Source organism: Isoptericola sp. F-RaC21 (assembly GCF_038593535.1).
Taxonomy (GTDB): Bacteria; Actinomycetota; Actinomycetes; order Actinomycetales; family Cellulomonadaceae; genus Isoptericola.
In genome coordinates this window covers 113,992-227,228 of record NZ_JBCFYX010000004.1, presented here as the reverse complement: position 1 = coordinate 227,228, position 113,237 = coordinate 113,992, and the positions used below count along the sequence as shown (strand labels likewise).

Genomic DNA, 113,237 nt, shown 5'->3' with positions numbered 1-113,237 from the left:
GCGGCGCGCACCGGGGCGCCGGTGAGCTCGCGCAGCCGGCGCGATCCCGCCGTGTGGTCGGCGTGCCGGTGCGTGATCAGCACGATCTCCACCGGCCCGGCCGCGGCCAGCGCGGCGAGGTGCCGCCCGTCGTCGGGCCCCGGGTCGACGACGACGGCGCCCGTGGCGCCCGGCGCGCGCAGCACGTACGAGCGCGTGCCGTCCAGCGTCATCGGGCCGGGGTTGTCCGCGCGGACGACGGTCACGTCGGTCATCGATGCGTGCCTCTCTCGGGGTCCGTCAGCCGCGACGTCAGGATGCGAGAGCCTCGGCGAGCAGCTCGAGCGTGCGGACTCGGCCGGGCGTGGCGTCCAGCGGCTCGGACTCGTAGGAGCCGGCGACGGGCACGATCATGACCTCGTCCACGCCGTGCCGGGTGGCGAGGTCGCGGAGCTGGGCCGCCGCCTGGTGCGGCTCGCCGACCACCCAGCGCGAGCGCATGTCGGCGACGATCTGCTCGGCCATCGGGTCCAGGGGCTCGGCGGCGGCCTGCTCCACCGTCTCTGCGCGGCCCATCGGCTTGCCGGTGCGCAGCCGCGCCATCGACCGCAGCTGCGGCAGCGAGCGCTCGTGCGCCTCGACGGCGGTGGGCGCGACGACGACGTTCGCGGTGAGGAACGTCTGCGGCTCCGGGTGGGCGGGGCTGGGCCGGTAGTTGTCGCGGTAGAGCGCGAGCACCTGCTCGATGCCCGCGCCCGAGAAGTGGTTCGCGAACACGTACGGCAGGCCCACCTCTGCCGCGAGGCGGGCGGAGTAGTCGCTGGAACCGAGCAGCCACACGGTCGGCGCGCCGTCGGCGGCGGGCGTGGCGTGCACGTCGTAGAGGTTGCCGTCGCCGAGGCGCAGCGCGGCGCCGTCGGGGCTCATCAGGGCGAGGATGTCGCGCACATGCTGCGGGAACCGCTCGACGTCCGACGTCGGGCCGGACTGACGCAGCAGCGCGGTGACGACGGGGTCGGAGCCCGGGGCGCGTCCGATGCCGAGGTCGACGCGCCCCGGCGCGAGCGCCTCGAGCGCGGCGAACTGCTCCGCGACCACGAGCGGCGCGTGGTTCGGCAGCATGACGCCGCCCGAGCCGACCCGGATGCGCTCCGTGGCGGCGACCGCCGCCGCGATCATCACCGGCGGCGTCGAGGCCGCGACGGCGGGCATGTTGTGGTGCTCGGCGAACCAGTACCGCTCGAAGCCCAGCTCGTCGGCCCGGCGCACCAGCGCGAGCGACGCCGCCAGCGCCTGGGGGCTGGACTGGTCGGTGCGGACCGGGACGAGGTCCAGCACCGACAGGCGCGGGGTGGTCGGTGCGGTGGGCGCGGGGGTGGGGGCGTCGGCGTTCATCGCCTGGGACAACTCTCGGGGCGGGGACTCCTATTCCGTGGTGAGCGGGCGTTTGGCCCTGTTCCGGCGTTCAACGGGGCCGAACGCCCGCTCACAGCATCAGGGGAGGGGGTCGCGGAGGCCGCTCGCGCGGCGGACGGGGTGCGCGACGGCGGCGCGCACGGCGTCGGCGGTGCCGACGACGCGGACGAACTCCTGCGCGCGGGTCACCGCCGTGTACAGGAGCTCGCGGGTGAGCAGGGGCGACGCTGGCGGCGGCAGCACCAGGGAGACCCGGCGGAACTGGCTGCCCTGCGCGCGGTGCACCGTCATCGCGTGCACGGTCTCGACCGGCGGCAGCCGGTGGGTGCGCACCCGCAGCGGGGAGCGCGGGTCGCCGAACACCGCGACCACCGCCCCGTCGGCGGGGTCCCCCTCGGCGACGAGCACCCCGGTGTCGCCGTTGTACAGGCCGACGTCGGCGTCGTTGCTCGTGACGAGCAGGGGACGGCCGACGACCCACGGCGACCCCGCGACGGCCGTGGGGAGGGCGCGGTCGGCCGTGGCGTCCTCCACCCACCCCTCGACCTGCGCCGCCCAGCGCGCCACCCCGACGGGGCCGCGCCGGTGGGCCACCATGACGCGGTGCGCGTTCAGCGCCTCGAGCGCGCCCGCCGCGTCGCCCGCGCGAGACGCGGCCACGAGCCGCCGGCCCGCGTCGACCGCGTCGTCGTGCAGCCCCCGCACCGCGTGCTCGTCGAGGCGCTCGGTGTCCGCCTCCACCAGCTCGACCCCGCCGGTGCCGGCGCGCAGGACGTCGAGCACCGCGTCGGCGTCACCGTCGCGGATCGCGGCCGCGAGCGGCAGGATCGCCGAGTCGGAGCCCTGGCGGTGCACCGTGACCAGCCGCACGACGCCGTTGGCCAGCGACTCGCTGGTCGAGCCGGCCGCCGCGTCGGGGGCCGCGACGGGCTCGGCGGCCGGGGTCGTCGTGACGTGCTCGGCCGGGTCGTCGACGACCGGCGGGCGCGCTACCAGGTCGCCCAGGACGGCGCCGGCCTCGACGGACGCGAGCTGGTCCGGGTCGCCGACCAGCACGAGCCGGGCGTCGGGGCGCAGCGCCTCCAGCAGCCGCGCCATCAGCGACAGCGGCACCATCGAGGTCTCGTCGACCACGACCACGTCGTGCGGCAGGTGGTGGCCCGCGTGGTGCCGGAACCGGGTGGCGCTGCGGTAGCCGAGCAGCCGGTGGACGGTCGTCGCCTCCGGCCGGCCGGTGCGCTCCCGGTCCTCGGTGGGGAGGGCGGCGACGACGTCGCGCACCGCCTCCTGCAGGCGGGCGGCTGCCTTGCCGGTCGGCGCGGCGAGCGCGACGCGCAGGGCGGGTTCGCCCGCGACGTCCTGCAGGACGGCGAGCAGCCGGGCGACCGTGGTCGTCTTGCCCGTGCCCGGCCCGCCGGTGAGCACCGTGAGCCGGCGGCCGGCGGCGTGCGCGGCGGCCAGCCGCTGGCGCACGTCGCCCGCCGCGGGGAACAGCCGGGACAGCGCCGACTCCAACCGGTCCACGGCCGGCGGCGCGAGCGGCGGCGCCTGGAGCCGTGCGTCGACCAGCCGGCGCACGGTGAGCTCGTCGCGCCAGTAGCGGTCCAGGTACAGGCGGCCGCCCACCCAACGGGCGGGCCGGTCGTCGGGGCCGCCCGCCCCCTGCGCCACGAGCGGGCTGGCCTCGATCGCCCGGACCCAGGCGGCGTGGTCCGGCCACGGCGGGGCGGCCGCGGCGCCGTCGGCGAGGGCGTCGCCCCGATCGGCGTCCTCGGGCAGGGCGAGCGCGGCGAGCTCCGCCGCGTCGTCGAGCCGCACGCACACCGACCCGCCGCGCAGCGCGCGCACCGCGAGCGCGACGGCGAGCAGCACCGTCGGGTCGTCCTCGCCGGTGAGCCGGCCGAGCCGGGTCGCGACGTGCACGTCCGTCGCCGCGACCAGCCCGGCGGCGTTGAACTCCCGCAGCAGGCCGGGCGCGTCGACGGCGACCCGGACGTCGCCGTCGGCGGGGAGGGTGGCGGTGTCGGTCATGCGTCGCCTCCGTCGAGCAGCGCGGACAGGGCGGGCACGAGCCCGCGCGGCGGGGTCCACGACAAGACGCCGTACGGCGCGCCGTCGGCGCCCGTGGGCGTGGCCGGGCCGCACATGCCGCGGACGAACAGGTACAGCCCGCCGCCCAGGTGCACGTCGGGGTCGTAGCCCGGCAGCCGCCACGCGAGATAGCGGTGCAGCGCCACGAGGTAGAGCACGAGCTGCAGCGGGTAGTGGGCGTGCAGCATCGCCTCGACTGTGGCCTCGGGCCGGTAGTCGTGCGCGGTGAGCGGGGTGTCGAACGTGCCCAGGCGGTTCGTCTTGTAGTCGACGACGAGGAAGCGCGGGGCGCCGTCGTCGCCGGGCACGCGCAGCACCGCGTCGATCGACCCGGTGAGGTAGCCGCGCAGCGGCCGGGCGGCGGGGTCGGCCGCCGCGAGCTCGGCGAGCGCCGCGGGGTAGCCGGCGAACGCGTCGTCGTCGCCGAGGTAGCGGCTCAGCAGCGCGGCGATCGAGGCCAGGGTGGCGCCCTCGGACGTCGTCCCGGGGGCGCCGGCGCCCGAGTCCCCGTCGCCCCCGGCGAGCGGGAGCTCGAACTCCAGCTCCGCGAGCCGGTCGCGCGGCGTGACGTCGGCGAGCGTGCGCCCGGCGGCGAGCGGCCCGAGGGGCGTGCGGGCGACGACGCCGAGCGCCGCGGCCAGCTCCGCCGGGTCGGTGCCCGGCACCCGCGTGGTCGCCGCGGCCGCGCACCGCGCGAGCAGCTCGGCGTCCAGGTCCGGGGCCGCGGTGTCCGCGTACTCCAGCACCTCGTGCACCAGCGTGCCGAAGCCCGTGCCCGCGGGCAGCCCCGACATCGGGGACGGCAGGTCGGACCCCGGCGCGCCCTCGGGGCCGGCGTCCGCGCCCGCCGGGCGCACCGCGGCGGGTGCCGCCTCGGCCGGCTCGTCCTGGACGCCGCCGCCCTCGGGCTCGGACTCGACACCGCCGGGCGTGGGGGCGGCCGCAGTCGCCGCGATCCCGGCCGCGAACCCATTCGGCGGCCCGCCGTGCGCGGCGGCCGTGAGCGCGGAGTACGACGCGCGCCGCCACGTCGGGTCGGGCACGCGGTCGAGGTGCGCGACGTCGAGGTCCGGCTCCGCCGTGGCGGGTGGCCGCCAGCGCTCGGGCGACGGAGTGGCCGGCACCTCCTCGACGGCGATCGTGCCCGCGGAGCGCTGCGCGAGCTCCCCGAGCGACGCGCGGACGGCGTCGTCGCGCATCGCCTGCTGCGAGGCGTGGGGCGCGGGCTCGCCGCCGAGCGTGCGGTCGCTCAGCACGACGCGCGTCAGGCCGGCCTTCGCGGAGTTCGCCTTGGACGGCGCCCAGTGCGCCACCACCTGGTGCCGGGCGCGGGTCAGGGCCACGTAGAGCAGCCGCAGGTCCTCGCCGCCCTCCTCGCGGCGGTGCCGCTCCAGGGCGGCGTCGTACCCGAAGGAGCCCGGGCCGCCCACGTGCAGGACGCGGCGCCCGTCGCCGGCGTGGAACCGCAGCACGTCGGGCTGGCGCGGCTCGAACCGGTCCCACGCGAACGGCACGTACACCACGCCGAACTCGAGGCCCTTGCTCGCGTGCACGGTCACGACCTGCACGGCCGCGGCGTCCGTCTCGAGGCGGCGGCTGCGCTCCTCGTCGTAGTCCTGCGCGGCCTCGCGGATGCGCCGCCCCAGCCACGCCGTGAGCGCGGACGCGCCCAGACCCTCCGTGACCGCGGCGACGTGCAGCACCTCGCCGACGTGCCGCAGGTCGGTGAGCCGGCGCTCGCCCGTGCTGGTGCCCATCAGCCGCTCGGGCAGGCCGTCGCGGGTGACGGCCTCCTGCAGCGCCGCCACCCCGCGCGACCACAGCAGCCGCGACCAGCGGCGCACGGTGTCGGCGAGGGCGTCGTGCGCGGCGTCGTCGGCGGTCGCGAGCCGCTGGGCGTCCCAGCCGACGAACGGCGTCAGGGCCAGCGCCGCGGCCCGCCCGTGCGCCCCGGGCTGCTCCAGCGCGGCGAGCAGCGTCAGCCAGTCGCGGGCGGACGGCGTCGCGAACACGCTCGACAGGCCCGAGACGACGGCGGGCACGCCGCGCTTCGTGAGCTCGGACCGCACCGCCTCGGCCTGCGCGTTCGTCCGCGTGAGCACGGCGACGTCGCGCGGCTCGAGCGGTCGCCAGCTCGCGACCTGGTGCTCGTCGGACCGGGATTCGACAGGCTCAACCACCGGTGGGGTGGGGTCCAGGAGCCGGTCGCGGCCCAGGCGTGCGGCGATGTCGGCCGCGACGTCGGCGGCCACGAGCTGGCGCGGCGGCCCGACCGGCGGCGTCTCGCCGGGGGCCATCCCGAGCGCCGCGCGGGTCACCTGCCGCAGCCGCAGCGGCGCGCCGCCGTCGAACCGCGGGCCGCCGTGCGCGGCGTCGACCGGCCGCACGACGATCCGCTCGTCGCCCAGCGCCGCACCACCCAGCACGGTGTCGAGGGCGCGCAGCAGGGGCTCGTCGCTGCGCCAGCTGGTGCCGAGCGTCGCGACGGCCGTGGCGTCCCGCTGCGCGTCGAGGTACGCCACGACGTCGGCGCCGCGGAAGGCGTAGATCGCCTGCTTCGGGTCGCCGATGAGCACGAGCGTGCGGTGCCCGTGGAAGGCCGTGCGCAGGATCTCCCACTGCACCGGATCGGTGTCCTGGAACTCGTCGACCATGACGACGCGGAACCGGGAGCGCACCCGGCCCGCCGCGGTGGGGCCGTGCACCGGGTCGGCGAGCGCGTCGCGCAGCATGACCAGCAGGTCGTCGTAGTCCATGAGGTGCTGCGCGCGCTTGCGCCGCACCACCTCGGTGCGGGTCTCGAGCGCGACCGCCTGGCGCAGCGCACCCGGCGTGGACGGGGAGGGTGTGGACGTCGTGCCGCCGCCCGGCTCGGCGGGTTCGACACAGGCCTGGTGGTCGCTGACCGCCGCGCGACCCAGGTCGGCCGCCATCGAGGGGGTCAGCGCGGGGTGTGCCTCGTCCGCGAAGCGGCGCACGTACAGGTCGTCGGACACCTCGCGGGCCAGGTCGGCGACGTCGGCGACGAACGTCGCGGCCGGGTCGACGTCCGCCGCGATGCCGAGCGACGTGAGCATCTGCTGGCAGAAGCCGTGCGTGGTCGTGATCGTCGCGGCGTCGAGCTGCGAGAGGGCCGCCGCGAGGCGGTCGCGGCGGCGGCCCAGCTCGTCGGCGTCGACGTCGGCGAGCAGCGCGACCACCGGGTCGTCGCTGGACGCCGGGTCCGGCCCGCGCAGCGCCCGCTCCGCGCTCACCAGGCGTTCGCGCACGCGGTCGCGCAGCTCGGAGGTCGCCGCCCGGCCGAACGTGACGAGCATGAGCTCGCGCAGCTCGGCGCGGCCCTCGGCGACGAACCGCGTCGCGAGCGCCGCGATCGTGAACGTCTTGCCGGTGCCGGCGCTCGCCTCCAGCACGGTGGTGCCCTCCGGCAGCGGGCCGCAGACGTCGAAGACGGGTCGATCCGGGGCGCCCGCCAGACCCTCCGCCGCGTCGGTGTCGAGCCCCGTCGTCCCGCCCGTCATGAGGTGCCCTTCTGCTCGTGCGCCAGCAACGGGTCCCACACCCTGCGGGCGAGTGCGCCCAGCCGGCAGGGTTCCTCGGGGAACCGGCGCCGGTCGTCGTCGTCCGGGGCGCCCGCGATCGCGTCGAACGAGGTGCCGTCCCCCCAGACCATGACGTGGTAGGGGTCGGACTTCTCGAAGCCGCCGTTCCAGGTGTACCGGGCCTCGCTCATGGCCTGGCCCGGGTCGCCCGTGCCGCCGCCGCGCGAGACCGCGTAGGCGTGCGCGGCGTCCGGGGGCAGGGGGAGGGGCGCGCGGACGGCCGCGGCGCGCAGCGCGACGAGGTCGTCGAGGAGGCGGCCGGCCTCGTCCGGGTCCGGGGACTGGATCAGGCTCCACGCGGCCTTGGCGCCGCGGCCCGGGGCGCGGCCGACCGTCCCCGCGTGCCACTGCTGGCCCTCGGGCAGGCCGCCGTCGCCGCCCGACGCCGCGAGCGCGAGCGTCTGCACCCAGGCGCGCAGGCGGTGCTTGGGGCCCAGCTTGGAGTACTCGGCGCGCACCACGCGGCCGCCGTGCACGCCCGGCACCGTCCCGGTGACGAGGACGCCGGAGGGCAGCGCGGCGGACACGTCCACGGCGCGCGCGGCCAGGTCGGCGCGCACCTGCCGCGCCATGGTCTCCACCGGTTGCACCCGCTCGACGACGTCGCGCAGCGCGGTGCGGCCGAGCTCGCGCGGCGGCGCCTGCCCCCGGCGCCACTCCGCCTGGAACGCGCGACCGGGGTCGGTGCCGCCGAGCACCGCGGTGAGGATGCGGTCGCCGGCGCCCCACGCCGCGAGCGGCGGCATCGTCAGGGGGAGGCGGTCGTCCACCTCGTCCTCGTCCTGCGCCACGCGGACGTCGAGCGTGGTCCGCAGGAACCAGCGCACGGGGTGCTCCAGCATCGCGACGAGGTCGTCGAGGTCCACCTCCGTCGGGGCGGGGACGTCGAGCGCGAGCGGCTCGGGCACGAGGAGCCCCGGCTCGACGCGGTCGCCGCGGCCGGCCTCCGCCCCGCGGAACGCCGCGGTGTCGAAGCTGAACGGCCCGGGGGCGCCCAGGGCGCCGCGCTCGAAGTTGCGCTCGCCCACCACCTGCAGCGGGTGGCGCACCACGACCTGCCGCCGCACGGGGCCGCCGTCGGCGGCCGTGCCGACCCGGTCGAGCGCGTCGAGCAGCTCCGCGACGGGCACGGCGGGCGGCCGGCCGGCGCCGGTCCGCTCGTCCGCGCCCGAGTGCAGCACCACGAGGTGCTCGCGGGCGGCGGTGAGCGCGTCGAGGAAGATCTGCCGGTCCTCGCTGCGGCGGTCCCGCTCGCCCAGCAGGGGATCGCGCGCGAGCAGGTCGTCGCCGTCGGGCGTGGCCGAGCGGGGGAAGGCGCCGTCCTCCATGCCGAGCAGGCACACCACCCGGTGCGGCACGGCGCGCATCGGCTCCAGCGAGCACACGGTGAGCGCGCCCGTGCGGAAGCCCGCGCGGGTGGGGCGGCCGGCGAGACGGTCGGCGAGCAGGGCGCGCACGTCCTCCAGCCGCAGCCCGTCGCCCGCGGCGTCCCGGCCGGCGCCCGCGGCCCGCACGTCGCCCAGCACCCGGTGCGCCTGCACGGACTGCCAGGCGTCGTCCGGGGCCGGGTCGGTGAGCAGCGTGACGGCCCGGTCGAGCGTGTCGAGCCAGTGCTCCAGCGGGTGGGTGCCGGCCAGGTCGGCGAGCAGCCCCGTGAGCCGGGACACCAGCTCGGCGAACCGGCCCGCGACGTCCACGTCGGTGGAGCCGACGTCGTCCAGCGGCAGCGCCGGGCCCACGAACCGGGAGTCCTCCTCGGCCATCGCCACGCCCAGCAGCACGCGGTCCAGGGCGGCGTCCCAGGTGCCCTGCCGCACCCGCGGGTCGATGCCGAAGCGCGCACGTCGCGACCCGTCCTCGCCCCAGCGCACGCCCACCTCGACGGCCCAGTCGCGCCAGCGGTCGAGGTCGTCGTCGGAGAGCCGGAACCGGCGGCGCACCGGTGCGGTCGTGGCCAGGTCGAGCACCTCGGACGCCGTGACCCTGCCGTCGGCGAGCCGCAGCAGGGTGGCCAGCACGCCGAGCACGGGGTTGACGACGCCCGGCCCGCGGTCGGCCAGGCTGACGCGCAGCCGCTGGCCCGGGTGCACCTGCGTGACGCCGTCGGGCGCGGCGCCGAACGTCGCCGTCACCAGCGGCGCGAACGACTCGACGTCGGGGCACATGACGATGACGTCGCGCGGCTCCAGGGTCGGGTCGGCCGCGAACAGCCCGGTGAGCACCTCGCGCAGTACCTCGACCTGCCGCGCGCGCCCGTGGCACGCGTGCACCTGCACGCTGCGGTCGGCGGGGTCGACCGCGCGCGGCGCCGCGTCCGGGTCGTCCGTCCGCAGCACGGCCTGGAGCGACCCGAGCAGGGTGTCCGGGGGAGTCGGCGCGGGGTGCGCGACGACGCGGACCTCCGGTCGCGCGTCGTCGTCCCCACCGTCGTCCCCACCGTCTCGCTCGACCGCACCGGACAGCCGCAGCTGCAGCTCGACCGAGTCGCGTGCCGTGGAGGCGAGCAGGGCGTGGCGGGCGGCCGGGGGCAGGTCGTCACGACGCGGCCCGGTCACCGCACCGTCGGCCGCCAGCGCCTCGACGGACGCCCACAGCGCGGGCGACGGGTGCGGCAGCCACAGGTGGACGTCGCGGTGCAGCGCGAGCGCCCGCAGCACCCGCAGCTGGTCCTCCGGCAGGCGGGTGGGGCCGAACACGGACAGCCGCGCCGGCAGGTCGACGGCGTCCGGGTCGGCGCGCAGCCCCGCGACGGCGGCGGTCAGCACCTCCGCCGGCCCGGGCGCGTCCACGCGCTCCCGCACCCGCCGCCACAGCCGCGGCTGCCACGCCAGGTCGGCGGGCGCGTCGTCGTCGCGGCCCTCGTGCCACGCGGTCAGCAGGCCCGGCCGCTGCTGCGCGTACGCGGCGAACAGCTCGGCCACCCGCTGCGCGAGGGCCACGCGGCGCGAGCGGCGCAGGCCGTCGTCCGCGTCCCCGACGTACTGCGCGAGGGGCGCCGCCCACGCCTCGCCCAGCGACGCGTCGATCGTCTCCAGCACCGGCCACACGAGCCGCGCGCGGCGCCACGGGTCGTCGTCGGGCTCGACGCCGGTCACCGCCGTCACGGCGGACGCGACCAGCCGCGACGGCGAGGAGAAGTCCACGTTGGCGCAGACGCCCGCGCCCGACGGGCCGTCCACCCCGAGCCGGTGCGACAGCCGCTGCGCCAGCCACCGCTCGATGCCGCGGGTGGGCACCGCGACGACGTCGGGCGTGAACGGGTCGTCCGGAGGCTCGGCGAGCACGTCGGCGAGGGGAGCGACCAGCGCGTCGGAGCGCTCGGACCGGTGGACGTGCAGCACGTCGGCCAGGTTACGGGGCAGCGCCGACACGGTCGCCCGCTCCTCCACAGGGAGGCCGGAGGCGGCGGTCCAGCGGGGCGCTGGACAGCGTCGAGGGTTCAGCCGGCGACGACGGCCGCGAGCTCCTCGGGCGTGCCCGCCATGATCGTGGCGGCGTGCTGCGTGATCGTCGCGACCGGCCAGTCCCACCACCGCACGGCCAGCAGCCGCTGCACGTCCGCTGGCTCGAACCGGGTGCGGACGTGCCGCGCAGGGTTCCCGGCGACCACGGCGTACGGCTCGACGTCCTTGGTGACGACACTGTGCGCCCCGACGACGGCGCCGTCGCCGATGGTGACACCGGGCATGACGGTCGCCTCGCGGCCGATCCAGACGTCGTTGCCGACGACCGTGTCTCCGGGCTGGTCGAGCGCCGTGAACGTCTCGAGCGTGGCGGACGCCCAGGCGCCGCCGAACATCGTGAACGGATAGGTCGAGGGGCCGACCATGGGGTGGTTGCCTCCGGGCATGAGGAACGACGCGCCGGGACCGATCGTCGTGAACTTCCCGATGACGAGGCGCTGCGGGCCGTAGAGGTACTTCACGTTCGCCTGCTCGAACGGCGGACGGGTGCCCTCGGTGTCGTAGTAGGTGTAGTCGCCGACCTCGATGAGGTCAGAGGTCACCTCGTTCTTCAGGAAGACCACCGTGGTCAGGTCCGGCCTGGTCGACGGGGTCCGCTGATCGGGGTCCGGGACGTCGGGCACGTGCGCTCCTTCGGGTCGGGGGCAGGCACTCGGCGGCCTGGCGTCGTCGGCCCCACGATGGGGCGGTCGTGGACCGGAGGCAAGGGCGGCACGCGGGCCGGGCCTCGCCCGGCGGTCGACTCCGGCGCCCGCGGGCTCCTCCGCAAGGACCAACGCAGGTTCCGCCCTCCGCCTCAAGACCCGGCCCACCCCTCCCGGGAAGGCTCGGGGTACCGGCACGACGACGGCGCCGGCACGACGAGGGAGGACACGGATGACCACCATCCGGATCGAGGGGCTGCACAAGTCCTACGGCGGCTTCGAGGCCGTGCACGACGTCGGCTTCACGGCGGGGCCGGGGCGCGTCGTGGGCCTGCTCGGGCCCAACGGCGCGGGCAAGAGCACGACGCTGCACGTGCTGCTCGGCCTGGCCCGGGCGGACGCGGGCACGGCGACGTTCGACGGCCGGCGGTACGCCGAGCTGGAGCACCCGGCGCAGGTGGCCGGGGCGCTGCTGGACGCCGGCGGCCTGCACCCCGGCCGCACCGGCCGCGACCACCTGCGGGTGCTCGCCGCGGCGTCGCGCCTCCCGGCCCGCCGGGTGGACGAGGTGCTCGCCGCCGTCGGCATGGTCCCCGCCGCGGACCGCCGCGTGCGCACCTACTCGCTCGGCATGAAGCAGCGCCTCGGCATCGCGGCCGCGCTGCTCGGTCGACCCGAGGTCCTGGTGCTCGACGAGCCGGCCAACGGCCTCGACCCCGCGGGGATGCGGTGGCTGCGCGAGCTGTTGCGCGCCTTCGCCGACGACGGCGGCACCGTGCTGTTGGCCAGCCACGTGCTCGGCGAGGTGGCACAGGTCGCGGACGACCTGGTCGTCATCGGCCAGGGGCGGGTCGTCGCCGCGGGCCCGCTGGCCGAGCTCGTCACCACCGACCGGAGCCTCGAGGACGTCTACCTCGACCTCACCGCCGCCACCGAAGGAGTGCGCTGATGTCCGTCGCCGTCTTCCGCGCCGAGCTGCTCAAGCTGCGCACCACCCGGACGCCGTGGGTGATCGGGGCCGTCGCCGTCGCGGGGATGCTGCTCGCCCAGGTCCTCACGATCGTGCTGCCGCGCACGCTGCGCACCCTGGAGGCGCTCAGCGGGTCGGGCGCCGGGGTCCACGTCGGGGCGCAGATGTCCCCGGCGGACACGAGCGAGCTCCTCTCCGGGCTCGCCGCCGCCACCGACCTCGGCTCCGCCACCGCGCAGCGCGGGCTGCTCGACCTCATGGGCAACGGTCCCGCCGGGTCGGGTTCCAGCGGCGTCACCGCCCTGTGCGTGCTGCTGCTCGGCGCGCTCGCCGCCACGACCGACTTCCGCACGGGCGGCGTCGTGCCCACGGCGCTCGCCGTCCCCGACCGGCTGCGGATCCTCGCCGGCAAGGCGGGCGCGACGGCGACCGCGGCGCTCGCGATCGGGGTGGCGCTCGCCCTGGTCACCGCCGTCGGGCTGGTGGTCGCCGTCGCGACGACGCCCGGCGCCAGCCTGGCGATCGGCCCCGGCGAGGCGCTGGGGGTCTGGGCGCGGGGTCTCGTGGTCATGGTGCTGCTGTCGTGGCTGGGCCTCGCCGTCGGTACCCTCGTGCGGGGGCAGGTCGCGGCGATCGTCGTGGTCGTCGCGCTCGCCCTCGTGGAACCGATGGTCCAGGCCGCCGCGCTCGTCCTCACGGGCGGCGCGACGACGGCGACGTCGTGGCTGCCGATCACCCTCGGCTCCCTCGCGTCGGCCGGCCAGGGCGCCGCCCAGCTGTTCGGTGCGGCCACGGACGCGGGCGCCGGGACGGGCGTCGCCGCGGCGCTGGCCGGGCTGCTCGCGTGGGCGGCGGTGCTGCTCGTCGCCGCGGGCGCCGTGTTCCGCCGTCGTGACCTCGCCTGACACGTCCGATATCGGATCGATACCGCCTGACCAGCGATGACGTGCCTCGCCCGGCCACGCACGGCGTAGCGTTGACCGGGCGGGCACCGCGTCCCTCGGGGCCCGTCGGCGGCCGCCCGGGGCGTGCCGACCCGACCCCATCTCGACAGTCGATCGACCCTGACGGAGGACCCGTGCTCGACGCGCTGCGCCGGCGGCTCGACGCCCTCGGCGTCCGGACCCCGACCCGCCGCGACGCGCTCCTCGGCGCCGTGGTGGCGGTGCTCTCCGTGGCGCTGTTCCTCACGGTGCTGGAGGTGGTGTCGTCGGGGCTCGGCGCGTCGCTCGGCGCCCAGGCGTCCATCGACGGGATGAGCACCGGCGCCCGGGTGTCGGCGTGCGTCGTCCTCGTCGGGCAGGCGATGGCGCTCACGCTGCGGCGCCGGTTCCCGATGCTGTGCCTGGCGCTCGTGCTCCTCGGGCAGCTCGCGCTGGCCCCGCTGCTGCCGCCGTTCATGAGCTTCCAGGCGCCGGCGACGCTCGTGGCCGCCTACTCCGTGGGCGTGCTCGCCCCGCGGCGCCCGGCCCTCGGCGCCGCGGCGGGCGCCGCCGTCGTGCAGGTGCTGCTCGGGTACGTGCTGGGCGGGCCGGCGACGGCGGCCGAGCTCGGCGTGCCCGTCGGCACACAGCTGTGGGGCGGGCTGGTGTCCGCCCTGGTGGTCTACCTCGGCGCAGTGCTCGTCGGCGCGTACGTCGGCACCCGGCGCGAGCTGCTGGCGCAGCTGCGGGCGCGCGTCGCGCAGGCCGAGCGGGAGCGTGAGGCGCTCGCGGCGCAGGCCGTCCTCGCGGAGCGGGGGCGCATGGCCCGCGAGCTGCACGACGTGGCGGCGCACCACCTGTCCGGGATCGTCGTGCAGGCGGCGGCCGCCGAGCGCCTGGTGGATGCCGACCCGGAGCGCGCGCGGGAGTCGCTGCGCTGGATCCGGGGGCAGGGGCGCCAGACGCTCGAGAACCTCCGGCTCGTCGTCGGCATCCTGCGCGACACGGGCGACGGCGAGGACGCGCCGTCGGCCCCGCAGCCGACGCTCGCCGACGTGCCCGCGCTGCTCGACCTCGCCCGCAGCACGGGTACTCGTGTGCAGGAGACGCGGCGCGGCGAGCCCTACGACCTGCCGCCGACCGTGCAGCTCACCGTGTACCGGGTGCTGCAGGAGTCGCTCGCCAACGCCCGCCGGCACGCGCCGGGCAGCGCGGTGGACGTGGAGACCGCGTACGACGACGAGGAGCTGGCGCTGACCGTGCGCAACGGCCCCGCCGACCGGTCGGTCGCCGTCGCCGCGCCCGAGGAGGCGGGGCCCGGCCACGGCGTCATCGGCATGACCGAGCGGGCCGAGCTCGTGGGCGGGCGGCTGACGGCGCGCCGCACGTCCGGGGGCGGCTGGCTGGTGCGGCTCACGGTGCCGCGCCCCGCGGGCGTCGAGGAGCGGCCGGTGCGCGCCGGGCAGGGCGCCCGATGACGCGCGTGGTGCTGGTGGACGACCAGGCCGTGGTGCGCGCCGGGTTCACGGTGATCCTGCAGAGCGAGGGGCTCGACGTCGTGGGGGAGGCGTCGAACGGCGCCGACGCCGTGCGCGTGGCGCGCCGCGAGCGGCCCGACGTCGTGTGCATGGACGTGCGCATGCCCGGCGGCGACGGCATCGCCGCGACGCGCGAGCTCGCCGGGCCCGGCGTCGCCGACCCGGTGCCCGTGCTCGTGGTGAGCACGTTCGACCTCGACGACTACGTGTTCGGCGCCCTCGAGGCGGGCGCCTCGGGGTTCCTGCTCAAGGACGCCGAGCCGGACGTGCTCGTCGACGCCGTGCGTCGCGTCGCCGCGGGCGACGGGCTCGTGGACCAGACGCTCACCCGGCGCGTCATCGACGAGTTCGCGCGCCGCCGGGGCCCCGTCGTCGCCGACCCGGCCGCGACCGGCATGCTCACGGCGCGGGAGCAGGAGATCGTCGCGCTGCTGTGCCGCGGGTCGTCGAACGCGGAGATCGCCGCGGCCCTGTTCCTCGAGCCCAGCACGGTGAAGTCCCACCTCAGCCGGATCATGACCAAGACCGGCGCGCGCGACCGCGTGCAGCTCGTGGTGTGGGCGTACGACGCCGGCCTGGTCGTGCCCGGCGCCTGACTCGCGGGTCAGCCGTTGCCGGCGTCCTCGATGCGCCAGCCGTCGTCGCCGCGCGTGAGGAAGTAGGTCCAGCCGAACCCGCCCTCGGGGATCGAGGCGTCCTCGGCGAACAACCGCCAGTCGACGTCGAAGCTCGTGCTGACGGCGCCTGTGCCCACGGTCGCCAGGTCGGTGACCGTCAGGCTCGCGGCGTCGTGGCACATGGTCTCGGTGGTGCCGGCGAACGACGCGCCGGACAGCTCCCGAGCGGTGCCGCAGTCGTGCGCGTCGATCGCCTCGAGGTAGGCGCGCACGACCTCCTCGGCCGTGGCGTCCGCGGGCGGCGCGACGACGTCGGCCGTCCGGGGTGGCGGGAGGATCTGCGCCACCCCGAACGCGACCACCACGACGACGAGCGCCAGCGTCACCCACCACCCGAGCCGCCGCCGTCGTCGGGCGGGAGCGGGCGCCGTGTCGACCGTCATGGACGGAGGCTAGCCGCGCACACCTTCGCGCGCGCTGCCGTCGCCCGGGTAGACAGTTCCGCAATTCTCTGCAATCTTGCTGCAAGGCGACAGCGCAGACTCCCGCCCGTCGCCACCGCGGCCACCCGCCGTGCACGACACCCCGGCATCGCCGCCGGGGGAGAGCCGGCGGGCCCTCACGAGGGCCCGTCCGACCCGAAGGAGACAGCAATGACGCACGCACGACGCACCACCCGCCCGGGCCGACGCCGGGGCCCCCGCACGATCGCCGCGACCGCGGCGGCAGGACTCCTGGTCACTGCGCTGGGCGCGACGGCGAGCTCGGCGACGTCCGGGCCGACGTCGGCGGACGCGACCGTCGCAGAGGCGCCGGGACAGGCGGCATCCGAAGGTGTCGCGCACGGGGACGTCATCCTCAACCTGTTCCAGTGGACGTGGACGTCGGTGGCGGAGGAGTGCACCAGCACGATCGGCCCGGCCGGGATCGACGCGGTCCAGGTGTCCCCGCCGATGGAGCACATCCAGGGCACCGAGTGGTGGACCTCGTATCAGCCGGTGAGCTACAAGATCGAGTCCAAGCTCGGCACCCGCGAGGAGTTCCAGGCGATGGTGGACGCCTGCGGCGAGGCCGGGGTCGGCGTCGTCGCGGACGCGGTCATCAACCACACCACCGGCGCGGACCAGGGCGCCGGGACCGGGGTGGCGGGCACGTCGTTCGCCGTCGACGACTTCCCCGGCGTCCCCTACGGGGCTGGCGACTTCAACGACTGCCGCAAGGACATCGCGAACTACGGCGACAAGGACGAGGTGCAGAACTGCCGCCTCGTGTCCCTGCAGGACCTGCGCACCGGCTCGCCCGCCGTGCAGGACAAGATCGCCGGGTATCTCAACGACCTCATCGACCTCGGCGTGCAGGGCTTCCGTATCGACGCGGCGAAGCACATGCCCGCCGAGGACCTGGCGGCCATCAAGTCCAGGCTGAGCAACCCGGACATCTACTGGGTCCAGGAGGTCATCGGCGCCGCCGGCGAGCCCGTCCAGCCCGCCGAGTACGTCGGCAACGGCGACGTGCACGAGTTCGACTACGCCCGCCAGCTCAAGTCCGCGTTCGGCGGCAACCTGGCCGGCCTGCAGGGCATCGCCGACGGCAAGCTCGACTCGGACGAGGCGGGAGTGTTCGTCACCAACCACGACACCGAGCGCAACGGCGAGACCCTCACGTACAAGGACGGCGACGCCTACCGGCTGGCCAGCATCTTCATGCTCGCGCACCCCTACGGCTCGCCGTCGCTGTACTCGGGCTACGCCTTCGACGACAAGGACGCCGGCGCGCCCGGCGCCACCGCCACCGGCGTGGCCGACGCCGACTGCGACAGCGATGCCTGGAGCTGCATCCAGCGCGACCCCGCCATCGCGGGCATGGTGCGGTTCCACCACGCCGTCGAGGGCGCCGAGCTCACCGACTGGTGGGACGACGGCGGCAACCAGATCGCCTTCGGCCGCGGCGACGCCGGCTTCGTCGCCCTCAACAACGGCGACGGCGAGGCGGACCACACCTACGCCACCTCGCTGCCCGCGGGCGAGTACACGAACGTCGCCGCCGACGGCGACTCGGCCGAGACGTACACCGTCGCCGCCGACGGCACCTTCACGGCGACCGTCCCCGCCCACGGCGCCGTCGCGCTGCTCCCGGCGGACGCCGAGGGCTGATCGACCGGCGGGTTCGGTGGTCGAGCTTGTCGAGTTCCGTGGAGCGGGTCTCGACAAGCTCGACCCACGGGACTGCCCCGGCCGGGCGCGTCAGTGCGCGAGCACGGCGACGGCGGTGTCCAGGCTCTGCAGCGCGGCGGGCGGGTCCACGCGCACGAGGGTGAAGGCGCTGATCACCAGCGCCGTGCAGACGTCGGCGAGCCGGTCGACGTCGGAGGTCGCCGCGTCCGGGCGCATCGCGGCCACCCCGCGGCGGACGGCGGCGCGCAGCTCGGCGCGGTAGTCCGCGACGGTCTGCCGGACGGCGTCGTCGCTCGCGAGGGGGGAGCCGCAGGTGTTCACGAGCAGGCAGCCCGCGGAGCCCTGGACCTCGTCCGCGCGGGCGAGCGCGGCGCGCAGGCCGGTGAGGTAGTCGACGAGCGCGCCGGGTGCGACGTCGTCGGCGACCAGCGGGCGCAGGCGGGGGCGGACGACCTCGTCGAGGTAGCTCTGCACGGCGGCGTCGAAGAGTCCGCGCTTGGAGCCGAACGCGTGGTAGAGGCTCGACCGGTTCAGCCCGGTGGCCGCCTCGAGCGCGGGGACCGACGCGGACTCGTAGCCCGAGCGCCAGAACACCTCGCGGGCGGACCGGACCACACGGTCCGTCTCGAAGGTCTGTGACCGACCCATCAGGCGCCTCCGGTTGTGTGCAACGACCGGTACAGAATAGATTGTGTAACGACCGTTGCACAACAGGCCCGTCCCGGGAGCGCTCATGATCGTCGTCGGACTCGTCCTGGCGGCCCTCGCCGCCGGCCTCCACGGCTACATCTTCTGGCTCGAGTCCGTCGCGTGGACCACGCCCCGGGCGCGCGCCACGTTCGGCACCACCGAGCAGGAGGCCGCCGCCACGCGCGAGCTGGCCTTCAACCAGGGCTTCTACAACCTGTTCCTCGCCGTGGTGACGGCGGTCGGCATCGTGCTCGTCGCGGTCGGGACGACCGGGGCCGGCGCGGCCCTCGTGCTGGCCGGCACCGGCAGCATGCTCGCCGCCGCCCTCGTCCTGTTCCTGTCCTCGCCCGACAAGCGCCGTGCCGCCGTCACGCAGGGCATCCTGCCGCTGCTCGCCGTCGTCGCGCTCGTCGTCGGCCTCACGCTCTGAACCGCACCCACCGGAAGAAGGCACCACCCCGCATGTCCTCGATCGTCTCCACCCAGATCCAGCTCGCCGCCCGCCCCACCGGCTGGCCCACGCTCGACGACTTCCGCACCGTCCAGGTCACGTACGGCGACCTCGAGCCCGGCCAGGTCCGCGTGGTCAACGAGTTCGTCTCCGTCGACCCGTACATGCGCGGGCGCATGAACGACGTCAAGAGCTACACCCCGCCGTTCGCGCTGGGGGAGACCATGACGGGCGGCGCCGTGGGCCGCGTCGTGGAGTCGGCGTCCGACGACGTTCCCGTGGGGGCGGTCGTGTCGCACCAGCACGGCTGGCGCGACGTCGTGCAGGAGGACGCGCGCGGCTTCAGCGTGGTGCCCGAGCTGCCGGGCGTACCGCTGTCGCTGTACCTGGGCATGCTCGGCATGACCGGGCTGACCGCGTACGTCGGCCTCACCGCGATCGCGGGCCTGAAGGAGGGCGACACCGTCTTCGTCTCGGGCGCCGCGGGCGCCGTCGGCACCGCCGCCGGCCAGATCGCGCGGCTGCTGGGCGCGAAGCGCGTCGTCGGCTCCGCCGGGTCGGCCGAGAAGGTCGAGCTGCTCACCTCGAAGTACGGCTACGACGCGGCGCTGAACTACAAGGACGCGCCCGTCCGCGAGCAGCTGCCGGAGCTGGTGCCGGGCGGCGTCGACGTCTTCTTCGACAACGTCGGCGGCGACCACCTCACCGCCGCGCTCGACGTCATGAACGACGGCGGCCGCGTCGCGCTGTGCGGGGCCATCGCCGGCTACAACACCACCGACCGCGTGCCCGGCCCGGACAACATGGCCAACCTCATCACCCGCGGCCTCATGCTCCAGGGCTTCACGCTCGGCGGCTACCTTCAGCACGCGCCGAAGTTCCGCGAGCTCATGACCGGCTGGTTCGCCGAGGGGAAGATCGCCTACGACGAGACCGTCGTCGACGGGATCGAGAACGCCCCGCAGGCCTTCATCGACATGATGCGCGGCGCCAACACCGGGAAGATGGTCGTCCGCACGGCCGCCTGATCGCGGCGGCCGGGGTGAGTTCGGTCATCCGGTTCGAGATCGGTAGGTATTCGGACCGAACTCGAACCGGATGACCGAACTCACCGGCGAGCGACGTCGGATCAGGCGCGCAGGGCCTGCTCGACGTCCTCGACGATGTCGCGCGGGTCCTCGAGGCCGATCGACAGCCGCACCGTCGTCTCCGCGATGCCGACCTTGGCCCGGCCCTCGGGGCCGAGCTTGCGGTGCGTCGTGGTGGCGGGGTGCGTGATGATCGACTTCGCGTCGCCCAGGTTGTTGGAGATGTCCACGACCTGCAGCGCGTCGAGGAACGCGAACGTGCGCTTCTTCGCCTCGGCCGGCTCGGTGCCCTCGGGCACGGCGAGGTCGAACGTCACGACCGTGCCGCCGCCGGACTGCTGCGACTTCGCCAGCTCGTGCTGCGGGTGCGAGGGCAGGAACGGGTAGCGCACGCCCGTCACGCCGTCGAGCCCCTCGAGCGCGGTCGCGACCTCGAGCGCGGCGGCGTTCTGGGCGCGCACCCGCACGTCGAGCGTCTCCAGGCCCTTGAGCAGCACCCACGCGTTGAACGGGCTCAGCGACGGGCCCGTGTTGCGGATGAGCGTCTGCACCGGCCCGGTGAGGAACTCCTCCGACCCGAGGATCGCGCCGCCGAGCACGCGGCCCTGCCCGTCGATGTGCTTGGTGGCCGAGTACACGACGACGTCCGCGCCGAGCTCGAGCGGCTTCTGCAGCACCGGCGTCGCGAACACGTTGTCCACCACGACGACGGCGCCGGCGGCGTGCGCGAGCTCGGCCACCCGCCGCACGTCCACGAGGTCCTGCATGGGGTTGGACGGCGACTCGAAGAACACGACGTCGGCCGGCGTGGCGAGGGCCTCCTCCCACTGGGAGAGCACGTGCCCGTCGACCAGGTCGACCTGCACCCCCCACTTGGCGAGGATCTCGTCGTAGATGACGTTGGTGGAGCCGAACAGGGCCCGCGCGGAGACGATGCGCGAGCCGCTGGAGACCAGCGCGGCGAGGGCGTTGAACACCGCCGACATGCCCGATGCCGTCGCGTAGCAGGCCTCGGCGCCCTCGACGAGGCGCAGCCGCTCCTCGAACGTGTGCACCGTCGGGTTGCCGTACCGCGAGTACAGGAACTGGGACCGCTCGCCGGCGAACGCCGCCTCGGCGTCCGCCGCCGAGCCGTAGGTGTACCCCTGGGTGAGGAACAGGCCCTCGGACATCTCCTGGAAGTCGGAGCGGCGGTGCCCGCCGCGCACGGCGAGGGTCGCGGGCCGGACCGTGGCGGGCAGCGGGCGCGAGCCGCCGAAGGTGGTGGGGTCGGCACCCGGGCCGGTGGGGACCTGCGCGTCGCTCATCGGGCCTGCTCCGTGGTCTTCTCCGAGGCCTGCTGCCCGGCGTCCTGCGTCGCGGCGTCGTCGTACGCACCCCACGGCAGGCCGCGGACCTTCCACCCCTCGCGGTCGCGCACGCCGTCGAAGCCGGGGCCGCCCTCGAAGCCCTCGAGCACGTTGTACGCCGGGCCCAGGCCCGACGACGTCGCGAGGCGCGCCGCGCCGATCGAGCGCTGGCCGGAGCGACAGAGGAAGACGATCGGCCGGTCCGCCGTGACGCCCGCGGCGGCGAGCTCGGCGAGGAAGCCGGCGTTCGGGCGCCCGCCCGCCTGCACCCACTCGACGAAGACGGGGGCCTTGCCGGCGGACGCGGTGTCCGGCACGCCGATCGCGCGCCACTCGCCCTCGGTGCGCACGTCCACCAGGACGGCGTCCTGGTCGCCGGCGAGCAGGTCCCACGCCTGCTGCGGGGTGAGGTCGCCGGCGTAGCCCTCGGCGGGGCGGGGATCGATCTGGGTGCTCATGGCAGTCCTCCCATCGGTCGTGGCGGTAGCACCCTCGTCCGGTCCTGCCGCCGTCGCCGGCGACCGGTCCGCGGGTTGCTGCGGCGTCGACGTGCCACGTCACTCGGCCGCTCGGGATGGTCCTGGCGATCGTACGACAGGCGTCCGCGTGCTGGTCACCCCGTCTCGGGACGCGAACGCCGTGCGTTCGCCCGGCCCTCCACCAGGGCCGAAGGGTAAAGTCGCGGTCAGGTTCCGGGCAGGACTCCGTCGAGCAGGAGGCGCGGCATGTCGATCCTCACCACGATCAAGGGCTGGTTCCGGCGCGAGCGCGAGGAGCCGCTGGAGCGCCCCCGGGACCTGCCGCCGCCGCGCCCCGAGGGCGGGCGCCCGCACGAGGCGCCGTACCCCCAGGGCGCGGACAACGTGCTCGGCTGGCGCGACGGGCCCGGCGTCTGAGCAGGGCGGTCGCGCGGGCCGGTCAGTCGTCGTCCTCGCCGAAGTGCGCGACGTTCGCGTGCTGGTGGTGGGCGACGTAGAGCCGCAGCTCCACGTCGCGGCCGTCGGCCTGCTTCGTGAGCACGCGGTCGATGCGGTCGGACTCGCGGGACGCGGCGTCGACGATGACGTCGGCGTGCTCCTTCGTGTCGCTGCCGGACCAGGTGTCGGGCTCCGCGAGCGCGGCCTGCGCGTCGGCGGTGCCGGCGGCCAGGTCGGTGCCCGTGAGCTTCTCGACCTGGGCGCGGTCGAGGGTGATGACCGTCTTGTAGTCGTCCGAGTAGCGGACCGTGTACGCCGAGGGGTCCTTCGCGGCCGGCGCCTCGGAGGTCTGCTCCGGCTCGGCGGACGCGTCGGTCTCGCCCGCGGAGTCCTCGGCGGCCGCCTCGTCGGCGGGCTGCGACGCCGTGCCCGAGGCACCGGGGTCGTCGAACTCGGCGTCGGGGGTCGGGGACGCGCAGGCGCTCAGCGCGAGGAGGCTCGCGAGGGCGATCGGCGTCAGTCGGCGGGGAAGGTGTCGCATGGTCTCTCCTGGTCGATGGGGCCAGCACGATCGGTGCTGACCCCCGTGAGTCGTCCGCGGCGGCGGAAAGGTTGCACGCGGACCGAGATGTCTTTTCCGGGGTCAGGACCCGGCGTCGACCTGCAACCGGTGCACGGTCGTCAGCGCCGTCCCGTCCGGCGCGCGGGCCTCCAGGACGACCTCCGCGTCGCCCGGGCTGCTCGCCGTGAGCCGCACGGTGTCGTCGTCGGCCACGTAGGCGCCGGTGGGCAGCGTCCACACCCAGTGCTCGGCGCCCGTGACGTCGGCCGTGAGCGTGACGGGCGCGCCGACCGTCGCCGTCGTCGGCCCGGAGATCGCCACGCTCGCGGAGCCCGCGGCCGAGTGCGGGCGGTCGAGCCACGCCGTGGCGCCGGCCCCCGCGCCCAGCCCGAGGACGGCGGCGGTCGCCACCGCGACGACGGTCGTGCGGCGTGGCCGCGCACGGTCCGGCGCCGACGCGCCGTCGGCCGGGGCGAGGGCGCGCTCGACGTCGGCCAGCCAGGCGGCGGCGTCGGGGTGCCGCCGGGCGGGGGAGTCGGCGAGGCTGCGGCCCAGCGCGGCGTCGAGGGCCCGGGGCAGGTCGGCGCCCTCGGCGAGCCAGGTCACCAGCGCGGACATCGCCCACAGGTCGGCGCGGGTGTCGACCGTGCCCGGCCCGTCCTGCTCGGGCGGGCGGAAGCCCTCCGTGCCGCCGGCGACGGTCAGGCCGGAGCTGCGGGCCAGGTCCTTGCTCATGCCGAGGTCGGCCACGACGAGCCGCTCGTCCGGGCGGACGACGGCGGGGGCGACGGCGGGGGTGCCGGTGGTCCGGCCGACGACGCCCTCGGGGCTGGTGCGCAGCAGCACGTTGCCGGGGCTGAGGTCCCGGTGCACGAGGCGCGCTGCGTGCACCGCCTCGACCGCCGCCGCGAGCTCGCGCGCGACCGCGAGCACGTCCGACGTCGTGGCCGTCCATCCGTCGGCACGCAGGGCGGCGACCCGCGCCGCGAGCGTGCCCCGGTCCGCGTGCTCGAGGACGAGGTAGGGCTGCTGGCGGTCGCTCTCGCCGATGTCGTGCACGGCGACGACGTGCGGGCTCGCCACCCGGCGCAGCGCCCGGCCCTCGGCGATGAACCGCTCCCGGACCTCCGGGTTGAGGCTGTGGTTCTCGGCCAGCACCTTCACCACGACGACGTCGTCCAGCCGGTCGTCGACGGCGCGGTGCACGGTGGCGAACGACCCGACGCCGATCACGTCGCCCACCCGGTACCGCCCGAGCAGCGGCTCGGGCGCGCTCGGCGCCGCCATCAGGACGGGCTCCCGAGGGCCGCGGCCACGAGCGCGCGGCCGCGGGAGATCTGGGACTTCACCGTCCCGACGCTGCGCCCGAGCCGCTCGGCCACGTCCGCGTACGGCAGGCCCTCGATGTCGCGCAGGGTCACGGGCTCGCGGTAGAGGTCGGGCAGGGCGGCCAGCGCGTCGCGCACGGTGGCGCGCGTGGCGATGAGGGAGCTCATCCGCTCCGCGGGCCCGACGTCGTCGTCGGGCAGGGGAGCGGTGGCACGCTGGCGGCGCAGGTGGTCGACCACCCGGTGGCGCACGATCCCGTGCACCCACGTCGTGACGCGGGACCCGCCCCGGAACGACGCGACGGACGTGGCCACGGAGACGAGCACGTCCTGGCAGACGTCGTCGACGGCGGCCTCGTCGAGCAGGGCGCCGCGCACGAAGCGTCGCACGACGCCGGACGCGTCCAGCAGCTCCACCAGCAGCTCGGTCGCGGGACCGGAGCCCGCGGCGGCCCGGGCGCCGACGAGGTCGAGGACGTCGGCGGCGTCGTCGCCGCTCGCCGCGCGTGCCGCGAGCCCGGCGGCGTGGCGGTCGCCGGCGTCGAGGGCGCGGGCGACCTGCTGGACCGGGCTGTCGACGGAGCCTCCCGGGGGCGCGCCGGAGGCCGGGACGGTGCGATCGGGCATGCCTTCAGCGTCTCACGCGACCGCATCGTGAGAAGGGCGCGGCCCTCGCTTGACCGTGTGGTGCTGCGCACGCACTATGGGCGGCAGGTCAAGAGCGCCAGCGCGAAGCCCCGGCTCGCTGGCCGGCAACCCTCCTCTCGCGGCGGGGTGCCCCGGGTGACGACCTGGCCCCGCGCCGTCCGGCGTGCGGGCAAGCGCGGGGAGGAACCTCCCCGGCACGACCGAGGAGGACCACGCATGACCACGCTCACCACCGCGCCCGCCGTGCTGGACGCTGCGCCCACCGCCCCGTCCGTGCACGACGTCGCGCCCGTCCTGCCCGTCGTCGGCGGCGACACGCTCGTGCCGCTCGTCGACGGCCGCCAGGTGCCGTACGCCAACCTCGACGTCGCGGCGTCGGCCCCCGCCCTGCAGGCCGTCGCCGACCGCGTCTCCCGCGTGCTGCCGCTCTACGCGAGCGTGCACCGCGGCGCCGGCTACCTGTCGCAGGTCTCGACCGCGCTCTACGAGAACGCGCGGCACACGATCGGCGCGTTCGTCGGCGCGCGCGAGGACGACCTGACGATCGTCACGCGCAACACGACCGACTCGCTCAACCTGCTCGCGGGCTGTGTGCCGGCCGACCCTGTCACGGGCGAGCCCGGCCGCGTGCTGGTGCTCGACATCGAGCACCACGCCAACCTGCTGCCCTGGCAGCGCGTCACCGACGCGACCGTCGTGACCGGCGGCCCCACCGTGGCCGCGACCCTGGCGGAGCTCGAGGAGGAGCTGCGCTCCGCCGTCGACGCGGGCCGCCCCTACGCGCTGCTGGCGCTCACGGGCGCCTCCAACGTCACGGGCGAGGCGCTGCCCGTGGCCGACGTCGTCGCCGCGGCGCACGGCGCGGGCGCCCGGGTCGTGCTCGACGGCGCGCAGCTGGTGCCGCACCGCCGCTTCTCGCTCGCGGAGACCGGCGTCGACTACGTCGCCTTCTCGGGCCACAAGACGTACGCGCCGTTCGGCGCGGGCGCCCTGGTCGGCCGCCGCGACTGGCTCGACGGCGGGACGCCCTACCTCGCGGGCGGCGGCGCCGTGCGCCGGGTGCGCACCACCACGACCGACTGGCACGAGGGGCCCGCGCGCCACGAGGCGGGTTCCCCCAACGTCGTCGGCGCCGTGGCGCTCGCGGCCGCGTGCGACGAGCTCGCGGCCCTCGACCCGCGGGCCGCCGCTCGGCACGAGGACGCCCTGCGTCGCCGGCTCGTCGACGGGCTCGGCGCGATCGACCGCGTCGAGGTCGTGCACGTGTGGGACGACGCCGTCGACCCGGTGGGCGTCGTGACCTTCACGGTCACCGGGTACGACCCCGGCCTGGTCGCCGCGTACCTGTCGGCCGAGCACGGCATCGGCGTGCGCGACGGCCGGTTCTGCGCGCACCCGCTGCTCGGCCGCCTCGGGTTCGACGCCGGCGCCGTGCGCGCCTCGGTGGGCCTGGGCACGGCAGGCGAGGAGGTCGAGCGGCTCGTGGCCGCCGTCCGGTCGCTCGTCACCGAGGGGCCGCAGGCGCAGTACGACGTCGTGGACGGCCTGTGGGTCGTGGTCGACGACCCGCGTCCCGTGCCCGAGGGCTCCGGCCTCGAGGGCCTGCTCGCCACGGCCGCGCTGGGCGCCGACGAGGCGTTCGGCTGCCTGCCCGACGACCTCTGAGCACCCGTCCGGCCCGCCGCCGGACATGACGACGGGGCGCCACCGTGCGGTGGCGCCCCGTCGTGTGTCAGCGGGTCAGCCCTTGAACGCGTCCTTGGCGTCGTCGCCCGCCTGCTTGAGGTTCGCGCCGGCCTGTTGAGCCTTGCCCTCGGCCTCCTGCTTCTCGTCGTCGGTGAGCTTGCCCGTCGCCTCCTTGACCTTGCCCTCGGCCTCTTCTGCGAGGTGCTTGGCCTTGTCTCCGAGTCCCATCGGGGCTCCTTCCGTCGTACGAACGACCTCGGGAACCGACGTTAGGTGGGTGACCGGGAGCTCGCACGCGGAAGTCTCAGGTCGTGGTCAGACGCTCCAGGAGACGGCCGTAGACGGGCCCGAGGAGGCGCTTGTTCGCCGACCGCATCCACAGGGCGATCCCGAGCACCGCCACGAGGATCACGGCCAGCACCGCGATCACCACGGGGTCGAGGAACAGCGCGAGGACGTCGTCGACGGGCAGCAGGTCCGTGAACTTCCCGACGACGTACAGCACCACCGCGGCGATGAGCACCGGGGCCGCGATCCACCCCGACAGGGCGTTGTACCGCTTGATGCGCCGGGAGAGGCTCGAGAACTCGTCGCCGCCGAGGTGCAGCTCGATCACCGTGCACTGCTCGACGAAGTCGTCGCGCAGGGGGATCGGCAGGTCGCGCTCGGTGATGACCGTGTGCAGACGGCGCAGCTCCTCGGCCTGCTGGATGGTCGCGGACAGGACCGGTCCGACGTGGGTCACGTGAGTCTTCCGTTCTCCGGCTCAGTGGCGGCTCAGGGGCGTCAGGGGCGTCAGGGGCATGGCAAAGGCACGCCGCCTCGCCGCGTGCCCAGGGCATCCTTTCACCCCCGCCCCGGCCTCCCGGTCACGGGTCACGCACGGGTCGCACGCGGGTCACCAGGCCGGCGGGCGCACCTCCGCCCAGCGCAGCCGGTCCTCGAGCTGGGCGGCGATCGCGAGCAGCGTCGTCTCCCCGCCGGGGCGGCCGATCAGCTGCACCCCCATGGGGAGGCCGCCGTCGGTCCAGCGGGTCGGCACGGTGACCGCGGGCAGGCCCGCCACGTTGAGCATCGACGTCCACGGCGTGTACTGGCACTGCTGCTCGAAGTTGCGCTCCGGGTCCTCGGGGTCGAACCAGCCGAGCGGGCGGGGCGTCATCGCCAGCGCCGGGGTGACGACGGCGTCGAACCGCGCCACCTGCGCCACGAGCCGGCGCTCGAACGCGGTGAGCGCCCGCAGCGCCTCGGCGAGCTCGCGCGCCGGCACCTGGCGGCCGCGGCCGATGAGCCACCGGGTCAGCGGCTCGAGCCGGTCGAGACGCTCGGGGTCGTCGAGCGGCACCGCGGAGGCGCCCGCCATCCACAGCGTGCGGAACGCGGGGCCGTACGCCGGGTCGGGCTCGAGGGACAGGTCGTCGACCTCATGGCCCAGGCCGGCGAGCGTCGTGACCCCGGCGTCGAGCGCGGCGCGGGCGTCGTCCGACGTCGTGATCGCGTAGAAGTCGTCCCAGGCGGAGTCGGTCGTGACGGCCACGCGGAACCGTCCCCGCACGTCCTCCCCGCCGCCGCCCGCGACCTCGCCGCGGCGCGCCGCGGCCAGGTACTCCCCGGCGCGGGCGGACGGCGCCCGCAGGGTGAGGGGGTGCGCGACGCGGCCCTCCGGCGTCCAGGTGATCATCCCCTCGAGCAGCAGCGCCGCGTCCTCGGTGGTGCGGGCGAGGGGCCCGTTGACGACCAGCCCGCCGAGGGACTCCTGCCCCGACCCGGCGGGCACGAGCCCGCGACTCGGCTTGAGCCCGACGATGCCGCACGCCGCGGCGGGGATGCGCACCGACCCCCCGCCGTCCGACCCTGCCGCGCACGGCAGCAGGCCCGCCGCGACGGCCACCGCGGCCCCGCCGCTGGACCCGCCCGCGCCGAGCGCCGGGTCCCACGGGTTGCGCGCGACGGGGCCGGCGAGCGGCTCGGTGTAGGCCGGGAAGCCGAGCTCGGGCGCCGTCGTGCGGCCGAGGCTCACCATGCCCGCGGCGTCGAGGACGTCGACGATCTCGTCGCTCACGGGCGCCACGACGGCGTCGTCCCCGGCGAACGCCCGGGAGCCGAAGCCGGCCGGCACGCCGGCCCGCAGCCACAGGTCCTTGTCCCCGCCGGGCAGCCCCCACAGCACGGCCCGTCGGTGCGTGGCGTCCGACGCGCCGTCCCGCTCGAGGGCGGCGGCACGCTCGTGCGCCGCCTCCGGGGTCACGGAGACGAAGGCCCCCAGGGCGGGGTTGGCGCGCTCGATCCGCGTCAGGAAGTGGTCGGCCACCTCGGTCGGCGTGAGCTCGCCCGCCCGCAGCAGCTCGCGCAGCCGGGCGGCGGTCATCTGGTGCAGGGCGTCGTCCATGCCACCATCCTGCTCCCACCCAGCGATGTGGTTGACTCTGAGCGAAATCTGAATCGCACGGATCCGCACATCACCCGGAGGTCCTCATGGTCGCCGCGGCCCGGCACGACGCCATCCTGCGGGAGCTCGAGCTCCGCGGGTCGGTCAAGATCGCTGCGCTCTCGGAGCGGATGCGCGTCTCGGCGATGACGCTGCGCAGGGACCTCGCGACGCTCGAGGGGCGGGGGCTGCTCGTCCGGGTGCACGGCGGAGCGGTGTCCGTGGGCGTGGCCCGGCAGCAGGAGAGAGGAGCGGACCGCCCGGGGAGGCGGCCGCAGCGCCCGGTGGCGACGATCGGGATGATCGCACCCTCGGCGAGCTACTACTACCCCCAGGTGATCCGCGGAGCCTCCGAGGCGGCTCGGGACCTCAGCTGCAGGCTCGTCCTCGGCACCACGAACTACTCGGAGAGGGAGGAGCTCCGGCAGGCCGAGCGCCTGATCGCGGGGGGCGTGGACGCCCTGATGATCACGCCGCACGGCAGCGTCGCGGAGGGGACGCCGCTGCGCACGCTGCTGGCCGAGGCGACGATCCCGGTCGTGATCGTGGAGCGGGACATCGGGGAGCGAGGCGCCGGCCGCCTCGAGTGGGTGCGCAGCGATCACGCGTACGGGGCCGAGATCGCGGTCCGACACCTCGCCGACCTCGGGCACCGGCGCATCGCGCTCGCCGCGCGCGAGACACCGACGACGGCCCCGCTCGCCGACGGCTTCGAACGTACGGCCGCCCAGCTCGGGCTGGGGCGCCACGCCCTGCGCCGGATGCTGCCCACTCCGGGCGTGGGGGAGGACGTGACGATCGAGGAGATCGGGCGGTTCGTCGACGCCTGCGTGGAGCGAGGCGTCACCGCGGCCCTCGTGCTGGGCGACGTCGACGCGATGGCGACCGCCGACCAGCTGGCCGAGCGTGGCATCCGGATCCCCGAGGACTTCGCACTCGTCGCCTACGACGACGAGTTCTCCGAGCTGGCCTCCGTGCCGCTCACCGCGGTGGCGCCGCCGAAGCACGACCTGGGGTACGCGGCGCTGCGGCTCTGCGTGGACCACCTCCGGCAGGGGGAGCGATCCGGTCGTGCGGTCACCCGGATGATGCTGCTGCCCACCCTCGTCGAGCGGGAGTCGACGCGGGCGGACCGATAGATGTGCGGTAATGTTCGAATGTCTCCTTTTGCTTGTGCGGCGAGACCCGGCTCGGGTTCAGTGGCGACAGCTCGCCTCACATTCAAAGGAGAATCCCATGAGCCTGCGTCGCGCTCCGCTCACCGCCGCGGCCCTCCTGGCCGTCGGTGCCCTGCTGGCCGGTTGCTCGTCCGGCTCCGCGGCCACGCCTGCTGCCTCGAGACCCACCGGTGAGATCACGTTCTGGTCGTCACTGAGCGGCATGGCCGACGTCGCCGCCGCGTTCAACGCGAGCCAGGACGACATCACCGTCGACTTCGAGGAGATCCCGAACGGCGCCAACGGCGGCTACACCAAGCTCTCCGCGGCCATCGACTCCGGGACCGGTCCCGACGTGGTCGGCATCGAGTACTACCGGCTCCCCGGCTTTGCCGCCTCCGGGCAGGTCGTCCCCGTCGACGACCTCGTTCCGCCGGAGACGCTGGAGGACTACTCCGACCAGGTCCGCGGTCTTGTCACCTTCGGCGACCAGACGTACGGCATGCCGTACGACGCACCGCCGCTCGTCATGTGGTACCGCCAGGACGTGCTCGACGCCGCGGGCGTCGAGGTCCCGACGACCTGGGACGAGTTCGAGGCCGCGGCTCGCGCCGTGCGCAAGGCCGACCCCGACGCCTACCTCGCCAGCTTCTTCACGAACGAGCCGCCTCTCGCCCCGCTGGCGTGGCAGGCGGGCGGCACCTGGTTCGGCGTCGACGACGACCACTGGAAGGTCTCGATCGACGACGACGCCAGCACGAAGGTCGCCGACTACTGGCAGAAGCTCGTCGACGAGGACCTCGTCAAGGAGCAGGTCGGGTTCAGCGACGAATGGAACGCCGACATCAACGACGGCGTCGTGAACGGCTGGGTCGGCGGCTCGTGGAGCGCGTCGGGGCTGAAGACGCGCACCGAGGCCGCCGGGCAGAAGGGCAAGTGGGTCGCGGCGCCGCCGCCGTCATGGGACGGCACACCGTCCGGCGCCCTCAGCGGCGGCACGAGCTTCGCCGTGACGAAGAACTCCGAGAACCAGGCCGCGGCCGCGAAGTTCCTCGAGTTCCTCACCACCGACCCCGCGGCCGTCGAGGCGCGCGGCGACGTCGGCACGGCCTACCTCGCCTACCCCGGCCTGAACGACGTCGCCGAGAAGGTGGCGCCCACGGGCTATTTCGGGAACGACATCTACGAGGTCTTCGACGAGGCGTCCGCGCACGTCGCCCCCGGCTGGGCCTGGGGCCCGGACTACGACCTGACGAACACGGCGCTGGTGGACGCGGTCACTGGCGCCCCGACGCTCGGGGCCGCGCTGGAGAAGGTGCAGGGAACGACCGTCGACGGGCTGGAGCAGCTCGGGCTCGACGTCACCGAGTAGGCCGGCTCCCACTCTTCGAAAGGCACCACCATGACCGTGCGTATCGACGACTCGCCGCAGCGCCTGCGACGGCGGACGATCCGGGGGACCGGAGGCCGCACCGCCGCATTCTTCCTGACCCCGTTCTTCCTGGTCTTTCTCGTCGCCATGATCGCGCCGGTGATCTACGCGATCGGCCTGAGCCTGTTCGCCGAGCGGCGGAGCGGGCTCGGGTTCGGCGGCGCCGAGAAGGTCTTCGTCGGGCTCGGCAACTACGCCGACGTCCTCGCGAGCGACACGTTCGTCGCGGGCTTCGGACGGCTCGCCCTCTACTGCGTGCTCTACGTCCCGACGTTGCTCTGCGTCGCGCTGGCCCTCGCGCTCCTGCTCGACGCGGCCGTGGCGAAGGCGCGACGCCTCTTCCAGGTCCTGCTGTTCCTCCCGCACGCCGTCCCCGGGGTCATCGCAGCGCTGATCTGGGCGTACCTCTACACGCCCGGCGTGAGCCCGATCGTCTCGGCACTCGCGTCCGGCGGGATCCAGGTCGACTTCCTGTCGGTGCACCTGGTGCTGCCGTCGATGGTGAACGTGGCCGTGTGGGAGTGGGCGGGCTACAACGTCATCATCCTGTTCACGGCGCTGCAGGCCGTGCCGCGCGAGGTGCTGGAGGCGGCCCGCGTGGACGGGGCCGGGGAGATCCGTTCCGCTCTCGCGATCAAGGCGCCCCTCATCGGGCCCGCGCTCGGGGTGGCGCTGCTGTTCACGATGATCGGTTCCCTGCAGCTCTTCACCGAGCCCAAGATCCTCTCGACCGCGACCACCGCGGTGACGAGCACCTGGGTCCCGAACATGTGGGCCTACGACGCGGCGTTCAACCGCAACAACCTTCCCCAGGCGGCGGCCGCGTCGATCGTCCTCGCGCTCCTCGCGGGCGCCCTCTCCTGGGTGGTCAGCCACCTCACGTCGAAGGGAAGCACGCGATGAGCGCGACGGTCGCGCCGACGCCGCACGTCCACGCCGCCGTCAGGACGGCGCGGCCCGACGGGGGCCAGAACACCCGCCGCCCGCGTCGCAGCCCGGGTGCGACGCTCGGGACCAACGGCATCCTTGTCGTGGGCGCGGCGTACATGGTGCTGCCGCTGCTGTGGCTCGTGTTCGCCACCACCAAGGACGCGTCGACGCTCTACGGTGCCAACGTGTTCAGCCCCGGCGGCTCGTTCGTGGCGAATCTCCAGCGGCTGCTCGCCGAGGACGGCGGGATCTTCCTCCGCTGGCTCGGCAACAGCATCCTGTACGCGGGCGTCGGCGCCCTCGTGGCCGGCTTCATCTCGCTCATGGCGGGGTACGCCTTCGACAAGATCGCGTTCCGCGGCAAGGGCTTCCTCTACGGCACGGTGCTGGTCGGGGTGCTCATCCCGAACACGGCGACCGTGATCCCGCTGTACCTGCTCGCCGCGTCCGTCGGCCTCACCAACTCGGTGTGGGCGGTGCTGATCCCCGCGTTCTGCAACCCGTTCAGCGTGTACCTGGCCCGGGTGTTCAGCTCCGGGTACCTGCCGGACGCGGTGCTCGAGGCCGCGCGGGTCGACGGCGCCGGCCCGGTGCGGAGCTTCCTGAGAGTCGGGCTTCCGATGCTGGTGCCCGGGTTCGTGACGATCGCGCTGTTCCAGTTCGTCGCGATCTGGAACAACTTCATGCTGCCGCTGATCATGCTGCAGGACCGCAGCCTCTTCCCGACGAGCGTGGGCATCTTCCTCTGGCAGAGCCAGGTGCAGCAGAACCCCGAGTACTCGCCGCTCGTGATCGCCGGATCGTTCCTGTCGATCGTGCCCCTGGTGATCGCCTTCGTGCTGCTGCAGCGCTTCTGGCGGGCCGGCCTGGCGGCCGGGAGCGTCAAGTGAGCGCCCGGGTCAAGGTCGCGTTCGCGATGTCCCCGGAGGCCAGGGCACGGGTGTTCCCCCGGGAGCGGACGGCGCGTTTCGAGGAGGTCGCCGACCTCCTCGGGTTCCTCACCGAGCTTGAGTCCGATGCCGCGCGACGCGTGCTGGCCGACGTCGAGGTCCTCGTCACGTGCTGGGGAGCGCCGTTCGTCGACACGGACGTGCTGGCGAGGGCGCCGCACCTGCGGGCGGTCCTGCACGCCGCGGGCACCGTGAAGCCGTACGTCGCGGACGAGGTGCTGCGCAGAGGTGTCCGGGTCAGCTCCGCGGCCGAGGCGAACGCGGTGCCGGTCGCGGAGTACACGGTCGCGATGATCGTCCTCGCCAACAAGAAGGTGCTGCCGATCGCGGCCCGGTACCAGCAGCGGCGGCAGGAGTTCGACGTCGAGCAGGCGTTCCCCCGCCTGGGGAACTTCGGCCAGCGTGTCGGCATCGTGGGCGCGTCCAAGATCGGCCGCAAGGTCGTCGAGCTCCTGCGGCCGTACGCGCTCGAGATCGTCGTGTACGACCCGTTCCTGACGGCGGCCGACGCCGACGCGCTCGGTGTCGCGCGCGTCGGGCTCGACGAGCTGCTGGCCACGTCCGACGTCGTCTCGGTGCACGCGCCCTCCCTCCCCACGACGCGGCACCTGCTGGACGCGCGCGGCATCGGTCTGATGCGGGCCGGCGCCACGCTCGTGAACACGGCGCGTGGCGAGATCGTGGACCAGGACGCGCTGACGGAGCGTGTCGTGGCGGGGGAGCTGTTCGCGATCCTCGACGTCACCACCCCGTGGGTGCTCGAGCACGACCACCCGCTGTACGGCCACGACCACGCGCTCCTGACCCCGCATATCGCCGGCTCGCTCGGCGTCGAGCTGGGGCGGCTCTCGGCCGTCGTGCTCGACGAGCTGCACCGCTTCGTGCGCGGGCGGGCGCTCGCGCACGAGGTCCAGGTCGACCGGTTGGCGATCACCGCCTGACCCGCGACGGACCGCCGCCGCGCCCCGCACCGCCCGCTGATGAACGAAGGAGTTCAGATGTCCACCCACCCCGCACCCTCCCGACGGGCCGTGCTCCAGGCCGGCGGCGTCGGCGTCCTGGCCGCGGTCGCGACGGCCGCCGCGGCGCGCCCCGCCGGCGCCCTCGGACCGTCCGCGGCCCGCCCCTCCGACCCGAAGATCGACGACCTCGGCCCCGCCGTCACGCAGTTCGCGCTGATGAGCGCGAGGCTCGTCGGCGACTCGGTGTACATCGGCACGCGCAACGTGGAGCCGGCGCGGGTGGTCGCGTTCCATGTTCCGACGCGCACCGTCACGGTGACCACCTCGGTGCCGACCGGCTACGCCATCCAGGCGATGGCCGCGGACCCGACGGGCCGGTACCTGTACTTCGGGATGCTGAAGAAGACCGACGGGCCGGAGGCCAACCTCTACCGCTGGGATCTGACGACCCCCGACGCCCCGGCGGAGGAGCTCGGTCGCCTCGGCGACCGCGACGTGCGGGCCGTGGCGGTGGCGCCCGACGGCGTCGTCTTCGCCGTCGGGGGCGGCAGCCCGACCGTGCCGGAGCTCTGGCAGTACGACCCCGCGACGGGAGAGGTGACCTCGCTCGGCGTCCCCGACCCGGCGGCCACGCTCGCGCGGGCGGTGGCCGCGACCGGCACGACGGTCTACGTCGGGGCGGGCACCACCTTCGGCGGCGGCACGGGGACGAGCCGGGCGTCGCTGGTGGCCTACGACCGCGCGTCCGGCACCTTCACCCAGGTCGTGCCGGACGAGCTGGCCGCCGACTCGAGCATCCGCGACCTGGCCGTCGTCGGCGACCGGCTCGTCGCCTCGACGGCCGGCTCGACCGACGGCTCCACGCTCGCCCTGATCGACCTCGACGACCCGGCCTCGTACACGACGACCGCGTCGATCGGGACGACCGCGAAGAACTTCGCGGCCGACGGCGACGACCTCTACTTCGCCAACGACACCGGCATCGTCGTCCTCCGGGCGGACGGCACGATCGAGCAGCTCGCCCTCGGCACCCTGGAGCTCGGGGAGATCTGGGGGGTCGACGCGGCGGAGGGACGACTCCAGGTCGTGTCGGCCTACGGCTTCGTCGCCGAGATCGACGTCGCGTCCCACGGGTGGACGACGACCGACCTGGCGGAGGCCGGTGCCCCGGTCTCCGCACAGACGTGCATGGGCATCGCCGCCGGAGGGGGCTACGTCTACGTCGGCGGCAACGGGGTGATCGCCCGGCACTCGGTCGCGACCGGCGAGGTCGTGAACCTCCGCGCGCCGGGGGAGGCGAAGGACGCCGACGTCGTCGACGGCGTGCTGTACACCGGCCAGTACAACTCCCAGGGGATCTGGTCGTACGACCCTCGTGGCGACGACCGACCGCAGCAGGTCGCGGACTTCTCCTCGGCCCAGAACCGGCCCCTCGACACGGCGTGGGACGACGCCAACCAGCTCCTGCTGGTCGGCGTCCAGTCCGACACCGAGGGCGGCGGGTCGATCTGGACGTACGACCCTCGCTCGGGCGGGTCGTCGATCGTGACGAACCCCATCGATGACATCCAGCTGGTGCGGGCTGTCGCGACCGCGGACGGTGTCGCCTACCTCGGTGGGGACAACGCCCAGAAGGCGGGCCCGCGGGGCACCGTCGTCGCATGGGACCCCGTCGAGGGCACCGAGCTCTGGCGGGTCGAGACGGGGCAGCCGAAGGGCATCGCCGCCCTGGCCGTGCAGGGTCGTCACCTGTACGCGCTCACCATCGGCGGCACGCTCGTCGTCGTCGACCGCGTCCGACGCCGCGTCGTCCACACCGCGAGCCACAAGGCTCTCGTGCCCGGCTTCGCGGCGATGGTCACGAACCGTGGTGTCGTCTACGCGGTCTCCGACACCACGCTGCTCCGGTTCGACCCCGGGTCGTTCGCGCCCACGGTCGTGATCGCGGAGACCGCCGGCGGCTGGTACAGCGGGGCGCACCTCAACGTCGACGAGGAGGGGCGGATCTACACCCTGCGCGGCCGGAACCTGGTGCGCGTCGACGACCACCCGCGTCGCTGACGGCTCGCACGGCCGCCGCCGTCTGCCGCGCCGACCATGCACTCGCGCTCGGAATGTGGCGCGAGAACGTGCGCAGGTGCATGGTCGGCGAGGATGGGCCGGTGAATCACGACCTCGTCCTCGCCGGCCACGGCGTGCGCCTGGAGCCGCTCGGCCCGCAGCACGCCGCCGCGCTCCTCCCGCTCATCGACGCCGACCTCTGGTTCGGCATGACCTCGCCCGTCCCGACCACGGTCGCGGACCTCGAGGCCTGGATCGAGGCGGGCGTGTCGGCGCCCGGCACGATGGCGTTCGCCGTCGTGGGCGACGGCCCCGACGACGCGGGCACGGTGCGCGGCTCGACCCGCTTCTACGAGCTGGCCCCCGGGCCGGGCCGGGTGGAGATCGGCACCACCTTCTACGGCCGCGACTGGTGGGGCGGCGGCACCAACCCGGCGTGCAAGCTCCTGCTGCTGCGGCACGCGTTCGAGGAGTGGGGGATGCGCCGCGTCGCGCTGCGCGCCGACTCCCGCAACGCCCGGTCGTGCGCCGCCATCCAGCGGCTCGGGGCGAAGCCCGAGGGCGTGCTGCGCAAGCACCGCGTCGCCGCCGACGGGACGGTGGGAGACACCGCGTACTTCTCGATCGTCGACGACGAGTGGCCGGACGTGCGCGCCGGACTCGAGGCGCGGCTCGCCGGTCGCTGACGCCACTCGGCCCTCGGCAGGTCGGTGGGCGCCCGCGGTGGGACTCTGGACGGGTGACCACCGAGGAAGCCGCCGTCGACCCAGCCCCAGACGCCCCCGAGGACCGGTCGTTCTTCGGCCACCCGCGAGGCCTCGCCACGCTGTTCAGCCTCGAGGTGTGGGAGCGGTTCTCGTTCCTCGGGATGCAGGCCATCCTCGTCCTGTACTTCACCGCGTCGGTCGCCGACGACGGACTGGCGATGGAACCGGGGAACGCGGCGTCGATCGCCGCCGGCTACGGCACGATGGTCTACCTCGTGTCCGTGGGCGGAGGCTGGGTCGCGGACCGGGTGCTCGGCTCGTACCGGAGCGTGCTCTGGGGCGGCATCCTCATCGCGGCGGGCCACTACACGATGGCGATCCCGGCGGAGTTCTCCACGTGGGTCGGCCTGGTGCTCATCAGCCTCGGCACGGGCCTGCTCAAGCCCAACGTGTCCACGCTGGTGGGCAAGCTCTACTCCACCGCGGACGAGCGGCGCGACGCGGGGTTCGCGCTCTACTACATGGGCATCAACGTCGGCGCGTTCTTCGGCCCGCTGGTCACCGGGTGGCTGGGCGCCGAGGTCGGCTGGCACTGGGGCTTCTCGGCCGCGGCGATCGGCATGACGGCGGGCCTGATCCAGTACGTCGTGGGCCGGCGCGGCATCCCCGGCTACGGCCGTGGAGCCGAGGCGGCGCTCCCGCCGGACGCCGCGCGCCGCACGCGCTGGATCCTCGGGGGCTCGGCGGCGGTCGTCGTCGTGGTCCTGGTGGTGCTCGGGCTCGTGGGGCGGCTCAGCGTCGACGGCGTCGTGGACGCGCTCACCGTGGTCGCGATGCTCGCCCCGATCGTCTACTTCACGGTGATGTTCCGCAGCCCGCGCGTGACGTCCGACGAGCGCGGCCGGCTGCGCCCGTTCCTCGTGCTGTGGCTCGCCTCGGTCGCCTTCAACTTCGTGCTGTTCCAGGCGTACTCGGTGCTCATCCTGCTGGCCGAGGACCACGTGAACCGCACCATCTTCGGCTGGGACGTGCCGTCGTCCTGGTTCAGCTCGTACCTCGGCGCGGCCGAGGTGCTGGTCGCGCCGCTGGTCGCGGCCCTGTGGACGTGGCTCGGCCCGCGGCAGCCGCACGCCTCGAAGAAGGTCGCGTTCGGCGCGCTGCTCGGCGGCCTGTCCTACCTGATCCTCGTGCCGGCCGTGACCGGTCAGTCCGGCGACTGGCGGATCGCCGTCTGGTGGATGCTCGTCTCGCTGCTGCTGCTCGGCCTGGGCGACGTGCTGCTGCAGACCACCGGGCTGTCCGCCACCACGAAGCTCGCCCCGGCAGCCTTCTCCAGCCAGTCCATGGCGGTCTGGTTCCTGTCCATCGCGCTGGCCAACGGCATCCAGGCGCAGACGGTGCGCTTCTACGGCGAGGTCTCCGACGGGGTGTACTTCGCCGTCAACGGCGCCGTGCCCGTGGTCGTCGCCGTCGTCGTGCTCGCCCTGTCGCCCTGGATGAAGCGCACCATGCACCCCGTGCACTGAGCGGGTCCAGCCGCCGCCCACCCGTCGTCGAGCGCCCGGAGGAGACACCATGCGCCACGTGACCGATCTGCCCTACGAGACCACCATCGAGGACCACTGGATCCCGCTGGCCGACGGCACCCGCCTGGCCGCCCGGGTGTGGCGGCCCGTCGACCCGACCCCCGTCCCGGCGATCCTCGAGTACCTGCCGTACCGCCTGTCCGACTGGACGGCGCCGCGCGACGCCCAGCGCCACCCGTACTACGCCGGGCACGGGTACGCGTCGGTGCGTGTGGACATCCGGGGCAGCGGCAACTCCGACGGGTACCAGGACGACGAGTACTCGCCCACCGAGCTCGCGGACGGCGTCGCCGTCGTCGAGTGGCTGGCGGCGCAGGACTGGTGCGACGGGTCGGTCGGCATGTTCGGCATCTCGTGGGGCGGGTTCAACTCGCTGCAGATCGCGGCCCTGGCGCCCGAGCCGCTCAAGGCGATCGTCACCGTCTGCTCCACGGACGACCGCTACGACAACGACGTCCACTTCACCGGCGGCTCGGTGCTCGCCGTCGACATGCACGCCTGGGCCGCCACGATGCTGGCCTTCTGCTCGCGCCCGCCGGACCCGGCCTACGTCGGCGAGGGGTGGCGGGAGCAGTGGGTGGACCGGCTGGAGCACACCGAGCCCTTCGTGCACACCTGGCTCGGCCACCAGACGCGCGACGACTACTGGCGGCACGGCAGCGTCATCGAGGACTACTCGACGATCTCCGCGGCCGTGCTCGCCGTCGGCGGCTGGAACGACCCGTACCGCGACACCGTGCTGCGCCTGGCCGCCGCGGGGGACGACGGCGCCCGGCGCGCCCCGGTGCGCGGCATCCTCGGGCCGTGGTCGCACCAGTACCCCGACCGCGGCCTGCCGCCGGGCCCGGCCATCGGCTTCCTGCAGGAGACGCTGCGCTGGTGGGACCACTGGCTCAAGGGCACCGACCGCGGCGTGCTCGACGACCCGCCGCTGCGCGCGTGGATCAGCGAATCCGTGCCGCCGGCCACCGTCTACGACGAGCTGCCCGGGCGCTGGGTGGGCGAGCCGTCGTGGCCGTCGCCGCACGTGTTCGCCCGCGAGCTGCCGCTCGTGGCCGTCGACGCCGACGACCCGCCCGAGGGCGGCCTGCGGACGACGGCGCCGACCGTCGAGGCGCTCGCGGGCGGGCACCCCGTGCCGACGTCGTGGCTGGTCGACTCGCCGTCGCACACCGGCGTCGACGCCGGGCGGTTCTTCCCGTTCGGCAACGACGCCGACCTGCCGCCCGACCAGCGCGAGGAGGACGGCCGGTCGCTCTGCTTCGACTCCGACCCGCTGACGCAGCCCCTCGAGATCCTCGGGCGCGCCCGGGTGCGGCTGCGGCTCACCTGCTCGGGGTCGAAGGGGCAGGTCGTGGCGCGGCTGTGCGACGTCGGCCCCGACGGGTCGTCGACCCTCGTCACGCGCGGGGTGCTCAACCTGTCGGCGCGGCACGGCCGGGACCGGGTGGCCGAGTGGACGCCGGGCGCCACGGAGGAGGTGTCGTTCGAGCTCACGGGCACCGGGTACGCGCTGGCGCCGGGTCACCGGCTGCGGCTCGCGGTGTCGTCCGCGTACTGGCCGTGGGTCTGGCCGCAGCCCGGGGACGCCGTGCTGGCCGTGGCCGTCGGGGACGGCGCCGTCGAGCTGCCGGTGCACGACCGGGCGTCGTCGCACCCGCCGGTCACGTTCGAGGAGCCGGAGCAGGCGCCGCCGCTGGGTGTCGTGTTCGGGGACGGCGCCGAGGCACGCCCGGAGCGCCGGGTGGTGCGCGACGTCGCCGAGGGCCGCTGGCTGCTCGAGGTCGACCCGCGCTACGGCGGCACGCGCACGTACCCCGACGGCCTCGAGTTCACCGAGGACGCCCTCGAGCGGTACTGGATCGGCCGCGACGCCACCAGCGCGCGCACCCGCTCGGACTGGACGGTCCGGCTGCGTCGTGCGCCGGGCGCGCCGCTGCCGGAGGGGATGACCGACGGGTGGGACGCGAGCGTCCGCACCCGGTCGGAGATCACCTGCGACGCGGAGAGCTTCTTCACCGAGAACGAGGTGGTGGCGCGCGACGGCGACGAGGTCGTCTTCGAGCGGCGCTGGACGCGCACCATCCCGCGCACCGCGGGCTGACGGCTACCGCAGCAGCGGCGCGACCTCCTGCCCGAGGAAGGCCGCGAAGCCGTCGAGGTCGGGGTCGTCCAGGGTCGGCTGCGCGACGACGGTCGTGACGCCGAGCGCGGCGAAGCGGCGCAGGCCGTCCGCGACCTGCTCGGCCGTGCCCCAGGTGGCGTGGTCGGCGAGGACCTCGTCGGACGTCGCGTCGACGTCCCACCGCGCGAGGGAGCGGCGCAACCGGTCGGCCGCGTCGTCGCCGGTGGCGACCTACGCGAACGCGACCGCCCGGAACGGGTGCGCGCTGCCCGGGCCGGACTCCGCGACGGGCGGCATGCCCGCGGCCGCCCGGCCCTCGTCGAGCAGCGCGATCGCGTCGCGCGCGCCGGAGACCCCGCTGTCGCCGTCGATCACGACGCCGTCCGCGATCTCCCCGACCAGCCGCAGCGTCTTGGGTCCCTTCGCCGCCGCCAGCACCGGGGGAGCGACGACGGGCGGCCAGTCGAGGGCGACGTCGTCGAGCGTCACGTAGCGGCCGGACGTCGTGACACGCTCCCCGGCGAGCAGGGACCGCAGGGCCCCGACCTGCTCGCGCATCAGCGTCAGCGGCGACGCCACCCGCGCGCCGACCTGCCCCATCCAGTCCTGCACGCCGTGCCCGACGCCGGGCAGGAACCGGCCGGGGAACATGCCGTCGAGCGTCGCGGTCTCCATCGCCGCGAGGGCGACGTTGCGCAGCGGCAGCGGCATGACGCCGATCCCCACGCGCAGCCGCTCGGTGGCGCCGAGCATGGCCGCGGCCGCGGAGGGCCCGGACTCGAGGAAGCAGTCCTCCCACAGCCACACCTCGTCGAGGCCGGCGGCCTCCGCGGTGCGGGCGAACGGGACGAACCGCGAGGGCGGGTGGCCGTAGGGCGCGAGGATGCAACCGAGGGTGGTCATGGCCCGATCCTGCCCCAGCCCCTCCCGCCGAGGTAGTCCGAATCCCGCCGAGGTAGTTCCACACGTGCCGAGGTAGTCCAGATCTCCGCGAGGTAGTTCGGATCCTGCCGAGGTAGTTCGGGCAAAAGGGGTGAAAGGTGTTCTTTTGTCCGCCTGTTGAACTACCTCGCCGCTTCTCGGACTACCTCGCGGAGATCTGAACTACCTCGCCGAAGCTCGGACTACCTCGGCGGGTGAGGTCGAGCATCTGGCGGCCGGGTGGTGGTCAGAGCGGGGTCACCGTGCCGCGGAAGTGCTGGCGGCCGCGGCCGCCGTTCCAGCCGACGTACGCGAAGCCGTCGGCGTCGGGCGTCACCGCGACGTCGACGGTGCCGGGCAGCAGCACGGGGGACGCGAACTCCACCGTCCAGCGGTAGTCGTCGCCGCGCGCGTGCCCGACGTCGGCCAGCGCCCGGGCCGCCGTGTACATGCCGTGCGCGATGGCGCGCGGGAAGCCGAACGCCTTGGCGGACAGGGCCGACAGGTGGATCGGGTTCCGGTCGCCCGAGACGGCGCCGTAGGCGCGTCCGGTGCCCGGGCCGAGCGCCCAGCGCCCGGTGGGCAGGGGTGGGGTCCAGGTGCCCGCGGGCGCGCGCTCCTCGCCGTCGGGCTCCTGCGCCGCTCCGTCGGCGTCCGCCGCCGTCCACGGGAGGTGGAAGCCCTTGGCCAGGTAGGTCGACACGCCGCGCCACACGGGCGCGGAGCCCGGGTCGGCCTGCCGCCGCACCTCGGCGACGAGGTCCACCTGCACGCCGCGCTTGTGCGGGCGCAGGTTCTCGGCCCAGGCGCGCACCTCGAGCACGTCGCCCAGGACGACGGGCCCGCGCAGCTCGACGGCGTTCGCCAGGTGCACCATCCCCAGCAGCGGCAGGGGGAAGTCGCCGCGCACCATGACCGCCGTCGCCAGCGGGAACGCAAGCACGTGCAGGTAGCCCGCCGGCAGCACGTCGGTGACGGGCTCGTGCAGCAGCCGCTGGTAGTCGTGCAAGTGGTGGGCGAGGTCGGCCGTCGGCACGCCGGTGACGTGGTAGGCGACGTCGGGCAGCGTCAGGGGCGCGGGCTCGCCGTCCCCCTCGGCGGACCGGGCCTGCCCGATGACGGGCAGCCCCGGCATGGCCCGTCCGGCGGCGATGCGCCCGGAGGCTGCGGCCCCCCGCGCGTACAGGGTGCCGAGCCCGGGCAGCGTGGGCAGGGTCTCGACCCGCAGCGGCTCGCCGGCGCTGGTGGCCGGCGCGGTGGCCGTCACCGCCCCACCAGGTTCTGCCCGCACACGCGCAGCACCTGCCCGTTGACGCCGGCGGACGCCGGCGAGGCCAGGAAGACGATCGCCTCGGCGACGTCCACGGGCTTGCCGCCCTGCTGCAGCGAGTTGAGCCGCCGGGCCACCTCGCGGGTGGCGAAGGGGATCGACGCGGTCATCTCGGTCTCGATGAAGCCCGGCGCGACGGCGTTCGCGGTGCCGCCGCGCGCGGCGACCAGCGGCGCCGTGGCCCGGGTGTGCCCGATGACTCCGGCCTTGGAGAAGCCGTAGTTGGTCTGCCCCTTGTTGCCTGCGATGCCGGAGGTGGAGGCCAGCGACACGATGCGCAGCCCGTCGACGCCCTCGCCCCCGTCGAGCCCGAGCAGCTGCTCGTTGATGCGCAGCTGCGCCTCGAGGTTGACGGCGATGACGGCGTCCCACTGGGCGGGCTTCATGTTGGCGAGCAGCTTGTCGCGCAGGATGCCCGCGTTGTGCACCACGATGTCGAGGCCGCCGTGGCGTGTACGCGCGTGCTCGAGGATGCGTCGGCCTGCGTCGTCGGACGTCACGTCGAGCTGCAGGGCGGTTCCGCCCACCGCGTTGGCGGTGCGGGCCAGGCCCTCGCCGGCCGCGGGGACGTCCACGCACACGACGGTGGCGCCGTCGCGCGCGAGGGTCTTCGCGATCGCGGCGCCGATGCCCCGGGCCGCGCCGGTGACGACGGCGACCTTCCCGGCGAGCGGGCGGTCCCAGTCGGCGGGCGCCTCGGCGTCGGCGGGGCCGACGGGCAGCAGCTGGCCGTCGACGTACGCCGACCGGGCGGACAGGAAGAACCGGAGCGTCGCCAGCGTCGACGTGCCGTCGACGGCGGCGCCGTCCGTGAGCACGATCCCGTTGCCGGTGGCGCCGGCGCGCAGCTCCTTGGCGAGGGACCGCAGGAAGCCGTCGACGCCGTTGCGGGCCGCGGCCAGGGCCGGGGCGTCGCCGTCGGCCGCAGCGCGCGAGACGGTGACGACGCGCCCGTTGGTGGCGAGCCGGCGCAGCACGGAGCCGGTGGCGAGCACGGCCGAGGAGACGTCGGTGGGGCGCGCCGTCTCGGTGAGCACCAGCAGGACGGCGCCCCAGCGGGCGTCGTCGGTGGGCTGACGGCGGACGTCGAGGCCCCAGCCGAGCAGCTCCTTGGCGAGCGTGTCCGCGTCGCCGGTGGAGGCCTCGTCGGAGACGACGAGCACCGGGCCCACGGTGAGCGGGTCGCCCGCGCGGAAGCGGCGCAGGATCGCGGGGCGCGGCAGGCCGAGCTTCTTCGCGAGCGTCTTGGTGAAGCCGGAGTTGACGGCCCGGGTGTACGAGTCGGTCCGGGTGGAGTCGGTCATCGGTTCCTCCCCGCTCAGACGGACTCGACGACGGCGGTGGCCCCGAGGCCCCCCGCGGCGCAGACGGAGATGAGGGCGCGCGCCGGCCGGCCGGTCTCGGCCGCCTTCGTGGCGACGAGCTTGGCGGCGGTGGCGAGGATCCGCCCGCCGGTCGCGGCGAACGGGTGGCCGGCGGCGAGCGACGAGCCGTTGACGTTGAGCTTGTCCCGGTCGAGGCTGCCGAGCGGCGCGTCGAGGCCGAGCTCGGCCTTGCAGTAGTCGGCGTCCTCCCACGCGGCGAGCGTCGTGAGGACCGTCGACGCGAACGCCTCGTGGATCTCGAAGAAGTCGAAGTCGTCGAGGGTGAGGCCGGTGCGGGCCAGCAGGCGCGGCACGGCGTGCACCGGCGCCATGAGCAGGCCGTCGTGGCCGTGCACGAAGTCGACGGCGGCGGTCTCGGCGTCGACGAGACGCGCGAGCACGGGCAGGTCCCGCTCGGCGGCCCACGCGGCCGACGACAGGAGCACGGTGGAGGCGCCGTCGGTCAGCGGGGTCGAGTTGCCCGCCGTCATCGTCGGCTCGGCGGGCTCGGCGAGCCCACGGCCGAACACCGGCTTGAGCTTCGCGAGCTTCTCCAGCGAGGTGTCGGCGCGCAGGTTGTCGTCGCGGGTCAGGCCGCGGAACGGGGTCACGAGGTCGTCGAAGAACCCGGCGTCCCACGCGGCGGCGAGGTGCTGGTGGCTGGCGAGCGCGACCTCGTCCTGCGCGGCGCGCGAGATGCCCCAGCGTGCCGTGGTGATCGCCTGGTGCTCGCCCATCGACAGCCCGGTGCGCGGCTCGTCCGTGGCGGGGGTCAGGGGCTTGAGGTCCGACGGGCGGATCTTCGCGAACGCCTTGAGGCGGGCCTGCAGCGTCTTGGCGTGGGAGGCGTCGAGCAGCGCGCGGCGCAGACCCTCGCTCACGGCGACGGGGGCGTCGGAGATCGTGTCGGTGCCGCCGGCGATGCCGGACTCGATCTGGCCGAGGCGGATCTTGTTCGCGACCGTGATGGCGGCCTCGAGCCCGGTCGCGCAGGCCTGCTGGAGGTCGAACGCCGGGGTCTGCGGCGACAGGGACGACCCGAGGACCGACTCGCGGATCAGGTTGAAGTCGCGCGAGTGCTTGAGGACGGCGCCGCCCACGACCTCCCCGATCCGCTCGCCCTGCAGGCCGAAGCGGGCCACGAGGCCCTCGAGGGCGGCGGTGAACATCTCCTGGTTGGAGGCGTCGGCGTACTTCTTGCCCGCGCGCGAGAACGGGATGCGGTTGCCGCCCACGATCACGGCGTCACGCACGCCCGCGGGAGCGGACGGCGCATCGGTCGGGGAAGTCCTCCGGGACGTGCTCCGGGGGGAGCCGTCGGACGGCTTGCGTGTAGCCACAGCGATAGATCCTTCACTCCGTCGGTCAGGTAGGACTCACAGTACCTGATACTCTCAGTCCCGTGAGACGAGTCACAAGGTGCGGCCGATGACGGCCGCAGAGCAGCTCGACGGCCGGTCGGTCGTGCACCAGGGCCCACGGTCGAGCATGGACGGTCGCTCCACGAGATGGGACGACCATCGTGCCGCGCGGCGGGCGCAGCTCGTCAACGCCGCGCGCAAGGCCGTGCACCGCGGCGGTCCCGGGGTCTCGATGGACGAGATCGCGTCCGAGGCGGGCACGTCCAAGTCGATCGTCTACCGGTACTTCGACGACAAGGCGGGGCTGCGCCTCGCCGTGGCCGCGCACGTCGTCGCGACGATGCACGACGCCCTCCGCGAGGCCGCCGAGGCGGCGCCCACCCCGCACGCGGCCCTGCGCGCGATGGTCCGGGTGTACCTCGAGATGATCGAGCACTCGCCCAACGTCTACTGGTTCGTGACGAGGACCGCGATCGGCGGCAACGAGCCCGCGCCCGGCGTCGCCGGCACGGGGCAGGTCGAGGCGCTCGGCGCGTACCTCGACTCCGTCATCGAGCTGGTGGCCGAGCCGTTCGCCAAGGCCGTGCAGGTGCCGCCCGCGCTCGCGGCCGCCTGGGCCGCCGGGGCCGTCGGCTTCGTGCGCGGCGCCGGCGAGTGGTGGCTCGCCCACGACTCGGGACCGGACGGGCGCGACCGCCTCACCCGGGAGGAGCTCACCGAGAAGGTGACGCTCTGGCTGTGGACCGGCCCCGTCGGTGTCCTCCACCACGAGGGCGTGACGCCTCCCGACCCTTCGACCCTGACCCCCGCACCCCCGCAGGAGAACCGATGACCACGACGTCCGACCGTCCCGCGACGACGCAGGCCGCGCCCGCCCCCAAGGCGACCCCGCGCGTCGACGTCGCCGGCCTGTCCGAGCAGCTGCTCGGCCGGTGGCCGGAGTGGCGCCGCCACGCGCGCGCCCGCGCCACCGACCCGACCTTCTGGAAGGACGAGTCGCTGTCGATGGCCGAGCACCGCGAGCGGGTGCTCGAGCAGATGCGCCGGCTCGCCAAGGAGGACGAGAAGCACCAGGTGTGGCTCGCCTTCCCGGAGCGCCTGGGCGGCGGGAACTCGCCCGGCGCCAACCTCGCGGGCTTCGAGGAGCTCGTCGTGGCCGACCCGTCGCTGCAGATCAAGGCCGGCGTCCAGTGGGGCCTGTTCTCGTCGGCGATCCTGCACCTGGGCACGCCGGAGCAGCAGGACCGCCTGCTGCCCGGCGCGATGGACCTGTCGGTGCCGGGCGCGTTCGCGATGACCGAGATCGGGCACGGCTCGGACGTCGCGTCGGTGGCCACGACGGCCACCTACGACCCCGAGACCGAGGAGTTCGTCATCCACACGCCGTTCCGCGCGGCGTGGAAGGAGTTCCTCGGCAACGCGGCGGTGCACGCCACCGCGGCCACCGTCTTCGCCCAGCTCATCACCAACGGCGTCAACCACGGCGTGCACTGCTTCTACGTGCCGGTGCGCGACCCGAGGACCATGGAGTTCCTGCCCGGGATCAGCGGGCACGACGACGGCCTCAAGGGCGGCCTGCGCGGCGTCGACAACGGGCGCCTCGCCTTCGACCACGTCCGCATCCCGCGCACCGACCTGCTCGCCCGCTACGGCGCGGTCGCCGCGGACGGCACGTACTCGTCGTCGATCGACAGCCCCGGGCGCCGCTTCTTCACGATGCTCGGCTCCCTGGTGCAGGGGCGCGTCTCGCTCGACGGCGCAGCCTCGACCGCGTCGAAGCTCGGCCTGGCCATCGCGGTGAAGTACGGGGCCCAGCGCCGCCAGTTCACCTCGTCGTCGCCGATCGAGGAGACGGTGCTGCTGGACTACGCCACGCACCGCCGCCGCCTGTTCCCGCGCATCGCGGAGACGTACGCGACGCACTTCGCGCACGACCGCCTGCTCGACCTGTTCGACGACGTGTTCTCCGGCGAGAAGGACACCCCCGAGAACCGCGAGGACCTTGAGACGATGGCGGCGGCGCTCAAGGCGACGTCGACGACGTTCGTGCTCGAGACGCTGCAGGAGGCCCGCGTGGCCTGCGGCGGCGCCGGGTTCATCACCGAGAACCGCATCACGAGCCTCCACCACGACATGGACGTGTACGCCACGTTCGAGGGCGACAACACGGTGCTGCTGCAGCTCGTGGCCAAGCGCCTCGTGGGCGACTACGCCAAGGAGCTCAAGGGCGCGACGTCGACGCCCGCCGGCATCGCCCGGTTCGTCGTCGACCGCGCCGCGGACGCGGCCCTGCACCGCACCGGCCTGCGCCGCGCAGGCCAGGCGATCGCCGACGTCGGCGACCCGCGCCGCGCGGCCGGCCACCTGCGCGACGCCGAGACGCAGCGCGAGCTGCTGGCGGACCGCGTCGCGACGATCGTCGAGGACGTGGCCATGGCGCTGCGCCCCGCCCAGAAGGCCGACCCGGTCACCGCCGCGCGGATCTTCGACGAGAACCAGGTGCAGCTCGTCGAGGCCGCCCGGGCGCACGCGGACCTGCTGCGCTGGTCGGCGTTCACCGAGGCGCTCGAGCAGATCGAGGACCCGGGCACCCGCCGCGTCATGACCTGGGTGCGCGACGTCTTCGGCCTCACCCTCATCGAGCGCAACCTCGCCTGGTACCTGATCCACGGTCGGCTGTCCGCGCAGCGCGCGCGGACGGTGACGTCGTACGTGGACCGGCTGCTCGACCGCCTGCGCCCGCACGCCGTCGACCTCGTCGACGCGTGGGGCTACGGCCAGGACCACCTGCGGGCGGTCATCGCGTCCGGCATCGAGGCGGAGCGGCAGGACGAGGCGCGGGCCTACTACGCCCAGCAGCGCGCCGACGGCACCGCGCCGATCAGCGAGAAGGCGCTGAAGAAGCAGAAGCGCTCCTGACGCCGATCGCGGGTCGAGCCTGTCGAACCCCGGTCGTGGGGTCTCGGCAGGCTCGACCAGCGGGACGGGCGCGCGTCAGGCGGCGGCGGGCGTCGGCTCGCCGGCGCGGACCGGCTGCGGGTACTCCTCGACGGCGGCCGGCACCGGGACCGCCACCTCCGCGGGGGCCGGTGCGGCGTCGTCGGCGGGCTGCTCGTCACGCAGCGGCAGCCCGAGGGTCACGGTGGCCGGTCGTGCGACGCGCGGCGGCGGGGCGGCCATCGCCACCGCGGCCGCGCCACCGAGCCCTGTCAGGAGGGCGGCCCATGCCACCCACGTCCAGCCGAGCGCCGCGGAGGCGCCCAGCAGCGCCCCGTCCACGACCCCGACGACGAGCCCCATGACGAGCACCCGTCTCATGCCTACCTCCCACGGTCCGCCTCATCCGTGCCATTCCAGGAGACGACACGACGGGCGGTCGTGCATCCGCTGGGCAGACCGTGCAGGTCACAGGTGCGTCACGGTCGCCCGTCGCGGTTCCACGTGTCGATGCCGACGGCCGGAGCGGGGACCGGCGCGGACGCCGGCGGGTCGACGTGCCCGAGCAGCAGGGGCGACGGGGCCGGGTCGAGCGTGGCGCGCAGCTGGTGGTGCATCTCGCCGGCCAGCCGCAGCGCGAGCTCGAACCGGACCGGCGTAACGAAGTCGGCGTGGAGCCGTCCGCCGATCGCGGGGTGCGGGGAGAACGCGAGCACCTCGTCGGGCCGCGGGGCGGTGCCGGCGTCGAGCACCTCGCGGCAGAGGCCCTCCAGGAGGAGGTCCGCCCGGCCGTCCGCGGAGTCGAGCTCCGTGTACATCTCGACGGCGCTGGTCCAGCGCAGCTCGAGCGACCCCTCGATCGTGTCGAGGAACCACCATCCCTCGAGGGACTCGAGGAACACGTCGCCGAAGACGGTCGTGAAGCGGGGCGTCTTGCCGTGGACCCCCAGCCACGACCAGGACGCCAGCCCGTACGCGAACGCGCCGGGAGAGAAGGTTCGAAGCAGTTCCACGTGCGCATCAAACCACCTTGTGGTAAACGGCGAAACCCCCGGCTCCGCTGGGGCTGCACGTGGTCCCGCTCACGGAGAATCGTCACCTGGTCGTGATGTCGGTCAAGGATCCGGGGCATCAGGTCAAGAACGAGTCATCGATGCAGGTCGGGTGCGCGGCGGGCCCTGCGCGCGGAACTCCGCCCCGGCGCCGGCCGTTGACCCTCGGGCGGGCCGGCGACCTCGGCCCGCACCGGAACACCCGAACCCCCGACCCGGAGGTGGAAGCATGCAGACGTCCGCCGAGAGCAGGCGTGTCGACGTGCGCAGCGTCGTGATCACGGGCCTCACGACGGCGGCGTGGTACGCCGTGCCCGACGTCGTGGGCCCCCGCTGGGCGCGGGCCCTGGTCAAGGCCGGGGTGCTGACCGGGGGGCTGGCGATCGGCGTCGCGGCGACCACCGAGGGGCGCTCCGCCGCCCGCGGGGTGCGCGAGGTGCGCGACGAGCTGCGCGACCTGCGCGACGCCGACGGCGGCGCGAGCTCTGGGGCCCGGGCCGAGGGCACGCCCCCCGTCGGCGCGCCCCCCGTCGGCGAGCGGGACGACCGCGAGCGGGACGACCGCGAGCGGGACGACAACGTGCTGGCGGCGGACGGGGCGCTCGACGGCGCGGACCCGCTGCCGGGCCCGGCCGTCGCGGCGGTGGCCGCGGTCGGTGGGCTCGCCCTCGGGGTGTCGGTCGCGGTGGTGTTCGAGAAGTGGGCCTACCGGCGCGGCGAGCGGTGGCGCGCGCAGGGCCGGCGGCTGCCGCACACGCGGGTCGGCCTGATCCTGGGGGTGCTCGCGGCGGCGGCGACCGCGCTCGACCCGTCCGCGTCCCGAGAGCCGGAGGGCCCCGAGGCCTGAGGCGCCCTCAGGCGTCGCCCGTCGTCGACGCCCGGACGACGAGCCGCGGCGGCGAGAGCTCCGTGCCGTGGGCGGGGTCGCCGTCGATCGCGGCGAGCAGCAGCTCCGCCGCGCGCTGGCCCAGCCGGTCGAGCTGCGGGTCCACGGTGGTGAGCGGCGGCCGGCTGGCGAGCGCCATCACGTCCCAGTCGTCGTAGCCCGTCACGGCCACGTCCTGCGGCACGCGCACGCCCCGGTCGCGCAGCCGGTCGCAGCCGCCGCGGGCGAGCTGGTCGGAGGCGAAGACGACGGCGTCCACGGGCAGCGGGTCGCCCGGGGCGTGGTCGCCGAGGACCAGGTCGACCGCGAGCCGCCCCCAGCGCTCGGACCACTCGCCGAACAGCGGCTCGCCCACGAGGGTGCCGCCGCGCTCCTCGAGCGCCGCCGCGAGGGCGGCGTGGCGCAGGGTCGACGCCGCCTGGTCGCCGCGGCCGCCCACGTAGGCGACCCGGCGCCGGCCGAGGGAGAGCAGGTGGGCGGCGAGCGCGGTCATGCCGGCGGCGTCGTCGGGCACGACCGACGCGTCCCGCGGGTCCTGCGACGGCGAGAACGCGTACACGACGGGCATCGGCACCTGGATGGGCGGGCGGGCGTCGGTGGTGCGCCCGGTGACGATGATCCCGTCGACGCGCCGCGCCACGAGGCTGCGCACGTGGTGCTGCTCGCGCACCGCGTCGTGCCGGGCGGTGGCCAGCAGCGCGGAGATCTGCCCGCCGACGAGGGCGTTCTCCGCGCCGAGCACCACGGGCAGCGAGAACCGGCCGGCGGAGTCGGTGCTCAGCAGGCCGACCGTGAAGCTGCGCCGCGCCGAGAGCGACCGCGCCTGGGCGTCCGGGACGAATCCGAGGCGTTCGGCCGCCTCCCGCACGCGGGCGCGGGTGGCGGGCCGCAGCGAGCCGGTGTCGTTGAGCGCCTTCGAGACGGTGCTGGGGGACACCCCCGCCAGGGCGGCGACGTCGGTGATCCGCACGACGCCGGGGGTCTCGGCCATGAGCCCTCCCTGGGATTTCCTGGTGTTCCGCCGGGTACCCGGCGGCTGCGACGATGGTACGCGATCCGGCGGACGAACTGGTGGTTGACGGCTCGGAGCGTGCTCCGTACCGTAAGGAAAACGGATTCCTAGTTTCCTTCCTCGAGGGAGAGGTGCATGTCGACGACGACCTTCCGGACCGTCCGCGGGCCGGCCGAGCCCACCGGCTCGGCGATCACGACCCTGCGACCGTTGCCGCCGGGCAGCGCGACCCTCGACGGCGGGCTGTGGGGGCACCGCCTGCGCGTCAACCGCGAGGCGTCCGTGCCCGAGGGGCTCGGCCACCTGCGCGAGTACGGGAACCTGCGCAACCTCGAGATCGCCGCGGGCCTCGCCGCCGGCGAGGCGACCGGGCCGATCTTCGCCGACTCCGACGTGCACAAGTGGCTCGAGGCCGCCGCGTGGGAGTACGGGCGCGAGCCCGACGAGGCGCTGCTGGCCGACATCCTCGAGGTCACCCGCGCCGTCGCCGGCGCCCAGGCCCCGGACGGCTACCTCGACTCCGTGCCCCAGCTGCGCGGCGTGCCGCGCTACTCGGACCTGCCGTGGAGCCACGAGCACTACTGCGCGGGGCACCTCTTCCAGGCGGCGGTGGCGCAGTCCCGGGCGACCGGGCGGAGCGAGCTGCTCGACGTCGCCGTGCGCCTGGCGGACCATCTCGTCGAGACGTTCGGCGACGGCGCGGGACAGCTCCGCGAGGTGGACGGCCACCCCGTGGTGGAGTCGGCCCTCGTCGAGCTCTACCGGGAGACCGGCACGGAGGCCTACCTCGACCTCGCCCGCTGGTTCGTCGAGGCCCGCGGCACGGGGATCATCGAGGGCCACGGCAAGCAGCCCACGTACTTCTCCGACCGGGTGCGCGTCCGTGAGGCCACGACGGTCGAGGGGCACGCCGTGCGCGCCGTCTACCTCGGAGCGGGCGCCACCGACGTCGCGGTCGAGACGGGGGACCGCGAGCTCCTGGCGGCGCTCGAGCGCCAGTACGCCGCGATGGTCGACGGCAAGCAGTACCTCACCGGTGGCCTCGGCTCCCGCTGGGACGGCGAGTCGTTCGGCGACCCGCACGAGCTGCCGAACGACCGGGCGTACGCCGAGACCTGCGCCGCCATCGGCGCCGTGCAGTGGGCCTGGCGGCTGCTGCTCGCCACGGGCGACGCGCGCTACGCCGACCAGATCGAGCGGATGCTGCTGAACGGCTTCCTCTCCGGCCTGTCGCTCGCGGGCACCGAGTACTTCTACGTCAACCCGCTGCAGGTGCGCACCGGCGCGCACGCCGAGGAGGAGCGCAACCCGGCGGCGGGCCGGCGCCCGTGGTTCGGGTGCGCCTGCTGCCCGCCGAACATCATGCGCACGCTGTCCAGCCTCGAGGGCTACCTCGCGACGGTCACGGACGGCGCGCTCCAGGTGCACCAGTACGCGCCGGGCACGATCGCGGCCGAGCTGCCGGCGGGCGCTCTGCGGCTGCGCGTCGAGACGGCGTACCCGTACGCCGGGAGCGTGACCCTGCGCGTCGAGGAGGCGCCCGCGGGCGCGGGCCTCGCGCTGCGCGTGCCGGCCTGGGCCGAGGGCGCGACGCTCGACGGCGCCCCGGTGGCCGCGGGCGGGTACGCCACCGTGGACCGGGCGCTCGCGGCCGGCGACACCGTCGTCCTCGAGCTGCCGATGGCGCCCCGCCTCACGGCCGCCGACCCGCGGGTCGACGACGTGCGCGGCTGCGTCGCGATCGAGCGCGGCCCGCTCGTGTACGCGCTGGAGCAGGCCGACCAGGGCCCGGACGCCGTCGTGGACGACGTGCGGATCGACGCCGCCGCCGCGCTGGGCGAGGAGGAGCGGCCGGACCTGCTGGGCGGGACGGTCGTGGTGACGGCGACCGGCACCGTGCAGCCCCGGCCCGACGCCGGCCCGTACCGCTCCGCGGCGACGCCCCTCCCGGCCGCCGGGGGCACGACGACGCTGCGGGCGATCCCGTACCACCTGTGGGCCAACCGCGGTCCCCAGGCGATGCGGGTGTGGATCCCCGTGGCCTGACCGCAGCACCTCTCGCGGGGCGCCCGGCGACGGGCGCCCCGCACCCCGCGGGCACCGGCGCCCGCGGGTCGCGGCGAGCGCCCGCACCGGGCGCGGAGGAGGAGAGCGATGGAGCTCACCAGACGGCAGCTGCTCGCGCTGCTGGGTGCCGGCGGCGCGGCCGCGGCCCTCGGCGGGTGCGCGCGCGACCTGGCCGCCGCCGACGTCGGCGCCCCCGGGTTCGGGGACGGCGCGGGCGGCACCGTCGAGATGTGGTGCCGCTCGGACACCGTCAACGGCGTGCAGGCGGTCGTCGACGCGTTCCACGCGGCCCAGGACCGCGTCCGGGTGCGGCTCACGCCCATCCAGAACGGCCAGTACGTCACCAAGGTCGCGACGGCGATCCGCGGCGGGCGGGTGCCCGACGTCATCGACATCGACGACATCTACTCGACGATGTTCGCCTTCCGCGACGTCTTCACCGACCTCACGCCCCTGGTCGAGGACCTGGCGCTCGGCGACGCCCTCAGCCCCGGGCACCTGGCGCTCGCCACCAAGGACGGCAGGCACTACGGCGTCCCGTTCCTGGGCGACTTCTCGGTGCTGTTCTGCAACACGGAGCTGTTCGAGCGCGCCGGCCTGGACGTGGACGAGCACACCGCGTCGTTCGACGGCATCCTCGAGGCGGCCCGCGCGATCACGGCGCTCGACGACGACACCTACGGCTGGTCGTTCCCCGGGAACGCGTCGGGCGCGCTCGGGTTCACGGTGCAGCCGCACGTCTGGGCCACGGGCACGGACCTCATCGCGGGCGAGATCGGTGACCAGCGCGGCGACGTGGCCGGCAACGAGGCCCTGCGCCGCACCCTCGACCTCGAGCGCACGCTGTGGGACGAGCAGCTCGTGCCGCCCGGCTGCTTCGCCGACGACGCGTCGCGCTGGTCGGCCGACTACGTCGCCGGCCGGCTGGGGATGTTCCCCGGCGGGTACGGCGTGGTCGCGCCCAACGCGTCGCCCGAGCTGCTGGATCGCAGCCGCGTCGTGCTGCTGCCCGGCCCGGACGGCGGTCGCGCGTTCTTCGACGGCGGCGACAACCTGTGCATGCCCGCGGGCGGGAAGAACCCCGAGGGGGCCGCCGAGCTCATCCGCTTCGCCGTCTCCCTCGAGCAGCAGGCGCGGATGCCGGACGGCTTCTACTCGCCGGTGCGCTCCGACGTCGTGACCCCCGACTTCGAGGCCGAGCACCCGCTCGTCACCCCCACGCTGGCGTCGCTCGACTCCGGCTACGCGCCGACGACGCTCGCCTACAACCTCATCTACAACCAGCAGGACGGGCCCTGGCTGCGCATGTTCCGCCGGGCCGTCTTCGACGGGGAGGTCGATGCCGCCATGGACGAGGCCCAGACCACGTACGACCGCATCCTGCGGCAGGCCGAGGCATGAGCGCGCCGGCGGTCACGAGGCCCGCCGACGCCGCGCCGGCGCGGACCACCGGCCCGCGCCGCCCCGCTCGGCGCCACGGCACCCTCACCCACCCGGCGCGCACCGGCCTGCTGCTCGTCGCGCCCGCCGTCGCGTTCGTCGTCGTCTTCGTGCTGGTGCCCCTCGTCTCCGCGGTGGGCATCTCGTTCACCAACCTGCCGCTCATCGGGCCGTGGCGGTTCATCGGGCTGGAGAACTACGCGTCGGTGCTCACCGACCCGGCGTTCTGGCGGGCCGTCGGGTACACGCTGCTGTACACGGCGATCGTCACGCTGCCGATCCTCGCGCTGGGCTATGCGCTCGCGGTGGTCGTGCGGTCGAACCGTCGCGGCGCCACCGCGCTGCGCACGATCTTCTTCGTCCCGTACGTCGTCGGCCTCACCACGCTGAGCTTCCTCATGCTGCTCGAGGCGCAGCCGAACAGCGGCATGGTCAACGTGGTCCTCAAGGCCCTCGGGATCACCGACGGCACGACGGCGTGGCTCGTGGACGGGCCGCTCGCCACCGGGCTGCTGTGTGCCATGGTGATCTGGGCCGTCTCCGGCCTCACGATGGTGCTGCTCATGTCCGGGATGCAGGGGATCCCGCGCGAGGTCTACGAGTCGGCCGAGATCGACGGCGCGTCCTGGTGGGTGCGGGAGCGGTCGATCACGATCCCCATGCTGCGCCGCACCATCGCGATGACCGTCGTGCTGTCGGTCATCGGGTCGCTGCTGGCGTTCACGCAGTTCTACATCCTGACCCAGGGCGGCCCCGGATCGGACACCACCACCGTGGTGATGGCGATCTACCGGCGGGCGTTCGTGCAGCTGCAGCTGGGGGCCGCGACGGCGATGTCGCTCGTCCTGGTCGTCATCACCGGACTGGTCACCGCGGCGCAGTTCTGGCTGCTGCGGGAGAGGAGCTGACATGGCCGCCGTCACCGGGACGGTCGCACCGCCCGCCGGGCCGGAGCGGGACACCCGCGTGCGCCGCACGCTCTACGTCGTCGGGGGAGGGCTCGCCGCGCTGGTCTTCGTGGTGCCGCTGCTGCTGGCGCTGGTGCGCGCCGGCCAGCCGGGCGACGTCGTCGTCGCCGCGCCGGACGGCCGGTTCCTCGACCTGTCGTGGGTCAACTTCCGGCTCATCCTCGACCAGCCCGAGATCTGGCGCGGCATCGTGAACTCCGTCGTCGTCTCGGTGGCGACGGCCGTGCTGACGGCCGTCCTCGCGACGCTCGCCGGGTACGGGTTCGCCAAGTTCGGCTTCCGCGGGCGGGGTGTCCTGTTCGGCATGGTGCTGGTGACGCTCATGGTGCCGTTCCAGGCGATCCTCACCCCGCTGTACCTGCAGATGAACGCCATGCGGCTCACGGACAGCCTGCTCGGCCTCGTGCTCTTCTACACCACGGTCAACCTGCCGTTCTGCGTGTTCGTCATGCGCAACGCGTTCGAGTCGGTGCCCGGCGAGATCGAGGACTCGGCGCACGTCGACGGCGCGGGCACCCTGCGGATGATCGCGTCGGTGCTGCGGCCGCTCGTGCTGCCCGGAGCGGCGACGGCGGCGCTGTACGCGTTCCTCGCGTCGTGGACGGAGTTCCTCGGCGCGCTGACGTTCCTCACCGACTCGTCGCTGTACACGCTGCCGGTGTCGCTGGTGAACCTGCAGCAGGGCGCCTACGGGCAGGTCGACTTCGGGCTGCTCGCCGCCGGGTCGGTCGTCGCGATGATCCCGTGCGTGGTGCTGTACGTGGCGCTGCAGCGGTACTACGTGGCCGGTCTCGCCTCGGGGTCGGTGAAGGGCTGAGACCGCCGTCAGTCGTCGAAGGCGCCCCAGCAGATCGGGCTGCGGGCCCGCTGGTCCTCGAGCACGAGCGCGCGCAGCTCGGCCGGGATCCGCTCCCGCTGCCAGTCCCGCTCGGCGAGCCGGGCGGCCTCCCGCCCGGCCTCCGGGGCGGCGGCGCTCGCGGCCCGGATCGCGTAGGCGGCGGCGCCCAGGTCGTGCGCGGCGACGTGCGCGACGGCGACCGCCTGCCCGGCGGCGAGGGCGGCGAACCGGGCGGGGTCGGGGCGGCCCTTGCCGGCGGCGTTCGCGACGAAGGCGGTGCGGTGCGCCTCGCGCATCGGCACCTCGCCCCGGATCCAGCCGCGGGCGACGTCGAGCGCGTGCCGCGGGCGGTCGTCGTCGGGCGCCTCGCGCTCGAAGAGGGGCAGCACGTGGTCGGCGCAGGCCACCGCCCACTCGGCCAGCATCCGGTGGTGGTCGTCGGTGAGCCTCCCGCCCCGGCGCACGGTGATCAGCCGGGGGTCGCGGTCGGTGGGCAGGATCGGCACGCCCCCATCCTGCCCGGCACCGTGCCCGGCTGCCGTCCGGCCGCCGTCGGGAGCGCCGGCGCGCGCCGGTAGACTGACCGCGCGCCGTGTGGGCGCCCCCGCCCGGACCGACGCCGGATACCGGCACCGCGAGGCGGTGCGGCGATCACCCGGCCCGAGCACCCGGAAGATTCCGGCCGCCCGCGCCATTCGTACTCGTGCGACCCGAGGGAAGTTGATGACCGCCGCTGCCGACCGTGCCGATGCCGTGTCCGCCCCCCGCCCCCAGCTGGACACCGTCGAGAACGCCGCGTCCACGCCCGACGAGGTCCAGCCGTACGCCGAGCTCGGCCTCAAGCCGGACGAGTACCAGCGCATCCGCGACCTGCTCGGGCGCCGCCCGACGGCCGCCGAGCTGGCCATGTACTCCGTGATGTGGTCCGAGCACTGCTCGTACAAGTCCTCCAAGGTGCACCTGAAGAAGTTCGGCGACCGGGTCACCGACGAGATGAAGGAGCACCTGCTCGTCGGCATCGGCGAGAACGCGGGCGTCGTCGACGTCGGCGACGGCTGGGCGGTGACCTTCAAGGTCGAGTCGCACAACCACCCGTCGTTCGTCGAGCCGTACCAGGGCGCCGCAACCGGTGTCGGCGGCATCGTCCGCGACATCATCTCGATGGGCGCGCGCCCCGTGGCGGTCATGGACCAGCTCCGCTTCGGCGCCGTCGACCACCCGGACACCGCGCGCGTCGTGCACGGCGTCGTGAGCGGCGTCGGCGGCTACGGCAACAGCCTGGGCCTGCCCAACATCGGCGGCGAGCTGGTCTTCGACGGCTCCTACCAGGGCAACCCGCTCGTCAACGCGCTGTGCCTGGGGGTGCTGCGCCACGAGGACATCCACCTCGCGAACGCGTCTGGAGTGGGCAACAAGGTGGTCCTGTTCGGCGCCCGCACCGGCGGCGACGGCATCGGCGGCGCCTCCATCCTCGCCTCGGAGACCTTCGAGGACGGCGTGCCGGCCAAGCGGCCGAGCGTGCAGGTGGGCGACCCCTTCATGGAGAAGGTGCTCATCGAGTGCTGCCTCGAGCTCTACGCCGCCCAGGTGGTGGAGGGCATCCAGGACCTCGGCGCCGCCGGCATCTCCTGCGCCACGAGCGAGCTCGCATCGAACGGCGACGGCGGCATGCACGTCTGGCTCGACGACGTCCTGCTGCGCGACCCCACCCTCAACGCCGGCGAGATCCTCATGTCGGAGTCGCAGGAGCGCATGATGGCGGTGGTCACGCCCGAGAAGCTCGACGAGTTCCTCGCGATCACCGGCAAGTGGGACGTCGAGACCGCCGTCATCGGCGAGGTCAACGACTCCGGCCGCCTCACCATCGACCACCACGGGCAGCGGATCGTGGACGTCGACCCGCGCACCGTCGCGCACGAGGGCCCGGTCTACGAGCGTCCCTACGCCCGCCCGGCGTGGCAGGACGGCCTGCAGGCCGACACCACCGTGGCCGCGGGCCTCGCCCGACCGACGTCGGCCGACGACCTGCGCTCGACCGCGTTGCGCCTGCTCGCGTCGCCGAACCTCGCGTCCAAGGCGTGGGTGACGAACCAGTACGACCGCTTCGTGCAGGGCAACACCGCGCTCGCGCAGCCCGACGACGGCGGCGTGGTCCGCGTCGACGAGACCACCGGCCGCGGCGTCGCCCTCGCGACCGACGCGAACGGCCGCTACGGCAAGCTCGACCCCCGCACCGGCGCCCAGCTCGCCCTCGCGGAGGCGTATCGGAACGTCGCGACGGCGGGTGCGACGCCCCTCGCCGTGACCGACTGCCTCAACTTCGGCTCGCCCGAGCACCCCGACTCGATGTGGCAGCTCGTCGAGGCGATCGAGGGCCTCGCCGACGCGTGCCAGGAGCTGGGCGTGCCGGTCACGGGCGGCAACGTGTCGCTGTACAACGGCACCGGCGAGCCCGGGCAGATCGACTCGTCGATCCACCCGACGCCGGTCGTCGGCGTGCTGGGCGTGATCGACGACGTGCGCACCGCGGTGCCGTCCGGCTGGCGCGCCGAGGGCCTGTCGATCCTGCTGCTGGGCCGCACGGCCGACGAGCTCGACGGCTCCGCGTGGGCCGACGTCGAGCACGGCCACCTCGGCGGCCTGCCGCCCGGCGTGGACCTGGCGGCCGAGCGCGCGCTCGCGTCCGCGCTGGTCGAGGCGCGCGAGCAGGGCCTCGTGGCGGCGGCGCACGACCTGTCCGAGGGCGGCCTCGCGCAGGCGCTGCTCGAGGCGTCGCTGCGCTACGGCGTGGGGGCCGACGTCGCGCTCGACGGCGTGACCGGCCGGGACGGCGTGACGCCGTTCGCCGCGCTGTTCAGCGAGTCCACCGCCCGCGCGCTGGTGGCCGTGGACCCGGAGCACGAGTCCGAGCTCGTCGCGGTGGCCGAGGCCGCCGGCGTCCCGGTGCTGCGCCTGGGCCGCACCGGCGGGGACGCGCTCGTCGTGGCCGGCGGCTTCGACGGCGAGACGTTCACCGTGCCGCTCGCGGAGGCCCGCGAGGCGCACGAGGGCACGCTGCCGCGCATCTTCGGCTGACCGACGTCGCGCGGGGCGCCGTCTCGTGGCGTGAGATGGCGTCTCGCGAACGTCTAGGCTGCGAAGGTCGTGCGTGTGCCGTGCCGCCCTCCGGGCCCCGCGGGCGCGCTCCCCAGAACTCGGGAGGAGCCCCCATGGAAGACCGTCTGCAGCCTGTGTTCGCCGAGGTGCTGCGTCGTAACCCCGGCGAGGTGGAGTTCCACCAGGCGGTGCGCGAGGTCTTCGAGTCGCTCGGCCCGGTGCTGCGCAAGAACCCGCAGTACGTCGAGGCCGCCGTGCTCGAGCGCATCTGCGAGCCGGAGCGGCAGATCATCTTCCGTGTGCCGTGGGTGGACGACACGGGCCGCGTGCGGATCAACCGCGGCTTCCGCGTCGAGTACAACTCCGCCCTCGGCCCGTACAAGGGCGGCCTGCGCTTCCACCCCTCGGTGTACCTGGGGATCGTGAAGTTCCTCGGCTTCGAGCAGATCTTCAAGAACGCCCTCACCGGCCTGCCGATCGGCGGCGGCAAGGGCGGCTCCGACTTCGACCCGCGCGGCCGGTCCGACGGCGAGGTCATGCGGTTCTGCCAGTCGTTCATGACCGAGCTGTACCGCCACATCGGCGAGTACACGGACGTGCCCGCCGGCGACATCGGCGTGGGCGCCCGCGAGGTCGGCTACCTCTTTGGCCAGTACAAGCGGATCACGAACCGCTACGAGTCCGGCGTGCTCACCGGCAAGGGCCTCACGTGGGGCGGCTCGCTCGTGCGCCGCGAGGCCACCGGCTACGGCGCTGTCCTCTTCGCCCAGAGCATGCTCGGCACGAAGGGCGAGAGCCTCGACGGCCGCCGCGTGTCGGTGTCCGGCTCGGGCAACGTCGCCATCTACGCGGCCGAGAAGGCGCAGCAGCTCGGCGGCCGCGTGATCACGTTCTCCGACTCGTCCGGCTACGTCGTCGACGAGGAGGGCATCGACCTCGACCTGCTCAAGGAGGTCAAGGAGGTCCAGCGCGGCCGCGTGTCCGACTACGTCGACCGCCGCCCCGGGGCCCGCCTGGTCTCCGACGGCAGCATCTGGGACGTCCCGACGGACGTCGCGCTGCCCTGCGCCACCCAGAACGAGCTCTCCGAGGCCGACGCCAAGCAGCTCGTGGCGAACGGCGTGCGCGCCGTCGCGGAGGGCGCCAACATGCCCACCACCCCGGAGGCCGTGGCCCTGCTGCGCGAGGCCGGCGTGCTGTTCGGCCCGGGCAAGGCCGCGAACGCCGGCGGCGTCGCGACCTCCGCGCTCGAGATGCAGCAGAACGCGTCGCGCGACTCGTGGAGCTTCGACTACACCGAGTCCCGCCTCGCCGAGATCATGACCGGCATCCACGACAACTGCCTCGCCACGGCGGAGGAGTACGAGGCGCCCGGCGACTACGTCGTCGGCGCCAACGTCGCCGGCTTCACCAAGGTCGCCGACGCGATGATCGCCTTCGGCGTCATCTGAGGGCTCCGGGCTGTCCGCACGGGCGGTCTAGGCTGGCCGCATGAGCTGGCTGCCGGTGCTGCTCGGCGTGGTGGGGGTCATCGCGACCCTGGTGGTCGTCGTGCTGTTCGTCGAACGGCTGGCGAACGCCCGTCGTCCGGCATCGCGCGAGGGCGGCGAGAACGGCGAGAGCGCGGGCTCGGGGATGTTCGGCGAGCTGGTCGAGATCTTCCAGCCGAGCCGCGCGCACCTCACCGCGGAGAAGGAGCGTCAGCGGCTCGACATCGTGCAGACCCCGGCCGAGGGCGCGCCGTTCGGCGTCGACCTCGATGCCGGGGTCGCGTACCTCCCCGCCCCTGACGCGCCGGTCCGGACAGACGACGACGGCGCGACCCCGCCCGGGGTCGCGCCGTCGCTGTGAGCCGTCGAGGTTCGCTCAGGCCTCGGTGTTCTCCGAGGAGATCATCCAGGCCTGCTTCTCGAGGTCGGTGATGATCTCGTGCAGCAGGTCGGCGGTGGTCGGGTCCTCGGCGTCGACGTCGTCGTGCACCTCGCGCGCGACCTCGACGGTCTGCGCGACGCGCTCGACGATCGCGTCGACCGTGTCCTCGACCGACACCAGGCCGGCCGGGTAGGGCGACAGGTCGGTGGTGGTGGCGACCGTCTCGGTGCGGCCGTCGGGCACGGCCTGCAGGGCGCGGAGCCGCTCGGCGACGGTGTCGCTGTGCTCGCGGGCCACGTCGACCAGCTCGTCGAGCTGCAGGTGCAGGTCGCGGAAGCCGCGGCCGGTGACGTTCCAGTGGGCCTGCTTGCCCTGGACGTGCAGGTCGACCAGCGCGACGAGGACGCGCTGGAGGTGGGCACGGAGCTTGTCGGACGCCTCGGCGCGGGGGGTGCTGCGCTTCATCGTGGGAGTGGTCATGGGTGAACCTGCCTTCCGGTGACGATCGCTCTCTTGAACCATTCCAGGTTAGAGAGCCTTCCGGGGCACCGCCAGCAAGGCCAGGCGACCCTTGGTCCGTCGGACCGGGCGGGCCGGCTCAGCGCCCGCGGGTCGCGACGTCGAGCACCGCCGTCGCGAACGTCCCGCCGAGCGCGGGTGCGTGGCCCGCCCCCGCGATCGACCACAGCTCGACCGAGGTCCCGGCCGAGCACCCGGACCAGGTCGTCACCGTGGTCTCGGCGCCGGGGAGGGCGACGTCGAGGTCGCGGCGGCCGGGCGCGGTGACCGGGGTCGCCGCGCAGCCGTCCACGCGTGCCCAGGCGGCGGCCGACTCCGCCGCCGCGGGGTAGGCGTGCCCGTCCCGGAGGCCGCCGCCCGCGCGGATGACGGCGTCGTCGGTGCCGTGCGCCTGCACCACGGTCACCGGGCGCGAGGGGCGACAGGCGCCGTCGTCGGCCGGCATCGCGCCCGCGAGCGAGACCGCGACCGACACGAGGTCGGCGTGGTCGCAGGCCGCCCGGTAGGCCATGAACCCGCCGTTCGAGTACCCGAACACCGCGACGCGCTCGGGGTCGACGGCGTACGTGGTCGTGAGCGTGCGGATCACCTGCGCGAGGTACGCGGAGTCGTCGACGCCGGCCCGGTCAGCGCCGCAGCAGGCGTCGCTGGCGTTCCAGAACCGGCGGCCGTCGGGGCCCTCCGTGCCCTGCGGGAGCGCGTAGAGCGCGCCGCGCGACAGGGCTTCGTCCCGCAGACCCAGCAGGGCGTCCACGCGCGCCGCGTCGGAGCCGAAGCCGTGCAGGACGACGAGCAGCGGGGCGGGGTGGTCGGCGTCGTACGCGGGCGGCACGTGGAGCTGGACGGGGCGGCCCCCGACGTCGACGACGCCGGTCGCGCCGGCCGGCACCGCCTCGGCGGCGGCGAGCACGAGGGGCGGCTCGGCTGCCTGCGGGGGAGCGGTGGGGCCGCAGGCGGTGAGCAGCAGCACGACCAGGGCGACGATCGTCGCGAGGATCGGGCGGGGCGCCGGCATGCCGCCGATTGTCGCGTGCGCGACCCGCCCGGCATAGGCTGAAAAACGGTGCGGAGGTGGTGCTCCGATGACGTGGCAGCTGGCGTTCCTGTCGGCGTCGCTCGCGCTGGTCGCGGCGCTCGCCGCGCGGTCGTGGGCACGCTCGGGCGCGCACCACGACGCCGTCGCCCGGCGGGCGGGCAGGCGTCGTGCCACGGCCTTCGACCCCCTCGTCACGCTGACCGTCCAGGTGCGCCTCGGGGAGCTCGCCCGCGAGCTGCGCGCCATCGACGACGACCCGCAGGTCTACGCCCGCGCCCACCACGCCCGCGCGGCCCAGGACGCGTACGACGCCCTGCTCCGCGAGGCCTGCCGCCTGGCCGGGCTCGGCGTCGTCGACCTGCCGAGGCCCGCCGGCGAGCGTGCCGAGTCCGCCGAGCGGCTGCGCGAGGAGCTGGAGCTCAGCTCCCGCGGCTGGTCCTGGTAGGAGGAACATCGCCGGTTGAGCTTGTCGAAACCACGTCCTGGGTTTCGACAAGCTCAACCGGCGGGTGCGTCAGAGGGCCTCGAGCGCCGTGTTGAAGGTGGCGGACGGGCGCATCACGGCGGCGGCCTTGGCCGCGTCGGGGCGGTAGTAGCCGCCGACGTCGGCGGGCGAGCCCTGCACGCCGACGAGCTCGTCGACGATCGTGGCCTCCTGCTCGGCGAGCGACGCGGCCAGCGGGCCGAACGCGGCGGCCAGCTCGGCGTCGTCCGACTGCGCGGCGAGCTCCTGCGCCCAGTACAGGGCGAGGTAGAAGTGCGAGCCGCGGTTGTCGATGCCGCCGACGCGGCGCGTCGGGGACTTGTCCTGGTCGAGGAACGTGCCCGTGGCGCGGTCGAGGGTGTCCGCGAGCACCTGGGCGCGCGCGTTGCCGGTCACGGTGGCCAGGTGCTCGAAGGACGCGGCCAGCGCGAAGAACTCGCCGAGCGAGTCCCAGCGCAGGTAGTTCTCCGCGAGGAGCTGCTGCACGTGCTTCGGGGCGGAGCCGCCGGCGCCGGTCTCGAAGAGGCCGCCGCCGTTCATCAGCGGCACGACCGACAGCATCTTGGCCGACGTGCCCAGCTCGAGGATCGGGAACAGGTCCGTGTTGTAGTCGCGCAGCACGTTGCCCGTCACCGAGATGGTGTCCAGGCCCTGGCGGATCCGCGCGAGCGAGAAGGCCGTCGCCTCGGCCGGCGCCATCACGTGGATGTCGAGGCCGTCGGTGTCGTGGTCGCCCAGGTACTCCTCGACCTTGGCGATGAGTTGCGCGTCGTGGGCGCGCTGCGCGTCGAGCCAGAACACGGCGGGGGAGCCGGTGGCGCGGGCGCGGTTCACGGCGAGCTTGACCCAGTCGCGGATCGCGACGTCCTTGGTCTGGCAGGCGCGCCAGACGTCGCCGGCCTGCACGTCGTGGCTGATGAGCACGTCGCCCGCGGCGTTCACGACCTCGACGGTGCCGTCCGCGGGGATCTCGAACGTCTTGTCGTGCGAGCCGTACTCCTCGGCCTTCTTGGCCATGAGGCCCACGTTCGGCACCGAGCCCATCGTGGCCGGGTCGAGGGCGCCGTTCGCGCGGCAGTCGTCGATGACGGTCTGGTACACGCCGGCGTACGACGAGTCGGGGATGACGGCGAGCGTGTCGTGCTCCTTGCCGTCCGGGCCCCACATGTGGCCGCCGCCGCGGATCATCGCGGGCATGGAGGCGTCGATGATGACGTCGGACGGCACGTGCAGGTTGGTGATGCCCTTGTCGGAGTCGACCATGGCGAGCGCCGGGCCGTCGGACAGGCCCTGCTCGACGGCGGCCCGGATCGCCGCGCCGTCGGGGAGCCGGTCGACGGCGGCGAGGAGGCCGCCGAGGCCGTCGTTGGGGGAGATGCCCGCGGCCTTGAGCTGGTCGCCGTACTTCGCGAAGAGGTCCGGGAAGAAGGCCTGCACGACGTGGCCGAAGATGATCGGGTCCGAGACCTTCATCATCGTGGCCTTGAGGTGCGCCGAGAACAGCACGCCCTCGGCCTTGGCCCGCGCGACCTGCTCGGCGAGGAACGTGTTCAGCGCGGCGACGGAGAGGAACGTCGCGTCGACGACCTCGCCCTCCTCGACCTTCAGGCCGTCCTTGAGCACCGTGGTGCCGGCCGGCGTGACGAGGCGGATGGTCAGGGTGTCGGCGGCGGGCATCACGACGGACTTCTCGTTGGAGAAGAAGTCGTCGTGGCCCATCGTCGCGACGTTCGTCTTGGAGTCGGCCGACCAGGCGCCCATGCGGTGCGGGTGGGCCTTGGCGTAGTTCTTCACCGACGCGGGGGCGCGGCGGTCCGAGTTGCCCTCGCGCAGCACCGGGTTCACGGCCGAGCCCTTGACCTTGTCGTACCGGGCGCGCACGTCCTTCTCGGCGTCGGTCTTCGGGTCCTCGGGGTAGTCCGGGATGTCGTAGCCCTGGCCCTGCAGCTCGGCGACGGCGGCCTTGAGCTGCGGCGCGGACGCGGAGATGTTCGGCAGCTTGATGATGTTGGCCTCGGGCGTGGTCGCCAGGGCGCCCAGCTCGCCGAGGTCGTCGGCGACGCGCTGCTCGTCCGTCAGGCGCTCGGGGAACTGGGCGAGGATGCGCCCGGCGAGGGAGATGTCGCGCGTCTCGAGCGTGACCCCGGCCTGGGCGGCGTACGCCTCGACGATCGGGAGGAACGAGTACGTCGCGAGCAGCGGCGCCTCGTCGGTGTGCGTGTAGATGATCGTGGCGGCCTCGGGCCGGGACTCGGTGGTCATGCGGCGTTGCTCCCTAGGCAGGGCAGTGGTGGACGAGAGATTGTTTGACATCAAGATATCTGGCCGTGGCGGAGCCTGTCGAAAACGCGACGCACGCCATAGGGCCCCGGCCGCCGCTCGGCGCGCGGCCCGGCCGGTGCGCCGCTACGGTCGAGCCGTGCCGACGCGTCAGCTCCATCTCGCCCAGGCGGGCCCGGCCGAGGTCGCCGACGCCCTCGCCGCCCTCCGTGCCGAGGTCGGCCTGCCCGCGATGTTCCCCGCCGAGGTGCGCGACGAGGCGGAGACGTCCGCCGCGGACGGCGGGCAGGCCCTCGGCGACGACGGCCGGCAGGGCCGCCAGGACCGCCGCGACGTCGAGCTCGTGACCATCGACCCGCCGGGCTCGATGGATCTCGACCAGGCGGTGCACGTCGCGTCGTCGGGGCGCGGATACATCGTCCGGTACGCCATCGCGGACGTCGCCGCGTTCGTGCAGCCGGGCGGCGCGCTCGACGCCGAGACGCACCGCCGCGGCACCACCGTCTACGGGCCGGACGTGCGCACGCCGCTGCACCCGACCGTGCTGTCCGAGGGCGCCGCGAGCCTGCTGCCCGAGGAGGACCGGCCCGCCGTGCTGTGGACGATCGGGCTGGACGCGGACGGCGAGATCACCAGCAGCTCCGTGACGCGCGCGACCGTCCGCTCTCGCGCCCGCCTGACCTACGGCGAGGCCCAGGCCCAGCTCGACGCGGGCACCGCGCCGGACTCCCTGTCCCTGCTGGCCGACGTCGGGCGGCTGCGGCAGGCGCGCGAGCGCGACCGCGGCGGCGTGTCGCTCGAGGTGCCCGAGCAGGAGATCGTGCCGCAGGCCGACGGGTCGTTCTCGCTCGAGCTGCGCCGCACGCTGCCGGTGGAGGGCTGGAACGCGCAGATCTCCCTGCTCACCGGGATCGCCGCGGCGGCGATGATGCGCGAGGCGGGCGTGGGCCTGCTGCGGACGCTCCCCCCGGCGGACGACCGCGACATCGCGCGGCTGCGGCGGACGGCGGCGGCGCTCGGCATCGGCTGGCCCGACGAGGTCTCGTACGCGCAGCTCGTCCCGACGCTGGAGTCCCGTCGGCCCGCGCACGCGGCGTTCCTCGCCGAGGCGACGTCGCTCTTCCGGGGCGCGGGCTACCTGGCCTTCGGGGTGCCCGGGCCGGACGGCGGGGCGCCGGTCGCGCTGCCCGCGGACGCGCGGCACGCCGCGATCGGGGCCGAGTACGCCCACGTCACGGCCCCGCTGCGCCGGCTCGCGGACCGGTACGCCACGGAGGTGTGCCTCGCGCACGCCGCGAGCAAGGAACCGCCGGCGTGGGTGACCGAGGCGTTGCCCGCCCTGCCCGAGACGATGGCGGCGGCGTCGCGCACTGCGGGCGCGTTCGAGCGCGGCTGCGTCGACGTGGTCGAGGCGGCGCTGCTCGCCGGCCGCGAGGGCGAGACGTTCGACGGCGTCGTCGTCGACGTGCGTGACGGCGACAAGGACGGCGTCCGGCGCGGCGAGGTCATGCTGACGGAGCCCGCAGTGCGGGCCCGGCTCGAGGGGGCCGACCTGCCGCTCGGCGAACGCGTCCGAGCCACGCTCGCCGAGGCGTCCGTGCCCGACCGGCGGGTGCTCTTCACGCTGCGCTGACGCGCCCGAGCGCGCGGTCCCCCGTGCTGCTCTCCGCCCTCCCGCGAGCTCGTGCGCGGGTGCGAGCCCCCCACCGCACCGCACCACGCCCCTGTCGCCCGATGTGCGCGGCGTGGTGAGGTGACGTTTTGATAACACTCCTGCCTTATAACGATTCATCCTCTAGCGGCGACCCCTGACCTATTCGTTAGGGTGCCTGCCCTACGGCCATTGCGGTACCACCGCGGCGCGAGGACGCGTCGCCGACCGGAAGGACCCACGATGAACCGACGTATCACGCGAGGCCGGTGGCTGATGGCGGCCGCGGCTCTGACGAGCGTGACCCTCCTGGCCGCCGGGTGCTCCGGTTCCACCGGGGAGGAGGGCGGCGACAGCACGGGCGCCCCGGCCGCCGAGGGCGCGGCCACCGACCAGGAGCTCGTGATCTGGGCGGGGTCCCAGACCCCGATCACCCCCAACTTCAACCCCTACGCGGTGGGCGTGCTGCACCTCGCCAACGGCGGCATCTACGAGACGCTGTTCGCGTACAACAAGCTGCAGGACGTCGACCCCACGCCGATGCTCGCCGAGTCGTTCGAGTGGAACGAGGACGGCACCGAGCTCACGGTGAAGATCCGCGGCGGGGTGACGTGGAACGACGGCGAGCCCTTCACCGCGGAGGACGTCGTCTACTCCTTCACCAACGACACGGCCAAGCCCGCCTACCTCGACGACGCCGTCGCCAAGGACGAGTCCACCGTGGTGTTCTCGTTCGCCGAGCCGGCCTACGCCAACGAGTTCGCCATCCTGGGCAGCACGTACATCGTGCCGGAGCACGTGTTCTCCGAGCACGAGGCGGACTCCGGCGAGGACGCCGAGGGCAACGCCCTCCAGGGCCTCGTCGCCTGGGACAACGCCGAGGCCCCGGTGGGCACCGGCCCGTACATGCTCGACACGGCGTCGAACGCGGCCTACACCGCGAAGGCGAACCCGAACTACTGGGGCGGCGCGCCGAAGGTGGCCTCGCTGCGGTACGTCGGCATCGACGCCAACCAGTCGGCGGAGGACCTGCTCACCACCGGCGAGATCGACTGGACCACGATGTTCGTGCCGGACCCCGAGCGCGTCACCTCCACCGGCGGCTTCGGGTACGTGAACACCCCGGTCGACCCGGTGGTGCTCTACACCTGCTCCAACACCGACCTCGGCTGCGAGGGTGCGCAGACGGACGTCGCCGTCCGCCAGGCGCTCGACGTCGCGATCGACCGGTCGGCCATCGCCGAGAAGGCGTTCGTCGGGCTCGCCCAGCCGATCTCGCCCACGTTCGCGCTGCTCGGCCGTGACGACAAGTGGATCGCCGACGGCATGCCGAAGGAGTCGCCGCAGAGCGCCGACGCGGCCGCGGCCGGGAAGATCCTCGAGGAGGCCGGCTACACCAAGGACGCCGACGGCTTCTACGGCAAGGACGGCACGCCGATCGACCTCACGCTGACGTCGGTCGACGGGTGGTCGGACTTCAACAACGCCGCCAAGCTCATCGAGGAGCAGGCCAAGGCCGCGGGTCTCAAGGTCACCGCGTCCACCATCTCCTGGAACGAGTTCGCCGACGCCCGCGTCTCCGGGGAGTTCGAGCTCATCATGGGCGGCGTCGTCGGCACCTCGCTGGCGGATCCGTTCCAGATCTACCGCGAGTGGTTCACGGGCGACTACACCCAAAAGGTCGGCACCGCCCTCGAGCCGGGGGAGTGGAACATCTCGCGGTACGACGACGACGAGGTGAACGCTGCCGTCCAGGCCGCCTCCGAGACGAACGACGAGGCCGCCAAGAAGGAGGCCTACGCCACCGTCCAGGAGCACATCGTCTCCGACCTGCCGTACATCCCGATCGTCGTGAACGGCACGCAGACGTTCTTCAACACGACGAAGTTCACCGGCTGGCCCACGGAGGAGGACATGTACATGTTCCCGCCGTCGTGGCAGGGGCCGTCGTCGGGCGTCGTCCTCGGCAGGCTCGGCGGCGCCGAGTAGCCCGTCCCCCACGGTGACCGGCGGGCTGGTTCCCAGCCCGCCGGTCACCCGCACGACCAGCACGACGCCGCGACGCCACGACGAGGAGGAGCCGCATGCCCGCGACACCGAAGGGCGGCCCGACCCCATGAAGTTCTACGCCAGACGGATCGGCTTCTACGCCGTGACCCTGTGGGCCGCGATCTCCCTGAACTTCTTCATCCCGCGCCTGCTGCCGGGCGACCCCTTCTCGATCCTCATGGCCAAGCTGCAGCGCGCCGGCGGGATCCCGGCGGGCACGGAGAACAGCATCCGGCTCCTGCTGGGGGCGGCCGAGGACCAGACCCTGTGGGAGCAGTACCTCACGTACTGGAAGAACGTCCTCACCGGCAACCTGGGCGTCTCCGTGACCAACTTCCCGACGCCGGTCACCGAGCTCATCGGCGACGCGCTGCCGTGGACGCTCGGCCTGGTCGGCACGGCCACGATCATCTCGTTCGTGCTGGGCATCGGCCTCGGCGCGCTCGCCGGCTGGAAGCGCGGCACCTGGGTGGACAGCCTCGTGCCCAGCACGACGATGCTGCAGTCGCTGCCCTACTTCTGGGTGGCCCTGGTGCTCATCTTCGTGTTCGCCGTGAGCCTCCAGTGGTTCCCCATCATCGGCGCCTACGACGTCTTCCACTTCAACGGGCCCGAGTGGAGCTGGGCGTTCGTCGGCTCGGTGCTCTACCACGCGTTCCTGCCGGCGGTGACGATCGTCATCTCGTCGGTGGGCGGCTGGTTGCTCGGGATGCGCAACATGATGGTCTCCACGCTGTCGGAGGACTACGTCACGACGGCGGAGGCCAAGGGGCTGCGGCCCCGCCGCGTGTTCACCACGTACGCGATGCGCAACGCCGCGCTGCCCTCCCTCGCGGGGTTCGGCGTCTCGCTCGGCTTCGTCGTCGCGGGCTCCCTCGTCATGGAGCAGGTCTTCACGTACCCCGGCGTCGGCAAGCTCATGATCACGGCGGTGCGCAACAACGACTACGCGCTCATGCAGGGCGTGTTCCTCGTCATCACTCTCGCGGTCCTCGCGGCGCTGTTCCTCATGGACCTCATCTACGGCTTCCTGGACCCGAGGACGCGGCACCATGACTGACACCGACACCACCACACCCACCAGCGCACCCGCCACGCCACCCGTCAAGAAGTCGGGCGTCCGCCAGATGATGCCCTCCCTGTCGGGCAAGCTCCTCGCCGGGCTCATCCTCATCGGGGCGATCGTGCTCTTCGCGATCGTCGGCCCGTTCGTCACGCAGGACCCCCGCAGCTCCGGGAACGACGCGCTGCTGCCGCCGCAGCCCGGCCACTGGCTGGGCACCACCAGTCTCGGCTACGACGTGCTCGCCCAGCTCGCGGAGGGCGCGCGCGGCTCGTTGATCGTCGGTGTCTCCGCCGGGGTGGTCGCGATCCTCCTCGCGCTCCTCTTCGGCGTCGTCGCCGGCTACCTGCGCGGCTGGACCGACGAGTTCCTCTCGCTCGTCACCGGCATCATGCTCGTCATCCCCGGCCTGCCGCTGATGATCGTCGTCGCCAGCTACCTGCAGGTGCGCAGCCTGTGGGTCGTGGCCCTCATCCTCGGCGTCACCGCCTTCGCCGGCCCGGCCGTCGTGCTGCGCTCCCAGGCCCGGTCGCTGCGGGTGCGCGACTACGTCTCCGCGGCCCGCGTCGCGGGGGAGAAGACCCCGCGGATCATCGGGGTCGAGGTGCTGCCCAACCTGCTGCCGCTGCTGGCGTCGCAGTTCCTGTTCGCGATCGTGCTCGCCATCCTCGGCGAGGCCGGCCTGTCCTACCTGGGCCTGGGGCCCAACGGCTCGATCACATGGGGCACGATGCTCAACGAGGCGCAGGGCGGCGGCGCGCTCACGCGTGGCGCCTGGTGGTGGTTCGTGCCGCCGGGCCTGATGATCGCCCTCTTCGGCACCGGCCTCTCCCTCGTCAACTTCGCGATCGACGAGATCGTCAACCCGAAGCTGCGGCTCGCCCCCGCCGCCGCGAAGAGCGTGCGCGAGGCGCGCAAGGCCGGCAAGGACAGGCTCGGCCGCCGCGTCACGACGCAGCCCGTCGCCGCCGACAAGGAGAGGGTCGACGCATGACCGCCACCGCCACCACGACCACCGGCCCGCTGTCGTCGCCGACGCACGCCGCGCACGTGGCCCACCTCGAGCCGGTCCTCACCGCCCGGCACGTGTCCATCGAGTACGAGGTGGACCCGCCCGTCCGCGCCGTGGACGACGTCTCCCTGACCCTGCACCGGGGCGAGATCCTCGGCCTCGCCGGCGAGTCCGGCTGTGGCAAGACCACCCTCGCCTACGGCCTCAACCGGCTCCTCAAGCCGCCGGCCATCCTGCGCTCCGGCGAGGTGACGTTCCACGACGCGGGCGGCTCCGACATCGACGTCGTCTCGCTCTCCGGCGACGCGCTGCGCGCCTTCCGCTGGGACAAGGTCTCCATGGTCTTCCAGGGGGCGATGAACTCGCTGAACCCGGTGATCAGCGTGCGCAAGCAGCTGGGTGACGTGCTCACCACGCACCGGCCCCAGATGGGCAAGGCGGAGCGCGCCGCGCGCTCGGCGGAGCTGCTCGCGCTCGTCGGCGTCGACCCGGGGCGCCTCGACAGCTTCGCCCACGAGCTCTCGGGCGGCATGCGGCAGCGCGTCATGATCGCCATGGCGATGGCCCTCAACCCGCAGGTCATGATCATGGACGAGCCCACGACGGCGCTCGACGTCGTCGTCCAGCGGGGCATCCTGCGCGAGATCATGCGCCTGCGCGAGCGGTTCAACTTCGCCGTCGTGTTCATCACCCACGACCTGCCGCTGCTGCTCGAGATCAGCGACCGCATCGCCGTCATGCGCGCCGGCCGCATCGTCGAGCTCGACACGTCCGAGTCGGTCTACGCGCGGGCCCAGCACCCCTACACGCGCCAGCTGCTGAACTCGTTCCCGAGCCTCACGGGCGACCGCGGCTCGTTCGTCCGCACCGGCGTCAGCACCGACGCCGCCGAGGGGGAGGCGTCATGAGCAGCCTCGAGGTCCGCAACCTCGTCAAGGAGTTCACCGTCCGGAGCGGCGTCCGGCGCGGCACCCTGCGCGCCGTGAACGACGTGTCGTTCACGCTCGAACCCGGGAAGACGATCGCCCTCGTGGGGGAGTCCGGCTCCGGCAAGTCGACCGTGGCCAAGATGATCTCCCAGCTCGAGACGCCGACGACCGGCGAGATCCTGCTCGACGGACAGCCGATCGGGCGTCGCGGCCGAGCGCTGTCGAGCTATCGGCACCAGGTGCAGATGGTGTTCCAGGACCCGTTCGCGTCGCTCAACCCGTACCACACGGTGGCGCACCACCTGGAGCGGCCGCTGCGCATCCACGGTGTCGCCGCCGGGCAGGCGCTGGAGCCGGCCGTCCACGACCTGCTCGAGCGCGTCAACCTCACCCCGCCCGAGCTCTACGCCGTCAAACGACCGCACGAGATGTCCGGCGGGCAGCGCCAGCGCGTCGCCATCGCGCGGGCCCTCGCGCCCGGCGCGCGGTTCCTCGTCGCCGACGAGCCCGTGTCCATGCTCGACGTCTCCATCCGGCTCGGGGTGCTCAACCTGCTCGCCAGGCTGCAGCGCGAGGAGAACCTCGGCGTCCTGTACATCACCCACGACCTCGCCACCGCGCGGCACTTCAGCGACGAGATCCTCGTGATGTACCGGGGGGACATCGTGGAGCGGGGGCCGTCCGACGACGTCATCCTGAACCCGCAGCACGAGTACACGAAGACGCTGCTCGCTGCCGCGCCCGAGCCGTCGCGGCACGGGCGCCTGCGCGAGGAGGTGCGGGCGGAGCTGGCCGCCTCCTGACCGGTCGATCCTCGCCTCGCTGCCGCGTGGGTCGGGGGTTCCTTCGCGCGGACGCGTTCACGGGCGCCAGGGCGCCCTCCACTTCGGGAGGGATACGTCCGCGCGAAGGAACCCCCGACCCACGCTCGTCCTTCGGCTCTCGCGCTCCTTCAGGGGGCGCCTCCTTCGCTTCGTTGCGCGCGTCGTTCGACGACCCGGGCGCGGGTAGCGGCGTCCTGCGTGGGCGACGGCGCGACAGTGGGGACGTCGTCGGCGGGTGGGTGGGGAGGCTTAGGGTGCTGCCGTGCCTGCGCGACGACGGACGGATCCTGCTGCCGGAAGGGCGGCCGTGGCCGCGTGGCTGGGCGGGGACACCTCGCGCGCCGTCGTGACCACCGCCGTGCGCTTCACGTTGGAGGAGCTGGCCGACGTCGCGCCCGGCAACTCCGTGGAGGTGCGGGTGCCGCCGGCCGGGGCCGTGCAGGCCGTGGCCGGGCCGCGGCACACGCGGGGGACCCCGCCCAACGTGGTGGAGACCGACGTCGCGACCTGGCTCGGCCTGGCCACCGGGCACGTCGCGTGGACCGACGCCGTCGCGTCGGGACGGGTGAGCGCGTCCGGCGAGCGCGCCGACCTGTCCGCGCTCCTGCCGCTGCAGGCCGCCCGCCGCCCCCGCCCCTGACCGCCCCTGCCGAGGTAGTTCGAGATCCCGCGAGGTAGTCCCGGGCACCGCGAGGTAGTCCCGGGCACCGCGAGGTAGTTCGTGGGGCGGTGAGGTAGTTCGGGGCGCGTGCGCGGGCCCTGTCCGCTACGTTCAGCGGCACCGGGCAGGCACCCGCCGGTTGTCGGACGACGACGTCCGGTGACCTGCGGTTCAACCGTGGTTCACGCGGGTCTGCTGAGGTGACGTCACCACGTCCGCCGCGAAGGAGCCACCGTGAGCCCTACCCCTCCCGCCCGCCACCGAGGACCGCTCGCCGCCGCCACCGCGGCGGCGCTCGTCCTCCCGCTGGGCGCCGCCCTCGCCGCCCCGGCGTCCGCCGCCGTCTCACCCGACGCGCCCGTCGTCATCGACGAGGTGTACGGGGGCGGCGGGAACAGCGGCGCCGCGTACAACCAGGACTTCGTCGAGTTGTACAACCCGACGGACGAGCCGGTGTCCCTCGACGGCTGGTCCGTGCAGTACGCGTCCGCCACCGGCACCTGGGCCAACGGGGCCCAGACGAACCTGGCGGGTCAGATCCCCGCGGGCGGGTCGTTCCTCGTCGCGGAGGCCACCGGCGCCAACACGTCGCTCCCCGCGCTGCCGGCCCCCGACGTCACCGGGACCATCGCCATGTCCGGCACGGGCGCCAAGGTCGCGCTCGTGCGCTCGACGGACCGCCTCTCCTGCGCGGGCGCCGACTGCGCGACGGCGGACGCGGTCGTCGACCTCGTCGGCTGGGGCCCGACCGCGAACGCCTTCGCCGGCTCCGGCCCCGCGCCCGCGACGACGAACGCGACGTCGGTCGCGCGCCGCGACCACGCGCACACCGCCGACAACGCCGCGGACTTCGCCGCAGGGGCGCCGACGCCGGCCGCGAGCGGCACGGACCCGGGCACCGACCCGGGCCCGGGCCAGGACGCGACGATCGCCGAGATCCAGGGCACCGGCGCGACGTCGCCGCTGGCAGGGAAGACCGTGACGACCACCGGCGTCGTGACCGCTACCTTCCCGACGGGCGGGTTCGACGGCCTCTACCTGCAGACGGCGGGCACCGGCGGCGACCCTGCCGACGACGCGACGCCCGGCGCCTCCGACGCCGTGTTCGTGTACTCCCGCGCCGCGGCGGCCGAGCTCGAGGTCGGCGACCACGTCGAGGTCACCGGCGAGGTCAGCGAGCACCAGGGGCTCACCGAGGTCACCGCGGACTCGTGGACGACGCTCGACGAGCCCGGCGCCGTCGAGCCGCTGGCCACCGCCTGGCCCGCGACCGACGCCGAGCGCGAGGCGCTGGAGGGCATGCTCTTCGCGCCGCAGGGCGACTTCACCGTCACGGACAACTACGACACGAACTTCTACGGCACGATCGGACTGGCCGCGGGCGACTCGCCGCTGGTCCAGCCGACGACGGCCGGGCGCCCGGGGTCGGTGGAGGCGAAGCAGCAGGCCGAGGACAACGCGGCGCGCGCCGTCCTGCTGGACGACGGCGCGTCGACGAACTACGGCTCGGCGGCGAACTCGTCGCAGCCGCTGCCGTGGCTCACGGGCGGCGACCCGGTCCGGGTCGGCGCCGCCGTCACGTTCACCCGCCCCGTCGTCCTGGACTACCGGTACGACGCCTGGGGGCTGCAGCCGCAGCACCGGCTCACGCCGGACGTCGCCGCCGACGTGCAGCCCGCGACGTTCGAGGACACCCGCGAGGCGTCGCCGGAGGACGTCGGCGGCACGCTGCAGGTGGGCACGTTCAACGTGCTCAACTACTTCACGACGACCGGCGACCAGCTCACGGGCTGCCGCTACTACACCGACCGTGCCGGAGACCCGGTCACCGTCCAGGACGGCTGCGACGCCCGCGGCGCCGCCGAGGCCGAGGACCTCGAGCGGCAGCAGACCAAGATCGTCGCCGCGATCTCCGCACTGGGCGCCGACGTCGTCGGGCTCGAGGAGATCGAGAACTCGGCGGCCTTCGGCAAGGACCGCGACCAGGCGCTCTCCGACCTCGTGAACGCGCTCAACGGGCACGACGGCGCGGGCACCTGGGCGTTCGTCGCGTCGCCGTCCGACCTGCCGGACAGCGAGGACGTGATCCGTACCGCCTTCGTCTACCGCACCGCGGGGGCGGAGCCGGTGGGGGAGTCGCGGATCCTCGACGACCCGGAGGCGTTCGGCAACGCCCGCCAGCCGCTGGCGCAGGTGTTCCAGCCCGCCGGCGGGGTCGACGCGGACCCCGGCGACGACGTCGTGGTCATCACCAACCACTTCAAGTCGAAGGGGTCGGCCGGCCCCTGGCCCGGGGACGCGGACAGCGGCGACGGCCAGGGCGCCTCGAACGAGTCCCGGGTGCGGCAGGCGACCGCGCTGGTGGCCTTCGCCGACGACGTCGCGGAGGACGCCGGCTCCGACGCGGTGCTGCTCGTGGGCGACCTCAACTCCTACGAGCAGGAGGACCCGGTCGCCGTGCTCACGGACGCGGGGTACACCGACCTGGGGCCGACCACGGGCGAGTACACCTACGCGTTCGACGGCGCGGTCGGCTCGCTCGACCACGCGCTCGCGTCGCCGGGGCTGATCGACCGGGTGACCGGCACCGACATCTGGAACGTCAACGCCTACGAGCCGATCGCGAACGAGTACAGCCGGTACAACTACAACGCCACGATCCTGTACGACGAGACCCCGTTCCGGTCGTCGGACCACGACCCGCTGCTCGTCGGGCTGGACCTCGCGCCGGCGGCCCCGGCCTGGGAGGCCAAGGCCACGTACGGCAAGGGCGACCGGGTCGCGTTCGAGGGCGGGCTCTTCGAGGCTCTGTGGTGGTCGCGCGGCGACCGCCCCGGAGCGTCGGCGTACGGCCCGTGGGCGGAGGTCGGCGCCCCGGTCGTGACGTCCGCGGGCACCTTCGCGGCGTGGACGAGCACCGCGGTGTACGGCAAGGGGGACGTCGTCGTGCACGACGGGCACCGGTGGCAGGCGCAGTGGTACTCCCGCCACGACGAGCCCGGCGCGACGTCGTGGGGGCCCTGGAAGGACCTGGGCGCCGCCTGACCGGGCGGCCGTCGGGTGCCGGTGGGTGGCTTAGGCTCGAGGGGTGAGCAGCTCGACCCCCGACCAGGACGCCCCGGCACCCGACGGCGCGGCCGCCGACGCCCCGGCGCACGACGCCGAGGCCCCGTCGGAGCACCCCGCGACGTCGCCCGCCGAGCCCTCGGCCGCCGAGGCGGGCGGGGCCGCGCGCGGCGCCGGCCCGGAGGGAGCGGACGACGGGCAGGAGCCGCAGGACGTGACGCTGCTGGTCGACCCGGACCGCGTCCGCCGCGCCCCGAAGTACCCGGTCTTCCTGTGGATGGGCGCCCTGGTGGGCGCCGTCGTCGGGCTGATCTTCTCGACCTGGCTCATCGACGTCTCCGGCTCGGCCGAGACCCTGATGAAGCCCGGCGTCTACGTGTCGGTGACCATCCTGGGGGGTATCGCGCTGGGCCTGGGCGTCGGCGGGCTGATCGCGGTGATCTCCGACCGGCGCAGCCTGCGCCGCCGCTGACGCGTCCGGGCCGGTCGAGGCACCGGGGCCCTGTGGGATACTCGAACCATGCCCTTGCGCCCTGACGGCCGCCTGAACCATGACCTCATGCCCGGCGAGAAGGGCCCCCAGGACGCGTGCGGCGTCTTCGGGGTCTGGGCCCCCGGCGAGGAGGTCGCGAAGCTCGCCTACTTCGGCCTGTACGCCCTGCAGCACCGCGGACAGGAGTCCGCGGGCATCGCCACCAGCAACGGTGAGCAGATCCTCGTCTACAAGGACATGGGCCTCGTGTCCCAGGTCTTCGACGAGACGGCGCTCGACGCCCTCACCGGCCACCTCGCGGTGGGCCACTGCCGGTACTCCACCACCGGCGGCGTGACCTGGGAGAACGCCCAGCCGACGCTCGGCGCGACCGCGGGCGGCACCGTCGCCCTCGGGCACAACGGCAACCTGACGAACTCCGCCGAGCTCGTGAACCTCGTGGCCGAGCGCTACGGCGCCCAGCGCCGCGGCGAGCTGGCGCGTGGCAACACGACCGACACGGCGCTCATCACGGCCCTGCTCGCCGGCGACGCCGACCACACCCTCGCGCAGACGGCGCTCGAGGTGCTGCCGAAGCTGCGCGGCGCCTTCTCGCTCGTCTTCATGGACGAGGGCACGCTGTACGCGGCGCGCGACCCGCAGGGCGTGCGCCCGCTGGTGCTGGGCCGCCTGCAGCGCGGCTGGGTGGTCGCGTCCGAGACGCCGGCCCTGGACATCGTCGGCGCGTCGTACGTGCGCGACGTCGAGCCGGGCGAGCTCATCACGATCGACGCCGACGGCCTGCGCTCCGAGAAGTTCGCCGAGCCGGAGCGCGCGGGCTGCGTCTTCGAGTACGTCTACCTCGCCCGCCCCGACAACACGATCAACGGGCGCTCCGTGCACGCGTCGCGCGTCGAGATGGGCCGCACGCTCGCCCGGGAGCACCCGGTGGAGGCGGACCTCGTCATCCCGACGCCGGAGTCCGGCACGCCGGCCGCCGTCGGGTACGCCGCGGAGTCGGGCATCCCGTTCGGGCAGGGCCTCACCAAGAACGCCTACGTGGGCCGCACCTTCATCCAGCCGTCCGACACGCTGCGCCAGCTCGGCATCCGCCTCAAGCTCAACCCGCTCAAGGAAGTGATCCGCGGCAAGCGCCTCGTCGTCGTCGACGACTCGATCGTGCGCGGCAACACGCAGCGGGCCCTGATCCGGATGCTGCGCGAGGCGGGCGCGGCGGAGGTGCACGTGCGCATCTCGTCCCCGCCGGTGAAGTGGCCGTGCTTCTACGGCATCGACTTCGCGTCACGGGCCGAGCTCATCGCGAACGGCCTCAGCCCGGACGAGATCGGGCAGTCCCTGGGCGCGGACTCCCTCGGCTACATCTCGACCGAGGGCATGATCGCCGCCACCGAGCAGCCGGCGTCCCAGCTGTGCGCCGCCTGCTTCACGGGCAAGTACCCGATCGAGCTCCCCACCGCCGACCAGCTCGGCAAGCATCTGCTGGAGCAGGCCGAGCTGCCGCTCGGCGCCCCGGAGGACGGGCTCACGCAGGTCTCCGTGGGGGCCGGCGGCGGCTCCGCGCTCGAGCACCCCTGATCAGATCCCCCGGTGGCTGAGCCTGTCGAAGTCACCGTCCGACGACCGATGGTGGTTTCGACACGCTCAACCACCGGCCTGGGAGCCACAGTGACGAACGAACCCCTGACCTACGCCGCGGCCGGCGTCGACACCGAGGCGGGCGACAAGGCCGTCGAGCTGATGAAGGACGCGGTGCGCCGCACGCACGGCCCCGCCGTCCTCGGCGGCGTGGGCGGCTTCGCGGGGCTCTTCGACCTCTCGGCGATCCGCGAGTACCGCAAGCCGCTGCTCGCGACGTCGACCGACGGCGTCGGCACCAAGGTGGCGATCGCCCAGGCCCTCGACAAGCACGACACGATCGGGTTCGACCTCGTCGGGATGGTCGTCGACGACATCGTCGTGGTCGGCGCCGAGCCGCTGTTCATGACCGACTACATCGCCACCGGCAAGGTCGTCCCCGAGCGCGTGGCCGACATCGTGCGCGGCATCGCGCAGGCCTGCGAGGTGGCCGGCACGGCCCTCGTGGGCGGCGAGACGGCCGAGCACCCGGGGCTGCTGGCCCCCGACGAGTACGACGTCGCCGGCGCGGCCACGGGCATCGTCGAGGCGGACGCGGTCCTCGGCCCGGAGCGGGTGCGCGCCGGTGACGTGCTCGTCGCGATGGGATCGAGCGGCCTGCACTCCAACGGCTACTCGCTGGTGCGCGCCGTCGTGAAGCACGCCGGCTGGTCGCTGGACCGCCACGTCGAGGAGTTCGGCCGGACGCTGGGCGAGGAGCTGCTCGAGCCCACCCGCGTGTACGCGCGGGACGTGCTCGCCCTCGCCCAGGACCAGGCCGCGCAGGTGCACGCGGTGACCCACGTGACCGGCGGCGGCCTCGCAGCCAACCTCGCGCGCGTGCTCCCCGCCGGCACGGTGGCGACGGTCGACCGCGGCTCGTGGGAGGTGCCCGCCGTCTTCCGCACCGTGCGCGAGCTCGGCTCGGTGCCGCGGCGCGACCTCGAGAACACGCTCAACCTCGGCGTCGGCATGGTGGCGGTCGTGGGCGCCGACGGCGTCGACGCTGCGCTGGCGACCCTCGCGGCGCGCGGCGTCCCGGCGTGGGTGCTGGGCACGGTCGCGGACCTCGACCCGGCCGACCCGGCCGAGGACCTGGTCGCCGGCACCAAGGGCGTGCAGGGTGGCGCCGTCCGGATGACCGGCGACTACCGCTGACGTCGTCCACCGGCACGCCGCGGGGAGGGTGACGCCCTCCCCGCACGAACGACGGTCCGGGAACGAACGAAGGGCCGGACGGCAGCTGCCGTCCGGCCCTTCGTGCACGTCACCGTGGCCCGTCGGAGACGGGGTCGCGGTGCTGACGACTCAGCGCTCGTCGCCCCAGGAGCGGTAAGGGTTGTCGTACTCGTCGTCACCGGAGGAGTAACGATCCTCCGTCGCGACATCGGTACGACCACCCTCGCTGCCCTTGAGCTCCTGCTCGAGCGCGTGATAGTTCGTCTCGGGGCTGTAGTACTTCAGCGCGCGAGCGACCTTAGTCTGCTTTGCCTTCTGACGGCCGCGGCCCATGGCTGAGACCCCCTCAACGTAGGAGCGGGGCTGGCAACGTCCCAGACGTGCGGCCCCGTGCGTAAGTATCGTCTGTTCAGATCCCAACGGTACATGCTTGCGAGCCATTCCCTCCACTCCGCAGCGCGTGCCGGATGCATCGACGGCCGTCGGGGCGGGTGATCGACGCCGGATCGTGTCTCAGGTCACGAGGCCGACCGGTGTTCGCAGCGGTCCGGAGGCACGACCAGGACGGCAGAACGGACGCACGGGCACGACTACCTCATGCCGTCCCATGCCAGGACGTTCCGGACGATTTCATCCGGCGCCCAAGTCGCCTCAATCCCGCTTTCTGCACACAATGGATGAGCGAGACCGTGTCCGCACACCGGGCGCCGCCCGGGCCGGTCCGTACCAGGAGGTGCAGGGGATGTCGCTCCACGGAGACTCCGAGGTTCTGCTGACGCCTGCCGAGGTGGCCAGCCTGTTCCGCGTCGACCCGAAGACCGTGACCCGCTGGGCGAAGGCGGGGAAGCTCTCGTCGATCCGTACGCTCGGTGGTCACCGCCGCTACAAGGAGTCGGAGGTACGCGCGCTGCTCGGCGCCGCCTCCGAGGAGGCGACGCCGGACACCAAGTAGGACGCCTCGGGACGCCCCGCGCGGGCGTCCTGCGGCGTGCTCAGCGGCGGTTCAGTGGCGCCGGGCGCGGACGACGACGATCACGACCAGCGCCAGGCCCGCCGCGGCGGCACCGAGGAGGACCTGCGCGTTGCGCTTGCGCCGCGGGTCGGTGTCGGGCATGCCGCCACCGGTGACGAAGGTGCCGGCGTCGCCGGCCGCCTGCTTGGTCGCCCGCGCGAGTTGGTTCGCCTGGTACTTCGGCGAGAGCCGCGTCGCGAGGTGGTCGAGGGTGGCGGCGAGCTCGGCACGGGTCCGGGCCACCTCGTCCTCGAGCTCGCGGGTCGTGGGGGCCGGGGCCTTGTTCTCGGGCGTCGTGGGATCGGTCACCGGCGCACCCCCTTCTTGATCGTGTCGACGTCTTCCTTGACCCGGTCGATCGTCTCGGGCCGGCGGGCCGCCTTCTTGAGCTGGCGGGCCGCGACAGCCCCCGCGAGGCCGGCCACGATCAGCATGGCCACGCCGACGACAAGTGCCGACAGCCACAGGGGCCACGCCTCGGCAAGGCCGATGATCCCGGCCCAGATGAGCACGCCCACCGCGTAGAGCACGATGACGAGGGCTGCGGCGATGAGCCCGACCCCGATGCCGGAGCGCTTCGCCTTCTCGGTCATCTCGGCCTTGGCGAGCGCGACCTCCGCGCGCACGAGCCGCGTGGTCTGTTCCGACAGCTGCTCCACGAGCCGACCCATGGAGGGTGGCTGCTCGGCGGGCGGCGTGCGTCCGTCGTCCCAGTCCGTCATCGGCTGCTCCGATCCTGCGTGAGGTGATCGTCCGTGCGGTCCCACTCAACCCGTCCCTGCTGGTCCAGGCAATTCCTGGGACAAAACGACGAGACCCCCACGCCGTGGCGTGGGGGTCTCGGTGGTGGCTCCGACCGGCGTCGATCCGGTGACCTTTCGATTTTCAGTCGAACGCTCTACCAACTGAGCTACAGAGCCTTGGACACGAACGCCCGGGCGCCGTTGCCGACGAACCGGGCGCATCATGCGCGACCCTGACGGGACTTGAACCCGCGACCTCCGCCGTGACAGGGCGGCGCGCTAACCAACTGCGCTACAGGGCCAAGGTGGGGAGTGGACTCCCACCGAGGAAGCTCGTTTCGAGCCGAGAAGAAGCGTACCCCATGCTCGCCGGGATCTTGAAATCGGATCCTGACCAGCACGGACGCGCTGTTTCGCGGGCCGCCGGTCGGTGCCGACGTCCTGCGGACGTACCCCCAACGGGATTCGAACCCGTGCTACCGCCGTGAAAGGGCGGGGTCCTAGGCCGCTAGACGATGGGGGCTGGACCCGGCAAGCATACCCAGGCGTCACGGGCGGTCCTCACCCGGGGATGCGGACCTCTGGGTGGGCGAGGATGGACCCGTGGTGGAGATGACGCGCGAGGAGTTCGAGGACGCCGTCCGGGACGGCCTCGACCAGGTGCCGGCGGACCTGGCGGCGATGATGGACAACGTCGTCGTCCTCGTGGAGGACGACGCGCCCGCCGACGACCCGGAGCTCCTCGGGCTGTACGAGGGGGTGCCTCTCACCGAGCGCGGCCAGTACTGGGCGGCGGGCTCGCTGCCCGACCGGATCACCGTGTACCGCAACCCGACCCTCGCCATCTGCGACACGCGCGACGACGTCGTCGAGGAGGTCGCGATCACCGTGGTGCACGAGATCGCCCACCACTTCGGCATCGACGACGACCGGCTGCACGAGCTCGGCTGGGCCTGACCGCACGCCCGACGACGACAGGGCGGGTCAGGGCGGGTCAGGGCGGGTCAGAGGGGGCTGTACTCCCAGTGCCACGCCTCCGGCTTGCGGCCGTCTGCCTGCGCCCAGTCGGGGTTGCTCCAGCCGAACTTCGCGGCGTTCGCGACCAGCCACTGGTGCTGCGCGCTGGAGCGCTCCTCCACGCCGCCGTTGATGTCGACGGCGATGCCCCAGCCGTGGTCGGAGTAGCCCGGCACGGCCGCGAGGTAGCCGCGGCTCGCCTTGACCGAGACCTGCGACTCGTACGAGCGGTACGAGTCGCGGATCTGCAGGTGCGTGCCGAAGCGCGCGCGGTACGCGGCGTCGAGGCGCTCGAGCTGGGCGGCCGCGTCACGACGCAGGGACTCGCCCGACGCGAACGACAGGCCGCGCAGGTCGGCCGACGCGAGGCGCCCGTTCTCGTACCCCTCGGTGTCGTCCGCGTACTTCTTGAGGGCGCCGGCGGCCTTGCGCGCGGCGGCCGCCTGCGCGTCGAGGACCTCGGCCGGCGTCGCGGGCGCGGGCGTGATGCTGATCGCGCTCGTGTCGGTCTTCTCGATCAGGGTGGAGAGGTCCTCGGTCGCGTCGGCGACGTCGGCCGCGTCGGCGTCCCGGGTGTCGAGCGCGGCGCGCTCGCCGGCACGCGAGGCGGCCTGCGCCCCGGAGTCGTCGGAGACGACGTCGCGCAGGTGCGCCGCGCTCTTGGCGACCGCCTTGCGCTGCGCGGCGGGGATCCCCCGCGTCTCGGTCGTCACCTGGTCCGCGCGGGCGAGCACCTCCTGGGCGGCGGTGAGTGCGTCGTCGCCGGACGGGGAAGCCTTCTCCCCGGAACGCTTCGCGGCGGTCTTGGCCGCGGCCTGCTCGGTGCCGGTCGTCGTGGTACCCGGCGTCGAGGTGCCCGAACCGACCGCGCCCGAGGTCGCTCCGGCAGCACCCGACAGCCCGGGCCGCCCGATCGCCGCCGTGGCGGCCGACGCCGGGGAGAGGCCCCCGAAAGCGCCGGCGTCGATGGTGCCGACCGAGCTGGCCTCGGGCTCCGTCGACGCCGCGGCGCGGGTCTCCCCGGAGGCGGTGGAGTTGCCGGTGACGACGACGCCGGTCGTCAGGGCCATCACCGTGAGCGCCACGGGGACGCCGGCACGCACGGCGCGGCGTCCCGAACGGGAGGCGGGCTCGACGGCGCGGGCGTCGGAGCGGCGCGTGCGCGCCGGGTGGTGGATGTCGCGCCGCCGGGGCAGGGGCGCAGGCGTGTGCTCGGTCATGAAGAAGGTCCTCGGGGGTCGGGAGCTCGAACCTGTCGGGAGCTCGCACCGGTCGGAAGCTCATTCCATCTTCAACCGTTTCAGCGGGTGCTCCGGGCCAACGAGGGGACCAGACGACACGAATCCCGTGCGGACCGCGGGGACGAGATGTGAAGGCCGGGACATCCCGGTGACCCCCCGGGGCGCCCGGATCGTGGGACGCGCCGTCCCGCCCGGTCGCGGGGGAGGGGCGGGACGCCCCGTCGCGCCCCAGGATGCTCGGATGAGCTCCGCACCCGTGACCGTCGCGGTCCACCGCGCCGTCAGCCCCGACCGTGTCCCCGAGGTCACCGCGTGGGTCCAGTCCGGCGTCCGGCTGGCGAACCGGTGGGACGGCTTCCTCGGCTCGGGCTGGATCCGTGCCTCCGAGGGCGCCGCCGACTGGATCATGCTCTACCGGTTCGCCGACGCCGCCCGCCTCGAGGCGTGGGAGGAGTCGCCGGAACGACGGCGCTGGCTCGCCGCCGGCGAGGGACTGGTCGAGGAGCGCCGCGTGGAGAGGCGCACCGGCATCGAGGGCTGGTTCGACCCGCCCGTGCGGCAGGACGAGCCCACCGGGCCGCCGCTGTTGGCCGCGCCTCCCCGCTGGAAGCAGTCGGTGGCGATCTGGCTCGGCTTCTTCCCCGTGAACCTCGCCTTCACCGTGCTGGTGGGGTGGCTCGTGCCGCCGTTCGCCGAGCTGCCCGTGGTGCTGCGGGTGCTCGTCTCGACGCTGGTGCTCACGCCGATCATGTCCTTCTGGGTGCTGCCCTGGGTGACGGGCCGCCTCTCGGGCTGGTTGCACGCGCCGCGGCGCTGAGGCCCCTCCCGCGGAGCCTCGGGGTCAGCTCTGGGCGGGGGCGACGGCAGCCTCGAGCCAGTCGCGCAGCGCGGCCGGGCGGTCGGTGATGATGCCGTCCACGCCGGCGTCCACGAGCAGCCGCCAGGTGTCCTCGTCGTTCGCGGTCCAGCCGAAGACCTGCAGCCCGGCGGCGTGCGCCGCCGGCACGAGCCCCGGGTCGTCCGCGACCAGCGCCGCACCAGGGCTGACGGCGGCGGCGTCGAGCTCGGTGAGCAGCGCGGACAGGTCGTCGCGCGGGTGCTCGACCAGCAGCGACCGCGGCACCTGCGGCGCCACGTCGCGCAGGGCGGCCACCGTCGTCGGGTCGAACCCCTGCACCACGAGGCGGCCCGCGAGCCGTTCGTCGTCCAGCACGCGCATCGTCGCCGCGACGTCCTCGGCCGTCCAGCGGCCCTTGTACTCGCACAGGACGCCCAGGCCCGGGTGCTGCGACACGACGTCGAGCACCTCGGACAGCGTGGGGATGCGCTGCCCGGCGAACCGGGAGCCGAACCACGCGCCGGCGTCCAACGCCTGCAGCTCGTCCCGGGTGAGGGTCCGGACCTCGCCGGAGCCGTCGGTCGTGGCGTCGACCGTGCCGTCGTGGATGACCATCGGCACGCCGTCGGCGCTGAGGTGGACGTCGATCTCGATCATCGCGGCGCCGGCGCGACCCGCGGCGTCGAACGCGGCGAGGGTGTTCTGCGGGGCGTCGGCGGAGGCACCACGGTGGGCGACGACGACGGGGGCCTGGGCGCGGACGGGCACGGAGCTCCTTCGGGGCGACGACGGTCTGCGACGGTACGTGCAGGGGTGGGCCCCGTGGGGATCGAACCCACAACCCGCGGATTAAAAGTCCGCTGCTCTGCCAGTTGAGCTAGAGGCCCGCCGCCGTCCGCCTGTGGGTCGGTCGCCGGCTGCGGACAGCGTACGCGGGCCCGCGGGAGACCGGGGCGCGCAGTGCCGGGAGCGCGACCGAAGGTCACGATCCGGTCACGGAGGGCAACCTATCGACGCGCCGGGAGGGCTGTCACGCGGGGTCTCACCCACCGGGAGATCTCGTCCCGATCGCGTCTCATCGTTGCGCCGGGACCCCCGGTGCTGTTTCGGTGGACGGGTTCGCAAGGACCGACGAGAGGAGCGTCCATGCTCACCGTGACCGACAACGCCCGTACCGCCGTCGAGGACCTCGCCCAGCAGGCAGGAGTGCCGGACGAGGGCGGGCTGCGGATCGCGCAGTCCGCCGGCCAGCCCGGCAACTTCGAGCTCGCGCTCGTCCCGGCGCCCCAGCCCGACGACCAGGTCGTCGACGAGGAGGGAGCGACCCACGTGTTCGTCGAGGCGCAGGCCGCGCCCGCCCTCGAGACGCTGACCCTCGACACCGACCCGGAGGCACAGGGGCCGGGCTTCGTGCTCACGCCCCAGGCGTGACGTCCGGGCGGGTGCGCGGCCCGTCCTCCCGGGGGCGCTCCGTCCCCGCCTGACCGGTCCTCCGACGGCCGGGCACGGAAGATCCTCCGTGCCCGGCCGTCGTCGTGCCGGGAGCGGCCGCCGGGCGCGGAGGTGGCGTCCAGGGCGCGGTTGCGCCATCGTGTGGTGCCGCGCCCCCGCGGCACCGACGGAGGTGACCCGTGCCCGACCCCGCCCGAGCCGTCCGGCGCTCCTCTCGGAGCGCCAAGGACAGCTCTGCACTGCAGGCCCTCGCCCGCGCCGGCTACGTCGCCTCCGGCGTGCTGCACCTGCTCCTCGGCTGGCTGGCCGTGCGCCTGGCCGTCGGTGCCTCGGCGGGGAGCGCCGACCAGCAGGGCGCGCTGCGCGAGCTGGCCCACGCCCCGGGTGGCGCGTTGCTCCTGTGGCTGACGGCGACGGGCTTCGCCGGCCTCGCCCTGTGGCAGCTCATCGAGGCGGTGGCGGGCGTGCCGGGCACGGACACGGCGAGACAGGTCGGGGCGCGGGTCAAGGCCGGCGGCAAGGCCGTCCTCTACGGGGTGCTCGCCGGGACCGCTGTGCGGGTCGCCACCGGGACGTCGGGCGCCGGCTCGGAGGAGGGGCTCACCGCGGACCTCATGCGCGTCCCCGCGGGCCGGTGGCTCGTCGCGGCGGTCGGTGCCGTGATCGTCGGTGCGGGCGTCTTCCACGTGGTCAAGGGCTGGCGTCGGTCGTTCCGTGACGACCTGCGCGGGACCGGCGGGGGTGCGGCGGGGCAGACGGTCGTCCGGCTCGGCCAGGTCGGCTACGTCGCGAAGGGGGTCGCGCTCGGCGTGCTCGGCGGCCTCTTCGTCGCGGCCGCCGTCACGGCCGACCCTGACAGGGCGGGTGGCCTGGACGACGCGCTGCGCACGATCAGGGAGCAGCCGTTCGGGGTGGCGCTGCTCGTCGCGACGGGCCTGGGCATCGCGGCCTACGGCGTCTACTCGTTCGCGCGGGCCCGGTACGCGAGCCTGTGAGCCTGCGGCCGGGAGCCGGCGTCAGGTCGCGGGCTCGACGATCCAGGTGGCGCCGAGCAGCAGGCAGCCGACGGTGACGAGCAGGAAGACGACGACCCACACGATGCCGGTGGTGCGGGTCAGCACCGCGAGCTGGTCGGCGTCGGACCGCCGGGCCCGGCCGCGGGACCGCTGGGCCTGGAGCTCGAGCACCGGGCGCACGGACCCGATCAGCAGGAACCAGGTGACGGCGTACGCGACCGTGGCCTGCGCGTCCGGCTCGAGCCACCAGGAGACGGCGACGAGCGCCGCGCCGGAGACGAGGATCGACCACAGCCCGAACCAGTTGCGGATCTTCAGCAGCAGCAGGGCGAGCAGCAGCACGAGCAGCCACAGCAGGCCGACGGCGTAGCCGTGGCGCAGCAGCCAGGCGGCGCCCAGCCCGGTGAGGCCCGGGCCGACGTACCCCGCGAACGCGGTGACGATCATCCCGAAGCCGCGGGGGCGGCCCGCGGACACCGTGAGCCCGGAGGTGTCGGAGTGCAGCCGGATGGCGTCCAGGCGCCGCCCGGTCACCATGGCGGCGACGGCGTGCGCGCCCTCGTGCGCGATCGTCACGACGTGCCGCGCGACGCGCCACACCGGGGTCACGAGCACGACGGCGAGGGCGGCGAGGCCCGCCGCCAGCACCACCGGTTGCGCCGGCGGCGGCACGGGGGTGGTGGCGGCCGTCCAGATCTGCGTCAGCACGTCGCCGGCGGTCGCGAGGAAGTCGTCCACGCCGGACATTCCACCACGCGGCCCTGGGAGCGGCTGTCGACCCGGGCGCCCGTCGTGAGACACTGGACCCAGGTGGCTGCGCGTCCGCGCGCCCCGCGTCGTGGAGATCCCCCCGGATTACGTGCGGCGGACCCCGACCCTCGACGTCCTCGGACGTCCCAGCCCGAGAGGCCCTCTTTCTTGACTACCTTCGCCGACTTCGGCCTGCCCGCCCCTGTCGTCCGCCAGCTGACGGACCAGGGCATCACCACCCCGTTCCCCATCCAGACGGCATCCCTGCCGGACACGATGGCCGGCACCGACGTGCTCGGCCGCGGCCGCACCGGCTCCGGCAAGACCCTCGCGTTCTCGCTGCCCGTCGTCACGCGCCTCGCGACGTCGGCCGCGCAGGCCGCGGCCGCCGGCCGCCCGCGCCGTCGCCCCGGCCGCCCGCGGGCGCTCGTGCTCTGCCCGACCCGCGAGCTCGCCAACCAGATCAACGCCACGATGGAGCCGCTCGCGAAGGCCCTCGGCCTCGTGACGACCACCGTCTTCGGCGGCGTCGCCCAGTCCCGTCAGGTCACCGCCCTGAACGCCGGCGTCGACGTCCTCATCGCGTGCCCCGGCCGCCTCGAGGACCTGCTCGGCCAGAAGCACCTCACGCTCGACGACGTCGAGATCACCGTGCTCGACGAGGCCGACCACATGGCCGACCTCGGCTTCCTGCCCGGCGTGAAGCGGATCATGGACCGCACACCCGTCGTGGGCCAGCGCCTCCTGTTCTCCGCGACGCTGGACAACGGCGTCGACGTGCTGGTGAAGCGCTACCTCAAGAACCCCGTGACGCACTCGGTGGACGAGGCCGCGGCCCCGCCGCCGCAGATGACGCACCACATCCTCGCGGTGACGGACGCCGACGCGAAGAAGCACGTGGTGCACGCGCTCGCGTCCGGGACCGGCCGCCGCGTGCTGTTCACGCGCACCAAGCACCAGGCGAAGAAGCTCGCCAAGCAGCTCACCGGCGCCGGCGTGCCCGCCGTCGACCTGCACGGCAACCTCGGCCAGGGCGCGCGTGAGCGCAACCTCGCGGCCTTCTCCTCCGGGGACGTCAAGGTGCTCGTCGCCACCGACATCGCGGCCCGCGGCATCCACGTCGACGACGTCGAGCTCGTCGTGCACGTCGACCCGCCGGCCGAGCACAAGGCGTACCTGCACCGCTCGGGCCGCACGGCCCGCGCCGGGTCCGGCGGCGACGTCGTCACCGTCATGCTGCCCGAGCAGCGCGGCGACGTCCGCGACCTCACCCGCAAGGCGAAGATCGACGCCCGACCGCAGCCGGTGACCCCGGGCGACGCGACCGTCGCCGCGTTGGTCGGCGAGGTGGCGCCGTACGTGAAGCCGGCGCCCGCCCCGGCCCCGCAGCAGCCGTCCAGGAAGGGCTCCGGCCGGTCCGGGCAGGGCGGCCAGCGGCAGGGCGGCGGCCGCGGTCAGGGCGGCCAGGGTGGTCAGGGTGGCCGTGGCCAGGGCGCTCGGCCCCAGGGGCAGACGGCGTCGTCGGGCGGGCACGGCTCGTCGGCCGCGCGCCCGGACGGTGCGGCTCCGGCGCGTCGTCGTCGCCGCGGCGGCCGCGGCCGTGGCTCCGGTGGCGGGCGCGCCGCCTGAGCGCACCGCGCCCACAACGGTGGCAGGAACAGGCGTGGCCCTGGTCGGGTTGTGCACGACGGAGGTGTCAGATGACGTACGAAGTCACCAAGTCCGACGAGCAGTGGAAGGTCGAGCTGAACCCGCAGGAGTTCGCCGTCCTCCGGCAGGCGGGCACCGAGCGGCCCTGGACCGGTGAGCTGCTCGACGAGCAGCGCGTCGGCGTGTACCGCTGTCGCGCGTGCGGCAACGAGCTGTTCCGGAGCGAGACCAAGTTCGACTCGCACTGCGGCTGGCCGTCGTTCTACACGCCGCTGGCCGGCGAGGCGGTGGAGCTGCTCGAGGACCGGTCGCACGGCATGCTCCGCACCGAGGTGCGCTGCGCCCGGTGCGGCTCGCACCTGGGGCACGTCTTCGACGACGCGCCGCAGACCCCGACCGGCGACCGGTTCTGCATGAACTCGCTCAGCCTGACGTTCGAGCCCGCCGAGGCCTGACCGCCCCGCGCGTCGCGGGGACCGCGGCTAGGGTCGGGCAGGTGACCGCCTTCGAGCCCGGCACGGTGCCCGGCACCGCCCCCGCCACCGTGCCCGACCACCTCGTCAACCTGCGCGACGTCGCGACAGCCGCCCCGGGCCTGGTGCCCGGGGCGTTGCTGCGTTCGGACGCGCCGCGCTCGGGCGACGCCGCCCCCGTCGACGTCGCGTGGCCGCCGCGCACCGTGCTCGACCTGCGCGACCCGGGGGAGAGCGGGGAACCGCACCCGCTGGCGGGCACGGCGCGGGTGGTGCCGCTGCCGCTGCTGGACGGCACCGCGATGCAGGGCGCGACCGCGCCCGCGCCCGTCCCCGGGTTGGGGGAGCTGTACCTGCAGATGCTCGACGGCGCGGGTGCCGGCCACCTCGTGGAGGCGGTGCGGCTGATCGCCGTCGACGACGCTCCCGTGCTGGTGCACTGCACCGCCGGCAAGGACCGCACGGGCGTCACCGTCGCCCTCGTGCTGGCCCTGCTGGGCGTCGACCGGGCCGCGATCGTCGCGGACTACGAGCGGACCGGGCCGCACATGTCCGAGGTGCTGGCCCGCGCCGCCGTCACGGCGAACCTCGCCGTCCCCGACGCGCACGTGCTGGCGAAGCTGCCGCCCGAGCTCGTCACGGCGCCGGGCTGGGCGATCGAGACCGTGCTCGACCGGTTCGACGAGCACGGCGGCGCCGAGGCCTGGTTCCGGGCGCACGGCGGCAGCGCCGAGACGCTGGACGCGCTGCGCGCCCGGCTCGTTCTCGCAGGGTGAGCCGATCGAAATCCCTCGCTGGTTGAGCTTGTCGAAACCCCTCGCTGGTAGAGCCTGTCGAAACCTGGTGCTGGGTTTCGACAAGCTCAACCAGCGGGGGGGTGGGGTTTCGACAAGCTCAACCAGCGGGGTGGGGTTTCGACAGGCTCGACCAGCGGGGAGCTCAGGAGCGGGCGTCGCGCCAGCGGACGAAGTCGTCGGAGTAGCGGTGCAGCAGCGTGGCGAGCTGCGCGACGTCGGCCTCGTCCCAGTCGCCGAACGCGTCCTTGTACATCTCGATGCGGCGGTCGCGGGCCCGGGCGAAGCGCTGGGCGCCGTCGCTGGTCAGGGTGATCCGCTGGCCGCGCGTGTCCTCCGGGTCGACCTCGCGGTGCACGAGCCCCAGGTCCACCAGGCGGCTCAGCTGACGCGACACGGTGGCGCGCCCGACGCCGAAGTGCGCGGCGAGGTCGGAGCCGCGGATCCCGGGGTGGGAGTCGATGTGCGCGAGGATCGGGTACGCCGACGCCTCGAGCTCGGGGTGCACCCGCCGGGCGGTCTGCGCCGCCGACGACTGGGCGCGACGGATCAGGACCCGGATCTCACGTTCGAGGGCGCCGAACGGGTCGGTGGCCGGGTCGGGCAGGGGCTGTGCGGCTGCGTCGTGCATGCGCCCATCATGAGGCTTCGCCGAGGCAAACGGGAGTGCCCTAGCAGGCGAACTTGCCCCCGGACGGGGCCTCAGCGGGTGAAATCGGCCCCGTCCGGGTGCTGCGCAGGTGTCAGGCCCGCTCGGCGACGGGCGCGGCGACGGCCTGCTCGCCGGCCTTCTCCTCGCCGGCCTTCTCCTCGGCGAGCGCCTGCTCGATGCCGGAGCGCTGGCCCAGCGGGATCTCCTTGATGAAGAGCACCGCGATCAGCGAGATGACGGCCATCGGGACGGCGTACAGGAAGATCGTCGTGATCCCGTCCGAGTAGGCGGACTCGACGACGGTCTGCACCGGCGCCGGCAGCGACGCCAGGTCGGGCACGGCGCCCGAGCCCGCGCCCATCGCGTCCGAGGCGATGCCGAGCTTCGCGAGGCCCGTCGCCAGGTCGTCCTGGATCTTCGAGGCCATCACGGCGCCCAGCGCGGAGACGCCGATCGCGCCGCCCAGCGAGCGGAAGAACGCGACGCCGGAGGTGCCGGCGCCCATCTCGTGCACGTCCAGCGTGTTCTGCGTGGCCAGCACCAGGTTCTGCATCAGGGCGCCGACCGACAGGCCCAGGCCGAACAGGAACACGGAGATGACCACGAAGCTCGTGTCCACCTCGATGGTCGACAGGCCGAACAGCGAGGCGGTCAGCACGACCGCGCCGCCCACCATGATCGCCTTGTAGCGGCCGGTGTTGGAGATGATCCGGCCGAGCACGATGCCGGCGAGCATCGTGCCGACCACCATCGGGATGGTGAGGAGGCCCGACTCGGTCGGCGTCTTGCCGCGCGCGAGCTGGAAGTACTGGCTGAGGAACACGGCGGTGCCGAACATCGCGACGCCGACGGACGCCGAGGCGATGACGGCGAGCACGAACGTGCGGTTCTTGAACAGGTGCAGCGGGATGATCGGCTCGGCGGCCGCCTTCTCGACGAAGCCCACGATGACGAGCGCCAGGACGGCGCCGCCGACCATCGCGGCCGTCTGCCAGGAGAGCCACTCGAACTGGTCGCCCGCGAAGGTGACCCACAGGAGCAGCAGCGCGACCGCGACGGCGATGAGGCCGGCGCCCGCGTAGTCGATCTTCACGGTGCGCTTGGCCAGCGCGGGCAGGTGCAGCGTCTTCTGCAGCACGATGAACGCGGCGACGGCGAACGGGACGCCGACGAAGAAGGTGAAGCGCCAGCCGACCGAGTCGGTCAGCACGCCGCCGAGCAGCGGGCCGCCGATCTGCGCGACGGCCATGACGCCGCCCATGAGGCCCATGTACTTGCCGCGCTCGCGGGGGCTGATGATGTCGGACATCAGGACGGTCGCGAGGGCCGTCAGGCCGCCCGCGCCGATGCCCTGCAGCGCGCGGAAGCCGATGAGCATCTCGATGTTCTGCGAGAGGCCGGCCGCGGCGGCGGAGACCACCGTGATGCCGAGGGCGACCTGCATGAGGACCTTGCGGTTCGTGAGGTCGGCGAGCTTGCCCCACAGCGGGGTCGAGATCGTCATCGTCAGCAGCATGGCGGTGACGACCCAGGTGTAGGAGTGCTGGGAGCCGCCGAGCTCGCTGACGATCTTGGGCAGCGAGGTCGAGACGATGGTGGTGGCCAGCAGCGAGACGAAGACACCGAGGAGGATGCCCGAGAGAGCCTCGAGCACCTCGCGGCGGGTCATCGCCGGGGCCGGCGTGGCGGAGAGGGCCGGCGCGCTGGGCGCCGGGCTGGGGGACTGACTCATCAGGCGGGGATCTCCTCCTGCGCGGTGGCGCGGTCGTGGGTCGTGATGAGGGCGGCCGCGACGCTGCGGATCCGGGAGGTGGCGTCGGCGAGCTCCTTCTCCGACCAGTCGGAGAAGACCTCGGAGATGAGGTCGTCGATGCGTTCGAAGGAGGCCTCCGCGAACTGGCGGCCGGCCTCGGTCAGGGCGAGGTAGCGGGCGCGCCGGTCGTCGTCGTCCACCGTGCGCTGCACGAGGCCGGCGTCGACGAGGGCGCTGATCTGGCGGCTCGCGACGGAGACGTCGACCCGGAGCTTCGCGGCGACGTCGGTGATCTGGACGCGCCCGCACCGCGTGAGCAGGTGCAGGGCCCCGAGCCCGGCTCGGGGCAGGTCCAGGTCGCGCGCCACGCGCATGGCGGCCTCGCGCTGGGCGCGGGAGAGCTCCTCGAGCGTCTCCACGAGCTCGCGCGCGGCGGAGCGGGGAACGGGCATGCCAGGGCCTTTGCTGGAAGGGGTGGGGCTCGGGGGCCGGAGGGCGACGAGCCGTGCGGCCGAGAGCCGGCCGGTTGCTTGCAGTCAGCAAACATACGCCGGGTGCTTGCAGCAAGCAAGCGTTCCGGGTGTGACTTCACCCTCTCGAGCAGGACGACGGCCCGCGACGTCCGGAAGGCGTCGCGGGCCGTGCGCGGAGCGAGCGGTCAGGCGCGCTTGTAGGCCTCGCCCGCCATGTCCTCGAGCTCGACGCCCTTCGTCTCCGGGATCTTGCCGAGGACGAAGAAGAACGACAGTACGGCGAAGACGCAGTACATGAGGTAGGGGACGGAGGGGCCGAACGTGTCGAGCATCGGGGGGAACGTCAGCGTGATCGCGAAGTTCGCGATCCAGTTGGCCGCCGCCCCCACGCCCAGGGCCGCGGCGCGGATCCGGTTCGGGAACATCTCGCCCAGCAGCACCCACATCAGCGGGCCCCACGTGGCGCCGAAGAAGACGACGAACGCGTTGGCGCACACCAGGGCGATGCCGTTCCACGGGGCGCCGAGGCTGAGGGAGTCGCCGCTGCCCGTGGACTGCGTGAACGCGAGCGCCATCAGCCCCAGGGAGACTGCCATGCCCGCCGAGCCGATGAGCAGCAGCGGCCGCCGGCCCACCTTGTCGATGAGGGCGATGGCGATGAACGTCACGGCCACGTTGGTCACCGACGTGATCGTCGAGACGAGGAACGCCTGCGACTCGTCGAAGCCGACCGCCTGCCACAGCGTCGTCGAGTAGTAGAAGATCACGTTGATCCCGACGAACTGCTGGAAGATCGCCATGACGATGCCGACCCACACGATCGGCTTGAGCCCGAGGGTGCTGCCCCTGAGCGAGCCCAGCTCCGCGTTCTCCTCGTCGAACGCGATCGACCGGCGGATCTCCCCGATGCGCTCGTCCGGATGCTCGTCCGGCCCGAGCACCGACTTCAGGACGGCGCGGGCCTCGTCGTCGCGGTCCTTCGTCACCAGGTAGCGCGGCGACTCGGGCATCCGCAGCGCGAGGATGCCGTACACGGCCGCGGGGATGACGGCGACGAGGAACATCCACCGCCAGGCCTCCCAGCCGAACCACAGCTCGTTCGCGGCGCTGCCGGCCGCCGTCGCGAGGATCTGGTCCGACAGCAGGGCCGCGAAGATACCGACGGTGATCGCGAGCTGCTGCAGCGACCCGAGGCGCCCGCGCATGGCGGCGGGGGCGATCTCCGCGATGTACGCGGGGGCGATCACCGAGGCGATGCCGATGCCGACGCCGGCCATGAACCGCCACAGCGCCAGGTCCCAGGCGCTCCACGCGATCGCCGACAGGATCGACGAGACGAAGAACAGCACCGCGCCGAGCACCATCACGTGGGTGCGGCCCCACCGGTCGGCGAGCTTGCCGCCCGACCACGCGCCCAGCGCGCAGCCGAGCAGCGCGATCGCGACGACGAGGCCCGTCACGGTGGAGTTGAGGTCGAACTGCCCCTCGATCGCGTCGACCGCGCCGTTGATCACCGACGAGTCGAAGCCGAAGAGGAAGCCGCCGACCGCCGCCGCGACGGCGAGCGCCGTGGCCTTCCGGTGGGCGGCGTGGGCCGCGGTTCCTGGTGCTGGGCTCGTCATGATCGTCCTCGCTCCGCTCGGCAGACCTGTCCTCCGATGCTAGGTCGGGGCCGCGAGGTCGGCGCGCTGAGCAGGCCGGACGCGGCAGGGGCTGCGGGAGCCCTTGCGGTCGGGGTGAGACTGGACCGGTGAACGACGCACCCGAGCCGCGCAGGCACCGCCGACCCGCCATGCTCGACCCGCAGACCGCGGAGCAGATCCCCGGGTCGCTCGACCCCGCGCTGCGCGACGAGGTGGCGCACACCACCGCGCGCGCCGTCGTGCACCGGGCGCGGGCCGCCGAGGACCCGGAGGTCGTGGACCGGCTGGTGCGCCTGGTCGAGCGGGAGGGGCTCGACGTCGTCGCCGCCCTGTGGTCCGACGCCGCCCCCGCGTCGCTGCCCGGCGCGCTCTGGCGGCTGTACGTGCTGCGCGAGTGGGTGCGCCGCGACCCGCGCACCGTGGGCCTGCGCTACCGCCTCGGCGTCGACGCCGCCCCCGTGCACGAGGCGGTGGCCGGCGTGCCGCGCCCGCCCGGCCCCGAGGACCTGCGGGCGCTCGCGGACGACGTCCTGTCCGGCGTCTACGCCGGCGACCTGGCCGTGGCCCTGGAGCGGGCGGCGTCGTTCTGCCGCATCCTCGCGACCGGCGCGGCCTTCGACGCCGACGCGCGCGAGGTCGCCGACCCCGACGGCGCCACGCGCATGACGCGCGGCGCCGCAGATCTCGTGCGCACCGCCGAGGAGCTGGAGCGCGCCGCGTCCGGCTGGCGGGCCGGGACCCTCGACTGACCTCGCCGCCCGTCGATCGAGCCTGTCGAGATCCGGGACCTGGGTTTCGACAGGCTCAACCAGCGGGTTTGGGAGCACGCCGACGCCCGGGCTTACGATGTTCGGGCGACGTCGGGCCGCGGTAGCCCCGGGCTCCATCTTCAGCCGCTACGAGCGGCCACGCGCCGAGAGGCGCTCCCGGTCCGGCGTCGCACCTCACCCGAGTTCCCGCAGCCCACGAGGCGGATTGTTCAGCGCGCGTTCAACTGGTCGCGCCAGGATGGCCACCTCTAGTCTGTGAGAGTCTCAGCGTCCTCGATCCGGGAGCCACACGTGCGCCTGCGCCTGACACCGCGCGACACGACCTATTTCGACATGCTGGCGACGCTCGCGCAGCACAACGTCACGGGGGCCTCGCTCCTGGCGGAGCTGCTCGGGGCGTCACGGCAGGAGCGGGAAGGGATCGTCCGTCGGCTCAACGAGGCCGAGCACGTCGCCGACGACGCGACGCACTCGATCATGCGGCGCCTGAACCAGACGTTCGTCACCCCGTTCGACCGGGACGACATCTACGGCCTGGCGTCCGCGCTCGACGACTGCATGGACGCCATGGAGGAGGCCGGCGACCTCATCGTCCTGTACAAGGTCGACGAGCTGCCCCTGCGGGTCTCCGAGCAGGTGCAGGTGCTGCAGCGCTGCGCCGAGCTCACCGCCGAGGCCATGCCGCGCCTGCGCTCCATGGACCAGCTGTCCGACTACTGGGTCGAGATCAACCGCCTCGAGAACCAGGGCGACAAGCTGCACCGCGAGCTCATCGCGCAGCTCTTCGACGACACCACCGACCCGGTGCTGCTCATCAAGCTCAAGGAGATCGTCGACATGCTCGAGGAAGGTGCCGACGCCTTCGAGCGGGTCGCGAACATGGTCGAGACCATCGCCCTCAAGGAGTCCTGACGGTGGAGGCGGCCCTCGTCGTCCTCGTCGTCGCGATCGCGCTCGGCTTCGACTACACCAACGGCTTCCACGACGCGGCCAACGCCATCGCCACCTCCGTCTCGACCCGCGCGCTGACGCCGCGGCTCGCGCTCGGCATGGCGGCGGTCATGAACTTCGTCGGCGCCCTGCTGGGCACCGAGGTCGCCGAGACCATCGCGACGTCGATCGTCGACCTGCAGGACGCGTCCAACCACACCGCGCTGATCGTGGTGCTGTGCGCGTTGCTCGGTGCCATCGCCTGGAACCTCATCACGTGGTGGTTCGGCCTGCCGTCGTCGTCCACGCACTCGCTCATCGGCGGGCTGGTGGGTGCCGGGCTCGCGGCGGGGCTGCCCATCTACGGCCAGGCGATCATCGACAAGGTCGTGCTGCCGATGGTGTTCTCGCCGCTCATCGGCTTCATCGGCGCCTACATCGTCATGGTGGCCGTGCTGTGGATCTTCCGGAACAAGGCGCCGTCGAAGGTGACCCGCCGGTTCCGCCTCGCGCAGACCGCCTCGGCCGCGGCGATGGCGCTCGGCCACGGTCTCCAGGACGCGCAGAAGACCATGGGCGTCATCTTCATGGCGCTCCTCACGGTCGGCTGGGCCGACCCGGACGCGGGCATCCCGCTGTGGGTCAAGCTCGGCGCGGCGGCCGCGATCTCGCTCGGCACCTACTCCGGCGGCTGGCGCATCATGCGCACGCTGGGCCGGCGCATCATCGAGCTCGACCCGGCCCGCGGCTTCGTCGCCGAGTCCGTGTCGGCCCTGGTGCTCTACGCCAACGCGTTCATCCTGCACGCCCCCGTCTCCACGACCCACACGATCACCTCGGCGATCATGGGCGTCGGCGCCACGCGCCGGCTGTCCGCCGTGCGCTGGGGCGTCGCGAAGAACATCGGCGTGGCCTGGGTGCTGACCATCCCGGCCGCCGCCCTCGTGGCCGCGATCATGACCTGGATCCTGCACCCCTGGCTCACGTGACGTCCCTCGCCGGTTGAGCCCGTCGAAACCCGGTACCTGGGTCTCGACAGGCTCGACCAGCGGGGTGGGCGTCAGTAGACCGGGGGAGTGACCTTCTCGACGGCGACGACGCGCGGTCCCTTGGTCGTCGCGGCGACGTGCGCCACGAGCAGGTCGCCGGGCTCGAGGAACGGGTCGCGCGAGGGCAGGACGTTCGCGACGGCGCGGCGGGAGTGCTGGCCCAGCACGTCCAGCACGGTCGGGAGCACCGGCCGGTGGGTGCACAGCACCGACGACCGGCCCGACTCGAGCAGCTCGCGCACGGTGGCGGCGACGCGGGACGGCGAGCGCTCGTGCTCCGCCTCGCCGAGCTGGTCGCTGAGCTCCGGCCGGGCGTGCGACTCCCGCACGTACGGCTCGATCGTCGCGGCGCAGCGCTCCCAGCGGCTCGACACCACGGACGTCACGCCGTAGGCCGCGAGCACCGGGACGAGGGCCGCGCCCTGGGCGTGGCCCACCGGGGTCAGCGGCCGGTCGTGCTCGCTGCCGTGCCAGGCGGCCCGCGTCACGGCCCTGCCGTGCCGCACGATGACCACGGCATGGGTCGTGAGGCGCCCCTGGCCGTGCGCCTGGACGAGGGCCTCGAGCGGTCCGCGGTCGGCCTCCCGCGTCAGCCGTGCGGCGGCGTCGTCGACGTCGAGCCACGCCTTGGCGTCCACCTCGTCCTTCGACGGCGGCTGCACGGGGAACCGGGCGGCCAGGGCCTCGGCGTCGCCGGCGCGGGACGCGCGGCGGGCAGCCCAGTAGTGCACGCGCTTCACGCGGCCCTCGGGCGTCAGGTACTGCAGGCCGGGCAGCGGGAGGCCGAGGACCACGGGCTTGCCCGTCTCCTCCGCGACCTCCCGCGCGGCGGCCGTGTTCAGGGCCTCGCCCGGCTCGAGCTTGCCCTTGGGCCAGGACCAGTCGTCGTAGCGCGGCCGGTGCACGAGCTGCACCTGCAACCGCCCCTCACGCTCGCGCCACACCAGCCCGCCCGCGGACTCGATCACCGGGGCGTGCTCCACGGACGTCGCCCCGAGCCGGTCCACGAGCGGTGCCGCCGTCGCGCCCGCGGCCCGTCGCACCCGCGCCGCCCTCACTGCGCCCTCATCGGGCCCGCTCGGGCCGGCGGCGGTGCCGGTCGACCAGCCGGGCCTGCAGGTCCACCAGCGGCTCGCCGTCGGGGCCGACGCTGTGGCGCACCCACGTGTCGTCGGGCTGCAGGTGCCACGTCGACGTCCGGTCCGACATCGAGGCGTCCATGAGCTCCAGGAGCTCCGCGACCTGGCCCTCGTCGGCGATCCGCACGAGCGCCTCGACGCGCCGGTCGAGGTTGCGGTGCATGAGGTCCGCCGAGCCGATGTACACCTCGGGGCCCGACTCGGGGCCCTCGCCGATGGCCGGGCCGGCCGCGTTGGCGAACGCGTAGATCCGCGAGTGCTCCAGGAAGCGGCCGAGGATGGACCGCACCCGGATGTTCTCGCTGAGGCCGGGCACGCCCGGGCGCAGCGCGCAGATGCCGCGGACCACGAGGTCGACCTTCACCCCGGCCTGCGAGGCGCGGTACAGGGCGTCGATCGTGGCCTCGTCCACCGCCGAGTTCACCTTGATGCGCACCCAGGCCTCGTGCCCGGCGCGGGCGGCGTCGGCCTCGCGCTCGATGCGCTCGATGAGGCCGGAGCGCACGGTGCGGGGCGCCACGAGCAGGCGGTGGAAGCGCGACTGCGGCGCGTAGCCGGAGAGCTGGTTGAACAGCCGCGTGAGGTCCTGGCCGACGTCGCGGTCGCACGTGAGCAGCCCGTGGTCGGTGTACATGCGCGCCGTCTTGGGGTGGTAGTTGCCGGTGCCGATGTGGCAGTAGCGGCGCAGCCCGTCCGACTCCTGCCGCACCACGAGGGACAGCTTGCTGTGCGTCTTGAGGCCCACGATCCCGTACACCACGTGGACGCCCGCCTCCTCGAGCTTGCGCGCCCAGGAGATGTTCGCCTGCTCGTCGAAGCGTGCCTTGATCTCCACCAGCGCGAGCACCTGCTTGCCGGCCTCGGCCGCGTCGATGAGGGCGTCGACGATCGGGGAGTCGCCCGACGTGCGGTACAGCGTCTGCTTGATGGCGAGCACCGCCGGGTCGGCGGCCGCCTGCTCGAGGAACGTCTGCACCGACGTGGAGAACGAGTCGTAGGGGTGGTGCAGCAGGACGTCCCGCTCGCGGATCGCGGCGAACACGTCCCGGGCCGTGGCGGACTCCACCTCCGCGAGCTGGCGGTGCGTCGTGGGGACGAACGGCGGGTAGTGCAGCGGGGCCCGCTCGATGTCGGCGATGACGTTGAGGCCCGTGAGGTCGAGCGGCGCCGGCAGCTCGTACACCTCCTCCTCCGCCACGGAGAGCTCGCGCACCAGCAGGTCGCGGATGCGCGGGGAGATGCCGTGCGCCAGCTCGAGCCGCACGGGCGGGCCGAAGCGGCGGCGCAGCAGCTCCTTCTCCATCGCCTGCAGGAGGTTCTCGGCGTCGTCCTCCTCGACCTCGACGTCCTCGTTGCGCGTCACGCGGAAGGTATGGCTCTCGCGCACCTCCATGCCGGGGAACAGGTGGTCGAGGTGCTGGGCGATGACCTCCTCCAGCGGCACGAACGACGTCTGCGTGCCGCCGCCCTGCGTGGGCGTCGGCGCCGACGGGCGGCCGCGGTCGTCGACGGCGATGAACCGCGGCAGCAGCGGCGGCACCTTGACCCGGGCGAAGTGCTCCTTGCCGGTCAGGGGGTTCGCGACGACGACCGCCAGGTTGAGCGACAGCCCCGAGATGTAGGGGAACGGGTGGGCCGGGTCCACCGCCAGCGGCGTGAGCACCGGGAAGATCTGCTTGCGGAAGAACTTGTGCAGCCGCTCCTGCTCGCGCACCTCGAGCTGGTCCCAGTGCACGATCGTGATGCCCTCGGCGTCGAGCGCCGGCTGCACGTCGGAGCGGAACACCTCCGCGTGCCGTGTCATGAGGCGGTGCGCGCCCTCGCCGATCGCCTCCAGCACCTGGCGAGGACTCATGCCCGACGCCGCGGTGACGGCGATGCCGGTCGCGATGCGGCGCTTCAGGCCGGCGACCCGCACCATGAAGAACTCGTCCAGGTTGGACGCGAAGATCGCGAGGAACCGGGTGCGCTCCAGCAGCGGCAGCGTCGGGTCCTCCGCGAGCTCCAGCACGCGCTCGTTGAACGCCAGCCAGCTCAGCTCCCGCTCCGCGAACCGGTCGTCGGGCAGGGGTTCGGGCTCGGCCCGGGCCGCGCCGTCCTGCGCCTCCGGCTCCTCCGCGATGTGCTCGGCGATGTGCGCCGCGAGCTGCGGGTCGAGCGGGCGGGAGGGCGCGACGGCGGTGGACCGCGGGCGGCTGTCCGTCACCTCGGCCGCCGCGACGGCGTCCGGTGCGGCGGTGGAGTAGCGGCCGCGTCCGTCGCGGGTCCGGGGCGTTCGGGGGCGCGACGCTGTCATGCCCCCCATCGTGGCACCGATAGGTGAACGGCGGGTGACGAACGCCTCCGCCTCCTCGCTAGGCGACCGCGGGCCGGGCGTACTGGACGTCCGCGGCGGCGCGCTCGAAGCCGGCGCCCGCGTAGGTGGCCAGCGCGGCCGCGTTGTCCCCGTCCACGTACAGCACCGCGCGGTCGCAGCCCACCCGCGCCAGGTGCCGCAGCCCGACGGCGGTGAGCGCGCGGCCCAGGCCGCGGCCCTGCGCGTCGGGGGAGACGCCGACGGCATAGATCTCCCCGACGCGGCTCTCGCCCGCCCGGGCGCCCTCGGGCTGGTCCTCGACCTTGGTCCACAGGTAGCCGAGCGGCTCGCTCGTCTCGTCGTCGGCGGGCACCACGAGGAAGAAGCCGTCCGCGTCGAACCAGGGCTCGCGCTGCCGGTCGTGCAGGTCGTCCACCGTGAGGCGACCCTGCTCCGGGTGGTCCGCGAACGCGCGCGCGTTGAGCCGCACCCACGCCTCGTCGTCGGCGCCGGGCCGGAAGGTGCGCAGGGCGAGGCCGGCCAGGTCCGGGACGTCGCGGGCCGCGTCGTCGGGCCCCAGAGCGCGAGCGAGCACGAGCAGCTCGCGCGCCACCTCGTAGCCGTGCGCGGCCGCGAACGCCTGCGCGGCGGGCAGGTCGCCGTGCGCCCACACCCGCAGCGGCTTGCCGCGCTGGCCGGGCGCGCCCGAGAACATCGGCAGCCGCGCGTCGCGCTCCGCGGTGCGCAGCAGCACGCCGCCCACGCCCTGGCGCCGGCCGTCCGGGTGCACGACGAGCTCGGCGCTCGCGTCGTCGCCGCCGCGATCCACCTGCAGGTAGCCGACGACCGTGCCCTCGTCGTCGCGAGCGACGACGTGCGTCAGCCAGTCGGCGTCCGTGCCGAGGCGCAGCAGCGGCTGCTCGGACAGCGGGGCGACGCCGTCGTGCTCCGCCGCTGCCGCGGCGAGCGCGCGCACGGCGTCCTGCGCGGCCGGGTCGAGGGGGTCGAAGGACAGAGCGGGCGTCGTGGGCACGACCCCATTCTCCCCGAGGCGGTCCGGGCCCCGCGAGGTGGTGGGCCGGACCACGACCTCGCGGGGCTGTGAACTACCTCGCGGGGCTTCGAACTACCTCGCGGGGTCCCGGACTACCTCGCGGGAGTCCGGACTACCTCGGCGGGGCGGCCGGGTCGGTGGCGCCGCCGAACCACGACGCCTCCACGGCGGTCTCGCGCAGGCCGTCCGGACCGTCGATGATCCGGGCGCCCCACGCGCTGGGGTTGCCGGCGTCGAAGCCGAGCACCAGGTCGAGGTACGGGTCGGTGTTCCCGCTCCACGACCAGGCGAGCCAGCCCAGGTCGAGGCGCTCCGCCTCCGACAGCACCCAGTCCTCGTCGACGTCGGCGGAGGTCTGCTGCCAGCCGAACTCGCCGACGATGATCGGCAGCCCGGCGTCGATGAAGAACTCGAGGTAGTCCGTCACCGTCTCGTGCTGGTTGTACACGCTGTACATGTGGATCGAGAAGACCGTGTTCGCGTCCGGGTCGGAGGCGAACACGTCGGCGGCCGCGGGCCGCATGTAGTTCTTCCAGTCCTGGCCCCAGTTGGGCGCGTCGACGACGAGCGCGTGCTCGTACCCGATGTCGCGCATCCGCACGATGGCGTCGGAGGTCGCGTCCGCCCAGGTCTCGTTGGTGGCGTCGTCGTTGCCCATCGGCTCGTTGCCGATGTTCACCATCACGAAGTCCTCGGTGCCGGCGAGCGTCGGGTAGAGGTCCTCCCAGTAGTCCACCGCCTGGTCGAGCGTCGCGGCGTCGGGCGCGGACGTGTCGCCGTAGCCCGTGGTGTCGTGCACCTCGAGGATGCAGACCAGCCGGTTCTCCTCGCAGAGGTCGACGACGTGGGCGACGTCCTCCGGGGTGTTGCGGGTCCACTGGTCGCCGCTGGACAGGACGACGCGGACGGAGTTGGCGCCCGCGGCCTTGATGTCCGCGAACGACTCGGTCTCCTGCGTGAACCAGGTGTGCGCGTGGTTGACGCCGCGCAGCACGAGGTCGGTGCCGTCGGCCTCGACGACCCGCCCGTCGGCGACGTGGATGCCGGGCGGGGTGTCGGCGCGGGCGTCGGGCGCCGTCGCGACCGACGCGGTCGCGGCGCCGGCCGCGAGCGCTGCCGCGGCGATCAGGGCCGGGGTGAGACGGCGGGCCGAGGGCCGCGTCGTCGGGCCGGGGGGAGCGGGTGTGTGCGGCATGGCGGGACGTCCTCGTCTCTCGTGCGACTCGGCACGCGCTGCGCGTGCGGTCCCACGGTGCTCGAGGCGCCGGTGGTCGTCAGGGCCGTGAAACGGTTAAGGGGGCCGGTGGACCGGGGTGTCGACAGGCTCGACCGGCGGGGTGCGCGGGGACCGACGGGCTCGACCGGCGAGGGTCGAGCCCGTCGACCGTCAGTCCTCGGAGGAGGTCGGCTTCGCCAGCCCCGCGGTGATGAGGTCCATCACCGAGGAGTCGGCGAGCGTCGTCGCGTCGCCCACGGCACGGTTCTCGGCGACGTCGCGCAGCAGGCGGCGCATGATCTTGCCGGACCGGGTCTTGGGCAGCTCCGGCACGACGAGGATGCGGCGCGGCTTGGCGATCGGGCCGATCTCCTTGGCCACGTGGTTGCGCAGCTCGGCCTGGACCGCCTCGGCGCCCTCCGCCGTCGCGGCCCGCTCGGCGTGCTCGCCGCGCAGGATGACGAACGCCACGACCGCCTGGCCGGTGGTCTCGTCGTTGGCGCCGACGACGGCGGCCTCGGCCACGATGTCGTGCGAGACGAGTGCGGACTCGATCTCCGTCGTGGACAGGCGGTGGCCGGAGACGTTCATGACGTCGTCCACGCGGCCGAGCAGCCAGATGTCGCCGTCCTCGTCCTTCTTCGCGCCGTCGCCGGCGAAGTACAGGCCCTCGAACCGCGACCAGTAGGTGTCCTTGAAGCGCTGCAGGTCGCCCCAGATGCCGCGGAGCATGGAGGGCCACGGCTCCGAGAGCACGAGGTACCCGCCACCGCCGTCGGGCACGGAGTGCGCCTCGTCGTCCATGACGTCGGCGACGATGCCGGGCAGCGCGACCTGCGCCGAACCGGGCTTGGTCGCGGTGACCCCGGGCAGCGGGCTGATCATGATGGCGCCCGTCTCGGTCTGCCACCAGGTGTCGACGATGGGGGCGGTGTCGCCGCCGATGACGCGGCGGTACCACATCCACGCCTCGGGGTTGATGGGCTCGCCCACCGAACCGAGCACGCGCAGGCTCGACAGGTCGAAGCCGGCGGGGATGTCCTCGCCCCACTTCATGCAGGTGCGGATCGCGGTGGGGGCGGTGTAGAGGATCGAGACCTTGTACTTCTCGACGAGCTCCCACCAGCGGCCGCGGTGCGGGGTGTCCGGCGTGCCCTCGTACAGCACCTGGGTGGCGCCGTTGGTGAGCGGGCCGTAGACGACGTAGGTGTGCCCGGTGACCCAGCCGATGTCGGCGGTGCACCAGTAGACGTCGGACTCGGCCTTGAGGTCGAAGACGTTCTTGTGGGTGTAGGCCGCCTGGGTGAGGTAGCCGCCGGTGGTGTGCAGGATGCCCTTCGGCTTCCCGGTGGTGCCCGAGGTGTACAGGATGAAGAGCGGGTGCTCGGCGTCCACCGGCACGGGCTCGTGGAACGTGTCGGCGTCGGCGAGGGCGTCGTGCCACCACACGTCGCGGCCCTCGGTCCAGTCGACCTCCTGCTCGGTGCGGCGCACGACGAGCACGTGCTCCACCGTGGTCGCGGGCTCGCCCTCCTTCGGCGCGAGCGCCTCGTCGACGGCGGGCTTGAGGGCGGACGGCGCGCCGCGGCGGTAGCCGCCGTCGGCGGTGATGACGAGCTTCGCCTCGGCGTCGGCGATGCGGCTGCGCAGCGCGTCGGCCGAGAACCCGCCGAACACGACCGAGTGCGGGGCGCCGATGCGCGCGCACGCGAGCATCGCGACGACCGACTCGACCAGCATCGGCAGGTAGATGACGACGCGGTCGCCCTTGGCGACGCCCAGCGCGGTGAGCGCGTTCGCGGCCCGGGAGACCTCGCGCTGCAGGTCGGCGTAGGTGACGGTGCGGGTGTCGCCCGGCTCGCCCTCGAAGTGGATGGCGACGCGGTCGCCGAGCCCGGCCTCGACGTGCCGGTCCACCGCGTTGTACGCGGCGTTGAGCTTCCCGTCGGCGAACCACTTCGCCACCGGGGCCTCGGACCAGTCGAGCGTCTGGGTGAACGGCGTGGACCAGCTGACCAGCTCCCGCGCCTGGTCGGCCCAGAACCCGAGCCGGTCGGCCTTGGCCTCCTCGTACAGGGACGGCTGGGCGTTCGCCTGCGCCGCGAAGGCGGGGCTGGGCGGGAACGCTCGCGTCTCGTGCAGCAGGTTCTCGAGGCTGGGGGCGGTGGTCTCGTTCTCTGGCACGCTTACCTCCGGTGCGCATCGTCGCTGGTGCGGTCCCACCGGTGCGACGCGTCGCACCCCGGGACGGCGGCGCCTCGCGGGGCCCCGCCGTCGGGAGTCTAGACCTCGCGCGTGACCGGGGTCACGCCGTCCCATGGTTGGGACGCACTCCTTGCAAAACGGCGCGAGGCGCGGCAGCGGCCCGCGTGGCCCCAGCCTCGGGGCCCGCGGTGGCCGACCTGCCGTGCCGTTGCCATCCTGGGCAGGACGCCGCGACGACCAGGAGGGCAGACGGTGAGGTTCGTCCACCCGGGACCGTTGGAGGAGGCGCTCCGCTGGCTTCGCGCGGGGCACGACGTCCACGTCACCGGCGACGTGGGCGCCGGCCGCAGCACGGTGACCACCGCGCTCGCCGACGCCCTGCGCGGCGTCGGGGCGTCCGTCGTCGAGCTCCCCGGATCGGCCGGTGGAGAGGCCGTGGCCCTCGGCGCCTTCCTGAGCCACCCCAGCCTGCATCCCCGCGGGTCCGTGGCGCGCTGGGGCGCCCCGGAGGCGGCCGCCGCGCTCGGGGAAGCGCTCGCGGGCCGGAGCGCGACGATCCTCGTGGACGACGCGCACCTGCTCGACCGTCCGACGCTGGCGGTCGTGGACGCCGTCGCCCGCCAGCGACGCGACCGCCTCCGAATCGTCACGACCGTCCCGCGTGCTGCCCCGGTCGACGGCGCCTGGTCGGTGCTGGCCCGGGGTGCCGCCGTCGTGCCCGTGGCGCCGCTCGGGGTGAACGAGGTCGCGACGCTGCTCGCCGACCATCTCGGCGGCCAGGTCGAGGGCGGCCTTGCCGCCGAGCTCGCCGGCCGGTCCGGGGGCAACCCGCGCGCGGCGGTCGCGCTGGCGCTCGCCGCGGTCGGGTCCGGCGCCGTCGCGCAGGTGCACGGCAGGTGGGCCCAGGCCGCCAACCTCGAGTCGGTGCCCACCGGGTCCGTGGTGCACGGCCTGCTGGGCGGCATGCCCGCGGACCTGCGCCAGGGGCTCGAGGCCCTCGCCTGGTTCGGTCTGGTGGACATCGGCCACGCCCGCACCCTCCTCGGTGACGACCGGCTCGCCGCGCTCGACGCGGCCGGACGGGTCGCGGTCGCCGAGCGCCCCGCCGCCCGGGTCGTCGCCGTGAGCCCGCCCGTCCTGGCGCAGGCGCTGCGGGCCGGGCTCACGGGAGCCCGCCGGGCGATGCTGCGCGAGCGGGCGGAGGAGCTCTTCGGGCTCGGGGAGGCGGCCGGCGAGGACGACGCACGGGAGCCGTTGGCCGCACTCGCCGGGCCGCCGGAACCGGACGACCGGGCGGTGCTGCAGCAGGTCGCGATCGTCACCGAGTCGGTGCGCACCAGGTCGGCGCTGTGGTCGCGCGCGTGGGAGTCCCGCCACGACGTCGCGAGCGCGCTGCCGCTGCTGCGTCTGCACCTGGTGGACGGCCAGGCGCCCGTGGACGCGGACGAGGTCTTCGCCGGCACCACGCGCACCTCCGGCGACGATCCTGAGGAGGTGGCGGCGTACGTCGTGCTGCGCGGCCAGTGGGCGGCCCAGAGGGGGTCGACGATCCGTGACGGTCTCCTGCGGGACCCCGGACCATCGGGCCGCCTGGTGCTGGACGGCGCGGGGGAGGCCTTCCTGCGCCAGCTCGGCGACCTCTACGGGCACCCTGACCGGGCGCCCGGCGTGGAGACGTTCGACGTCGAGACCGACGTGCCGAGGGCGTTCCGCGGCTACGCCACGGTGCAGCGGGTCCGTGCCCTGGTCGAGGCCGGCCTGCCGGACAGGGCGCTCGACCTGCTCGGCGGGTGGCAGGGGTCGTCGGCGCAACGCCCGTACACGCATCGCCTCGACGCGTTCCGCGGCGACGCGCTGCTCATGGTCGGCCAGGTGGACGACGCCGTGGCGTGGGCCCGCGGCCGGCTCAGCGCCGCCTACGACGAGCTCAGCCCCTTCGGGCTCCGCCTGGCCGCCCGCGGGCTCGCCACGGCACTCTTCCTGAAGGGAGACCACGACCGCGCGCTCCGGGCGCTGTCCGTGGTCCTGCGGCTCGGCCGGGTGGGGCCCGCGATGAGCCCCTACGACGAGCGCATCTTCGCGCTCGCCGCCGTGCTCCACGCGCGGGCCGGCCATCACGACCTCGCCCGGACCTTCCTCGACGAGCTCGAGGCGACCCCGCGGCCGTTCGCGCCGGTGCTCGACTTCGTGCGGCCCTGGGCACGGACGGAGGTGGAGCACGCGGCGACCGGGGGAGAGCCGGACGGGGAACCGCTGTGGTCGGCGGGCGAGGACCTGTGGGCGCAAGGGTGCACGGCGTCCGCGCTGTTCTGCTGGGCGCTCACGCCGCAGGTCCTGGGCGACGCGCGGCTCGCGCGGCTGGAGGAGGCCTTCGCCGCGGTGCACGTGCCGCTCCTCGCGCCGGCCGTGCGGCTGCACCGCCACCTCGCCCACGGTCCCGGGTCGGTGGTGCTCGAGTCGCTGCGGGCGATGCGCACGCGCGGTCCGTTGGCGCACGTCGCGATACAGGCGGCCCGGGCACGCCTGGCGGAGGAGGGGGGTGGCGTCCTCACGGCCGCGGAGATGGACGAGGCCGCGGGCATCGGCCGGGGGCACACCGCGCGTGCGGTGGGCCGGGACTCGGGGCTGACGGCACGGGAGGCCGAGATCGTCTCGCTCGCGCGGGAAGGGCTTGCCAACCGGGAGATCGCCAGCCGGCTGTTCCTGTCCGTCCGGACGGTCGAGAGCCACCTTTACCACGCGATGCAGAAGCTGGGCGTGTCGGACCGGAGGCAGCTCGCCGGGTGACGGGGGACCGGGATCTCGTCAGGCTCAACCCGCGGAGGCACGTCGCCCGCGCCACGCGCGCCACCACAGCGACACCGCCCACAGGAAGAACACGCCGGCCACGACGTACACCGCGACGGCGCGGTGCTCCCCGTTGACGGTGGCGTTCACGTACCCCAGCCACGGCACGGCGTACCAGACCCTGCCGCGCACCTGGTACTCCTGCACCGGGTCGTCCGCCGTGGCGTTCGCGTCGCCCTGCACCGTGAATGTGCGCGTGTCGTCCTGGTGGTGGTCGACGGCGATCACGCGGTGCGTGATCGCGGTGGGGTCGTCCGGGTTCGGCAGGTAGGTGAGGATGTCGCCGATGCGGATCTCCGCCGCGTCCACCGGCCGTACGACGGCGAGCGACCCGACCGGCAGGTTCGGCTCCATCGAACCGGACAGGATGGTCAGAGGAATGCCGCCCACCAACTTCGGCACCACGATGACCAGCGCCGCCAGCAGCAGCACCAGGCCCAGCAGGCCGTAGGTGAACCCCGCCCACAGGCCCGACAGCACGGGGCCCTCGGAGCGCGCGGTCCGAGCGTCGGTCGCGTCCTGCGTGTCGATGTCGGCCCCCTTCCCCGGTGCGGCCTCGAGGAGCTCAGTCTGTCCGGGAGCCATCGGTGGCCGCCTCCGGGAGGGTCGAGGTGGAAGGTGACGGGTCGGACAGCGGCGCGTCCGGCGCGGTCTCCGCGTCGGCGTCCGAGGCAGGGCAGCCGGGGGCCTCTTCCTCGTGGTCGCTGTTGCCGTCGGCCGTGCCGGAACCCGTCGTGATGGACCCGTTCGCGCCGGCACCCGTGTCGTCGGAGGGATCGAGGTCGCACGCATCGGCGACCGTGTCGTCCTCGCTGGTGTCCGGCGAGGGGGACGCGACGTCCGGGGTGGCGGCGTCGTCGTCGCGACCAGGGACCTCGGGCTCGGATGCCGCGGCGGCGTCGCCGCCCGCCTCCGTGGCCGGTGTCGGGCCGCCGGCGTCCGTGGCGGTCGTCGCCTGCTTCGCGGGGGCCGCGCCGTCGTCCCAGCGGGGGAGCTGCTCGGGCGTGAGGCCGGAGTCGTCCGCGAAGCCCGCGTGGTCGTCGACGCCGTCGACGTCCCAGCCGCTCAGGTCCTGCGAGAAGGCCTCGGCGCCGTCGAACATGTGCGCCATCGTGGTGACCTGCGAGGTGTCCCACCGCGCGACGTTCCCGTCGAACGTCGTCGCGCCGGCGAACATCGACGTCATGTCGGTCACGCGCGACGTGTCCCAGTCCAGCTGGTACTCGTCGAAGGTGCCTGCGCCCTCGAACATGTGCGCCATGGTCGTGACGTGCGACGAGTCCCACGGCTCGAGGTACAGGCCCGCGGACTCGGTGGTCGCCGCGTTCCGGAACGCGGCGGACGTGTCCGTCAGCGTGGCCGGCAGCGCGGCGACGTGCACCAGGTGGGTGGCGTTCTCGAACGCGTGCGACGCCGAGACCGCGCCGGTGTCGGGGCTCCACCCCTCCACGTGGGTGAGGGAGCCGATCTGGCCGGTCGTCTGGTCGGCCGACCCGAAGCCGTCGAAGGTGCCCTGGATCCGGACCCAGGCGCTCGTCTTGCCGGTGCCGGCATAGTCGTACTCGTTCAGGCCGTCGCGGGCGGCGGTCGTGTGCTCGGTCCCGTCGCTGCCCCAGGTGTCCCAGAAGATGGTCGCGTCCGGGTCGTCGAGGTAGAAGCCGATCCGCCCGTCGTCGTCCAGCGAGAGGTCGAACGAGAGCGTCATCGTCCCGCCCGGGGACGAGGGGTGGGGGCCGCCCGTGGTGAGGGTGCCGGCGTCCAGCGTCGCGGTGTCCGTCCAGGCGTGGCCGTTCGTCAGCGTGACGGCGAGGTGGGTGAGATCGACCTTCTGCACGTCGTCGGACAGGTCCGCGTCGGCGGCGACGGTGAGGACGAGGTCGACGGTCTGGTGGCCGTCCGTGTCGGAGTCGGCGCCCTTGACCGGCGCCGGGGTCGAGGCGACGTCGACGGACACGTGGTCCGCGGCGGGGGCGGGGATCTTCGCGCCGGAGGCCTCGAACGACGCCTCGAGGTTGTCCCCGACCGCCGTCACGGGGACGTCCGCCAGCGTGGACGTGAGCGTCGTGCCGGCCGTGAGCGTGTCGGTCGTCGGGTCGAAGGCGGTGCCGCCCTCGGTCCAGTCGCCGCCGGCCAGCGCGTCCTCGTCGATGCCCAGGCTCCCGGTGGCGACCGTTCCCCCGATCGGCGTGGAGTCGTTCCAGGCTGCGAACGCGCCCGTGCCGGGCAGCGCCAGCAGCACGGCGGCGGACGCCGCCACGGCGAGCAGCGTCACCCGCAGCGGGTTCGTGGACCGGGCCTGACGAGGCATCTCATACCTGTCTTCGGGTAGCAGGGACTCGACGGGGGTCACCGCGGGCGGCAGCGCTCGGGGAGGGGCAAGCCGCCGCCCGCGGCGGATCAGGAGCCGGAAGCGCTCGGTGCGACCTGCTGGAGCGTGATGTTCACCGTCGTCAGGTCGACGGTCTGGTTCATCGTGGTCCGGTCGTTCTTCGTGTCCCCGGCGTCCTCCGCGAAGCGGAAGATCGTGGTGACCGTGACATCGTGCGTGCCGGCGGTGAGCTCGCCGTCCTCGTCGATGCCGTCCCCGCTCAGCGTGATGTCGATCGAGAGGTCGTCCTGCAGCGCCGGGGGGAGCGCCGCGACATAGTCGCCCCCGTCGGGGGCCGTGATGGCGGGCTTGACGACGATGTTCTCGCCCTGCGCGATGACGGTCATCGTCGCGGTGCTCTCGATGACGTCGCCGGGCGCCATCCGGAAGGTGCCGATGTCCTCGATCGTGTTCTCGTGGCCCGGGGTGATGTCGTCCCAGACCATCGGGGTGCCGCCGGTGACGCTGAGCTCGCCCGTGGTGACGGTGGCCCCGGCGAACGGCGTCGACATGTTCCACAGCGCGAACGTCCCGGCCCCGCCCAGCAGGACGGCGATGCCGGCGGCGGCGGCGACGGCGCCCTTGACGGCGCCCTTCTTGGTGGTCGTATTCGTCATCTCTCTGTTCCTCCCCGATGGCCTGTGCTCCGACGCTCTCCTGCGCCTGACACCTCCACGGTGGGGCGCCGCCGTCGCGCGCGGGGAAGGTGCGGCACGGGCCGTAGGTACGGCCGCGCCCACGACCTGCGGCGACGTGCGTCGTCGTCCGCGAGTGCAGTAGCCCGGGGCACTACTGAGCGGCGCGACGGCAGTAGCCTCGGGCGCCGGCCGTCACGGCCGAAAAGGCTGGGCGTCCGGCGTCGGGCCCTGGTAGACGTCGTCCATGACGACCCCGCATGTGTCCTGGCCGCGCGAGGTGGACGACCTCCGCCTGCGCGTCCCGACGAGCCGCGACGTCGACCCGGTGCTAGCGTGGCGCAACGAGCCCGAGGTCACGCGGTGGCTCCTGCGCACCACGCAGGACGCCGACGAGCTGCGGGCCTCGTGGCGCCGCGCGCTGGACGACCCGCACGAGCAGCGGGTGGTGGCCGACCTCGACGGCGTCGTCGTCGCGACGGGCTCGCTGGTGGTGGACGACGGCATGGGCCAGCCGCAGAGCGACGTGTGGCGCCGGGCCGAGGGCTCCCTCGGCTACCTGGTGGACCCGGCGTACGCGGGCCGGGGGATCGCGACGGCCGTGGCCGGCACGCTGCTCGACGTCGCGTTCCGGGACCTGGGGCTGCACCGCGTGACCGCCGGGTGCTTCGCGGCGAACGAGGCGTCGTGGCGGGTCATGGAGAAGCTCGGCATGCGGCGCGAGCAGCACGGCGTCCGCGAC

99 protein-coding genes, 4 tRNA genes and 1 riboswitch (2 of these 104 only partly in view) are annotated in these 113,237 nt (G+C 74.1%); of the genes, 53 read left to right on the top strand and 50 right to left on the bottom strand.

Translation table 11 applies throughout. The annotated features are described in order from the left end of the window. From AAG589_RS15845 to AAG589_RS15820, 6 genes are all read right to left on the bottom strand, one after another. Positions 1 to 254, bottom strand: the 5' end (the start) of a protein-coding gene (locus AAG589_RS15845; protein ID WP_430568239.1) for an MBL fold metallo-hydrolase. The gene continues 517 nt to the left of window position 1, outside the view; the window shows 254 of its 771 coding nt (coding positions 1-254); its start codon is at positions 252 to 254; its stop codon lies beyond the left edge, outside the window. 37 nt (positions 255 to 291) lie between these two features. Further along, entirely contained in the window at positions 292 to 1,374 is a 1,083-nt protein-coding gene (locus AAG589_RS15840) for an LLM class flavin-dependent oxidoreductase (protein ID WP_430568238.1), read from the bottom strand. 99 nt (positions 1,375 to 1,473) lie between these two features. Then, on the bottom strand, positions 1,474 to 3,426 hold the full coding sequence (gene recD / locus AAG589_RS15835) for an exodeoxyribonuclease V subunit alpha (RefSeq protein WP_430568237.1): 1,953 nt from the start codon (positions 3,424 to 3,426) through the stop codon (positions 1,474 to 1,476). After that, positions 3,423 to 7,007: a UvrD-helicase domain-containing protein gene (locus AAG589_RS15830; RefSeq protein ID WP_430568236.1), complete on the bottom strand. Its 3,585-nt coding sequence runs from the start codon at positions 7,005 to 7,007 to the stop codon at positions 3,423 to 3,425. The genes recD and AAG589_RS15830 overlap by 4 nt, the downstream gene beginning before the upstream one ends. Continuing rightward, positions 7,004 to 10,429: an exodeoxyribonuclease V subunit gamma gene (gene recC, locus AAG589_RS15825; protein ID WP_430568235.1), complete on the bottom strand. Its 3,426-nt coding sequence runs from the start codon at positions 10,427 to 10,429 to the stop codon at positions 7,004 to 7,006. The genes AAG589_RS15830 and recC overlap by 4 nt, the downstream gene beginning before the upstream one ends. Positions 10,430 to 10,527: 98 nt before the next feature. Further along, entirely contained in the window at positions 10,528 to 11,175 is a 648-nt protein-coding gene (locus AAG589_RS15820; protein WP_430568234.1) for a CatB-related O-acetyltransferase, read from the bottom strand. Positions 11,176 to 11,428: 253 nt separating this feature from the next. Here AAG589_RS15820 and AAG589_RS15815 point away from each other — a divergent pair, with 253 nt between their 5' ends. The 4 genes from AAG589_RS15815 (at position 11,429) to AAG589_RS15800 (ending at position 15,223) form a co-directional block, all read left to right on the top strand. After that, on the top strand, positions 11,429 to 12,145 hold the full coding sequence (locus AAG589_RS15815; protein ID WP_430568233.1) for an ABC transporter ATP-binding protein: 717 nt from the start codon (positions 11,429 to 11,431) through the stop codon (positions 12,143 to 12,145). Further along, the gene (locus tag AAG589_RS15810; RefSeq protein WP_430568232.1) at positions 12,145 to 13,071 is read left to right on the top strand and encodes a hypothetical protein; all 927 of its coding nucleotides are present in this window, start codon (positions 12,145 to 12,147) and stop codon (positions 13,069 to 13,071) included. Before AAG589_RS15815 ends, AAG589_RS15810 begins: the two co-directional genes overlap by 1 nt. Before the next feature lie 173 nt (positions 13,072 to 13,244). Further along, entirely contained in the window at positions 13,245 to 14,567 is a 1,323-nt protein-coding gene (locus AAG589_RS15805; protein WP_430568231.1) for a sensor histidine kinase, read from the top strand. Continuing rightward, the gene (locus AAG589_RS15800) at positions 14,564 to 15,223 is read left to right on the top strand and encodes a response regulator transcription factor (RefSeq protein WP_430568230.1); all 660 of its coding nucleotides are present in this window, start codon (positions 14,564 to 14,566) and stop codon (positions 15,221 to 15,223) included. Before AAG589_RS15805 ends, AAG589_RS15800 begins: the two co-directional genes overlap by 4 nt. A gap of 8 nt (positions 15,224 to 15,231) precedes the next feature. Here AAG589_RS15800 and AAG589_RS15795 read toward each other — a convergent pair whose 3' ends face one another. Then, a complete protein-coding gene (locus tag AAG589_RS15795; protein ID WP_430568229.1) occupies positions 15,232 to 15,687 on the bottom strand; it encodes a hypothetical protein in 456 nt (151 codons plus the stop codon). 210 nt (positions 15,688 to 15,897) lie between these two features. Between AAG589_RS15795 and AAG589_RS15790 the strand changes: the two genes are divergently transcribed. Continuing rightward, positions 15,898 to 17,397 (top strand): alpha-amylase, encoded by a 1,500-nt coding sequence (locus tag AAG589_RS15790; RefSeq protein WP_430568228.1) that lies wholly within the window; start codon positions 15,898 to 15,900, stop codon positions 17,395 to 17,397. Positions 17,398 to 17,487: 90 nt separating this feature from the next. Here the strand turns inward: AAG589_RS15790 and AAG589_RS15785 are convergent, their stop codons facing one another. Beyond that, entirely contained in the window at positions 17,488 to 18,066 is a 579-nt protein-coding gene (locus AAG589_RS15785) for a TetR/AcrR family transcriptional regulator (protein ID WP_430568227.1), read from the bottom strand. An 85-nt stretch (positions 18,067 to 18,151) separates the two neighbouring features. On the opposite strand from AAG589_RS15785, the gene AAG589_RS15780 reads away from it, so the two are divergent. Together AAG589_RS15780 and AAG589_RS15775 are read left to right on the top strand one after the other, a co-directional pair. Further along, positions 18,152 to 18,538 (top strand): DUF1304 domain-containing protein, encoded by a 387-nt coding sequence (locus AAG589_RS15780; RefSeq protein WP_430568226.1) that lies wholly within the window; start codon positions 18,152 to 18,154, stop codon positions 18,536 to 18,538. A 32-nt stretch (positions 18,539 to 18,570) separates the two neighbouring features. Next, positions 18,571 to 19,587, top strand: coding sequence for an NADP-dependent oxidoreductase (locus AAG589_RS15775; RefSeq protein ID WP_430568225.1), 1,017 nt, complete (start codon positions 18,571 to 18,573; stop codon positions 19,585 to 19,587). Between the two features lie 101 nt (positions 19,588 to 19,688). Here AAG589_RS15775 and AAG589_RS15770 read toward each other — a convergent pair whose 3' ends face one another. Next, positions 19,689 to 20,954 carry an O-succinylhomoserine sulfhydrylase gene (locus tag AAG589_RS15770; protein WP_430568224.1) on the bottom strand — a complete coding sequence of 422 codons (1,266 nt, stop codon included), beginning with the start codon at positions 20,952 to 20,954 and terminating at the stop codon, positions 19,689 to 19,691. Beyond that, positions 20,951 to 21,454: a rhodanese-like domain-containing protein gene (locus AAG589_RS15765; protein WP_430568223.1), complete on the bottom strand. Its 504-nt coding sequence runs from the start codon at positions 21,452 to 21,454 to the stop codon at positions 20,951 to 20,953. Before AAG589_RS15765 ends, AAG589_RS15770 begins: the two co-directional genes overlap by 4 nt. Before the next feature lie 267 nt (positions 21,455 to 21,721). Here AAG589_RS15765 and AAG589_RS15760 point away from each other — a divergent pair, with 267 nt between their 5' ends. Further along, positions 21,722 to 21,892: a hypothetical protein gene (locus AAG589_RS15760; RefSeq protein ID WP_430568222.1), complete on the top strand. Its 171-nt coding sequence runs from the start codon at positions 21,722 to 21,724 to the stop codon at positions 21,890 to 21,892. A gap of 22 nt (positions 21,893 to 21,914) precedes the next feature. On the opposite strand, the gene AAG589_RS15755 is transcribed toward AAG589_RS15760, so the two are convergent. The 3 genes from AAG589_RS15755 to AAG589_RS15745 all read right to left on the bottom strand — a co-directional run bounded on the left by AAG589_RS15755 (position 21,915) and on the right by AAG589_RS15745 (position 24,430). Then, a complete protein-coding gene (locus AAG589_RS15755; protein WP_430568221.1) occupies positions 21,915 to 22,454 on the bottom strand; it encodes a hypothetical protein in 540 nt (179 codons plus the stop codon). A gap of 102 nt (positions 22,455 to 22,556) precedes the next feature. Then, positions 22,557 to 23,762, bottom strand: coding sequence for a protein kinase domain-containing protein (locus tag AAG589_RS15750; protein WP_430568220.1), 1,206 nt, complete (start codon positions 23,760 to 23,762; stop codon positions 22,557 to 22,559). Continuing rightward, on the bottom strand, positions 23,762 to 24,430 hold the full coding sequence (locus AAG589_RS15745; protein ID WP_430568219.1) for an RNA polymerase sigma factor: 669 nt from the start codon (positions 24,428 to 24,430) through the stop codon (positions 23,762 to 23,764). Before AAG589_RS15745 ends, AAG589_RS15750 begins: the two co-directional genes overlap by 1 nt. An 86-nt stretch (positions 24,431 to 24,516) precedes the next feature. Further along, positions 24,517 to 24,633: riboswitch (SAM riboswitch) on the top strand. 34 nt (positions 24,634 to 24,667) lie between these two features. Here AAG589_RS15745 and AAG589_RS15740 point away from each other — a divergent pair. Next, positions 24,668 to 26,116 (top strand): aminotransferase class V-fold PLP-dependent enzyme, encoded by a 1,449-nt coding sequence (locus AAG589_RS15740; protein ID WP_430568218.1) that lies wholly within the window; start codon positions 24,668 to 24,670, stop codon positions 26,114 to 26,116. 75 nt (positions 26,117 to 26,191) lie between these two features. Here the strand turns inward: AAG589_RS15740 and AAG589_RS15735 are convergent, their stop codons facing one another. The 3 genes from AAG589_RS15735 to AAG589_RS15725 all read right to left on the bottom strand — a co-directional run bounded on the left by AAG589_RS15735 (position 26,192) and on the right by AAG589_RS15725 (position 28,526). Beyond that, a complete protein-coding gene (locus tag AAG589_RS15735) occupies positions 26,192 to 26,365 on the bottom strand; it encodes a CsbD family protein (protein ID WP_430568217.1) in 174 nt (57 codons plus the stop codon). A 76-nt stretch (positions 26,366 to 26,441) separates the two neighbouring features. Continuing rightward, a complete protein-coding gene (locus tag AAG589_RS15730) occupies positions 26,442 to 26,882 on the bottom strand; it encodes a DUF6097 family protein (protein ID WP_430568216.1) in 441 nt (146 codons plus the stop codon). Between the two features lie 153 nt (positions 26,883 to 27,035). Beyond that, positions 27,036 to 28,526 (bottom strand): amidase, encoded by a 1,491-nt coding sequence (locus tag AAG589_RS15725; protein WP_430568215.1) that lies wholly within the window; start codon positions 28,524 to 28,526, stop codon positions 27,036 to 27,038. An 86-nt stretch (positions 28,527 to 28,612) separates the two neighbouring features. Between AAG589_RS15725 and AAG589_RS15720 the strand changes: the two genes are divergently transcribed. The 9 genes from AAG589_RS15720 (at position 28,613) to AAG589_RS15680 (ending at position 40,454) form a co-directional block, all read left to right on the top strand. Further along, positions 28,613 to 29,704, top strand: a complete 1,092-nt coding sequence (locus tag AAG589_RS15720) for a LacI family DNA-binding transcriptional regulator (RefSeq protein WP_430568214.1) — start codon at positions 28,613 to 28,615, stop codon at positions 29,702 to 29,704. A 97-nt stretch (positions 29,705 to 29,801) separates the two neighbouring features. Continuing rightward, on the top strand, positions 29,802 to 31,094 hold the full coding sequence (locus tag AAG589_RS15715; protein WP_430568213.1) for an ABC transporter substrate-binding protein: 1,293 nt from the start codon (positions 29,802 to 29,804) through the stop codon (positions 31,092 to 31,094). Positions 31,095 to 31,124: 30 nt separating this feature from the next. Beyond that, positions 31,125 to 32,057 carry a carbohydrate ABC transporter permease gene (locus tag AAG589_RS15710; protein WP_430568212.1) on the top strand — a complete coding sequence of 311 codons (933 nt, stop codon included), beginning with the start codon at positions 31,125 to 31,127 and terminating at the stop codon, positions 32,055 to 32,057. Continuing rightward, positions 32,054 to 32,974, top strand: a complete 921-nt coding sequence (locus AAG589_RS15705; RefSeq protein ID WP_430568211.1) for a carbohydrate ABC transporter permease — start codon at positions 32,054 to 32,056, stop codon at positions 32,972 to 32,974. Before AAG589_RS15710 ends, AAG589_RS15705 begins: the two co-directional genes overlap by 4 nt. Beyond that, positions 32,971 to 33,975 carry a hydroxyacid dehydrogenase gene (locus AAG589_RS15700; RefSeq protein WP_430568210.1) on the top strand — a complete coding sequence of 335 codons (1,005 nt, stop codon included), beginning with the start codon at positions 32,971 to 32,973 and terminating at the stop codon, positions 33,973 to 33,975. Before AAG589_RS15705 ends, AAG589_RS15700 begins: the two co-directional genes overlap by 4 nt. Positions 33,976 to 34,032: 57 nt before the next feature. Continuing rightward, positions 34,033 to 36,057, top strand: coding sequence for an outer membrane protein assembly factor BamB family protein (locus AAG589_RS15695; protein ID WP_430568209.1), 2,025 nt, complete (start codon positions 34,033 to 34,035; stop codon positions 36,055 to 36,057). Positions 36,058 to 36,158: 101 nt separating this feature from the next. Next, on the top strand, positions 36,159 to 36,743 hold the full coding sequence (locus AAG589_RS15690; protein WP_430568208.1) for a GNAT family N-acetyltransferase: 585 nt from the start codon (positions 36,159 to 36,161) through the stop codon (positions 36,741 to 36,743). Positions 36,744 to 36,796: 53 nt separating this feature from the next. Then, positions 36,797 to 38,290, top strand: a complete 1,494-nt coding sequence (locus tag AAG589_RS15685) for a peptide MFS transporter (protein ID WP_430568207.1) — start codon at positions 36,797 to 36,799, stop codon at positions 38,288 to 38,290. 49 nt (positions 38,291 to 38,339) lie between these two features. Beyond that, positions 38,340 to 40,454, top strand: coding sequence for a CocE/NonD family hydrolase (locus AAG589_RS15680; protein ID WP_430568206.1), 2,115 nt, complete (start codon positions 38,340 to 38,342; stop codon positions 40,452 to 40,454). A 3-nt stretch (positions 40,455 to 40,457) separates the two neighbouring features. Here the strand turns inward: AAG589_RS15680 and AAG589_RS15675 are convergent, their stop codons facing one another. From AAG589_RS15675 to AAG589_RS15655, 5 genes are all read right to left on the bottom strand, one after another. Further along, positions 40,458 to 40,676: a hypothetical protein gene (locus AAG589_RS15675; RefSeq protein ID WP_430568205.1), complete on the bottom strand. Its 219-nt coding sequence runs from the start codon at positions 40,674 to 40,676 to the stop codon at positions 40,458 to 40,460. Positions 40,677 to 40,706: 30 nt separating this feature from the next. After that, on the bottom strand, positions 40,707 to 41,378 hold the full coding sequence (locus AAG589_RS15670) for an LLM class flavin-dependent oxidoreductase (RefSeq protein WP_430568204.1): 672 nt from the start codon (positions 41,376 to 41,378) through the stop codon (positions 40,707 to 40,709). Positions 41,379 to 41,643: 265 nt separating this feature from the next. Beyond that, positions 41,644 to 42,663: a MaoC family dehydratase gene (locus AAG589_RS15665; protein ID WP_430568203.1), complete on the bottom strand. Its 1,020-nt coding sequence runs from the start codon at positions 42,661 to 42,663 to the stop codon at positions 41,644 to 41,646. After that, complete coding sequence (locus AAG589_RS15660) at positions 42,660 to 44,030, bottom strand: 3-oxoacyl-ACP reductase (protein ID WP_430568202.1); 1,371 nt, start codon at positions 44,028 to 44,030, stop codon at positions 42,660 to 42,662. The genes AAG589_RS15665 and AAG589_RS15660 overlap by 4 nt, the downstream gene beginning before the upstream one ends. 14 nt (positions 44,031 to 44,044) lie before the next feature. Then, positions 44,045 to 45,343: an acetyl-CoA C-acetyltransferase gene (locus AAG589_RS15655; RefSeq protein WP_430568201.1), complete on the bottom strand. Its 1,299-nt coding sequence runs from the start codon at positions 45,341 to 45,343 to the stop codon at positions 44,045 to 44,047. A 175-nt stretch (positions 45,344 to 45,518) separates the two neighbouring features. Between AAG589_RS15655 and AAG589_RS15650 the strand changes: the two genes are divergently transcribed. Both AAG589_RS15650 and AAG589_RS15645 read left to right on the top strand, forming a co-directional pair. Next, on the top strand, positions 45,519 to 46,283 hold the full coding sequence (locus tag AAG589_RS15650) for a TetR/AcrR family transcriptional regulator (protein ID WP_430568200.1): 765 nt from the start codon (positions 45,519 to 45,521) through the stop codon (positions 46,281 to 46,283). Then, positions 46,280 to 48,370 carry an acyl-CoA dehydrogenase family protein gene (locus AAG589_RS15645; RefSeq protein WP_430568199.1) on the top strand — a complete coding sequence of 697 codons (2,091 nt, stop codon included), beginning with the start codon at positions 46,280 to 46,282 and terminating at the stop codon, positions 48,368 to 48,370. Before AAG589_RS15650 ends, AAG589_RS15645 begins: the two co-directional genes overlap by 4 nt. Before the next feature lie 75 nt (positions 48,371 to 48,445). Here AAG589_RS15645 and AAG589_RS15640 read toward each other — a convergent pair whose 3' ends face one another. Both AAG589_RS15640 and AAG589_RS15635 read right to left on the bottom strand, forming a co-directional pair. Next, entirely contained in the window at positions 48,446 to 48,769 is a 324-nt protein-coding gene (locus AAG589_RS15640) for a hypothetical protein (RefSeq protein ID WP_430568198.1), read from the bottom strand. Positions 48,770 to 48,867: 98 nt separating this feature from the next. Continuing rightward, a complete protein-coding gene (locus AAG589_RS15635) occupies positions 48,868 to 49,401 on the bottom strand; it encodes a hypothetical protein (RefSeq protein WP_430568197.1) in 534 nt (177 codons plus the stop codon). A 268-nt stretch (positions 49,402 to 49,669) separates the two neighbouring features. Between AAG589_RS15635 and AAG589_RS15630 the strand changes: the two genes are divergently transcribed. Continuing rightward, on the top strand, positions 49,670 to 50,287 hold the full coding sequence (locus tag AAG589_RS15630) for a hypothetical protein (RefSeq protein WP_430568196.1): 618 nt from the start codon (positions 49,670 to 49,672) through the stop codon (positions 50,285 to 50,287). A gap of 7 nt (positions 50,288 to 50,294) precedes the next feature. Here AAG589_RS15630 and AAG589_RS15625 read toward each other — a convergent pair whose 3' ends face one another. Next, complete coding sequence (locus AAG589_RS15625) at positions 50,295 to 51,317, bottom strand: LacI family DNA-binding transcriptional regulator (protein WP_430568195.1); 1,023 nt, start codon at positions 51,315 to 51,317, stop codon at positions 50,295 to 50,297. A 156-nt stretch (positions 51,318 to 51,473) separates the two neighbouring features. On the opposite strand from AAG589_RS15625, the gene AAG589_RS15620 reads away from it, so the two are divergent. The 4 genes from AAG589_RS15620 (at position 51,474) to AAG589_RS15605 (ending at position 56,630) form a co-directional block, all read left to right on the top strand. Continuing rightward, a complete protein-coding gene (locus AAG589_RS15620; RefSeq protein ID WP_430568194.1) occupies positions 51,474 to 53,384 on the top strand; it encodes a glycoside hydrolase family 127 protein in 1,911 nt (636 codons plus the stop codon). A gap of 108 nt (positions 53,385 to 53,492) precedes the next feature. Then, positions 53,493 to 54,806, top strand: a complete 1,314-nt coding sequence (locus AAG589_RS15615) for an ABC transporter substrate-binding protein (protein ID WP_430568193.1) — start codon at positions 53,493 to 53,495, stop codon at positions 54,804 to 54,806. Further along, complete coding sequence (locus AAG589_RS15610; RefSeq protein WP_430568192.1) at positions 54,803 to 55,753, top strand: carbohydrate ABC transporter permease; 951 nt, start codon at positions 54,803 to 54,805, stop codon at positions 55,751 to 55,753. Before AAG589_RS15615 ends, AAG589_RS15610 begins: the two co-directional genes overlap by 4 nt. 1 nt (position 55,754) lies before the next feature. Next, positions 55,755 to 56,630, top strand: a complete 876-nt coding sequence (locus AAG589_RS15605; RefSeq protein ID WP_430568191.1) for a carbohydrate ABC transporter permease — start codon at positions 55,755 to 55,757, stop codon at positions 56,628 to 56,630. An 8-nt stretch (positions 56,631 to 56,638) separates the two neighbouring features. Here AAG589_RS15605 and AAG589_RS15600 read toward each other — a convergent pair whose 3' ends face one another. Continuing rightward, the gene (locus AAG589_RS15600; RefSeq protein ID WP_430568190.1) at positions 56,639 to 57,157 is read right to left on the bottom strand and encodes a putative immunity protein; all 519 of its coding nucleotides are present in this window, start codon (positions 57,155 to 57,157) and stop codon (positions 56,639 to 56,641) included. 217 nt (positions 57,158 to 57,374) lie between these two features. Here AAG589_RS15600 and purL point away from each other — a divergent pair, with 217 nt between their 5' ends. The 3 genes from purL to AAG589_RS15585 all read left to right on the top strand — a co-directional run bounded on the left by purL (position 57,375) and on the right by AAG589_RS15585 (position 61,598). Beyond that, on the top strand, positions 57,375 to 59,726 hold the full coding sequence (gene purL / locus AAG589_RS15595; protein WP_430568189.1) for a phosphoribosylformylglycinamidine synthase subunit PurL: 2,352 nt from the start codon (positions 57,375 to 57,377) through the stop codon (positions 59,724 to 59,726). Positions 59,727 to 59,860: 134 nt separating this feature from the next. Next, positions 59,861 to 61,198, top strand: coding sequence for an NADP-specific glutamate dehydrogenase (gene gdhA / locus AAG589_RS15590; protein WP_430568188.1), 1,338 nt, complete (start codon positions 59,861 to 59,863; stop codon positions 61,196 to 61,198). Positions 61,199 to 61,238: 40 nt separating this feature from the next. After that, a complete protein-coding gene (locus AAG589_RS15585; RefSeq protein ID WP_430568187.1) occupies positions 61,239 to 61,598 on the top strand; it encodes a DUF6191 domain-containing protein in 360 nt (119 codons plus the stop codon). Positions 61,599 to 61,613: 15 nt separating this feature from the next. On the opposite strand, the gene AAG589_RS15580 is transcribed toward AAG589_RS15585, so the two are convergent. Both AAG589_RS15580 and AAG589_RS15575 read right to left on the bottom strand, forming a co-directional pair. Further along, complete coding sequence (locus tag AAG589_RS15580; protein WP_430568186.1) at positions 61,614 to 62,099, bottom strand: Dps family protein; 486 nt, start codon at positions 62,097 to 62,099, stop codon at positions 61,614 to 61,616. Between the two features lie 118 nt (positions 62,100 to 62,217). Then, positions 62,218 to 63,153 (bottom strand): alpha/beta hydrolase family esterase, encoded by a 936-nt coding sequence (locus AAG589_RS15575; RefSeq protein ID WP_430568185.1) that lies wholly within the window; start codon positions 63,151 to 63,153, stop codon positions 62,218 to 62,220. Positions 63,154 to 63,220: 67 nt separating this feature from the next. On the opposite strand from AAG589_RS15575, the gene AAG589_RS15570 reads away from it, so the two are divergent. Continuing rightward, positions 63,221 to 63,619, top strand: coding sequence for a hypothetical protein (locus tag AAG589_RS15570; RefSeq protein ID WP_430568184.1), 399 nt, complete (start codon positions 63,221 to 63,223; stop codon positions 63,617 to 63,619). Between the two features lie 69 nt (positions 63,620 to 63,688). Here the strand turns inward: AAG589_RS15570 and AAG589_RS15565 are convergent, their stop codons facing one another. Next, a complete protein-coding gene (locus tag AAG589_RS15565) occupies positions 63,689 to 65,920 on the bottom strand; it encodes an NADP-dependent isocitrate dehydrogenase (RefSeq protein ID WP_430568183.1) in 2,232 nt (743 codons plus the stop codon). A gap of 157 nt (positions 65,921 to 66,077) precedes the next feature. On the opposite strand from AAG589_RS15565, the gene AAG589_RS15560 reads away from it, so the two are divergent. The 11 genes from AAG589_RS15560 to purM all read left to right on the top strand — a co-directional run bounded on the left by AAG589_RS15560 (position 66,078) and on the right by purM (position 80,458). Further along, on the top strand, positions 66,078 to 67,571 hold the full coding sequence (locus AAG589_RS15560) for an RNB domain-containing ribonuclease (protein WP_430568182.1): 1,494 nt from the start codon (positions 66,078 to 66,080) through the stop codon (positions 67,569 to 67,571). A gap of 261 nt (positions 67,572 to 67,832) precedes the next feature. Beyond that, positions 67,833 to 69,578, top strand: coding sequence for an ABC transporter substrate-binding protein (locus AAG589_RS15555; RefSeq protein ID WP_430568181.1), 1,746 nt, complete (start codon positions 67,833 to 67,835; stop codon positions 69,576 to 69,578). A gap of 127 nt (positions 69,579 to 69,705) precedes the next feature. Further along, complete coding sequence (locus AAG589_RS15550; protein WP_430568180.1) at positions 69,706 to 70,698, top strand: ABC transporter permease; 993 nt, start codon at positions 69,706 to 69,708, stop codon at positions 70,696 to 70,698. Next, the gene (locus AAG589_RS15545) at positions 70,691 to 71,695 is read left to right on the top strand and encodes an ABC transporter permease (protein WP_430568179.1); all 1,005 of its coding nucleotides are present in this window, start codon (positions 70,691 to 70,693) and stop codon (positions 71,693 to 71,695) included. Before AAG589_RS15550 ends, AAG589_RS15545 begins: the two co-directional genes overlap by 8 nt. Continuing rightward, positions 71,692 to 72,621: an ABC transporter ATP-binding protein gene (locus tag AAG589_RS15540; protein ID WP_430568178.1), complete on the top strand. Its 930-nt coding sequence runs from the start codon at positions 71,692 to 71,694 to the stop codon at positions 72,619 to 72,621. Before AAG589_RS15545 ends, AAG589_RS15540 begins: the two co-directional genes overlap by 4 nt. Beyond that, the gene (locus tag AAG589_RS15535; RefSeq protein WP_430568177.1) at positions 72,618 to 73,445 is read left to right on the top strand and encodes an ATP-binding cassette domain-containing protein; all 828 of its coding nucleotides are present in this window, start codon (positions 72,618 to 72,620) and stop codon (positions 73,443 to 73,445) included. The genes AAG589_RS15540 and AAG589_RS15535 overlap by 4 nt, the downstream gene beginning before the upstream one ends. Before the next feature lie 283 nt (positions 73,446 to 73,728). Continuing rightward, positions 73,729 to 74,106 (top strand): sterol carrier family protein, encoded by a 378-nt coding sequence (locus AAG589_RS15530; RefSeq protein ID WP_430568176.1) that lies wholly within the window; start codon positions 73,729 to 73,731, stop codon positions 74,104 to 74,106. Between the two features lie 255 nt (positions 74,107 to 74,361). Beyond that, the gene (locus tag AAG589_RS15525; protein ID WP_430568175.1) at positions 74,362 to 77,172 is read left to right on the top strand and encodes an ExeM/NucH family extracellular endonuclease; all 2,811 of its coding nucleotides are present in this window, start codon (positions 74,362 to 74,364) and stop codon (positions 77,170 to 77,172) included. Between the two features lie 43 nt (positions 77,173 to 77,215). Beyond that, on the top strand, positions 77,216 to 77,665 hold the full coding sequence (locus AAG589_RS15520; RefSeq protein WP_430568174.1) for a hypothetical protein: 450 nt from the start codon (positions 77,216 to 77,218) through the stop codon (positions 77,663 to 77,665). Between the two features lie 48 nt (positions 77,666 to 77,713). Then, on the top strand, positions 77,714 to 79,261 hold the full coding sequence (gene purF, locus AAG589_RS15515; protein WP_430568173.1) for an amidophosphoribosyltransferase: 1,548 nt from the start codon (positions 77,714 to 77,716) through the stop codon (positions 79,259 to 79,261). Positions 79,262 to 79,351: 90 nt separating this feature from the next. Continuing rightward, on the top strand, positions 79,352 to 80,458 hold the full coding sequence (purM, locus tag AAG589_RS15510) for a phosphoribosylformylglycinamidine cyclo-ligase (protein ID WP_430568172.1): 1,107 nt from the start codon (positions 79,352 to 79,354) through the stop codon (positions 80,456 to 80,458). A 150-nt stretch (positions 80,459 to 80,608) separates the two neighbouring features. Here the strand turns inward: purM and AAG589_RS15505 are convergent, their stop codons facing one another. Then, on the bottom strand, positions 80,609 to 80,812 hold the full coding sequence (locus AAG589_RS15505) for a DUF3073 domain-containing protein (protein ID WP_430568171.1): 204 nt from the start codon (positions 80,810 to 80,812) through the stop codon (positions 80,609 to 80,611). Between the two features lie 409 nt (positions 80,813 to 81,221). Here AAG589_RS15505 and AAG589_RS15500 point away from each other — a divergent pair, with 409 nt between their 5' ends. Beyond that, positions 81,222 to 81,431 (top strand): BldC family transcriptional regulator, encoded by a 210-nt coding sequence (locus AAG589_RS15500; RefSeq protein ID WP_430568170.1) that lies wholly within the window; start codon positions 81,222 to 81,224, stop codon positions 81,429 to 81,431. Positions 81,432 to 81,482: 51 nt separating this feature from the next. On the opposite strand, the gene AAG589_RS15495 is transcribed toward AAG589_RS15500, so the two are convergent. From AAG589_RS15495 to AAG589_RS15475, 5 genes are all read right to left on the bottom strand, one after another. After that, positions 81,483 to 81,800, bottom strand: a complete 318-nt coding sequence (locus tag AAG589_RS15495; protein WP_430568169.1) for a DUF3618 domain-containing protein — start codon at positions 81,798 to 81,800, stop codon at positions 81,483 to 81,485. Further along, a complete protein-coding gene (locus tag AAG589_RS15490; protein WP_430568168.1) occupies positions 81,797 to 82,213 on the bottom strand; it encodes a phage holin family protein in 417 nt (138 codons plus the stop codon). The genes AAG589_RS15495 and AAG589_RS15490 overlap by 4 nt, the downstream gene beginning before the upstream one ends. A gap of 122 nt (positions 82,214 to 82,335) precedes the next feature. Then, positions 82,336 to 82,411: transfer RNA gene (locus tag AAG589_RS15485), tRNA-Phe, on the bottom strand. 51 nt (positions 82,412 to 82,462) lie between these two features. Beyond that, a tRNA-Asp gene (locus tag AAG589_RS15480) sits at positions 82,463 to 82,536 on the bottom strand. Between the two features lie 148 nt (positions 82,537 to 82,684). Continuing rightward, a tRNA-Glu gene (locus tag AAG589_RS15475) sits at positions 82,685 to 82,757 on the bottom strand. 89 nt (positions 82,758 to 82,846) lie between these two features. Here AAG589_RS15475 and AAG589_RS15470 point away from each other — a divergent pair. Then, on the top strand, positions 82,847 to 83,191 hold the full coding sequence (locus AAG589_RS15470) for a metallopeptidase family protein (protein WP_430568699.1): 345 nt from the start codon (positions 82,847 to 82,849) through the stop codon (positions 83,189 to 83,191). 47 nt (positions 83,192 to 83,238) lie between these two features. On the opposite strand, the gene AAG589_RS15465 is transcribed toward AAG589_RS15470, so the two are convergent. Continuing rightward, on the bottom strand, positions 83,239 to 84,471 hold the full coding sequence (locus AAG589_RS15465; protein ID WP_430568167.1) for a M15 family metallopeptidase: 1,233 nt from the start codon (positions 84,469 to 84,471) through the stop codon (positions 83,239 to 83,241). Positions 84,472 to 84,733: 262 nt separating this feature from the next. Between AAG589_RS15465 and AAG589_RS15460 the strand changes: the two genes are divergently transcribed. After that, positions 84,734 to 85,309: an antibiotic biosynthesis monooxygenase gene (locus AAG589_RS15460; RefSeq protein ID WP_430568166.1), complete on the top strand. Its 576-nt coding sequence runs from the start codon at positions 84,734 to 84,736 to the stop codon at positions 85,307 to 85,309. Positions 85,310 to 85,333: 24 nt separating this feature from the next. Here the strand turns inward: AAG589_RS15460 and AAG589_RS15455 are convergent, their stop codons facing one another. After that, a complete protein-coding gene (locus AAG589_RS15455; RefSeq protein WP_430568165.1) occupies positions 85,334 to 86,098 on the bottom strand; it encodes a glycerophosphodiester phosphodiesterase in 765 nt (254 codons plus the stop codon). A 46-nt stretch (positions 86,099 to 86,144) separates the two neighbouring features. Continuing rightward, positions 86,145 to 86,217: transfer RNA gene (locus AAG589_RS15450), tRNA-Lys, on the bottom strand. Positions 86,218 to 86,476: 259 nt separating this feature from the next. Here AAG589_RS15450 and AAG589_RS15445 point away from each other — a divergent pair. Then, positions 86,477 to 86,761: an iron-sulfur cluster biosynthesis family protein gene (locus AAG589_RS15445; RefSeq protein WP_430568164.1), complete on the top strand. Its 285-nt coding sequence runs from the start codon at positions 86,477 to 86,479 to the stop codon at positions 86,759 to 86,761. Positions 86,762 to 86,961: 200 nt separating this feature from the next. Then, on the top strand, positions 86,962 to 87,777 hold the full coding sequence (locus AAG589_RS15440; RefSeq protein WP_430568163.1) for a DUF1206 domain-containing protein: 816 nt from the start codon (positions 86,962 to 86,964) through the stop codon (positions 87,775 to 87,777). Positions 87,778 to 87,798: 21 nt separating this feature from the next. Here the strand turns inward: AAG589_RS15440 and AAG589_RS15435 are convergent, their stop codons facing one another. Then, positions 87,799 to 88,545: a M50 family metallopeptidase gene (locus AAG589_RS15435; RefSeq protein ID WP_430568162.1), complete on the bottom strand. Its 747-nt coding sequence runs from the start codon at positions 88,543 to 88,545 to the stop codon at positions 87,799 to 87,801. Positions 88,546 to 88,716: 171 nt separating this feature from the next. Between AAG589_RS15435 and AAG589_RS15430 the strand changes: the two genes are divergently transcribed. From AAG589_RS15430 to AAG589_RS15420, 3 genes are all read left to right on the top strand, one after another. Then, entirely contained in the window at positions 88,717 to 90,177 is a 1,461-nt protein-coding gene (locus AAG589_RS15430; protein ID WP_430568161.1) for a DEAD/DEAH box helicase, read from the top strand. A gap of 71 nt (positions 90,178 to 90,248) precedes the next feature. Further along, positions 90,249 to 90,653, top strand: a complete 405-nt coding sequence (msrB, locus tag AAG589_RS15425) for a peptide-methionine (R)-S-oxide reductase MsrB (protein WP_430568160.1) — start codon at positions 90,249 to 90,251, stop codon at positions 90,651 to 90,653. A gap of 41 nt (positions 90,654 to 90,694) precedes the next feature. Next, complete coding sequence (locus tag AAG589_RS15420; RefSeq protein WP_430568159.1) at positions 90,695 to 91,447, top strand: tyrosine-protein phosphatase; 753 nt, start codon at positions 90,695 to 90,697, stop codon at positions 91,445 to 91,447. 163 nt (positions 91,448 to 91,610) lie between these two features. On the opposite strand, the gene AAG589_RS15415 is transcribed toward AAG589_RS15420, so the two are convergent. From AAG589_RS15415 to AAG589_RS15400, 4 genes are all read right to left on the bottom strand, one after another. Continuing rightward, complete coding sequence (locus tag AAG589_RS15415; RefSeq protein ID WP_430568158.1) at positions 91,611 to 92,096, bottom strand: MarR family winged helix-turn-helix transcriptional regulator; 486 nt, start codon at positions 92,094 to 92,096, stop codon at positions 91,611 to 91,613. Between the two features lie 112 nt (positions 92,097 to 92,208). Then, a complete protein-coding gene (locus tag AAG589_RS15410) occupies positions 92,209 to 93,849 on the bottom strand; it encodes an MDR family MFS transporter (protein WP_430568157.1) in 1,641 nt (546 codons plus the stop codon). Next, complete coding sequence (locus AAG589_RS15405; RefSeq protein ID WP_430568156.1) at positions 93,849 to 94,322, bottom strand: MarR family winged helix-turn-helix transcriptional regulator; 474 nt, start codon at positions 94,320 to 94,322, stop codon at positions 93,849 to 93,851. The genes AAG589_RS15410 and AAG589_RS15405 overlap by 1 nt, the downstream gene beginning before the upstream one ends. 206 nt (positions 94,323 to 94,528) lie before the next feature. Next, positions 94,529 to 95,965, bottom strand: coding sequence for a sugar porter family MFS transporter (locus AAG589_RS15400; protein WP_430568155.1), 1,437 nt, complete (start codon positions 95,963 to 95,965; stop codon positions 94,529 to 94,531). Positions 95,966 to 96,135: 170 nt separating this feature from the next. Here AAG589_RS15400 and AAG589_RS15395 point away from each other — a divergent pair, with 170 nt between their 5' ends. The 3 genes from AAG589_RS15395 to AAG589_RS15385 all read left to right on the top strand — a co-directional run bounded on the left by AAG589_RS15395 (position 96,136) and on the right by AAG589_RS15385 (position 98,675). Beyond that, entirely contained in the window at positions 96,136 to 96,735 is a 600-nt protein-coding gene (locus AAG589_RS15395; protein WP_430568698.1) for a hypothetical protein, read from the top strand. A gap of 312 nt (positions 96,736 to 97,047) precedes the next feature. Continuing rightward, positions 97,048 to 97,668, top strand: coding sequence for a DUF47 domain-containing protein (locus tag AAG589_RS15390; protein WP_430568154.1), 621 nt, complete (start codon positions 97,048 to 97,050; stop codon positions 97,666 to 97,668). 2 nt (positions 97,669 to 97,670) lie between these two features. Beyond that, entirely contained in the window at positions 97,671 to 98,675 is a 1,005-nt protein-coding gene (locus AAG589_RS15385) for an inorganic phosphate transporter (protein ID WP_430568153.1), read from the top strand. Positions 98,676 to 98,746: 71 nt separating this feature from the next. On the opposite strand, the gene AAG589_RS15380 is transcribed toward AAG589_RS15385, so the two are convergent. The 5 genes from AAG589_RS15380 to acs all read right to left on the bottom strand — a co-directional run bounded on the left by AAG589_RS15380 (position 98,747) and on the right by acs (position 106,624). Beyond that, positions 98,747 to 99,778, bottom strand: coding sequence for an NUDIX hydrolase (locus AAG589_RS15380; RefSeq protein WP_446719752.1), 1,032 nt, complete (start codon positions 99,776 to 99,778; stop codon positions 98,747 to 98,749). 22 nt (positions 99,779 to 99,800) lie between these two features. After that, complete coding sequence (locus AAG589_RS15375; protein WP_430568152.1) at positions 99,801 to 102,179, bottom strand: RNA degradosome polyphosphate kinase; 2,379 nt, start codon at positions 102,177 to 102,179, stop codon at positions 99,801 to 99,803. 49 nt (positions 102,180 to 102,228) lie between these two features. Further along, positions 102,229 to 103,203 carry a mycothiol synthase gene (gene mshD / locus AAG589_RS15370; protein WP_430568151.1) on the bottom strand — a complete coding sequence of 325 codons (975 nt, stop codon included), beginning with the start codon at positions 103,201 to 103,203 and terminating at the stop codon, positions 102,229 to 102,231. A gap of 133 nt (positions 103,204 to 103,336) precedes the next feature. Next, the gene (locus AAG589_RS15365) at positions 103,337 to 104,419 is read right to left on the bottom strand and encodes a glycoside hydrolase family 5 protein (protein ID WP_430568150.1); all 1,083 of its coding nucleotides are present in this window, start codon (positions 104,417 to 104,419) and stop codon (positions 103,337 to 103,339) included. Positions 104,420 to 104,611: 192 nt separating this feature from the next. Continuing rightward, positions 104,612 to 106,624, bottom strand: coding sequence for an acetate--CoA ligase (gene acs / locus AAG589_RS15360; RefSeq protein ID WP_430568149.1), 2,013 nt, complete (start codon positions 106,622 to 106,624; stop codon positions 104,612 to 104,614). A gap of 273 nt (positions 106,625 to 106,897) precedes the next feature. Between acs and AAG589_RS15355 the strand changes: the two genes are divergently transcribed. Beyond that, positions 106,898 to 109,432 (top strand): LuxR C-terminal-related transcriptional regulator, encoded by a 2,535-nt coding sequence (locus AAG589_RS15355; protein ID WP_430568148.1) that lies wholly within the window; start codon positions 106,898 to 106,900, stop codon positions 109,430 to 109,432. A gap of 24 nt (positions 109,433 to 109,456) precedes the next feature. On the opposite strand, the gene AAG589_RS15350 is transcribed toward AAG589_RS15355, so the two are convergent. From AAG589_RS15350 to AAG589_RS15340, 3 genes are all read right to left on the bottom strand, one after another. Then, positions 109,457 to 110,077, bottom strand: coding sequence for a signal peptidase I (locus AAG589_RS15350; protein ID WP_430568147.1), 621 nt, complete (start codon positions 110,075 to 110,077; stop codon positions 109,457 to 109,459). Continuing rightward, entirely contained in the window at positions 110,058 to 111,800 is a 1,743-nt protein-coding gene (locus AAG589_RS15345) for a BspA family leucine-rich repeat surface protein (protein WP_430568146.1), read from the bottom strand. The genes AAG589_RS15350 and AAG589_RS15345 overlap by 20 nt, the downstream gene beginning before the upstream one ends. Before the next feature lie 89 nt (positions 111,801 to 111,889). Further along, complete coding sequence (locus AAG589_RS15340; RefSeq protein WP_430568145.1) at positions 111,890 to 112,477, bottom strand: alternate-type signal peptide domain-containing protein; 588 nt, start codon at positions 112,475 to 112,477, stop codon at positions 111,890 to 111,892. A 265-nt stretch (positions 112,478 to 112,742) separates the two neighbouring features. Between AAG589_RS15340 and AAG589_RS15335 the strand changes: the two genes are divergently transcribed. Then, positions 112,743 to 113,237, top strand: the 5' portion of a protein-coding gene (locus AAG589_RS15335) for a GNAT family N-acetyltransferase (protein ID WP_430568144.1). Its footprint extends 75 nt past the window's final position; 495 of the gene's 570 nt are visible here — the first part of the coding sequence; it begins with the start codon at positions 112,743 to 112,745; its stop codon lies off the right edge, out of view.

Coding starts and splice junctions, on each gene's coding strand:
- AAG589_RS15410 (WP_430568157.1), bottom strand. CDS start 93,849: ATGAGTCAGTCCCCCAGCCCGGCGCCCAGCGCGCCGGCCCTCTCCGCC.
- recD (WP_430568237.1), bottom strand. CDS start 3,426: ATGACCGACACCGCCACCCTCCCCGCCGACGGCGACGTCCGGGTCGCC.
- AAG589_RS15375 (WP_430568152.1), bottom strand. CDS start 102,179: ATGGGGGGCATGACAGCGTCGCGCCCCCGAACGCCCCGGACCCGCGAC.
- AAG589_RS15580 (WP_430568186.1), bottom strand. CDS start 62,099: ATGACCACTCCCACGATGAAGCGCAGCACCCCCCGCGCCGAGGCGTCC.
- AAG589_RS15405 (WP_430568156.1), bottom strand. CDS start 94,322: ATGCCCGTTCCCCGCTCCGCCGCGCGCGAGCTCGTGGAGACGCTCGAG.
- AAG589_RS15670 (WP_430568204.1), bottom strand. CDS start 41,378: ATGACCACCCTCGGTTGCATCCTCGCGCCCTACGGCCACCCGCCCTCG.
- purF (WP_430568173.1), top strand. CDS start 77,714: ATGCCCTTGCGCCCTGACGGCCGCCTGAACCATGACCTCATGCCCGGC.
- AAG589_RS15830 (WP_430568236.1), bottom strand. CDS start 7,007: ATGACGGGCGGGACGACGGGGCTCGACACCGACGCGGCGGAGGGTCTG.
- AAG589_RS15720 (WP_430568214.1), top strand. CDS start 28,613: ATGGTCGCCGCGGCCCGGCACGACGCCATCCTGCGGGAGCTCGAGCTC.
- AAG589_RS15610 (WP_430568192.1), top strand. CDS start 54,803: ATGAGCGCGCCGGCGGTCACGAGGCCCGCCGACGCCGCGCCGGCGCGG.
- AAG589_RS15445 (WP_430568164.1), top strand. CDS start 86,477: ATGCTCACCGTGACCGACAACGCCCGTACCGCCGTCGAGGACCTCGCC.
- AAG589_RS15735 (WP_430568217.1), bottom strand. CDS start 26,365: ATGGGACTCGGAGACAAGGCCAAGCACCTCGCAGAAGAGGCCGAGGGC.
- AAG589_RS15575 (WP_430568185.1), bottom strand. CDS start 63,153: ATGCCGGCGCCCCGCCCGATCCTCGCGACGATCGTCGCCCTGGTCGTG.
- AAG589_RS15585 (WP_430568187.1), top strand. CDS start 61,239: ATGAGCTGGCTGCCGGTGCTGCTCGGCGTGGTGGGGGTCATCGCGACC.
- AAG589_RS15350 (WP_430568147.1), bottom strand. CDS start 110,077: ATGGCTCCCGGACAGACTGAGCTCCTCGAGGCCGCACCGGGGAAGGGG.
- AAG589_RS15810 (WP_430568232.1), top strand. CDS start 12,145: ATGTCCGTCGCCGTCTTCCGCGCCGAGCTGCTCAAGCTGCGCACCACC.
- AAG589_RS15540 (WP_430568178.1), top strand. CDS start 71,692: ATGACCGCCACCGCCACCACGACCACCGGCCCGCTGTCGTCGCCGACG.
- AAG589_RS15695 (WP_430568209.1), top strand. CDS start 34,033: ATGTCCACCCACCCCGCACCCTCCCGACGGGCCGTGCTCCAGGCCGGC.
- AAG589_RS15570 (WP_430568184.1), top strand. CDS start 63,221: ATGACGTGGCAGCTGGCGTTCCTGTCGGCGTCGCTCGCGCTGGTCGCG.
- AAG589_RS15615 (WP_430568193.1), top strand. CDS start 53,493: ATGGAGCTCACCAGACGGCAGCTGCTCGCGCTGCTGGGTGCCGGCGGC.
- gdhA (WP_430568188.1), top strand. CDS start 59,861: ATGGAAGACCGTCTGCAGCCTGTGTTCGCCGAGGTGCTGCGTCGTAAC.
- AAG589_RS15435 (WP_430568162.1), bottom strand. CDS start 88,545: ATGTCCGGCGTGGACGACTTCCTCGCGACCGCCGGCGACGTGCTGACG.
- AAG589_RS15500 (WP_430568170.1), top strand. CDS start 81,222: ATGTCGCTCCACGGAGACTCCGAGGTTCTGCTGACGCCTGCCGAGGTG.
- AAG589_RS15765 (WP_430568223.1), bottom strand. CDS start 21,454: ATGAGCACCCAGATCGATCCCCGCCCCGCCGAGGGCTACGCCGGCGAC.
- AAG589_RS15415 (WP_430568158.1), bottom strand. CDS start 92,096: ATGCACGACGCAGCCGCACAGCCCCTGCCCGACCCGGCCACCGACCCG.
- AAG589_RS15555 (WP_430568181.1), top strand. CDS start 67,833: ATGAACCGACGTATCACGCGAGGCCGGTGGCTGATGGCGGCCGCGGCT.
- AAG589_RS15750 (WP_430568220.1), bottom strand. CDS start 23,762: ATGGCGGCGCCGAGCGCGCCCGAGCCGCTGCTCGGGCGGTACCGGGTG.
- AAG589_RS15740 (WP_430568218.1), top strand. CDS start 24,668: ATGACCACGCTCACCACCGCGCCCGCCGTGCTGGACGCTGCGCCCACC.
- AAG589_RS15800 (WP_430568230.1), top strand. CDS start 14,564: ATGACGCGCGTGGTGCTGGTGGACGACCAGGCCGTGGTGCGCGCCGGG.
- AAG589_RS15680 (WP_430568206.1), top strand. CDS start 38,340: ATGCGCCACGTGACCGATCTGCCCTACGAGACCACCATCGAGGACCAC.
- AAG589_RS15755 (WP_430568221.1), bottom strand. CDS start 22,454: ATGCGACACCTTCCCCGCCGACTGACGCCGATCGCCCTCGCGAGCCTC.
- AAG589_RS15605 (WP_430568191.1), top strand. CDS start 55,755: ATGGCCGCCGTCACCGGGACGGTCGCACCGCCCGCCGGGCCGGAGCGG.
- purL (WP_430568189.1), top strand. CDS start 57,375: ATGACCGCCGCTGCCGACCGTGCCGATGCCGTGTCCGCCCCCCGCCCC.
- AAG589_RS15790 (WP_430568228.1), top strand. CDS start 15,898: ATGACGCACGCACGACGCACCACCCGCCCGGGCCGACGCCGGGGCCCC.
- AAG589_RS15660 (WP_430568202.1), bottom strand. CDS start 44,030: ATGACCGACTCCACCCGGACCGACTCGTACACCCGGGCCGTCAACTCC.
- AAG589_RS15395 (WP_430568698.1), top strand. CDS start 96,136: ATGCTCGACCCGCAGACCGCGGAGCAGATCCCCGGGTCGCTCGACCCC.
- AAG589_RS15630 (WP_430568196.1), top strand. CDS start 49,670: ATGCAGACGTCCGCCGAGAGCAGGCGTGTCGACGTGCGCAGCGTCGTG.
- AAG589_RS15460 (WP_430568166.1), top strand. CDS start 84,734: ATGAGCTCCGCACCCGTGACCGTCGCGGTCCACCGCGCCGTCAGCCCC.
- AAG589_RS15550 (WP_430568180.1), top strand. CDS start 69,706: ATGAAGTTCTACGCCAGACGGATCGGCTTCTACGCCGTGACCCTGTGG.
- AAG589_RS15535 (WP_430568177.1), top strand. CDS start 72,618: ATGAGCAGCCTCGAGGTCCGCAACCTCGTCAAGGAGTTCACCGTCCGG.
- AAG589_RS15795 (WP_430568229.1), bottom strand. CDS start 15,687: ATGACGGTCGACACGGCGCCCGCTCCCGCCCGACGACGGCGGCGGCTC.
- AAG589_RS15465 (WP_430568167.1), bottom strand. CDS start 84,471: ATGACCGAGCACACGCCTGCGCCCCTGCCCCGGCGGCGCGACATCCAC.
- AAG589_RS15840 (WP_430568238.1), bottom strand. CDS start 1,374: ATGAACGCCGACGCCCCCACCCCCGCGCCCACCGCACCGACCACCCCG.
- AAG589_RS15545 (WP_430568179.1), top strand. CDS start 70,691: ATGACTGACACCGACACCACCACACCCACCAGCGCACCCGCCACGCCA.
- AAG589_RS15785 (WP_430568227.1), bottom strand. CDS start 18,066: ATGGGTCGGTCACAGACCTTCGAGACGGACCGTGTGGTCCGGTCCGCC.
- AAG589_RS15640 (WP_430568198.1), bottom strand. CDS start 48,769: ATGAGACGGGTGCTCGTCATGGGGCTCGTCGTCGGGGTCGTGGACGGG.
- AAG589_RS15490 (WP_430568168.1), bottom strand. CDS start 82,213: ATGACGGACTGGGACGACGGACGCACGCCGCCCGCCGAGCAGCCACCC.
- AAG589_RS15815 (WP_430568233.1), top strand. CDS start 11,429: ATGACCACCATCCGGATCGAGGGGCTGCACAAGTCCTACGGCGGCTTC.
- AAG589_RS15715 (WP_430568213.1), top strand. CDS start 29,802: ATGAGCCTGCGTCGCGCTCCGCTCACCGCCGCGGCCCTCCTGGCCGTC.
- AAG589_RS15340 (WP_430568145.1), bottom strand. CDS start 112,477: ATGACGAATACGACCACCAAGAAGGGCGCCGTCAAGGGCGCCGTCGCC.
- AAG589_RS15565 (WP_430568183.1), bottom strand. CDS start 65,920: ATGACCACCGAGTCCCGGCCCGAGGCCGCCACGATCATCTACACGCAC.
- msrB (WP_430568160.1), top strand. CDS start 90,249: ATGACGTACGAAGTCACCAAGTCCGACGAGCAGTGGAAGGTCGAGCTG.
- AAG589_RS15770 (WP_430568224.1), bottom strand. CDS start 20,954: ATGAGCGACGCGCAGGTCCCCACCGGCCCGGGTGCCGACCCCACCACC.
- AAG589_RS15400 (WP_430568155.1), bottom strand. CDS start 95,965: ATGACGAGCCCAGCACCAGGAACCGCGGCCCACGCCGCCCACCGGAAG.
- AAG589_RS15470 (WP_430568699.1), top strand. CDS start 82,847: ATGACGCGCGAGGAGTTCGAGGACGCCGTCCGGGACGGCCTCGACCAG.
- AAG589_RS15705 (WP_430568211.1), top strand. CDS start 32,054: ATGAGCGCGACGGTCGCGCCGACGCCGCACGTCCACGCCGCCGTCAGG.
- AAG589_RS15505 (WP_430568171.1), bottom strand. CDS start 80,812: ATGGGCCGCGGCCGTCAGAAGGCAAAGCAGACTAAGGTCGCTCGCGCG.
- AAG589_RS15645 (WP_430568199.1), top strand. CDS start 46,280: ATGACCACGACGTCCGACCGTCCCGCGACGACGCAGGCCGCGCCCGCC.
- AAG589_RS15625 (WP_430568195.1), bottom strand. CDS start 51,317: ATGGCCGAGACCCCCGGCGTCGTGCGGATCACCGACGTCGCCGCCCTG.
- AAG589_RS15745 (WP_430568219.1), bottom strand. CDS start 24,430: ATGCCCGATCGCACCGTCCCGGCCTCCGGCGCGCCCCCGGGAGGCTCC.
- AAG589_RS15725 (WP_430568215.1), bottom strand. CDS start 28,526: ATGGACGACGCCCTGCACCAGATGACCGCCGCCCGGCTGCGCGAGCTG.
- AAG589_RS15775 (WP_430568225.1), top strand. CDS start 18,571: ATGTCCTCGATCGTCTCCACCCAGATCCAGCTCGCCGCCCGCCCCACC.
- AAG589_RS15365 (WP_430568150.1), bottom strand. CDS start 104,419: ATGCCGCACACACCCGCTCCCCCCGGCCCGACGACGCGGCCCTCGGCC.
- AAG589_RS15710 (WP_430568212.1), top strand. CDS start 31,125: ATGACCGTGCGTATCGACGACTCGCCGCAGCGCCTGCGACGGCGGACG.
- AAG589_RS15650 (WP_430568200.1), top strand. CDS start 45,519: ATGACGGCCGCAGAGCAGCTCGACGGCCGGTCGGTCGTGCACCAGGGC.
- AAG589_RS15780 (WP_430568226.1), top strand. CDS start 18,152: ATGATCGTCGTCGGACTCGTCCTGGCGGCCCTCGCCGCCGGCCTCCAC.
- AAG589_RS15760 (WP_430568222.1), top strand. CDS start 21,722: ATGTCGATCCTCACCACGATCAAGGGCTGGTTCCGGCGCGAGCGCGAG.
- AAG589_RS15345 (WP_430568146.1), bottom strand. CDS start 111,800: ATGCCTCGTCAGGCCCGGTCCACGAACCCGCTGCGGGTGACGCTGCTC.
- AAG589_RS15620 (WP_430568194.1), top strand. CDS start 51,474: ATGTCGACGACGACCTTCCGGACCGTCCGCGGGCCGGCCGAGCCCACC.